The organism is Novosphingobium cyanobacteriorum, from assembly GCF_029436685.1.
GTDB classification, from domain to species: Bacteria; Pseudomonadota; Alphaproteobacteria; order Sphingomonadales; family Sphingomonadaceae; genus Novosphingobium; species Novosphingobium cyanobacteriorum.
This window is the reverse complement of record NZ_JAROCY010000005.1, coordinates 112,953-223,555: the sequence shown is the minus strand read 5'-3', so window position 1 is coordinate 223,555 and position 110,603 is coordinate 112,953. Positions and strand designations below refer to the sequence as shown.

Here is a 110,603-nt window from a genome sequence, read left to right as displayed (position 1 = left end):
CGGCAGCGGATCGGGCAGCACCGCCAGCGCACGGGCATGTCCCATGGTCAGCTCCTCACGCTGCAGCATGTCAAGCACGTCCTCGGGCAGCGTCAGCAGCCGCATCAGGTTGGCAACGTGGCTGCGGCTCTTGTCAACGAAGGTCGCGATCTCCTGCTGCGTCAGCCCGTCGTTCTCGGAAAGCCGCTGATAGGCGCGCGCCTCTTCCACCGGGTTCAAGTCTTCGCGCTGCAGGTTCTCGATCAACGCCAGCGCGGTCACTTCGCGCTCGTCCAGCTTGCGCACGATCGCCGGGATCTCGTGCACCCGCGCCCGCTGCGATGCGCGCCAGCGCCGCTCACCGGCCACCAGCTGGTACCGGTTCGGCCCCACCGGGCGCACCACCACTGGCTGGATCACGCCGCGCGCCGCGATTGAGCGGGCCAGCTCCTCAAGCGCATCCTCGTCGAAATGGCGACGCGGCTGATCCGGGTGCGGTTCGATCTGCGAAACCGGCAGCATGGCAAGGCCTGACTGCGGATTGCCGCCAGCCGCCACGGTTGCACCCAACGCTTCACCGGCAGAGCGCGCCACGGCTTCCTCGCGCCGCGTCTCACCCAGCAGCGCGCCAAGGCCCCTGCCCAGCGCCGCACGCTTTGCAGGCGCCGCCGCCTTGACTGCCTCGTCCCCGCTCATGCCGCCTTCCTTCGCTCGGGCAGGCGCGCGATCAGTTCGCGCGCCAGCTTCATATAGGCCTGCGAACCGGCGCAGGCGTGGTCATAGATCAGCGCCGGCAGCCCGTGGCTCGGCGCTTCGGACAGGCGGACGTTGCGGGGGATCACCGATTCGAACACCAGGTCCGCCAGGCACGAGCGCACGTCGTCGGCCACCTGGTCGGTCAGGCGATTGCGGCGGTCGTACATCGTCAGCACGATGCCGAGGATGCCGAGGTCCGGATTGAACCGCTCCTGCACCCGCTCCACCGTCTGCAGCAGCTGGCTCAGCCCTTCGAGCGCGAAGAACTCGCACTGCAGCGGCACCAGCAGCGTATCGGCTGCGGTCAGCGCGTTGAGCGTGAGCAGGCCCAGCGAGGGTGGGCAGTCGATCAGGCAGATCTCGTGCCCGTTGTCCGCCTGCAGCGCTGCGCGCAGCTTGCCGGTACGATCCTCGGCGCTGACCAGTTCAACCTCAGCGCCCGACAGGTCAACGGTGGCGGGAATCAGGTCCAGCCCCGGAATGCGAGTGGGCTGTGCGCACTCGGCAATCGGCACCTGGTCGATCAGCAGGTCATAGGATGAATGGTGCCGATCTGCCGTCGTCACGCCCAGCCCTGTGGACGCATTGCCCTGGGGATCGAGATCGACCAGCAGCACGCTCCAGCCGGTGGCGGCAAGCGCGGTGGCGATGTTGATCGCCGTCGTCGTCTTGCCGACTCCGCCTTTCTGGTTCGCGATCGCAATGGTGATCATGGGTTCGGAACCTTACTATGTTTGCCCGTGTGACGCTTGAGAGTCGGCGTGTCGAGCAGACGGCCGGCGATGACGCCCGCGTTGGAGTCGGTCAGCGATTGTTCCACGTGGAACATATGCCGCCACCCTTGCGGAAGCTCTGCCAATTCATGCGCCGCCTTGGCCCCCTTCGGCAACAACCAAAGCGTTTCGGGTGTGGAAAATCGGGCGGACAACTGCAGCAGTCGGTCGAGCGGCGCGAAGGCGCGCGCCGAAATCACCGCATGCTGCTGCGGCGGCAGGTCCTCGACGCGCGACAACACCACCGTGACATTCCCGAGCCCGAGGTCCGCCGCCGCGCGGGCAAGCCATTCAGTGCGCAGTTTTCGCGAATCGACTAGCGTGATTGGCCGCGAGGGTTGAAGCGCCGCAATGGCGAGGCCGGGGAAGCCCGCCCCGGTCCCGAGATCCAGCCATGAACCGTCCGGCACTGTTTCACGTGGAACAGCGAGAAGCTGTGCACTGTCGAGAATATGGCGCTGCCAGACATGCGGCAAGGTGCCCCTTGCCACGAGGTTCTGCCGTTCGTTCTCCTCGGTCAACAGAATGGCGAGCCGGGCAAGCCGATCCATCGCCGCAACATCTGCGCCCACCACATCGCGCAACCAGGCCTGCGCCTGTGCCTCGGTTTCAATGGTCATGTGGCAAGCCTGCGACGGGCGTGGACCAGCAGGCTGGCCAGTGCCGCCGGGGTGATCCCGGCAATTCGACCAGCGGCGGCCAGTGTATCGGGTTGGGCGCGCGAAAGGCGCTCAACCATCTCACGCGAAAGGCCGGGCACATCGGCATAGGGGAAGTCATCGCCCAAGGGCACGCCATCGCTGCCGCGCAGGTCCCGCAGCTCGGCATCCTGCCGCGCAAGGTAGGGCGCATAGGCGGCGTCTTCCTCCACCTCATCAACCAGGAGCGAATCAAACGCTTCGTCGCCAATCCACGGACGGATGCCTTCGAGCGTCACCTCGGGAAAGCGGAGCCATTCCCTCAGCGAACGGCGCGCGCCATCGGCGCGGACGGCCAGCCCTTCCCGCGCCATCTCGCTCGGCGTGACCTCCTGCGCCAAAGCATCCTCCAGCCGACCGCGCACAGCCTGCCGCGCTTCGAACCAGCGCAGCCGCTCATCACCCACGCACCCGGCCGCCATCGCAAGCGGCGTCAGGCGCGAGGTGGCGTTGTTGGCGCGCAGACGCAGCCGGTACTCGGCCCGGGCGGTGAGCATCCGGTAGGGTTCACTAACGCCGTGCAGCGTGAGATCGTCAATCATCACCGCCATGTAGGAATTGGCGCGGTCAAGATCGGGCGCCGGACGACCCAGCACCGCCGCCGCGGCATGTATTCCGGCGACGAGCCCCTGCGCGGCCGCCTCTTCATACCCTGTGGTGCCGTTGATCTGCCCGGCACAATAGAGGCCGGGGATGGCCCGCACTTCGAGCGAGCGGCGCAGGGCGCGCGGATCGATATGGTCATACTCCACGGCATAGCCGGGCACGGTAATGGTGACCTCTTCAAGCCCATCGATGCTGCGCATCATCGCCAGCTGGACATCGCTGGGCAGCGAGGTCGAGACGCCGTTGGGATAGACAGTGTCATCGTCCAGCCCTTCGGGCTCAAGGAATATCTGGTGACCATCACGATCGCCGAAGCGATGGATCTTGTCTTCGATCGAGGGGCAATAGCGCGGCCCCTGCGCACCGATGGCCCCGGTGAACAGCGGCGACCGATCAAGCCCGGCGCGGATGATGTCGTGCGTCCGTTCATTGGTGCGGGCGATGGCGCAGAACACTTGTGGAACTAGGCGACCCTTGGTGAGCGGGGACATGGTCCAGGGATCAGCGTCGGATTCCTGTTCCGGCAGGCGCGCCCAATCGATGGTGCGACCATCGAGCCGGGGTGGCGTACCTGTCTTGAGCCGGGCCATCGGCAAGTCCGCCGCGCGCAACTGCTGAGCAAGCCGATGCGCGCTGCTTTCCCCGATGCGCCCCCCATCCATCCGCTCTTCGCCACGGAACAGGCGTCCGCCGAGGAATGTGCCGGTGCAGAGGATGACCGCCCTGCCCCGCAGCTCCGTGCCATCGGCAAGATCGAGCCCGGTGACAGCACCGCCATCAAGACGCAGCGCGGCCGCTTCACCCGGCACGACGGTTAGGTTGGCCTGGGCGGCGATCATACGCTGGATCGCAGCCTTGAACAGCTTGCGGTCAGCCTGAACGCGCGGGCCCTGCACGGCGCTGCCCTTGCTGCGGTTGAGCATTCGATAATGGATCGCGGCAGCATCGGCGGCGCGGGCGATCAGGCCATCGAAGGCATCAACTTCGCGGACAAGATGCCCCTTGCCCAGCCCGCCGATCGCCGGGTTGCAGCTCATGGCGCCAATGGTGGCAGCATCGAAGCTGACCAGCGCAGTGCGCGCACCCATGCGCGCCGCGACAGCCGCCGCTTCGACGCCGGCGTGTCCGCCGCCGACCACGATGATGTCGAAGGAATGCATGAGCGCGCGATACGCGACTTGGGGATTCGCGTCAAAGCTGGAGGTGTTTCACGTGGAACATTTTTATGGCGTAGAGGACCATTACCCCTCCGTCAGCCTGCGGCTGCCACCTCCCCTTCAGGGGAGGATGTGGGTGCGGAGGGTTGCGCTGTGGTGGTTCGACAGGCTCACCACGAGCTGGTGTGGACTAGGTTCAGTCGAACCCCGCGCACCCTGAGCCCGTCAAAGGGTGATCGCGCCTTGGGTGAGGTTGCACTGCTATGGTTCGACGGGCTCACGATGAGCGGTTTTGTTTGATAGAGCACATGCTCCGCCTATCCTGAGCTTGTCGAAGAGTGCGCATGCTGTTCCACGTGAAACATCATTTGCCGATGCAGAAGCGGCCGAACAGGGCGTCCAGCATGTCTTCGGTGCCGGTGCGGCCGACCAGGGTGTCAAGGGCGCGGCGGGCGAGACGGAGATTCTCGGCGGCGAGCAGGGGATCGGGCTCACGAGCGGCATGATCGAGCACGGTTGCGACATCTGACAGCAGAACGTGCTGGCGCTGGTTGAGTGCGGCCTCGCCCGGCTTGGGCAGTGCGGCGCGGGCGTGGGTGACGAGCGCGGTGCGCAGGGTGGCGAGGCCCTTGCCTGTCTGGGCGGAGAGGCGGTGCATGGGCGCGGCCTTGGGCGGCGCATCGGCCCGGTCCACCTGTGCTTCGATTTCCCAAAGCGTGGCAGAGGATGGCCCTTGGCCTTCAGGGCCAAGCCACAGGACGAGATCGGCGGCGACAGCTTCGGCGCGGGCGCGTTCAATGCCGATGGCTTCGACGGCCCCTGCCCCTTCTTCACGCAGGCCTGCGGTATCGACGAAGGTAAAGGGCACGCCATCAAGCGCGACAGTGCGGGTGATCACGTCGCGGGTGGTGCCGGGTTCGGCGGCGGTGATGGCGGCTTCGGCTTCAACCAGCGCGTTGAAGAGTGTGGACTTGCCGGCGTTGGGCGGACCGGCAAGGACGACACGGAAGCCCTCCCGCAAGGGTTCGGCACGGGGACGCGCGAGCCATTCGTGAAGCTGCGCAGCAAGCGTGGTGCAGCCGGCGGCGAAGCCGGGCGGGAGAGCGGACTCCCCTTCCCCGACATCGTCCTCGTCCGAGAAATCAAGCGTGGCTTCGAGCCGGGCGGACAGCGCGAGCAGCATTTCGCGCCAGGTGTTCACCGCGCGGGACAGCGCGCCGCCGGCCATGGCCTGCGCGCTGCGGCGCTGCAGCTCGGTCTCGGCGGAGAGCAGGTCGGCAAGGCCTTCCGCTTCGGCCAGGTCGATGCGGCCATTGGCGAAGGCGCGGCGGGTGAATTCACCGGGCTGCGCGCGGCGCAGGCCGGGGAGCGTGGCGAGCGCCGCTTCGACAGCGGCGATAACGGCGCGGCCGCCGTGGAGATGAAGTTCTGCCGTGTCCTCACCCGTGGCGGTGGCCGGGCCGGGCAGCCAGAGGACAAGCGTGCGATCAAGCTCTTCGTGCGATGCGGGATGGCGCAGGGTGGCGACGGCGGCATGGCGGGGCCGGGGCAACCTGCCGGCGAGCGCATGGAGGGCGGGACCGGCGTGGGGGCCGCTGATGCGGATTACGGCGATGCCGGCGGGGGGCTGGCCGGAGCCGAGGGCGAAGATTGTATCAGCGGACATGCGCGCGCTTTAGCGGGTTTGGATGCGCGGCTCAAAACAGGAAGAAGGGGATTCCGCTCAAAGCCGCAAAGAGGCGAAGAAGTGGTGCTTTGCGTCTTTGGCGGCTTGGCTTGGCGGGGAGCCCCCCTGACCTCAATCCTTCTTTGGAGCCTTGAAGCCGGACATGGCAGCGCCGGCGCCCTGTTCCATGAACTGCTTGAACAGGTTCATGCCGATCTCGCCCATGGGGGCGAGCTGCTTGGCCATGCCGGTCAGCTGGTCCAGCGAGCTGACGCCCTTCATGGCATTGGCGATGGCGTCGACATAGACGTCGTTGGCCTTCGACACATCGGGCAGGCCGAGGAAGCGGCGGGCTTCTTCGGGGGTGCAGTCGACTTCTACATTCACTTTCATGCAACGCAGCTCCTTTTCCACCCCGGAGGGCGAGACTGTCATGCCCGCTTGGCAAAGTCCACTGGCAGGGCCAAGTTGCGGCCAGCACGGAGAAATTCAGGAGAAGACCATGGGTGAAATGACGACAATCGCGGCGCTGGACGGGAACGGTGCGATTCCGGCCTATGTGGCCACGCCCGACGGCGGCGCGGGCGCGGCGATCATCGTGATGCCGGAGATCTTCGGGGTGAACGAGGGCATCCGCAAGAAGTGCGATGACTGGGCGGCGCAGGGCTATGTCGCGCTGGCGCCCGACGTGTTCTGGCGCTTTGCCCCCGGCGTCCAGCTCGATCCGGATGTGCCGGAGCAGCTGCAGGAAGCGTTCGGATACTTCGGACAGTTCGATGCCGACTTGGGCGTGCAGGATATCGAGGCGGCGATCCGCTGGCTGCGCGGCGAAAAAGGCGTGGCCAAGGTGGGCCTCGTCGGCTTCTGCCTCGGCGGGCGCATGGCCTACATGGCGGCGGCGCGGACCGACATCGATGCGTCCGTGGGCTATTACGGCGTGATGATCGACCAGATGCTGGGTGAATCGCACGCGATCGCCAACCCGCTGATGCTGCACATTCCGACGGCGGACCACTTCGTTGGCCCGGAGGCGCAGAAGGCGATCCACGACGGGCTTGGCAGCCATCCCAAGGTGACGCTGCATGACTACGAGGGGCTGGACCATGGCTTTGCCGCCGAGATGGGCAACCGCCGCGACGAGGCCGGGGCGCAGCTGGCCGACGGGCGGACGCGGGATTTCTTTGCCGCGCACCTGAAGTAAGCCGGGACGCGGGGCTTGCGCCGGATCAAGGCGGCGGGCCCCGCGTTGGCGCATGGATCGGGGAGAGGAGAACGACGCATGCAACTGGGACTGGCCGCATGGCACCGCTACATGCTGGGGAACGACCCCGATCTGCTGGCTGAACTGGTGGCGGAGGACGCGGTGTTCCACTCCCCCGTCGTCCACACTCCGCAGGCCGGGCGTGACAAGGTGCTGCTGTACCTTTCTGCGGCGGCGCAGGTCTTCGGCAACGGCAGCTTCCGCTATGTGCGCGAGCTGGTCGACGGGCCGGAGGCGTGCCTGGAGTTCATGGCCGAGATCGACGGAGTGAGCGTGAACGGCATCGACCTGATCCGCTTCGACCTGGAAGGGCGCATCGCCGACGTCAAGGTGATGGTGCGCCCGCTGAAGGCCATCGATGCGGTGTGGAAGAAGATGGCGGAGCAGCTCGAGAACACGTGAAAAAGGGCCGGTGATGAGCCGGCCCTTTGCGTGTTGGCAGCGATGACCGGCGTTACTGGTTCATCGTGGCGAAGAAGTCTTCGTTGGTCTTGGAATCCTTCATTTTGTCGAGAAGGAATTCCATCGCGTCGACCGTGCCCATCTGCATGAGGATGCGGCGCAGGACCCACATCTTGCTGAGCTGGTCCTTCGGCACGAGCAGCTCTTCCTTGCGGGTGCCGCTCTTGCCCACGTCGAGCGCGGGGAAGATGCGCTTGTCGGCCACCTTGCGGTCGAGCACGATTTCGCTGTTGCCGGTGCCCTTGAACTCTTCGAAGATCACTTCGTCCATGCGGCTGCCGGTGTCGATCAGCGCGGTGGCGATGATGGAGAGCGAGCCGCCTTCCTCGATGTTGCGCGCGGCACCGAAGAAGCGCTTGGGCCGCTGCAGCGCGTTGGCGTCGACACCGCCGGTCAGCACCTTGCCCGAGGACGGCACCACCGTGTTGTAGGCACGGCCGAGGCGGGTGATCGAATCCAGCAGGATGACCACGTCGCGCTTGTGCTCGACCAGGCGCTTTGCCTTTTCGATAACCATTTCAGCAACTTGCACGTGGCGTGTAGCGGGCTCGTCAAAGGTGGAGGAGATGACCTCTCCCTTCACCGAACGCTGCATGTCGGTGACTTCCTCGGGCCGCTCATCAACCAGCAGTACGATCAGGAAGACTTCCGGATGGTTGTCGGTGATTGCCTTGGCCATGTTCTGCAGCAGCACGGTCTTGCCCGTGCGCGGCGGCGCGACGATCAGCGCGCGCTGGCCCTTGCCCTGCGGGCTGACGAGATCGATCACGCGAGCGGACTTGTCCTTCACCGTGGGATCGAGCGTATCAAGCTTCAGGCGCTCGTTCGGGTAGAGCGGCGTGAGGTTGTCGAAGTTGACGCGGTGGCGCACGGCCTCCGGCTCGTCGAAGTTCACCTTGATCAGGCGGGTGATGGCGAAATAGCGCTCGCCATCCTTGGGCGCGCGGACTTCACCTTCAACGGTGTCACCCGTGCGCAGGCCCCATTTGCGGACCTGGTTGGGCGAGACATAGATGTCGTCAGGCCCGGCAAGGTAGTTCGCCTCGGGCGAGCGAAGGAAGCCGAAGCCATCAGGCAGGACCTCGATCGTGCCGATGCCGTGGATTTCCTCGCCATCTTCCGCCACTTCCTTGAGAATGGCGAACATCAGGTCCTGCCGGCGCATGGTGCTGGCGCCCTCGACGCCCATGTCCTCGGCCATTTCGACCAGTTCGGCCGGGGTCTTCTTCTTGAGTTCCTTGAGATGCATGTGCGGTATTCCATTAAGCAGAGAAGCGCCGGCCGGAGGGTCTATGGGCTGGGAGACAGCGGACCTTGGATGAAGCACGCGCGAACGGCGCGGCGGTTCCGGATAGCCCGGCGGAAATAGGCGGCGCAGGTGGCAGCGTCAATCGGGAATGGTGGGGGATGCGTGGGAACGCCCTGTCCTGCTGACGCGTTGCGTTGAGACAACGCAAACCCACGAGGAGAGGGATCATGTCCGTCCAAGTGCCGCCGCGTGAAAACGCCTTCCCCAAGCCGGCCGCGCCCACGCCGCGCGCCAATGCCTGGGGATCGCAGTGGAAGCACCTGCCCCGCAGCCCGCGCGCGATGATGCGCAACGCAATGCGGGATGGCCTGCGGGTGATCCGGCTGGGTTGATCGCAGGTTTCGCGAGCAACCCTGCCGGTCAGAATGGCTTGATGATCACCAGGATCACGATCAGGGCGGCGGTCACGCCGGGGACTTCGTTGAGCAGGCGGAGCTGGCGGCCGGTTAGCTTGCGACGGCCTTGGGCGAGGCCCCGCGCGTAGCCGGCGAGCCAGATGTGGTAGGCTGAGAGGATCAGCACGAAACCGAGCTTCGCGTGGAGCCAGCCCTGGGTGAACCAGCCGCCCGAGACCGCCAGTGCGAGGCCGAACAGCCAGACCAGCGTGAGCGAAGGCCACAAGATGATCTTGAGCAGCTTGCGTTCGCGATCCACCCAGATCGCGGCTTCGGCGGAGCCTTCGGGCGATTCCTGATGATAGACGAAGTAGCGGGGCAGCATGAACAGCCCCGCCATCCAGAAGATCACGAAAATGACGTGGCCGGCCTTGAGCCAGAGATAGAGCATCGACAACACCTGCAGCATGCGTGGCCCACCGTTGCGAATGAGGCCCCCGCCCCGCTCTTTTGCCGGGGCCATGGGGCATTGCAAGCGATGATGGGGAGCCGGTGCCCCAAGGGCAAGTGGACCGCAGGGGTCAACCGGGCAGGAGATGGCTACATTCCGCCACAGTGGTGAGCGGCCTGCCGGTTTCGAACCATGCCGAGAGATTGTCTGCCATCAGCCGTCCCATGGCACTGCGGGTGACAAGCGAGGCCGAGCCGAGGTGCGGCAGCAGCACGACATTGTCGAGTTCCATGAGTTCGGCAGGAACCTGCGGCTCGTCTTCATAGACATCGAGCCCGGCGGCGAGGATCGTGCCCTGCTGCAGCGCGTGGACCAGCGCCACCTGATCGACAACGCTGCCGCGCGCGACATTGATGAACACGCCCTGTGGCCCGAGCGCGGCAAGAACTTCGGCATTGACGATGTGACGGGTCTGCGCGCCTCCCGGGAGTATCGCAATCAGGACATCGCAGGCTTCGGCAAGCGCGACAGGCGTGGCGAAATACTCGTAGGGAACGCCGGCCAACCGCGTGCGTCCGTGATACGTGACCTTGACGAGACTGGCGTCAAGGCGGCGGGCGATAGCCTTGCCAATGCCGCCGAGGCCGAGAATGCCGACCTTGCGACCGCGCAGCGACGGCGAGAGTGGGAACGCGCCCTGTGGCCAGCGCCCTTCCCGCACGAAGCGATCGGCCTGCGGCAGGCGACGCAGAGTGGCGAGCAGCAGGCCCATGGCGAGATCAGCCACTTCCTCGTCCAGCACGCCGGGCGTGTTGGTGACCATGATGCCGCGCCCGACGGCGGCGGCGACATCGATGTTGTCGTACCCCACGCCGAAATTGGCGATGATCCTGAGCGCGGGCATGCGGGTGAACAAGTCTTCGCCGATGCCACCGGCGAGCGTGCTGGCGGCGATGGCGGGGATCCGCGCGAGCGTGGCAGAATCGAGGGATTCCCACAGGCGGCGGACGGTGAAACGCGTTTCAAGATCCGCCATGGTGAAGGGCGGCAGCGGGGCGGCGGCGAGGATTTCCGGCTTTTGGGCTTGTGGCATGACGCCAGCATAATGGCGTTTGGCTTGGTGAAAAGAGGGGTTTGCGCAGAGATCGCAGAGGACGCGGAGACAAGGAAGAGAGAGTTTCGCGCAAAGACGCGAAGAGGTTGTGCGGTGCCGCAGGCCTTGTTGCAGGCATCCCAACCGCATAATTCATCCGGGCGGCATGGCCCTTATGCGCTGAACCTTCGCGTCTTCGCGTCCCCGCGCGAAACTCTGCTCGCTTGGCCTTGAGCCGCGCCCCCCCGAGCCCGTCCCCCAAGCCGGAGGAGGAAGGACCTCAAGGGTATTTCAGGCTGATCGTGGTGCCCAGGTTCGCCTTGGGGATGTTGATTCGCACCGAGCGGAAGGCAGGGAGGCTGGCGATGGTAGGTGGGTTGTTGGAGAAGCCGAACCCTTCCGTCGGGATGCCGAGCATGCCGCCGCGGTTGATCTTCTGCGAGGAGTCCTCGTCATGATAGATCGCGATGGCATAGACGCCGGGCTTGGGCACGAAGAGGCAGAAGCGGGTCTCACCCTGCACCGCAGGCACGCGGCCGACGTAAAGCGAGCCCTTCTTCACCAGGAAGCGGCGTGAATCGTCGGCATAGAGCGTGGCGGCGATCAACCCGTTGGAATTGCGCACACCGGTGACCTCGATGTTGATCCAGGTATCGCTGTGCGGGCCGGCGCAATTGGGCGCTGCAGCCTGCGCGGGCGCAGCGGCAAACAGCGCGAGCGCGACGGACAGGGTAGAGGCGACTGCTGCGCCAGCGGCGCGGAGGCGTCTTGGCAAGATCATCTGCTTCATGGTCCCGAATTGTTTCAGGTGAACGCGGTGCAACGCCTGTTCCACGTGGCCAGTTCCGCCGCCTTCATCCCCTGTCCGCTGCATTGGAGCAACGGTTCATCCCCCACCAACTATCGATTCGGCGTTGAACCTATTCTGAACCCTTCGTCCTCGTCCATTCATCTTTGCACAGCAGGCTGCATTGCGATCACGCCGGAGCGACGATTCCGCGCGAAAGGACGACGACGCGATCGGCCACTTCGGCCAGCGCGCCGCGGTGGGCGATCAGCAGGATGGTGAGCTTGCCGCGAAGGCCCTGCAGCGCGGCGGCGATCAGAGCCTCGTTCTCGGCATCCAGCGCGCTGGTTGGTTCATCGAGAATGAGCAGCGCGGGGCGGCGCAGCAGGGCGCGGGCCAGGGCGATGCGCTGGCGTTCCCCGCCCGAAAGCCACGCGCCGCGATCGCCCACCAGGGTGTCGAGCCCCTGTGGCAGGGCGTGGACGAACTGCGCTGCGGCGTCAGCCAGGGCGGCGTGGAGCTCGGCCTCCGAAGCATCGGGCCTGGCCCAGAGCAGGTTTTCGCGGATCGAGGTGTGGAACAGCAGCGGTTCCTGCTGGACATAGGCGACCGAGGCGCGCCAGCGCGGCAGGTCCTGCGGCGGGAGCGCAGCGCCATCGAGCATGAGCGTGCCGGATTCGGGCAGGAGCAATGCGCCGAATACGTCGGCCAGCGTGGACTTGCCCGCACCGGACGGACCGGTGAGCGCAGTGGTGGTGGCGACCGGCAGTTCGAGCGTGAGCGCATCGAGCACCGGTTCAGGCCGGCCGGGGTGATGAAAGGTGACGCGTTCGACCGCGATGGTGCTGGCCGGGGCGAGCGGCACGGGATCGGGATCCGACACGGCGCGCGGTTCCTGCACGGCGGCGAGCGTGGCCATCAGCGTGGCGGTTTCATCGAGCGCGGAACGGCCGTGCAGCCATTCCTGCCAGCATTCCTGAAGCGAGGAGAGCGCCGGCAACGCGCGGACAAACAGCGCCACGAGGGGCAGGAGCGCGGCGGGGCTGGTGTGGAAGCGTTCGATCGCGAGCCAGGCCGAACCCGCCAGCGCGGCGGCGCCTGCCACCTGCAGCACCCCCTGCCCCCTGCCATGGCTGCGCGAATAGGCAAGCTGGGCGCGGCGCAGTTCGGCAAAGGTTTCGGCATAATCGCGCTCGACGCGGGATTCTGCGCCAAGACTCTTGATCAGGCGGAGCGCGCCGAGGCTTTCCTGTGTGCGCGCATGGACATCGTCGTAGGCGCGGCCCAGCACCTCGCCCAAGTGCCCGGCGCGGCGGCGCAGGCCCTTGTAGGCGAGCAGGGTGAGCCCCGCACCGGCGGGGGCGAGCAGCATCGCGGTGATCCCTGCCCCGGCCAGCGTGACCGCCGCCGCACCCGCGCGCAGGATCTGGTCGAAGGCGAAGCCGATGCGATCGACATTGGTGATGAGCAGCGCGGCGTTGTCAGACTGGCGCATGGCCGAAAGCACTTGCCAGCGCGCGCCGAGCAGGAGGTGGAAGGCACGGGTGCGCAGGGTATCGACCAGAACATAGCCAAGGCGTTCTGCCGCGATCTTGCGCGCATAGTTGGCAATGGCGCGGAAGGCGACGAGACCGACAAAGACGCACAGCAGGGCACCGGGTGCAGGCGGCAGACCGGCGCGCTGGGCAAGGCCGAGCAGCGCGCGCGCCGGGCCGGGCAAGGCGCCGGCATTGCCGGTAAGCACCGCGAGCAGCGGCACGAGCAGGACCAGCCCGATGCCCTCGGTCAAGGTGGTCAGCACCATCAGCGCGATGACGCCCGCAAGGCGGCGACGCGGCACGGCGGCGCGCAATACCGCAGCCCCACTGCTGAATTCCGGTGCCGGGATGGTGGTGTCCAAGTGCCCTGCCCCTCCGTCTGCCAGTAGGCCGCGCCGGGCGGCGCTACGTGCTTTGCCTGAGGAGGTCTTTTGCGGAATGCAGGGCCCGGCGCATCCCCAGATTGCGCCACGCCATGACGGTTGTGGATATATCTGTTCGGAAATGGGGCAAATCCGGACATTGCGTGTGGAAAACGGGCCGCTTCGCGCTTGTGGCGGGGAATCACGCTGGGTATCGCGGAGAGTGGGCTCGATCATGGGGTGCGCGGCCGGCTTCGACAGCGGCAAGCGTGCCTTTTGCGCGGGCCGTTCATTGTTGCTGCCCGGATTGACCTGATCATCATGCCTGCCCCGCTGATTTCGCCCTCCATTCTTTCCGCGGACTTCGCGAAGCTGGGCGAGGAAGTGCGCGCCATCGATGCGGCAGGGGCGGACTGGATCCACGTGGACGTGATGGACGGCCACTTCGTGCCCAACATCACGATCGGCCCTGCGGTGGTGAAGGCGCTGCGCCCGCACACGGCCAAGCCGTTTGACGTGCACCTGATGATCAGCCCAGTGGATTCGTACCTGGAAGCGTTCGCCGCAGCGGGCGCGGACATCATCACCGTGCATCCCGAAGCCGGCCCGCACGTGCATCGCACGGTGCAGGCGATCAAGGCGCTGGGCAAGAAGGCCGGCATATCGCTGAACCCCGCGACGCCGGCCAAGATGCTGGACTACCTGATCGACGAGATCGACCTGGTGCTGGTGATGAGCGTGAATCCCGGCTTCGGCGGGCAGAGCTTCATCACAAGCCAGCTCAAGAAGATCGAGGCGGTGCGCAAGATGATCGACAAGACCGGGCGGCCAATCCACCTGGAAGTGGACGGCGGGGTGGATACCACTACCGCCAGGCTGTGCACCGACGCCGGTGCCGACGTGCTGGTGGCGGGCACGGCCAGCTTCAAGGGGGGCCCGAGCAGCTATGCCGCCAATATCGCCGCGCTGAAGGGAGCCGGTTGACCCGATGGAACGCTCCGGCCTCTCGATCGCCCGCGGCACCAGTGCCGAGACCGATGAGGCTGCTGCCACCGTCTCAGGGGCCTCTGTTTCCGGGGAACGTGCGGACGCCCGGGCCATTCCGCTGGGGCCGGGACCCGAACCGCTGCGGCGTGAAGCGAATGGTGCAGCGAAAGGCGGGGCGATGAGCGAGACGCCTGCAGGCACGGCGGAGGAACTGCCCGAAATCGGCGTGATCGAGCCGGGACGGGCATTGGCGCTGGCCGACTTTTCCCCGCCCGCCGTTGGCACGGGCGAGCGGCTGATCCGCATGGCCTATGCCATGGGGCTGCCGCCGGGATCGCTCAATCCGTTCAGGAAGCGCACCAGCCCTAGGCTGACCGCCACGGTGACCAACCCCCTGCCCGGCGATCCCGCCGCCGGCACCGCGCTGCGCGCCGGGCACTTCCTGCTGCACGGGGTGAAGACGGCGATCGCCGACACGGAGTTTTCCGGCCCCCGCAATTCCCCGCCTTTCGAGCGGATGATCCACGGCTTCTGCTGGCTGAACGACCTGGAATCCTGCGCACCGCGCCAGCAATGCACGCAGGTGGCAGAGCGGGTGCTGGCAACATGGCTGGCGGCCAATCCCAAGCCCAACGCCGGCCCGGCGTGGGACGTGGGCAACACCGGCCACCGCCAACTGAACTGGCTGATCCAGGCGCCGCTGCTGCTTTCAGGCAAGGACCGCAAGTTCCGCGCGCGCGGCCTGCACGCGATGGCCGACACCGCGCGCTGGCTGGACCGCAACGTGGGCAAGGCCGACGACAAGCTGGCCGAAGTGGCCGGCTGGTGCGCCATCACCGCCGCAGGCCTGCTGCTGGAAGACGGCAAGGCGCGCCGCCTGTTTGGCGAGGCCGGGCTGATCAAGGCGCTGGGCGACCTGGTGGGCGACGATGGCGGCGTGCTTTCGCGCAGCCCGCTGGGCCAGATGGAGGCGATCGCGCTGCTGGTGCGGCTGAAGGCCTGCTATGCCGCGGTGCGCAGCGAGGCGCCGCACCAGATCGACACGATCCTGACCCTGCTGGTGCCGCCACTGCTGGCGCTGCTGCACGGCGATGGCGCGCTGGGATCGTGGCAGGGCGCGCCGGCGGTGCCGGCCGAGACGATCGAGGCGCTGGTCAAGGCAAGCGGCGTGCGCACGCGGCCTTTGCGCGATGCCCGGCAATGGGGATACCAGCGGGTGGCGGCACGCGGGGCGATCCTACAGTTCGATGCAGCGCCCCCTCCCCTTGCCCGCCATGCGCGCGATGGCTGCGCCAGCACGCTGGCCTTCGAATTCAGCCACGGGGCCGAGCGCATCATCGTGAACTGCGGCGGCGCCGCCGTGGCCGGCGGGCAGATTCCGCTGCGGCTGGCCCAGGGCCTGCGTGCCACGGCGGCGCATTCCACGCTGAACATCGACGATTTCAATTCCACGGCGGTGCTGATCAACGGCAAGCTGGGCAGCGGCGTTTCCGAAGTGGACATCGACCGGCGCACACTGAACAGCGAATCCGGCGCGACGCGGCTGGAAGCGAGCCACAACGGCTATGTCAGCCGCTATGGCCTGACCCACCGGCGCATCCTGATCCTGCGCGACGACGGCACCGAGCTGCGGGGCGAGGACCTGCTGGTGCCGACAGGGAAGAAGGGCAAGCGCGGGACAATCGCGGTCGCCTTGCGATTCCACCTCGGTCCGCATATCGAGCTGGCGCAAGGCCGGGACGGACTCGGCGTCACGCTCGCGCTGGCCGACGGCAGCCTCTGGCAGTTCCGTTCGGGCCGCGATCCGGTGACGATCGAGGAAAGCCTGTGGGCCGATGGGCTGGGCCGACCGGTTGGCACGCGCCAGCTGGTGGTTTCCGCCAAGGTTCCGCGCAGCGGGGAGACATTCTCCTGGCTGCTGAAGAAGATGCGATAGACAGGAATTTCCCTTGAGCAATGTGATGATCAGGCGGGCGCTGCTTTCGGTGTCCGACAAGACCGGCTTGGCCGATCTGGGCAAGGCGCTGGCCGCGCGCGGCGTGGAGCTGGTTTCCACCGGCGGCACCGCCAAGGCGCTGCGCGATGCAGGCCTGACGGTGATGGATATTTCGGACCTGACCGGCTTTCCCGAAATGATGGACGGGCGCGTGAAGACGCTGCATCCCAAGGTCCACGGCGGGCTGCTGGCGGTGCGCGACAATCCCGAACATGCCGCAGCGATGGCCGAGCACGCGATCGGCGCGATCGACCTGGTGGTGGTGAACCTCTATCCCTTCGAAGCCACGGTGGCCAAGGGTGCCGAGCGCGACGAGGTGATCGAGAACATCGACATCGGCGGCCCTTCGATGGTGCGTTCAGCCGCGAAGAACCACGATTACGTGACGATCCTGACCGATGCGGCGGATTACGATGCGTTCCTGGCCGAGCTGGAGCAGACCGGCGGCGCGAGCACCCTGCCCTTCCGCCGGGCGATGGCAGCCAAGGCCTATGCCGCGACGGCAGCCTATGACGCAGCGATTTCGCAATGGTTCGCCCGCGTGGACCAGCAGCACCATTTCCCACCGGTGCTGGCATCGGCACACAAGCTGGTGACGACGCTGCGCTATGGCGAGAACCCGCACCAAGCAGCCGCGCTTTATGTGCCGCGCAACCCGGACACGCCGGGCCTGCCGCAAGCCCGCCAAGTGCAGGGCAAGGAGCTGTCCTACAACAACTACAACGACGCCAATGCCGCGCTGGAACTGGTGGCGGAATTCGCCGGCAAGAAGCCGACGGTGGTGATCGTGAAACATGCCAACCCGTGTGGCGTGGCAACGGCGGACACGCTGCTGGACGCGTGGAAGGACGCGCTGGAGTGCGATTCCGTTTCTGCCTTTGGCGGCATCGTGGCGACCAACGTGCCGCTGGACGGACCCACCGCCAATGCGATCTGCGAGATCTTTACCGAAGTGGTGGTGGCCCCGGGCGCAGACGACGCGGCAAAGGAAGCCTTTGCCCGCAAGAAGAACCTGCGCCTGCTGCTGATCGACAGCCTGCCTGATGCCGATCGCGCCGGGCTCAACACCGTGCCGATCGCCGGCGGCCTGCTGGTGCAGGACCGCGACAACGGCAAGCTGGAACCCGCCGAGTTGAAGGTGGTGACCAAGCGCGCGCCCACGGAACAGGAACTGGCCGATGCGCTGTTCGCCTGGACCGTGGCCAAGCATGTGAAATCCAACGCCATCGTCTATGCCAAGGCGGGCGTGACCGCCGGGATCGGCGCCGGCCAGATGAACCGCCGCGATTCCTCGCGCATTGCCGCCGCCAAGGCGAAGGAAGCGGCCGAAACCTTCGGATGGAGCGAGGCGAAGACCGTGGGCGCGGCAGTGGCTTCCGATGCGTTCTTCCCCTTTGCCGACGGACTGCTGGCAGCGGTGGAAGCGGGCGCGACCTGCGTGATCCAGCCGGGCGGTTCGATGCGCGACGAGGAAGTGATCAAGGCCGCCGACGAGGCCGGGCTGGCGATGGTGTTCACCGGGATGCGCCACTTCCGGCATTGATTGGCGGCATTTCGATCAAAGAGAAGGCGGTGGGCGCGGGCGTCTGCCGCCTTTTTCGCGTATTGGAAATGACTCGCGATCACGCTTGGCAGTCGACAGATCGTGCGGTTGCAACCGCGCTGGACAGTAGCCGTCGTCTATGGGCGCAACACAGGCGCATGACCGCAAGAAGCGGGACCCCGGCTCGGAGGCCGGGGTGACGGTTATGGTCGAGGTGTTGGTTCTGGCTGACTGACAGCGTGATTGCGCCCGACGTTCCGGATTTCGCTCGGTTCCTTCATCGTCACCCCTGAAAAAAATCCGGGGTCGGATTGCACACGATAGCAGGAAGGCACGGCTGCAGCGGCGGTTACTTCGTCGCGAACTCGCCGTTCTGGGCGCGGAAGTTTTCGCGGGCGAACAGCTTGGCGGCGTTGGCCGTCTTGAACAGTTCTTCGTGAAGGGTGGACTTCACGATGGGATAGCCCTGCGAGTTGTAGTGCGTTTCCCGGATGGTCAGGCGGAAGCTGCCGGCATCGTCCTTCTGGATCAGGAACGGGCGCAGTTTGTCGGACATGATGAAACCTTTCATGAGAGAGGCGGGGAAGCCATCAGGCTTCCCACTGGCGCAGGGCGGCAGCGCCCGACGCGCGGTGGACAGTAGCGATCGCGTGAGCAATGCGGCCCGCGCTTTCGCGGTGGCGCAGCCGTGCGCTTGCGCAAGGCGTGGACCGTGCGCGCATCAGCTGCAGCTGGTGATCGAAGTAGAGCTGGTTGAGGTCCAAGGGGTGCTGCTCCGGCAACGTAAGCGGGAGCACGTGGGGTCTCTCAGCCGCGGGCGCCTACGAGATGGATGCGCGCGATGCCCCGCCTATAAGGCGGCGGGGCGAATTGGGAAGCAATTGTTTTGTCTGGTGCGCTGCGTCGGAACACCAACTCTCCTTCGTCATTGCGCGCCGCCGAAGATGGGGCGGCAATCCAGGGGGTTTCGCGCCAACTCCGGATTGCTTCGGCGGCTTCGCCTTCCCGCAATGACGAATGCAGGGTTCAGCGCGTCCAGTTGCGGACGATGCCCAGCAGCTGTTCGACGTGTTCGATGGGCGTGAACTGGCCGATGCCGTGGCCGAGATTGAACACGTGGGGACGGTCGGCAAAGGCTTCGAGCACGCGGATCGTCTGCTTTTCCAGCTCAGCCCCGCCGGCGAGCAGCAGCAGGGGATCGAGGTTGCCCTGCACCGGCATGCCGGCAGGCATTTCGCGCGCGGCCCACAGCGGATCGATGGTTTCATCGACGCCGACCGCATTGACCCCGGTCTCACGCGCATAGACGGCAAGCTTTTCACCCGCGCCCTTGGGAAAGCCGATGACGGGGACATGGGGATAGCGCGCCTGCATCGTGGCGGCGATGCGCGCATTGGGGGCGATGACCCAGCGCTCGAATTCGGCCGGAGCGAGGCTGCCCGACCAGGAATCGAAAAGCTGCAGGCCTTCGGCGCCAGCTTCTACCTGGCCCGAGAGGTATTCCACCGTCACATCGGCAATGGCATCGATGATCGCCTGGAATGCGCCCGGATCGCGATAGGCGAGGGCGCGCGTTTCGTGATGATCGCGGCTGCCTTCACCGGCGACCATGTAGGTCGCCACGGTCCACGGGCTGCCGGCAAAGCCCAGCAGGGTGGTCTCAGGGCTCAACTGGGCCTTCACCTTGGCCACGGTCTCGTAGATCGGGGAAAGGCGCTCAGGGGCCGCCACAAGGCTTTCCAGAGTGGCATCGAGCAGGCGGGGGGACAGCGCCGGTCCTTCGCCCGCCAGGAAACGCAGGTCCTGCCCCATGGCATAGGGCACGATCAGGATGTCGGAAAACAGAATGGCACCGTCGAAGCCGAAACGGCGGATCGGCTGCACGGTGACTTCGGCCGCAGCGTCGGTGTCATACACCAAGGCGAGGAAACCGCCCTTGTCGGCCCGCAGTTCGCGATACTCCGGAAGGTAGCGCCCGGCCTGCCGCATGAGCCAGATCGGCCGGCGGGAAAGGTTGGCGCCGCGCAGCGTTTCGAGAAGGGGACCGGGCATCGCGTCTGTCCAATCAAATAAAATAGATTCTTATTGAATCAGATTGTGGGAGTCTGTTGGCCCTGTGGATAGTGGGGACGGCGGTTCTGTGCCCGAATTGTGCAGGGCTCTCCACAAAAATCCGCAGGTGCGACTCTGGCTGACTCCCTGCCAAGCGGAATCTTGTGCACGCTGTCCACAGGCTGTGGGAAAGGGTTTCCACCTGTGGCGAAAGTGCCCGTGGAAATCGGGATGATGGGGGTGGAATCGGGGTGCGAACTTGTCGTCCGTTTCCTCCCGTGGTTTATCCTATCGCTATCCACAGCCCCATCCCGGGGCCGGGAAATCTGGCCAAGGCCGCATCCCGGGAAGCGAAAATGGGACCACATGGCGCGCCTTCACCTGCATCTGCTGTCGGATTCCACCGGCGAAACGCTGGAAATGATCGCCAAGGCGGCGCTGGCGCAGTTCGACGATGCCGACGTGGTGCGTCATTTCTGGCCGATGGTGCGATCGCAACAGCACCTTGACCGGATCATGGGGGAAATCGCGGCAAATCCGGGGCTGGTGCTGTTCACACTGGTGAGCGACGAGATGCGCGCGAAGCTGGAGGCGCGCTGCGTGGCGCTGGGCCTGCCGAGCGTGGCGGCGCTGGATACGGTGACCGGCGCGCTGGAACAGCAGCTGGGCCAAGAGGCCAAGGGCCGCCCGGGCAAGCAGCACGCGATGGACGAGGCCTATTTCCGCAGGGTCGATGCGATCCAGTTCACCATCGCACACGATGATGGGGTGGGCTGGGAAAACTGGGAGGAGGCGGACATCGTGCTGGCGGGGGTGAGCCGCAGTTCGAAGACGCCGACCGCGATCTACCTTGCCAACCGTGGTTACAAGGTGGCGAATATCCCGATTGTGGTTGAAAGCCCGCCGCCCAATGCGCTTTATTCGCTGCGCCGGCCGATGGTGGTGGGGCTGACGACCAGCCCGGAACGGCTGATCCAGGTGCGGCGCAACCGGCTGCTGTCCTTGAACCAGGCGCCGGAGACCGCATATGTGGACAGCGAACACGTGGCAAAGGAAGTGCAGTACGCCCGCCGCATGTTCGCGGACAACGGCTGGCCGGTGATCGACGTATCGCGCCGCTCCATCGAGGAGACGGCGGCGGCGGTGATCAACCTGTTCAACGAACGGGCGGCCAGCGCGGACACCAGCATAGGAACCAAGCCGATATGACCGTTATCCTTGCTTCGCAAAGCGCATCGCGGCGCGCCATGCTGGAGGCGGCAGGCGTGCCCTTCGAGGCGCGCCCCGCCGATGTGGACGAGGATGAGCTGAAGCGCGAACTGATCGGCGTGCCCGGGTGCGAGGTGGCGCAGATCCTGGCCGAGGCCAAGGCGCTGTGCGTATCGATGGGCGCGCCGGGGCGGCTGGTGCTGGGCGGGGATTCGCTGGTGGAAGCGGCTGGCCGGCAGTTCGACAAGCCCAAGACGCGCGAGCAGGCGGCCGAGCACCTGGAGTTCTTTTCCGGCAAGGACATGCACCTGCACAGCGCGGCGGTGCTGATCCGTGACGGGGTGACGGTGTGGAAAACCTGTGAGCTTGCGAAACTGCGGGTTCGCACGCTTTCTCCCGCGTTTATCGACAGCTATCTCAACAGCGAATGGCCCGCCGTTTCGGGCTGCGTGGGGGTGTTCCGGATCGAGGCGCTGGGGGTGCAGCTGTTCGAGCAGATCGAGGGCAGCCACTTCACCGTACTGGGCATGCCATTGCTGGCGGTGATGGCGGCGCTGCGCCAGCAGGGTGAGCTGGACGCGTGAGCAGGCCCTATGCCGAAGTGATCGGCGATCCGATCGCCCAATCGAAATCGCCCGCGATCCATGGCTTCTGGCTGGAGCGGCTGGGCATCGACGCGGATTATCGCGCCACCCACGTTACGGCGGAGGGCCTGGCCGACTTCATCGCGGTGCGGCGGGGCGACGCGGACTGGCGCGGGTGCAACGTGACCATGCCGCACAAGCAGGCGGTGATTGCGCTGATCGACCGACTTGACCCGCTGGCCCGCCGGGTGGGGGCGGTGAACACCATCGTGCCCGAAGACGGCGAGCTGGTGGGATACAACACCGATGTGCCGGGTTTCCTGGAACCGTTGCAGGATCTGCTGGGGCAGACCCACTATTTCCGCATGGCGCGCGTGCTGGGCACGGGCGGCGCGGCGCGGGCGATCATCGTCGGGCTGGCGGGCGAGGGGCTTGTGCTTGTGCTGGCCGGGCGCAATCCGGACAAGGCGCGCGCGCTGCTGGATGAACTGGACCCCGAAGGCGAGCACCATGTGGCGCCGCTGGAGCACTTTGCCGATCCGACCGACTTCGCCTTTGACGACCGCGAAGGGTGCCTGGACCTGGTGGTGAACGCCAGCGCGCTGGGTATGGCCGGGCAGCCGCCGCTGAAGTTCGACGTGAGCCATGCGCCGCCCGGATCAGTGTTCTATGACATTGTCACAAGCCCGCTCGACACGGATTTCCTGAAGGCGGCGCGCGTGGCGGGGTTCCGCACGGTGGATGGGCTTTCGATGCTGATCGGGCAGGCGGACCATGCCTTCTGCCGCTTCTTTGGCCAGACACCGCCGCGCGGCGAGGCGGACGTGGAACTGCGCCGGCGGCTGGGCGCATGAGCCGCCCGTTCGTGCTGGGCCTGACCGGATCGATCGGCATGGGCAAGAGCGCAGTGGCGACGATGCTGCGCGAACTGGGCGTGCCGGCGTTCGATGCCGATGCCGCTGTGCACAGCCTGCAGGGGCCGGGCGGCGCGTTGCTGCCCGCAATCGAGGCGGCGTTTCCCGGTACGACCGGACCAGATGGGGTCAGGCGGCAGGAGCTGGGCGCACGCGTGTTTGGCGATGCGGAGGCGCTGAAACGGCTGGAGGCGATTGTCCACCCGGCGGTGGCGCGGATGCGCGAGGCGTTCATGATCGAGCACGGGAGCGAGCCCTTGGTGGTGTTCGACATCCCGCTCCTGTTCGAAAAGGGCCACAACGGCGCGCTGGACGCGGTGGCGGTGGTTTCCGCCCCGGCGGAGATGCAGCGCGCGCGCGTGCTGGCACGGCCGGGCATGACACCGGAAAAGTTTGCCCAGATCCTGGCACTGCAGGTGCCCGATGCGGAAAAGCGGGCGCGGGCAGACTTCGTGATCGACACCGGCGTTTCGCTGGCCGAGACGGAGGCCGAAGTGCGCGCCCTGGTTGCCCGCATCCGCGAAAAAAACCTGCCGAATTGACCTGAATCACTTGCCAGCGGGGCGGGGCGGGTCCAACGTCAGCCTTGTGATGCGTGAGATCGTTTTCGATACCGAGACGACCGGCCTCGACCCGCAGAGCGGCGACCGGCTTGTGGAAATTGGCTGCATCGAGATGGTCAATCGGGTGCCGACTGGCGCCGTGTTCCACGCCTATTTCAATCCCGAGCGCGACATGCCGGCCGAGGCCGAGGCAGTGCACGGGCTTTCTGCCGCGTTTCTTTCCGACAAGCCGAAATTCGCCGCGCGGGCGGCCGAACTGCTGGACTTCCTGCAGGACAGCCCGCTGGTGGCGCACAATGCCGGATTCGACTTCGGCTTCCTGAATGCGGAACTGGCGCTGTGCGGGATGGAAGCGGTGTGCCGCGATCGCATGGTCGACACGGTGGCCATTGCGCGCCGCAAGCATCCCGGCGCAAAGCTGAGCCTCGACGCGCTGTGTACCCGCTATGGCATCGATCGCAGCCACCGCACCAAGCACGGTGCGCTGCTCGACGCGGAACTGCTGGCACAGCTTTACGTCGAGCTGATGGGTGGACGGCAGATCGGCCTGGAGCTGGCTGCTGAAGCAGTGGTGACCACGGAGACGGAATTCACCGTTTCCACCACCATTGTCCGCACATTCCGTGAACCGCGGCCCCATGCCGCGAGCGAAGCGGAACTGGCCCGCCATGCCGAGTTCATGGCGGGATTCGGCGAGGCGATCTGGTTGCGCGCCTGACCGGCACGCAACCGGCATCGCATCGCCCAACGAGGAGAAGACGATTATGGATATTCGCGTTTCGGGCCATCAGGTCGACACCGGCGCCGCTTTCGAAGCCCATGCGGAAGAGCGGCTGGGGACCATAGTCGACAAGTATTTCTCCCGAGCGCTTTCCTCGCAAGTGACGCTGGGGAAGGCCCCGCATGGCGGTTTCCGCTGCGACATCGTCACCCATGTGACGCATGGCCTGATCCTGAAGGGCAGCGCGGTGGCGCAGGAAGCCCACGCCGCGCTGGACCAGTCGGCCGAGAAGATCGAGAAGCAGCTGCGCCGTTACAAGCGCCGGGTGAAGGCCCGCGCCGATGGCGCCGACCATGCGCGCAAGACCGACGAGGCGAACTTCGTGCTGGATGCGTCCTACACCGTGTTCGTGGTGGAGGAGCAGGATGATGAACCGGCCGATGCGCCGCTGGTGATCGCCGAAACCAAGGTGGATGTGCCCGAGGCGACCGTTTCCGACGCGGTGATGATGCTGGACCTGCGCAACACCAACGCGCTGCTGTTCAAGAATGCGGGCACCGGCGTGCACAACATGGTCTATCGCCGTGGCGACGGTTCGATCGGCTGGGTGGAACCGGGCAAGTAGGCGTTCGCCAGTTGCAGGCACCGGAGCCGCGGCGACGCGATTCGGTGCTTGCACCGCGCCTGAAACGGGAGCATGGCGCGCGGCAACTTGACCGTGCATCCGATGCACGCTGCGGCATTTCAGTCCATGACGGCTCTCTTCACCATTGATCCCAATGCGGTCCGCGTGATCCGCGCGGAAAACAAGCAGCAGATACTGGCCGCGCTTGGCGATACCTTCGCCACGGTGACGGGCATCGATCCGACGCACCTGCTCGACCGGATCGAGGAACGCGAGCGGCTGGGCAGCACCGGCTTTGGCCGTGGCGTGGCCATTCCCCATGCGCGGATCGACGGGCTGACCAAGCCGGTGGCGGCGTTCCTGCGGCTGGAAAAGCCGGTGGATTTCGATTCCGCGGATGGCATGCCGGTGGATTGCGTGTTCGGGCTGCTTTCACCCGAGCAGGCCGGGGCCACGCACCTTCAGGCGCTTGCTGCGATCTCGCGCCTGATGCGTGACGACAAGATGCACGAGAAGCTCGTCTCTGCGCCCGATGCCGATGCGCTTTATGCGCTGCTGGTCAATGTTATCGACCGGGATGCGGCCTGAGTTGCACGATGATGCCGCCGCGCCGCATTGGCGCGCGCTGGAACGGCTCTATGCCTCGGCCCCGGTCAACACCCTGTTCGAATCCCGCCTGGAAGTTCTGGGCGAAGGGCATGCGCGCATCCTGTTCGATGTGACGCCGCACGTGTTCCATGCCGCAGGCGCGGCGCACGGCACGATCTACTTCAAGATGCTCGACGATGCGGCGTTCTATGCCGCGAACACGCTGGTGACGGACCGTTTCCTGCTGACGACATCGTTCAACCTGCACTTCACCAGGCCGATCACCGGCGGGCGTGTGGTGGCCGAGGGGCGCTGGCTTTCCGGCCGACGGCGGGTTCTGGTGGCGGAATCGCGGCTGGTGGACGAAAGCGGCGAGGAAGTAGGGCGGGGCACCGGCACGTTCCAGCGATCGCGAATCGCACTCTCGGGCCTTGCTGGTTACGCGCCGGGATCTTCTCCGGAATGAGCGAATCGCGGCTGCCGACCCGGCTGGAAACATCGGCGCTGATGCGGGCGTGCGAGGCGGCGGGCGGCTTTGCCATGGTGCTGCAGAAGGGCGAGCCGGACTCAGGCACGATCATGATCGTTATCGTGGATAATCAAGGGCTTGGCACGCTCTATGAACGGATGCCGCAGATCGACGGAAGCCGGAAATGGACCGCAGTACGGCATCAAAGTATTGATAATAAATCGGAATTTAACGACTATCTGGAGCGCAGAAGCGCGCAGGACCGCGACATGTGGATAGTCGAACTGACTATCGCGGAGGGTGAACGATTCGTCCTGAACCGCAACTGACCTGACTTTCGTAAGGTTGACTTCGCTGCGTTGCAAAATAAAGGCGACGGCACCGCCAATGCGCAGGCGGCGAAGCAAGGGGGGCATCCCGCTTCGCTAGCACGCAGACGGGGGGCAGACGGCTTGGCCATTCGGACCGTGCACCAACCCATCGCGATTTGCTTCGCGACGGGAAGGGCATGGTTCGCGCCATGCCCGGATGCTCACCGCCCAGTATGGACGAATTGTGAGTAAGAAACTTCGTATCGCCAGCGCCATCAGTGTCGCTGCCACTCTTTTTTCAACCCTGTTTGCCAGCGCCGGTTCCGGTGCGAAGGCCCAGGACCTGCAACTGCAGGTAGCCGAAGCGCCCGGCGCTTCCGCCATCACCCGAAATTCCGCGATCGCCGCGCCCGTGCCGACCATCGAGGCGGCACCGCAGCCGGAAGTGCACAACGCTGTCGAAACTGACGCGGTTGCCCCGGTTGCCCAGAGCGCAACATCGCTGGCCGATCTTGTTGCCGACACCGCCGTTCCTGCTGCGCTCTCGCGCGAGATGGAATGCCTAGCCGGCGCGATCTACTTCGAAGCCAAGAGCGAAACCCTGGCCGGCCAGCTTGCCGTTGGCCGCGTGATCGTCGCCCGCGCCAATTCGGGCCGCTTCCCCACGTCGTACTGCGGCGTGGTGCTGCAGCCGTCGCAGTTCTCGTTCGTGCGTGGACGCGCCATCCCGGCGGTGAACCGCGACAGTCACGCCTGGCAGCAGGCGGTGAAGATCGCCATGATCGCCGACAAGGGATCGTGGAAGAGCCCTGCCGAGGGCGCGATGTTCTTCCACGCCGCCAGCGTCAGCCCTTCGTGGGGCAAGACCCGCGTGGCGCGTATCGACAACCACATCTTCTATCGCTGAGGGAGGGCCCTCGCCCGAACCGGGTGAGGGATGTCTCGGCCCAGAAAAGCCGTCCGGACACGTTCCGGGCGGCTTTTTCGTTTGCTCCACTTACGTGGATTGCGGCACCGGCCCGCTCCCCCGCCCGGCCACCCACAGTGTACAATTCCGTTGGGTGGCCGGGCGGGGGAGCGGGCTGGTGCTGCAGTAACTTGGTTCAGTCCTGCCCGGCCATGGCGGCAAAGGTGGGGGCGAGGTGCCATGGAGCCATTTCCTCGGCCAGGGCGTGGGCGCGGGGATCATCCACGTCCAGCCACCAGGCGTCGTCGATATCCATGGTGAAGGCGCGGCCGCGATCGGCCAGCACCTGCATCCCGTCGGACAGCGAGCCGGACTTGCCCGCGGCGATCGCCTCACGAATGGCGGCGGCGAGATCGGGCGTGCACAGGAAAGCGCCGCAATCGACCGCGTCATAGGGGGTGATGGTCTTGCCGATGGCCTGGATGCGCCCGGCATCGTCGGTGCGGACCCAGGTGGCGTCTTCGGGATCGACCAGCGGGTTGTCGAGCCGGCGATCGATGGCGAGTGTGACCCCGCGATCGGCGCTGCCTTCGGCCATCAGGCGGGCGAGTATGTCGGCCTCGAACATGTGATCGGCCATCATCAGCAAGTAATCGCCATCGCAGCGGGTGGCACCGGCGATCACGGAATGGCCATTGGGAGTGGACCAATCGGTCAGGCGCACCGGCACGATCTCGATCCCGGCGCGCTGCGACAGGTCGGCCAGGAAGCGTTCCAGCATATCGGCCTCGTGCCCCGTGACGACGATCACGCGGGTGACCCCGGCCAGCATGGCCTGGCGCACGCCGATCTCGATCAGGGGCACCCCGCAGACCGGAGTAAGCGGCTTCGACGCGGAGATATCGGCAAGGCGGCTGCCGAAACCGGCGGCGATGATCAGGGCATCCAAGGCTTCGGGTCTTTCGAGTTCGCTGCAGGTCAGTTCACGGTCCCCGGAAATGCAGACGGCGCCGGCCTCCCCCAAGGAAGACCGGCGCCGCCGCGAAACCGGAATGCGGTTGGCTGCTTATTCAGCGGCCAGCGCGGCCTCGGTGATGTACTCGTCCACCATCTGCGCCGCAACATCGTCGTTGAACTGCTGCGGCGGATGCTTGCAGAAGTAGGCCGACGGGCCGATCAGCGCGCCGCCTTCGCCGCGCTCCAGCGCGACCTTGCAGCAACGGATGGCGTCCATGACGCAGGCGGCCGAGTTCGGGCTGTCTTCCACCGAGAGGCGGAGTTCCAGGTTCATCGGCACGTTGCCCCACTGCAGGCCTTCAAGGCGCAGGAAGCACAGCTTGTTGTCCTTCTGCCAGGGCACATAGTCCGACGGGCCGACGTGGATGTTTTCGTCTTCCAGGCGCTGCGCAAGCATGGCCTGCACTGCCTCGGTCTTCGATTCCTTCTTGCTGCCCAGACGCTGGCGGTCGAGCATGTTCATGAAATCGGTGTTGCCGCCGGTGTTCAGCTGATAGGTCTTTTCCACGGCGACGCCGCGGGCGCTGAACAGGCTGGAGAGCACGCGGTGGACGATCGTGGCGCCAACCTGGGCCTTGATGTCGTCACCCACGATCGGGATGCGCTTGTTGCGGAACTTCGCTTCCCATTCCGGGGTGGAGGCGATGAACACGGGCATGCAGTTGACAACCGCGATGCCGGCTTCGAGCGCGCATTCCATGTAGAATTCGGTGGCGGTCTGCGAACCGACCGGCAGGAAGTTCACGAGGACTTCCGCGCCCGAATCCTTGAGCGCCTGAACGATCGATTCCTTGGTGGCTTCGGGTTCGTCGGCGACGATGAAGCCGCGTTCGCCCATGCCGGTCATGTGGTCGGCAACGCCATCGAGCTTCTTGCCCATGATGACCTTGCCGCCCGTGAGGGGCACGTCTGCCTGGAACACGGCGGTGCAGTTCGGCGCAGCGAAGATCGCTTCCGAAATGTCCTTGCCCACCTTGCGCGCATCGACATCGATGCCGAGCACGAAGTCCACATCGCCCGCACCATAGCCTCCGATGCGGTCATGGATCAGGCCGCCGGCAGAGTTGTTGTTGCGATAGAAATAGACCCCCTGCACCAGCGAGCTGGCGCAGTTGCCCACGCCGATCATGGCGACCTTGATTGCCTTCATGTTACGTCAGTCCCTTGTACGCAGGCGCCCGCCCAGGCGTCTGTAACCAAACTGCCTCACTTTACCGAATTCCCGCGGAATGCAAGCGGATTTCCCGCCTGTCACGACGGGCTGTGGATAGCCGCGGTCGACGGAATACCAATGACTTGCCTTGCATGTGCGAAACAACGCGCCGCAATTGTGAATCCATCGACATAAGTTTGCGTAAAACTATGGAGATGGCAGTGCCAAGGTTCATGTTGCAATGCGGCATGGCGGTTCAGCCCAGCGCTGCCTGTGGCGCCAGCACGCTGTCGAGGTCGGCCAGGTTTTCGATGATGGCCGTGCCCGCAACTGCGCTTTCGAAATCCTCGACGGTGAAAGCAGGGGTCAGCAGGGCGCGGAAGGGCACGCCCGCGGCGGCGGCAATGCGGGCGTCGTTGGGCGAATCCCCGGTGAACAGGAACTGGCTGCGCGGCAGCGCAAAACGCGATTCCAGCGCGGTGAAATGCGGTTCGCCCTTGCCGAAGCCGGCGTCATCAGCGCTGGCGGCGCGATAGCCCAGCGCACAGTCCACCGGCCAATCGCGTGCCAGGCGGTCAACATAGCATTCGAGGTTGTTGGACGAGATCGCGACATGGAAGCCGGCGGTGCGCCAGCCGGAAAGCAGCGCGGCAACATCGGCGGGAAGGGCGATGCCGGACAGATAGCCATCCTTCCAGCTTTCGAACGCTTCGGCCACGGGATCAGTATCATGGCCGGGGTAAAGCTGGCGCAGCTGGCGTTCGAAGGGCAGGCCCGACGTGGCCCAGTACGCCTGCCGCGCCTCGTCCACCGGGGTGGCGAAGGCGGCGTGCATCAGGGTGGCAGCCTTGTCGGCATAGTCCTCCATCGTCGGCACGAGCGTGCCGTCGAGATCGAACACCAGGACGCGCACCGCGCCGCTCAAGCGGAAAGGCCTTCCCGCGCGATGGCGAGGTCTTCGGGAGTATCCACTTCGAACCATTTGAGGCCCGAGAGCCAGCAGACGCGCGGCGCCGTGGCAAGATCCGGCGCCAGCTGGTGCAGCACCATTTCCACCGAAGCGGTGGCGAGATCGCGTTCGGCATGGACGCGGTCGAACGCCTGCCAATAGGCCGCGCGCAGCGACGCGGGCACGGCGGTGGTGCCGATATAGGCACCATCGTACTTCGGCAGCGTCTTGGAAATGGCGGTGAGGCGGCCGCTTTCCTCGATCACCTTCATCTCGTCGGGCAGGACCGGGCGTTCGCGTTCGCAGGCGATGGCGATGGCATCGCCCATCGGCGCGAAGTGGCGGACATACATGTCGGCAGGGAAGAGGTGATCGGCATTGGTGAGGATGAAGGCTGCATCGCCCACCAGCGGACGCGCCGCGCCCAGCGAAGTGAGATTGCCGGCCTCAAGCTGCGGATTGCGCACCGTGCGCAATGGCGCATCGGGCCATTCGCGCGCGAGGTGGTCCTCGATCAGGTGCGCGCGATAGCCGGTTACGACGATGACTTCGTCGACTACGGCAAGCAGTGCTTCCACTGCGAAATCGATGCAGGTGCGCCCTGCAACCGGCATCAATGGCTTTGGCAGGGCATCCGTCGCATCGCCCAGCCTGCTGCCGCGACCTGCGGCAAGGATCACGCCCTTCATTCCCTGCCCGATCCCTGTGCTGGAAGATGGTGTTGCAATCGTGTTGCACGCAGATGTGGGATAGACTGCGCCAACGCGCAAGGGGGGATACCACCACGGACGACCGTGTCAGACGTTGCGCAGATGCGGGGGCAGCAGTTCTCCGGCTTTGTCGGCCGCGATCAGAGGCGCGCACCAGGCGATGGCGCCGAGCCATATCAGCAGGCCGCCCAGCAGCAGGCCGGGCAGCACCCAGGCCAGCTGCGCAAGGCACCCAATGCAGGCGACCAGGACATAGACATCACGCTTGAACAGCCTTTCGAGCGTGAGCGTGACCGCCTGCAGAACGGGCCGGCCTTCCAGCTTTCGCGAAAGCGCGGCGCGCAGAACGTCAAAACTGCCGCGGCGCGGGCCGAGCCGGAGCAGCGCCGTCATCGCGCCGATGCCGATCAGCAGCAGCACCACGCAGGCCAGCGCGATCCAGGCATAATCAATGCCATAGGTGCGGATCACCCCGGTCATCAGCCCGACCACGAAGCCGAAGTTGGCGACCATGTCACACGCGGTATCGAGCAGGGCGCCACGCCGGCTCATCGCCCAGCTGACGCGCGCTATATCCCCATCGACGCAGTCGATCACCGACACCGCCTGATAGAGTACGCCGCCCAGCGCCAGCCATTCCGCGCCGCCATGCCCCAGCACCACCGCCATGACCATGGCCAACGCCAGCGTGAACCAGGTGACCGGATCGGGGCCAAGGCGCAGCTTCATGGCCAGCGCGGCCAGGCGGAACGAGATCGGGCGGTTGATCCAGCGGCCGACCGGGCCTTCGGTGGGTTTGAGCGTGGCGCGCAACAGCGCCATGACCATGGCACGATCGCTTCTGCCCGCGATCAGGCGCGGATCATCGGCAGAAAGGCGCAAGTGCGGATTGGCGGCCAGCGCATCAAGCGCGGCACGGGTGGACAGGGCATCGCCCGGAAGCAGGCTTGCCCTTTCGGGCAAAGACGAGCCGGCGGGCACGATGGACACCGAAGGCAACGCACGGCCGCGCAGCATGAAGCTGCGGCGCCAGTCTTCCTCCACCGGCGCATCGGCGAGGACGAAAATCGTGTCCGCTCCGGCAAGATCGGCAAGGATCACCGCGCGGGCGACGCCGGTGATGCCGCCAATGCGGCGGCGCAGCAGGTCGCTGGCCGGAATGGCCACTGAAAATGCGGTCATTTTACGCGTGTGGTCCCTTCCCGTGCATCGACCCCTTTCCTGCGCCTATAGAGGCGGCTACCGCTTGCGCCAAGCGAGGGTCGCAAGAGGATCGGGACCAGTGTCGGGGGTTGGCAGCAAGAGGGTGATCGAACGCCCGCAGCGCAAGCGCGAGTTACAGGACGCGCTGAACCATTACCTGTACCACCCGCTGGCCTGGCAACTGGCGCGCCTGCTGGCGCACACGCCGATCACGCCCAATGCGGTTTCGGTGTTCGGTGGCATGATGGTGGTGGCCGCGGGCGTGGTCTATTACGGCCTGGGCAGCTATGGGCCGGTCTGGCCGTGGGGACCATTGCTGGGCATGGCGCTGCACATGGGCTGGCACGTGGTGGATGGCGCGGATGGTGATCTGGCGCGCATCACCGGCAAGACCAGCCCCTTGGGCGAGCTGGTTGACGGAATCTGCGATTATGTGAGCCACATCGTGCTCTATGTGCTGCTGGCCTTTGTGCTGACGCGGGCGCTGGGACCGGGCTGGGCCTGGTTCTGGGCGCTGGCGGCGGGCGGCAGCCACATCGTGCAGTCGAACTTCGTGGAAGTGCAGCGGCGGTTCTACCAGTACTGGACCTATGGCGTGCCGTGGCTGAACAACACCGCCAAGGGCGATGCCGAAGCTTTTGGCGGGAAGGGCGGCCTGGGCGCAGTTCTGCGCGTGTTCGTGGCTGGATACCTGCGCCTGGCATCAGGGATGAGCCGCAACGCGCTGATCATCGATGCCGAAGTGACGCGGGTGCAGGACAGCGATCCAGACCGGCTGGCGCAGATCCGTGCCGAAGTTGCCAAGGAGCAGCGGCCGCTGTTGTTCTTCCTGAAGTTCCTGGGCCCCAATCCGCGCGCGATCGTGCTGGGCTTCGCTATGCTGGCGGGCAGCCCGCTGTGGTATTTCCTGTACCAGTCGGTGGTGCTGAACGTGCTGCTGGTAATAGCCGTGAAGCTGGAGGACGCCGCCGCGGCGCGGGTGGTGAAACGGCTGGGTTTAGGCTGAATGGGCCTTAATTGACGCGGAACTGCGCCATGGCCAGTGCCTGCGGATCAAGCCGCCGCCACAGCCAGATCAGCCCCGCGTAGATGGCCAGAGCGCAGAGCGGCGGAGCAAAGGCGAGGACCACCGGCTTTGCGCCATGCAGCGCCGCGTCCAGGGCCAGCCAGGCCAGTATGCCGGCCAGCGCAGCGAGCATCGGCGGCAGGGCGTGGGTGAAGGGCCGATGGACGCCCAGCCGCTTCAGCCACAGGCGCCGCATCGCCGTGGCCGCCAGCGCCGCCACGAGCATCGCGCCTGCCGCGCCGAGCAGGCCGAAATATGGCGCGGCGAGCGGGATCAGCACCGCCGGTATGGCAATCAGCAGCAGGTTGACCTGCAGCGCGAGCGCGGGGCGGCGATAATAAAGGATCAGCTCGCTGACCCCGAAGGCGCCATTCACCGCCTCTGCCAGCACCATCACAACCAGTGCGCTCCAAGCCGCGGGGTATTGCGGGCCGAACAGGGCGAGCAGGGGCGCACCTGCGGCAGTCATCAGCAGCACCACGCCGAGCTGGATGGACAGGATCACGCGGGTGGCGGCGGCCATCGCCTCTCCGGCGCGGGCATCGCCATCGGCATACATGGTGCGCGCGGTGAGCGGGGTGAGGATGCCGTCAAAAGCCTGGCGGACCTGCAGGATCGGCGTGCGCAGCTGGCGCAGCACGTTGTAAACCCCCGCAGCGGCATCGCCGAGCAGGAAGCCGACAAGGGCGAGGTCGATCCGCTGCGACAGCGCGACCAGCGTATCGGTGCCGGCAGGTGAAATCAGGGTTTTCAGGCGCGAGGCCAGCCGGCTCGGTCGCCAGTACAAAGCGCGCCATGGGCCGAGGCAGTGGCGGGCACTCCACAAGGCGAAGAGAGCGACGATGAGGCTGCCGGCGAGATAGCCGATCAGCAGGCCTTCCCCGGTATCGCCCAGGAACCACGCGGCCACGACGATGCCGGTGAGGGCATAGGGTTCGACCAGTCCGCGACCTAGCACTTCGTAGCGCATGCGGTGGGTCCAGCGGGTGGCGGCGAAAGCGACATCGGCCACCGCCTGCCCCAGCACCGCAGGGGCAAGGAGCATCAGGGCATAACGCAGTTCCGTCGATATCGCGCCTTGCGGCAACGCCATGACGCCAGCGATGACGAGTGCGGCAACCGCGATGCTGGAAAGCGTGGTGAGCAGTAGCGCATCAAGCAGCACGTGAGGCGCGCTGCGCGTTTCCGCCTCCTGTTCCAGCCAGGGGAAGATCATCCGCTTCAGCCCCAGCCCGGCCAGCGGCGCGAGCAGTTCCGCCATGGTGGAGCCCATCGAGAACACGCCATAGGGGGCCGCGCCATAAAGCCGCGCGGCCACCCACAGGAATGCGGCGCGTGCGCCGAAACGGATGACGAAGCTGGCGCCGTTCGACAGCGCACCCTTGGCGACGACGGCCTGGCTTTGCATTGCGATCAGTCGCTATCCTTGGGGATGGCGACAAGGCAGGTAAGGATTGCGCCGATCAGCAGCGCTTCGACCGCGAACCAAACGCCCCATGCGGTGTGGCCATAGAGCCAGACGCCGATTGCGGGCGTGACGATATAGGCGCTGCCGTTGATGGCGGTGACGATTCCCGCCGCCTCGCCTTGTTCATCGTGGCTGGCGGCAAGGCTGGCACCTGCCGTGAAGCCGGGGCGGAACAGCCCGAGGCCGAGCGAGGCGAAAGCAAAGCCTGTCGCGACCGAATGCAGGTCATTCCCGGCTGCGACCAGCAATGTGCCAAGCGCGCAGGCGGACCTGCCCGAAAGCGTGGACATGCGAGGGCCGAGGCCCAGAGCCGGGATCAGGCCCCACTGCGCCAGCAGGGTGGCAATGGCGCCGCACATCAGCACGAGACCGATCAGGCCGGCTGCCGAATCGGGCTGATGGCGCAGGCCAAGCCGATCGAGCAGGAGAAAGCCGATGATCCCGAGCAGGATTGCCTGTGCGTGGTTGCCCAGGGCTCCGGCGATCAACCAGCCACGAATGCGCGGATCGGCCCAGCGCAGGCGCGGAGTTTCGGACGGCAGCCGTCTTTCCACGCCATCGAGCCGGGGTGCTGATCCGGCACTGAACGGCGCGACCAGCACATCGCCATGGCCGGCGAAGCTGGGCGTATCATCAGGCAGCCGCAGGCGAATGAGGACCATGACGCCAACGGCGAAGAGCGAAAATCCCGCAAAAGGTCCGATCAGGCCGATTCCCGGCAGGATAAGCAACGGCGCGAGCGCCGGGCCGAGCACGGTGCCAAGGCCGAAGCTGGAAGAAATCAGCGCGAGCGCCCGGGTTCGCTCGCTGATGCCGGTGCGGCTGGCGACGTAAGCCTGCACGGCGGGCGGGGCGGCTGAACCGAAGGTGCCATAGAGCAAGCGGGCCAGCGAGAAGAGGAAGAGCGCCATGAAACCGCCGACCCACCCTTGCAAGCCGGCGAACAGCGCGAGCCCGCACAGGCTGAATGAAAGGGTAAAGCCGGTGAGGCCGAGAGCCATCATCGCCTTGCGCCCGCGTCTGTCGGATCTACGCGCCCAATAAGGCGCAATCAGGACCCAGACCACCGCCGACCAGGAATAGGCAAGCGTGACCCAGACGTCGGCAATGCCAAGGTGCGTGCCGATCGACGGCATGACCGACTGCATGGCCGTGTTGCCCGCCGCGATGACGAGCATGACCGCGAACAGCAGCGCCATTCTCTCGCGCGGCAGATGCGCGCCCTGCAAAGCCTCTGTCTCGGTCATCGTGCGCTGCCCTTGCACCGATCCGGAACCAAGGCGCAAGCACCACGCTTGCAAAGACGCCGCAATTTTGCGACTCGCCTGTGTCAATCCAGTGTCTCAGTCCACCGAGAGGACCATACCAGACAATGACTTCGACCCGGGTAGCGCGAGAGCCCCTGATCCAGCGTTCATTGCGCAAGGCGCGGCGCGCGTTCGGCCCGGCGGGCCTGTTCTTCAAGGGATTCGTGAAGCATCCGGCGATGGTGGGCGCGATCGTGCCTTCATCGCGCCGCACAATCGAGCGCGTGCTTTCGCGCGTGGACTGGGAGAATACCAAGCTTTTCGTGGAATACGGACCGGGCGTGGGCACCTTCTGCCGCCCGGTGCTGGACAAGCTGCGTCGCGATGGCACGCTGATCGTGATCGACACGAATCCTGATTTCATCGACTACCTTTCGCGCACCATCGGCGACAGCCGCTTCATTGCGGTGAACGGATCGGCGGCCGACGTGGAGGAGATCATCCGCGCGCATGGCTTCGAACAGGCGGACTACGTCCTTTCGGGCCTGCCCTTCACCAACCTGCCGCCCGGCGTGGGCCCGGCGATCATGAGCGCGACGCACCGTGTGCTGCGCCAGGGCGGGGCATTCCTGGTCTATCAGTACACCGCCCGAGCCCGCGCGCTGATGGGGCAGTATTTTCACCGTATCGACAAGGGCTTCGAGCCGGTGAACGTGCCCCCTTGCGTGATCAGCTGGGGCTGGAAGGACTGATCCTTCAGTCGAAGGCGGAGAATTCGCCTTCGACCGGGGCGGCCAGTTGCCGCCACACGCTGGCGATCATCGCGGCGAAATAGGTGTAGCCCAGCGCGAACAGCAGCCCGACGACGCCTTCGCTGAGCAGGCGCTGGGTCTCGCCCTCGGTGGTCTGCACCAGCACCACGCCGACGAAGATCATCACCAGGCCATAGGCGATGAAGAACAGCGTGAACGCCGGCCCGAAATAGAGCAGCACCGACAGGTATGCGCCGCGCGTATCGCGGATCGAGCTGCGAATCGCCGTGATCGGATTGCGCACCCGGCGCACCGCAATTTCCGGCGCGACAAGCATCACGCGTGACATCGGCCAGGTCATCGCCAGGACCGAAATCGGCACCGCCAGCAGCGGCGGCAACAGCAGGATGAGCACGCTGGCAATGATCAGCCAGCCGAAGGACAGCGCCAGCGTGCTGAGGATATGCGCGCCGAGATAGCTTGGCAGCAGGCGCAGGCAATCCATCAGCGTGGCGCCCACGGTCGGGCGCGCCGGATCGAGCATGACCTTGAGCATGGCCATGAACCCGACGATCAGCGGCAGCGACAGCAGCAGGAGGACGGGGCCCGAATCGCCGTAGAACCGCAGGATCGCCTCGGCCATCTGCTGATCGTCCATGCCGGGGGTGAACGCAGGCTTGGGCAGCAGCACCGCGCCCAGCAGGGCGGGCAGAACGAAGAACACCCCGGCGATCGCGACCAGCACCTCGCGATTGGCGCTGACCATCGTGGTGGCGCTTTTCCAGGCGGCGGAGGCATCAAGCTTGGGGGTCATCACCGCGGCTTCCTAGCAGCAGCGGCGCATGCTTGCACCCCTTCTGCAGCGGGGCTTGAACTTGGCGCGTGCGCAGGCCAAGTGCGGCAGGCATGAAGGCAAATTCCGACATCGAGATCCGGCAGGAAACCACGCTGGTGCCCTATGCGCAGGCGCTGGAGACGATGACCGGACGCAACGCGGCAATCGCCGAAGGGACGGCGCGGGAGCTGATCTGGCTGCTGGAGCACCCGCCGGTCTATACCGCCGGGACGAGTGCGGATCGCAGCGAACTGCTCGACCCGCGGTTCGAGGTGTTCGAGGCGGGGCGCGGCGGGCGCTACACCTACCACGGGCCGGGGCAGCGCGTGGGCTACATCCTGCTGGACCTGAAGACCCGGGCGCGCGACGTGCGCGGCTTCGTTCACGCGGTGGAGGGCTGGGTGATCGATACGCTGGGCGATTTCGGCGTGGAATCGTGGCGCGCCGAAGGCCGGGTGGGCATCTGGACCAAGGGCAGCGATGGGCGCGAGGCCAAGATCGGCGCGATCGGCGTGCGCATCCGCCGGTGGGTGACGATGCATGGCTTTTCGGTGAACCTTTCGCCCGATCTCAGCCACTTCGGCGGGATCGTACCCTGCGGGATCGATGAATTCGGGGTGACCAGCCTGGCTGATCTGGGGCAGGAGGTTGCGCCCGATGTTTGGGATCGGGCATTGCTGGCGCGCGCCGACGATTTCCTGGCGCGGCTGGACGTGGCGTGCCCGCCGAAGGAGGCATGATGAAGCGGATTTCGGCAGCACTGCTGGTTGCGGCTGCGCTCTCGGCCACGGTGAGCGGCTGCGGCGGCAAAGGCGAGGAAAAGGGCGCCAAGGCGGCGGGTGGCGAAGTGCTGCCCGGCACGATCAGCGACGCGATGATCGACACCAGCCATTCGCAGGCACAGGCCCCGTTGATGCCGGCCAAGGTGGACAAGCCCAAGCTGGACCTGCCCGGCACCGACGCCAGTGAAGCGGCGGATTCGCCGGTGGCGGAAAGCGCGCCCGCCCCGACCGATGCGGCCAACCCTGCGGACGTGCCAAAGCCGGCGGCAAGTCCGAAACCCGCCGCAACCGCCAAGCCCAAGCCGGCAGCGAGCAAGCCCGCCGCCTGACCGGATTCAGAGCGGGCGGACTGGCGCCGCTTCGATGCCGAGCAGGGCACGCGCCTGCTTGAGGTGCGGCTGGTCTATCATCCTGCCGTCGAGCTGCAGCGTGCCCGCGCCGGGATTGGCGGCAAAGGCCGCGACAATGGCTTCTGCCTCGGCCAGTTCGGCCTCGGTCGGGGCGAAGGCGGCGTTGATGATCGGCACCTGCACCGGATGGATCGCCAGCATGCCGGTGAAGCCATCGCCGCGTGCAGCCTCGGCGGCGCGGCGGCAGCCTTCCTCGTCACGGAAATCGGCATGCAGGGTGTCGATGGCCCAGACATCACGGGCATGGGCGGCAAGCAGCGTCTGCGCGCGGATGAAGCGGAAGGTGTCGGTCCACTGCCCGGCGGCATCACGCTTGCGGCTGGCGCCAATGGCGGCCGAAAGGTCTTCCGCCCCCCAAGTGAGCCCGGCAAGGCGGGGCATCGAGGCCTCGACATAGGAAGTGATGGTCAGCGCGGCGCGCGCCGTTTCGCTGACCAGTGGCAGGATGCGGACATGGCCGTTGGGCAGGCCGTTGCGCTGTTCATGTTCATAGATTTCGGCGGCGACGAGGCGGATCTGTTCGGGCCCTTCGGCCTTGGGCAGCATGATGCCATCGGGCGCGCCGGCCATGATCGCGGCCAGATCATCGCGCCACAGGCCGGTTTCCACCGCGTTGATCCGCACCCAGCGGGCCTGCTTGCGCGTGGTGATCTGGCGCTTGTGCGCTTCCAGCCAATCGCGCGCAGTGCGGCGCGCGCCGGCCTTCGCCGCAAAGGCGACCGAATCCTCGAGGTCCACGATGATCGCATGCGCCCCCGTTTCCGGCGCTTTCATCAGCTTCTTCTCGCTGTCTGCGGGAATGAACAGCCAGGAACGGGGGTGCGTGCGTGTCATGGAACTCCTTATGCGGCGGAAGCCGCTTCCTCTGCAAGCGTGGGGTAGTCGGTGTACCCTTCCTCGCCCGGGAAGTACCACGTCTGTGGTATCCCCTTGTTCGGATTGAGGTGGGCGCCCTTGGCGATGCGATCGACAAGGTCCGGGTTTGAAATGAACGGGCGACCGAAGCTGATCACGTCGGCCCGGCCGGAACGGATGTCGGCGTCGGCCTGCTCGGGCGTGTAGTCGCTGTTCAGGATCAGCGGACCGGTGAAGAGCGTGCGGATCAGGCCGTCCTGCTGGGGTACGTCAGTCTTGCCATAAGTGCCATCGGGGCCGGGCTGACGCAGTTCGAGATAGGCGATGCCGAGATCCTGCAGCACGCGTGCGGCTTCACCGAAGGTTGCCTGCGGATTGCTGTCGTCGACGCCCTGCGATTCGCCATTGGGCGAGAGCCGGACGCCCACACGATCCGCGCCCCACACTTCGATCAGGCGGGCGGTCACCTCACGCAGCAGGCGCACGCGGTTGGTGGTGCTGCCGCCATAGTCGTCGTCACGCAGGTTGGCGCCATCGCGCAGGAACTGGTCGATCAGGTAGCCATTGGCGGCATGGAGCTGCACCCCGTCAAAGCCTGCCTTCTTGGCATTCTCGGCCGCAAGGCCATAGTCTTCGATCAGGCGGGGAATTTCGTCGAGCCGCAGGGCGCGGGCAGTCTCGTTGTCCTTGCGGCCCTGCGGCGTGTGAGCCGGTCCGGGCGCACGCGTGGCCGATGACGAAACACCCGGCTTGCCGCCGAGGAAATCGGGGTGGACCAGACGCCCCATGTGCCACAGCTGCATCGCGATGCGGCCGCCGGCTTCGTGCACGGCCTCCACGATCGGCTTCCACGCCTCTACCTGCTGATCACTCCAGATTCCGGGTGCGCCTGGCCAGCCAAGCCCTTCGCGGCTGATGCCGGTAGCTTCGGTCAGGATCAGGCCCGCAGTCGCGCGCTGGCGATAATAGGTCTGCATGATCGGGGTGGGTACATGTTCGGGCGTGGCACGGCCGCGGGTGAGCGGCGCCATGATGATGCGGTTGGGAATCGCGATGGCGCCAAGAAAGCCGGGCTGAAACAGCGAATCGTGCATGGACAGGACCTTTGCAGGGTGGAAATGAAGAACGTGCGAACGAAAGGACGGCCAAGAGCCAAGTTTCCTTTTGCAACTTTTTAGGAAGCGAACCCTTCAATGGCAACGTACCGGCGTGAAACGAAAACACGCCATCCGGATAGTTTCCATTTCGTCGCGTTGATGGGGGGCAACCTGGCGCTGGCGTTCGGCCCGTGGTTCGTCAGGCTGGCCGATAGTGGCCCGGTCTCGGCAGGGTTGTGGCGGCTGGTGCTGCCCTTGCCGCTGCTGGCATTGCTGGCCCGGGCCAATCGCCAGCCGCTGACCGGTTTCGGCTGGGGCTCGCTGGGTGCGGTGGCGCTGGCGGGCGTTCTCTTCGCACTCGATCTGGCGTCATGGCATGTGGGGATCGAAAAGACCAAGCTGGGCAACGCCTCGCTGTTCGGCAATTCGGGCAGCCTGATCCTGATGGTCTGGGGCATGGTGGCGGCGCGCCGCGCGCCGCGCTGGGCCGAAGTGGCGGCGATGATCTTGGCGCTGGCGGGGTCGGCCATCCTGATGGGGCGATCGTTGGAGATCGACACCTCGACCTTGGTGGGTGACCTTTTCTGCGTGCTCGCAGGCTTCTTCTACTTCTTTTACATCCTGCTGATCCAGCATGCGCGCGGGCGCTTTGGCAGCTGGTCCCTGCTGTTTCATGCCAGCTGGACAGGGGCGCCGGTGCTGCTGGTCTGCGCGCTGTGGCTGGGAGAGCCGGTCTGGCCGCACACATGGTGGCCGGTAATCGGGCTCGCCATCGCCAGCCAGGTGATCGGGCAGGGGTTGCTGGTCTATGCGCTGGGGCACTTCAGCCCGCTGGTGATCGGCCTTGCGCTGTTGTCGCAGCCAGTGGTCTCGGTGATCGCCGGCTGGGCGGCGTTCGGCGAGACGATCGGCGTGGTTGATGGGCTGGGCATGGTGCTGGTGGCGGTCTCGCTGGTGCTGGCTCGGGTGGGCGAGCCGGCACGAACCGCGGATGCGCCGGATTGAGATCAATGGTTGAAAATTTTCCTATCCAATCGCTTTTGGGCCGATATACGTAGGGCATTGGTTTCAGTTGAAATGAGTCTCCTTGCATTCGGGGGCCGTTGATGCCCCCGGAGCGGAGCCGTTCAGCTGCCGCCGTCCGCGTGCCACAGGGGCTGCGCGGTACCATCAGGACCGGGGACCTACCAACATGCCTGCAAGCAGAATGCGCGCCCAAGACGTGCTCGCGACCAATCCGGATGCCGACATCTTCGAATTCCGCGACGTTGCCGGCGATGCGTCGATGCCGCTGCCGAAGTTCATCGCGCCACTCTCGTCCGGAACGCCGGGCGCAAGCCTCGACAACCATGTGGGAGAGTTCTTCCGCGGCAAGCCTGTGCTCGACCTGGAAGGGGTGAAGGCGCACATCGATTCGGGCACCGTGCTGAAGGCGCCCAACGGCGTCATCACCTACAGCTTCGCTGATCTGTCGCACCTGACCAACGTCTACAACAACCCGAACTTCGGCTTCACCGCAGGCTATGGCTTCTCGCCGTTCAACGCGCAGCAGCGCACCGAGGCGCGCGCCTCGATCCAGCTGTGGGACGATCTTGTCGCGGTGAAGTTCGTGGAGAAGAACGGCACTGGCGCGGACATCCAGTTTGCCAATTCGTGGGACCCGGCGCAGGCCTATGCCTATTATCCCGGCAAGCAGGGCTACAAGTTTCAGTCCGACGTGTTCGTGGCCGATCCGGCGCTGAACTGGACCAACGCGTGGTTCGGCTTTGGCGGATACGGCAAGACCACGCTGGTGCACGAACTGGGCCATACGCTGGGCCTGTCGCACCCCGGGCAGTACAATTATGACCCGAACCTCGACCTCACCTACGCCAACTATGCCGAATATGCGCAGGACAGCACGCAGTATTCGATCATGTCGTACTGGGCGGCAGAGGATACCGGCGGCCGCATCCGCGACTGGAACACGCTGCAGTTTGGCAATGCGCAGACACCGCTGGTGCACGATATCCTGACGATCCAGGCCAAGTATGGCGCAGACCCGACGACGCGCGTGACCGACACCACCTATGGCTTCAACAGCAATGCCGGCAACGTGGTCTACGATTTCTCGAAGAACGCGTTCCCTTATCTTTCGATCTACGACGCCGGGGGCAAGGACACGCTGGACCTGTCGGGCTTCACCGCCAGCCAGCAGATTGATCTCCATGCCGGTGCGTTCAGCTCGGTGGGGCAGGCGATCCCGACCGAGGCGGTGATCGACGCCGCCCGCGTGGAACTCGGCCTGATCCGCGGCGCGCCCTTTGCCGACAGGTCACAGGCCTTCATCGACGGCCTGGCCAATCCCGCCATCGCCGCGAACGAAGCGGACATCGCGCGTGAAACCGGTGTGTCCGGCGTGTTCACCACCGAATACCTCAACCTGTCGATCGCCTATGGCACCACCATCGAGAACGCGGTGGGCGGATCGGCGCGCGACGTGATCTGGGGCAACCAGGTGGCCAACGTGCTGAAGGGCATGGCCGGCGATGACGTGCTCAACGGGTTCGAAGGCAAGGACACGCTTTACGGCGGCGCGGGCAAGGACACGTTCCAGTTCCACGTCGTGGAAAAGGGCGACACCATCGCCGATTTCGCCAGCGGGACTGACAAGATCGACTTGACCCACCTTGGCGCGAAGTCCCCGCTGGAAGCTGGCGCGGACCTGACGTGGATCGGCAGCGCAGCGTTCAGCGGCGCGGCGGGCGAACTGCGCTTCGCCGGCGGGCATCTCCTGGCCGACCTGAACGGCGACAAGGTGGCCGATTTTGACGTGACCGTGATCGGCAGCACGGTGGCGCAGGCTGACGTGCTGTTCCTGTAAGCGGAACCAGCATCGAAGCGAGGAGGGCGGCCCCGCAAGGCCGCCCTTTTTCGTTCAGGCGCTGAACGGCTTTGCGCCGAGATCGCCCATGCCGATGGTGCCGCTGGCCATGTCGAGCATCCGGTCGAGGCTCTTCTTGGCGGCCAGGCGCAGGCTTTCCTCGATCTCGATGCGCGGGGTCAGGTCGCGCAGCGCGAGATAGAGCTTCTCCATGGTGTTGAGCGCCATGTAAGGGCAGATGTTGCAGTTGCAGTTGCCGTCGGCTCCCGGCGCGCCGATGAAGGTCTTGTGCGGCATGGCCAGCTGCATCTGGTGGATGATGTGCGGCTCGGTGGCGACGATCAGGGTGTCACCTTCCATCGTCTTGGCGAACTGCAGGATGCCGCTGGTGGAGCCGACATAGTCGGCATGGTCAACGATGTGCGGCGGGCATTCCGGGTGCGCGGCAATCGGCGCGCCGGGATGCTGGGCCTTCAGCTTGAGCAGCTCGGTTTCCGAAAACGCCTCGTGCACGATGCACACGCCAGGCCACAGCAGCATCTCGCGCCCGAACTTGCGGTTGAGATAGCCGCCAAGGTGCCGGTCCGGGCCGAAGATGATCTTCTGTTCGGGCGGGATCCGGGCGAGGATGGTTTCCGCGCTGGACGAGGTCACGATGACATCGCTGAGCGCCTTCACCTCGGTGGAGCAGTTGATGTAGGTGAGCGCGATGTGATCGGGGTGCGCCTCACGGAACGCCTTGAACTGGTCGGGCGGGCACGAATCCTCAAGGCTGCAGCCCGCGTCGAGATCGGGCAGGACCACGATCTTCTGCGGGGACAGGATCTTCGCGGTATCGGCCATGAACTTCACGCCGCAGAAGGCGATGACGTCGGCATCGGTGTCTGCCGCCTTGCGCGATAGCTCGAGCGAATCGCCGACGAAATCGGCGAGGTCCTGGATTTCCGGCTTCTGATAATAGTGCGCCAGGATCACCGCATTGCGCTCCTTGCGCAGGCGGTCGATCTCGGCGCGCAGGTCCAGGCCGGTAAGGTTCGTCGGTTGGGCGGTCATCGCGGGTCCTTCTCGCGCGCCCGGACAGGCGTGGGCGCGCGAGGGGACTTAGGGACCCTAGGCCCCGGTCGCAATAGCCTGCGCGGCCGCAGCCATGGCGGGCAAGGCCGCCAGCGCCTGGATCAGGGCGTGGACGCCAAGCAGCGCGGCCAGCGAGAACAGCGTGGCGGGATGGACCGCACCCATCACCTTGCGATCGTGCCGCGCGATGGCGAGCAGAAACACGGCCTGAAGTGCGGCTTCCAGCCACGGGCCGAGCCCAGGATCAATCAACTCCATCGGCAGCAGGCGACCGAATGCCGGCTCCATCACGATCACCGTGGCGCCGATCATCAGGCGCCGATGCCACTGCGTCTGCCGGCGCAGCGCCACGGCAGTTGCAAACATCGCGGCGAAGGCGGTGACTTCCACATGCGTGAGCGCGAGGAAAAAGGCGTCGCTGAAGAAGGGCGGCACGCGGTGCAGCTGCAGCGCCATGCGACCCGCGGAAATGCCGAGCACCACGATCGCGCCGACGAGGGCGACACTCGCCCAGCCAAGATGTCGGTGCAGGGCCAGGTTGCCCGATCCCGCCAGCGCGTTCTGCGCAACCAGCACGGCCAGCCAGCCGAGCATGACGACGCCATGAACATGGATCAGCAACGGCACCTGCGTGGGTTTGACGAAGCCGCGCAGGGCCCACTGCGCGAAGCCGAAGACGATCAGGCCGGCAATGACCTGCGACAGGCGCAGAAAGAACTGCTGGTCGGTGGTGTAGCTATAGCTCGGATGGGCGGCGGCTGCCGTTGCCATGGTCATTCTCCCTCATTTCCCCCGCGCGACCCTTTAGTTGCGCGACGGGCAGGGGACCATGTCGCCCGTCAGGCCGGATTCGGCTCTCCGTCGAAAGTTACCACCACCTGCACGTCTCCGAAACCGGCGACTTGCAGCGGGATCGAAAGGTTCTGGCGGATTGCTTCCTTGGCGGCGGTGCGGGCAAGGCCCATCAGCACCGGGTTGCCGGCCTGTTCGGTGGCGAGCCGTTCGGCCAGTTGGGTGTTGTCCCGCGTCAGTTTGTCCTGCGCCTCGCGCGTGATCCACACGCCCTCTCGCAGGTACTGTGCGCGCGCCTCGTCCAGGTTGGGGCGGCTGATGCCGAGCGGGGGCAGCCGCACCGCAAGCGTCTTGGTCGCGGCATTCCAGCGCATGCGATCGCGCCCCACCTGTGAAAGATCGAGAGCATATTCCACGCGTGCCGGGATCACCGCAACCTGGCGGGAGCGGACGAGGCCGAGCAGCCGGGTGTCATCGCTTGCCACCACGGGGGCGAGCTGCGCGCTGAACACGGTCAGCTTGTCCTGCTTTTCAAAGGCGACGAGACTGGTGGCGAGCGGGTCGCCCAGGTCCTTCGGTTTCCACAATTGCCAGCCGAACCACGCGACCAATGCCAGCGCGCCGATGAACAGCAGCCATGGCAGCGCCGAGATGCGTGCAGGCGCCGCCGTGCGCGGGGTATGCGGGGAGGGGGTGTTCAGGCGATCAGGGTCCATGGGGTCGTTTCCAGCTTGCCGGGGTCGGCAGGGCAAACGCGCGTCCGCTGCCGAAGGTCCAGCAGATGGGCAAGAACCGATCGCCCGGCCGCGCCATGCAGCCGTGGATCGAGCCCCTTGTACATCGCGGCAACGAAATCGGGGATGGCATGGGCCCCTTGTTCCAGCAGGCGCAGGATCTGCCGTTCGCGCTGGCGGCGGTGGCCGATCATGCCGCGCACGAACTGGCGAGGGTTGTCGACCTGCGGACCATGCGCCGGATAATAGACGCGATCGCTGCGCTGATAGAGCTTGTCGAGGCTGGCCATATAGGCGGCCATGTCTCCATCGGGGGGCGATACCACGCTGGTGGACCAGCCCATCACGTGATCGCCGGTGAACAGCGCGTCGCTTTCCACCAGCGCATAGCACAGGTGGTTGCTGGTGTGGCCGGGCGTGTGGACCGCCTCGATGGTCCAGCCGTCGCCCGACAGGCGTTCCCCATCCATCAGTACGCGATCGGGGACATAGGCCGGATCGAAGGCTGCGTCGGCGCGCGGTCCGTCATCTTCCAGCGACAGCGGTGAACAGCCAATGATCGGGGCACCTGTAGCCGCCTGCAGCGGGCGCGAGGCGGGGCTATGGTCGCGGTGCGTGTGGGTACACAGGATCGCCACGATCCGTGCATCGCCCGCAGCCGCCAGGATGGCGTCGACATGGCCTGCGCCATTGGTGTCGGCATGGCCATCTGCACCGCCGCCCGCAGGGCCGGGATCGACCACAGCCACATCGCTGGCATTGCCGATCAGGTAGGTCTGCGTTCCGGTGAACGTGTAGGGCGAAGGATTGGGTGCCAGGACCCGCCGCACAAGCGGTTCCAGTGTCACGGCGAGGCCGGTGTTCCACGTGGAACGGTCCTGCGGGTTCTCGTCGGGGGTGCGCGTTGCCATGATCCTGCTATGGGGACGCCCGGCCCATGGCGCAACTGTGCGAGTCAGCCGGCGTGGCGCGTGGCGAGGCGATGGCGCAGGCGGTCTATGGCGGAGAGGCCGGGTTGCGGCTCACCCCGCCAGGCACGTTCAAGCCTCTGAATTCGTTCGTAAAGACGTTCGCTATCGTGGACCAGGGCCTGTGCCTCGGCAGGCAGGGCGGCCAGGGCTTCGCGATCATTGGCGGGAAAATTGGCGATAAGCCGCCCATGGCGGCGCAACTGCAGTTCCGAAAGCTCACCCGCAAAATAGGCGCGGTGGTTGAGCAGCCAGGCAAGGCAGTGCATCACGCGGGTGGTGGTGCGCAGCGCCTCGCAGCTGATCTGCACGCGCAGCAGGTCCTCATCGTGACCGGTCTCGGCGTGCTGCGTCATCCGTTGCTGGCGCAGCCGTTCAAAGCACGCGCGCACAGCCTCGGCCAGCGCAAGCGCTTCGCCATAGAGCGCTTCCACGATGCGCGGGTTGAGGCTGGGCATAAGGGCCATCGGGTGCGCATAGTCCTGCGTTAACCCTTTTCTCAACAGTCTGGCGGGCCAAGGTTCCAGCCAAATTTGCACTGTGCCGCAACGGGACGGCCATGGTGCTTTCGATGGTGCGATGCACCACCAGCCAAGTGATTCAAAGCGCGGGATTTTGCCGGATTCAGGCGATGATGTCCGGGATCAGGTAGTCCTCGATCAGCGCAATCTGGTCCTTCAGCATCAGCTTGCGCTTCTTCAGCCGCGCGACCTGCAACTGGTCGGCCGCGCCGGTGCTGCTTAGCGCATCGATTGCGGCATCAAGATCGCGATGTTCGATCCGCAGCATCTCCAGCCGCTTGCGCATTTCATCTTCGGTCAACCCGGGCACTCCTGGAACGCGCAACATCGTTACCTGCGACGGAACGATGCTTGCAAGCGTCTTACGGATGAACCCGCAAGAGCCGCAATCCGGCGCGGTTTGGCTTGCAAGATACGGCGAATGCGGCAGCATGACAACGCGCCCGCTCCGATGAGTCGGATCGGCCCACGAAGTGGACGCCATCCCTTTCGGCGGACATCCTTCCGCCGGAGCCAACGGGGATTTTTCCCGAAGGAGGTATACCGCATGGAAACGTCGCATCTCAGCGCCTTGCAGTCCAAGCACGCCGGCCTTGAACGCCAGTTGGCCGAAGAAATGGCCCGCCCGATCCCGGACGGAGCCGTTGTGATGGAGCTCAAGCGGCGCAAGCTCAAGTTGAAGGAAGAGCTTGCCCGGTTCCATTGAGGTTACAAAGAGATAACATGCATGATGCAGGGAGGGGCCGGTCCGCATGGACCGGCCTTTTCGTTTTGCTTTGGCGCGCCTTCCGCATCCGCGGAAGGCTTGCGGTTCCAGCCCACTCCCCCGCCCGGCCACCCATTTCAGGGCACTCTCGTGGGTGGCCGGGCGGGGGAGTGGGCTGGAACCGCAAGGGAAGGCCGGATGGCCTTTCCTTTCCAAAATACGAATAACTCCAGAAAGGTGGCGGGTCTTGTTTGCAAAGGGCGGGGGTTGCGATAAGCGGTTGGCATGGCTCTGCTGACCGCCGCCGCCGCTGCCCGCGCCATCCTCACCTCGTTGCACGAGGTCATGGCTTCGCGCGCCACCGCGCAGGCCAAGCTCAATCGCATCGTCGACGTGATCGGCGAGAAGCTGGATAGCGAGGTCTGCTCGATCTACCTGCTGCGCGAAGGCATGCTGGAACTGTTCGCCACGCGCGGGCTGAACCAGGCTGCCGTGCACGTCACGCGCATGGCGGTGGGCGAGGGCCTGACCGGCACGATCGCCGCGAACATCGAGACGCTGAACCTGGCCGAAGCCGCCGCGCACCCTGACTTCGCCTTCCGCCCGGAAACGGGGGAGGAAAAGTTCCACTCGTTCGCCGGCGTGCCGATCGTGCGGCGCGAACGCGCGGTGGGCGTGGTGGCGGTGCAGCATGTCGAGCCGCGCCGCTATGAAGAGGTGGAGATCGAGGCGCTGCAGACCGTGGCCATGGTGCTGTCGGAACTGATCGCCAATGCCGAGCTGATCGACGAGGACGACGCGGCGGGCGCCGCCGCGCTGAACACCGGGCCCGAACGGTTGACCGGGCTGACCCTGGTGAAGGGCATTGCGGCGGGCAAGGCGGTGTTCCACCAGCCGCGCGTGACCATCGAACACGTGGTGGCCGAGGATACCGAGGCCGAGCTGCAGCGCGTCTACCTCGCCTTCGACAAGATGCGCGAGCAGATCGACCGCATGGCCAGCCAGGCGGAGTTCGGCGTGGGGGGCGAGCACGAGGAGGTGCTCGAGACCTACAAGATGTTCGCCTATGACGAAGGCTGGACGCGCCGGATCAAGGAAGCGATCGATTCCGGTCTGACCGCCGAAGCGGCGATCGAACGGGTGCAGCAGCGCACCCGCATGCGCATGCGCCAGATCGACGATCCGCTGCTGGCGGACCGGATGCACGATCTGGAGGACCTGTCCAACCGCCTACTGCGCATCGTTTCCGGCCAGCTGGGCACGGCGGCGAGCTTGGGGCTCAAGGGCGATGCGATCCTGATCGCGCGCAACCTGGGCCCGGCGGAACTGCTGGAATATGACCGGCGGCGGCTGAAGGGCGTGATCCTTGAGGAAGGATCGCTGACCGCGCACGTGGTGATCGTGGCGCGCGCCATGGGCGTCCCGGTGGTGGGCCGCGTGCGCAGCCTGCGTGGCAAGGTTCGCGACGGGGACCAGTTGCTGCTGGATGGCGACCAGGGTGTGGTCGAGGTGCGGCCGACACCCGCGCTGGTCGAAGCGTTCGAGGCGCGATCGGCGCGCAACCGCGAGCGGCAGGCACACTATGCCGCGATGCGCGAGGTCGAGCCCGTCACCCGCGACGGTGAGCGTATCACCGTGATGATGAACGCCGGCCTGCGCGATGACATGCCGATGCTGAACCTGACCGGGGCAGACGGCATCGGCCTGTTCCGCACCGAGTTCCAGTTCCTCGTCTCTGCCACGCTGCCCGCGCGCGAACGCCAGACGCGGCTCTATCGCGATGTGCTGGATGCGGCGGGGGATCGCCCGGTGGTGTTCCGTACGGTGGACATCGGCGGCGACAAGGTGCTGCCGTACCTGCGCCACAACGATGGCGAGACCGAGGAAAACCCGGCGATGGGCTGGCGCGCGCTGCGCGTGGCGCTGGAACGTGACGGTCTGCTGAAGGCGCAGGCGCGTGCCCTGCTGGAAGCGGCGGGCGGGCGTACGCTGAACGTGATGTTCCCGATGGTGACCGAGCCGTGGGAGTTCGACGCGGCCAAGGCGGTGTTCGACGGGCAGCTCGCCTTCCTGAAGCAGCAGAAGAAGCTGCTGCCCGAGGCGATCCGCTTTGGCGCCATGCTGGAAGTGCCGGCGCTGGCCGAATGCCTCGACATGCTGGCCCCGCGCCTCTCCTTCCTGTCGATCGGCACCAATGACCTGACGCAGTTCCTGTTTGCGGCCGATCGCGCCAATCCCAAGCTGGCCGAGCGCTATGACTGGCTGAGCCCGGCGATCCTGCGCTTCCTGCGCCGGGTGGTGACGACAGTGGCTCCGCACGGCACCGACATCACCGTGTGCGGCGAGATGGGCGGGCGGCGGCTGGAAGCCCTGGCGCTGCTCGGCCTTGGCATCACGCGGCTTTCGATCACGCCCGCCGCAGTGGGCCCGATCAAGGAACTGGTGGGCAAGGTGAACCTTGCCGAGATTCGCGCCGCGATGGATTCGTGGCTCGCCGCCCCGCCGGCCAACATGCGCTCGACCCTGTCGGAATGGGCGTGCATGCATGGAATCGAATGCGATTGAGCACTCTTGCGTGCCCATGAAGGCGGTTCGTCGCCCGATTGGTCGCATCCTGCGCGATAACCGTTGACATTCACCCGCCATCAATCATGCCTTGTCGTGAACGGGCTCCGCACGAATACGCATAAGGGTTGCGCGAAGACATGGATGACGGGAGCGACGCCGTGAGGCCGGACGGCGCTGGGGACAATGCTGAAACGGGCGCTGCGGACGGAACGGCTTTTTCCGCAAGGGCGCAAAGCGTCGGCGTGCGGCTGAAGGCAGGGCGTGAGGCGCTGGGCCTGTCGATCAAGGACATCGCCGCCCGTACCCGCATCACGCAGCGCCATGTCGAGGCGGTGGAGGCGGGCGATTACGCCAGCCTGCCCGGCCGCCCCTATGCCCTGGGTTTCGCGCGCAGCTATGCCAAGGCGGTGGGGCTGGACGAAAAGCAGATCACCGAGGACGTGCGGCGCGAGCTGGATGGCAGCGCCCCACGCCCCGAACCTCGGGTGATCCATCAGTTCGAGGTGGGCGATCCCGACAAGACGCCGTCGCACATGGTTTCATGGCTGGCGGTGCTGCTGGTCGCCGCGGTGATCGCGATGGGGCTGGTGTTCTGGCGCAGCTATTACTGGCCCTCTGCCGAGCTGCCAGCGCTGGTCGGGCCGGAGGAACCCAGGCCCGCCACCGCCCCGGCGCCGCGTCCGGCCGCTCCGGCGGCGCAGCCCGGTGGCCCGGTGGTGTTCACCGCGCTGGAAGACGCGATCTGGGTGAAATTCAGCGATGGCGCGGGCAAGCAGCTGCTGCAGAAGCAACTGGCCAAGGGCGAAAGCTATACCGTGCCTGCCGACGCAACCGGGCCCGTGCTGTGGACCGGGCGGCCCGATGCGCTGGCCATCACCATCGGCGGGCAGGCTGTGCCACGCATCGCCGAAAAGGAAGGCATCGTGAAGAACGTGGCCGTCAGTGCGCAGGCGCTGCTGGCGCGGGGGCAGGCGGTTGCCCCGCCCGTTCCGGCGGCAAGCACGCCAGCCACGCCGGTGCGTGCCCCTGTCACCCCGCCCGCCCGCCGCGCCGTGCGGCCTGCACCGACGGCGGCCCTCCCGGTCGAGCCTGCGCCGACAGCACCAACGGCCGAATCTTCCACGGCCGGACAATAGCCAGCGCTCGACTTCGCGGCTGCACTGCGGCAAAACCGTTAACGATCGCGGCACGGGGGCAAGCCGCCAGACCTTTCGGACGGGAGCAACCATGAATCTGACGTACCGCAGCCGCGCGTTGAAGGTGGCGCTGGCGCTTTCGCTGGCGGGCCCCGTGCCTGCGTTCCTGCCGGTGGCGGCACATGCCCAGGCCACCTCGCAGGATACCGACCTTCGCCTGAAGCGCATCGAGGCGGAACTGCGCGCGGTGCAGCGCAAGGTCTTCCCTGATGGTGCAGGCAAGACCTTCACGCCCGAAATCGGCGCGCCGACCCCGGGCACTGTCACGCCCACGCCCGCCGCCAATTCGGCCGTGACCGACCTGATGGCGCGGATGGACGCGGTTGAAAGCCAGCTGAAGGTGCTGACCGGGCAGGCCGAGGAAAACCAGAACCGCCTGGCCAAGCTGGAAGCGCGCCTGACCGCGCTCGAACCCGCCCCTGCCCCGGCCCCGGCAACCGATGATGTGGCTGGGCCGTCGGCGGCGCCCGTCGCCGCTTCCGGCCCTTCTGCCGCAACTCCCGCGCCGGCCGCGAAGCCCGCGCCTGCGAAGCCCGCTCCGGCGGCGACCACGCCCGCCACGGCCAAGCCGGCCGAGCCCTCCGCCGCCCGCGTCGCAGCCGTCGCGGCCATCGAAAAGCCGGTGTCCGACGACAAGGGCGAGGATCTCTATTCCTACGGCTATCGCCTGTGGGAAGCGAAGTTCTTTCCAGAGGCGCAGCAGGCGCTGACCGCCTTCACCCAGCAGTTTCCCAAGCACAAGCGGCTGACCTATGCGCGCAACCTGCTGGGCCGCGCCTATCTGGACGACAACAAGCCGGGCACCGCGGCGCAATGGTTCGTGCAGAACTACCTGAACGACAAGCAGGGCGAACGCGCGCCCGACAGCCTGCTCTACCTGGGCGTGGCGATGACGCGACTGAAGGAAACCAAGCGCGCCTGCACCGCCTTTGCCGAATTCAAGAGCAGCTACCCGGCAGAGGCTGCCGGCCGGTTGAAGGCGCAATACGATGCCGCCAGCAAATCGGTCACCTGCAATTGACGCGGCGCTGACGGCGCGCTTCGCCGAAGACCTCGCGAAGCTGTGGCCCACCGGGCAACCGGTGGGCCTTGCCGTTTCGGGCGGGCCAGACAGCACTGCGCTGCTGCTGCTGGCCCACGCGGCGATCCCTGATGCCTTTGCGGTGGCCAGCGTGGACCACGGGCTGCGGGTCGAAAGCGCGGCGGAGGCGGCCATGGTCGCGGGCCTGTGCGCCGAACGCGGAATTGCCCATCGCACGATCACGCTGGCGCTGTCGGGCGGAGCGGGCGTGCAGGCGCGGGCGCGCGAAGCGCGCTATGCCGCGCTGGGCCAGTGGCTGGAAGATGAAGGCCTGGGCGCGCTGGTCACGGCGCACCATGCCGACGATCAGGCGGAAACGCTGGTGATGCGGCTGAATCGCGGCGCGGGCCTGCGCGGCCTTGCGGGCATGCGCGCGCGGGCGGCCGTACCCGGAACCGCGCAGCCCCTGTTGCGCCCGCTGCTCGGCTGGCGGCGCGGCGAACTGGTGGACATCTGCGCGCAGGCGGGGCTCTCCGCAGTGGACGATCCTTCAAACCGCGATCCCCGCTTCGAACGGGCGCGGCTGCGCATCGCCATGGCGAAGGCGGACTGGCTCGACCGCGCAGCGCTTGCCGCCAGTGCCACGCATCTGGCCGAAGCGGACGAGGTGCTGGATTGGGCGGTGGCGCAAGCCGTGGGATCGCTGGCGCCGGTTGGCGATGCGCTGGTCTGGCAGCCTGCCGGCCCCCGCGCCTTGCAATTGCGCGTGCTGGAAACGGTGATCGCACGGATGGGCCGATCCGTTCCGCGCGGCAGCGAAGTGGCGCGCTGGCATGGCCGGCTGGCCGTGGGCGAAGTGGCGACTCTGGCCGGCGTGCGGGGCGATGGCCGCGCGGCGGAATGGCGCTTCACCCCGGCTGCGCCGCATCGCGCGGGTTGACGCAGGCAACCGATTACGGTGCGCAGCTTTTTCGCACTTGTGGTTATATTGCCATTCACCGCTGCGATCCTACATTGATCGGGTGAACGCGGGCGATTCCGCCCTTTGCGAAGGCATGCGCAATGAATGACGACCAGCCGCAGGGCAATCCCTGGATAAAGAGCCTCCTTGTCTGGGGCGGGATATTCCTCGCGCTGCTGCTGGTAGTTTCGATGTTCAGCGCCCGCACCGATGCTTCGGGCACGCTGATCCGTTATTCCGAATTCCGCGCGCGCGTTTCCGAAGGCGCGGTGCGCGAAGTGCAGATCGGCACGGACCGCATCACCGGCACGCTGAAGAACGACCAGCAGTTCCAGACCATCCCGGTGCCGGGCGACAACGATCTGCCCAAGCTGCTGCAGGACAACGGCGTGCAGTATGCCGGCAAGGCGAACGAGGAGCCCAACCTGCTGCTCTACATCCTTGCCCAGTCGCTGCCGTTCCTGCTGATCCTGGGCGTGGCGTTCTTTGCGCTGCGCCAAGTGCAGAAGGGCGGCGGATCGGGCGCGATGGGCTTTGGCAAGAGCAAGGCCAAGATGCTGACCGAGCGGCAGGGCCGGGTCACCTTCGACGATGTCGCCGGCATCGACGAGGCGCGCGAGGAGCTGCAGGAGATCGTCGAATTCCTGCGCGATCCCAGCCGCTTTTCCAAGCTGGGCGGCCAGATCCCCAAGGGTGCGCTGCTGGTCGGCTCGCCCGGCACCGGCAAGACGCTGCTGGCCCGCGCCATCGCGGGTGAGGCGGGTGTGCCGTTCTTCACCATTTCCGGCTCGGACTTCGTCGAGATGTTCGTCGGCGTCGGCGCCAGCCGCGTGCGCGACATGTTCGAACAGGCCAAGAAGAACGCGCCGTGCATCGTCTTCATCGACGAAATCGACGCGGTGGGCCGCCATCGTGGCCATGGCCTCGGCAATTCGAACGATGAACGCGAACAGACGCTCAACCAGCTGCTGGTGGAGATGGACGGGTTCGAGGCGAACGAGGGCATCATCATCATCGCTGCCACCAACCGGCCCGACGTGCTCGATCCGGCGCTGCTGCGTCCGGGCCGCTTCGACCGCCAGGTGGTGGTGCCGATCCCCGATATCGAGGGCCGCGAGAAGATCCTTTCGGTCCACATGAAGAAGGTGCCGCTGGCGCCCGACGTGAACCCGCGCACCATCGCGCGCGGCACACCCGGCTTTTCCGGTGCGGACCTTGCCAACCTCGTCAACGAAGCGGCGCTGCTCGCGGCGCGGCGCAACAAACGCCTTGTCGCGATGCAGGAGTTCGAGGACGCCAAGGACAAGGTGATGATGGGCGCCGAGCGGCGTTCCATGGTGATGACCGACGAAGAGAAGAAGATGACCGCCTATCACGAGGCGGGCCATGCCATCGTTTCGGTCAACGAACCGGCCAGCGACCCGATCCACAAGGCCACCATCATCCCGCGCGGCCGCGCACTGGGCATGGTGATGCGCCTGCCGGAGCGTGACAGCTATTCCTATCATCGGGACAAGATGCACGCGAACCTCTCGGTCAGCATGGGCGGCCGCGTGGCGGAAGAGATCATCTTCGGCTACGACAAGGTTTCCAGCGGCGCCTCGTCCGATATCCAGTACGCCACCAGCCTGGCGCGCAGCATGGTCACCAAGTGGGGTATGAGCGACAAGCTGGGCCCACTGCAGTACGAGGACCAGCAGGAAGGCTACCTCGGCATGGGCGGTTCGGCGCGCCTGTTCGCATCCGACGAGACCAACAAGCTGATCGACAGCGAGATCCGCATGCTGGTGGATGGGGCGCACGCGCGCGCCACCACCATTCTCAAGGAAAACGAGGAAAAGCTGCACCTGCTGGCGCTCGCGCTGCTGGAATATGAAACGCTGACCGGCGACGAGATCAAGACCCTGCTCGAAAACGGCAAGATCGACCGGCCCGAGGCTCCGAGCGGGCCTGCGCGCCCGGTTTCGTCACAGGGTTCGGCCGTGCCGCGCGCGGGGCGCAAGTTCGCCGGTTCCGGCGGTGCCCAGCCGATCGGCGCCTGAGGACGGCACAATGGGGGGCAGCACCGAAGCGATCGTGATCCGCCACTATGGCGGGCCAGAGGTCATGCAGGTCGAATCCGTCGTCCTGCCCGATCCCGGTCCGGGCGAGATCCTGGTCCGCCAGCAGGCGGCTTCGGTGAATTTCCACGATGTCTATGTGCGGTCCGGCGCCTACAAGACGCTGGCCCTGCCGGGCATTCCCGGACTGGAAGCAGTGGGCACGGTCGAGGCGGTGGGGCCGGGCGTGGACCTGTTCCGCATCGGTGACCGCGTCGCATATATCGAGCGGGCCTATGGCGGCTATGCCCGGGCGCGCGTGTTGAAGGCGGAGCTGGCCGCACCCTTGCCCGATGGCATCGAGCCCGGCCTTGCCAGCGCATGGTATCTCAAAGGCCTGACCACGCAGGCGCTGGTCGATCAGGTCGAGCCGGTAACCCCCGGCATGGTCGTGCTGGCGCAGGCGGCCGGCGGCGGCGTGGGGCAACTGGTCGCGCGCATGGCAAAGTTGCGCGGCGCAACCGTGATCGGCACCGCCGGGGCACCCGCCAAGCAGCAGGCCGCGCGCGATGCCGGGTGCGATCACGTGATCGCCTACCAGAGCGAGGACGTGGCGACGCGGGTGATGGAGATCACCGGCGGCAAGGGCGCGAACGTCGTCTATGATGCGGTGGGCGCGGATACCTTCGAAGGTTCGCTGGCTTCGCTCGCCATGCTGGGCCACCTCGTCCACTATGGCCAGGCATCTGGCCCGATCCCGCCGTTCGACCTGTCGCGTCTCGGCGCGAAGTCTGCCAAGGTCTCGCGCCCGTTCCTGTGGCCCTATATCCAGCCGCGTGAGGCGCTGCTGGCCCGTTCCGCAAGCCTGTTCGCCGCGATGGCCGCTGGCGATCTGCCGCTCACGCTGGGTGGGCGCTTCCCGCTGGCCGAAGCGGCCAGGGCGCACGCCATGCTCGAAGCGCGCGCCGCAGGGCCTTTCGTGCTCGATTGCTGAGACTTCAGGTGCCTGTCTGCACCGCCACCAGCATGGTGAACAGCAGCAGCGCCACGAACGCGAAGAGCGAAAGCGCGGCGGCGCGCACCAGCCCGCCCGCCCTTGAACAGCCATAGGCCCCGCGCAGCTGCCGGTACATGTGCACCGGCGGCGCCAGCAGCAGCAGGCCTACCGCCCAATCCTGATTGAGCGCGCCCAGCAGCATGATCAAGCAGCCCAGCAGGGTCATGAACGCTATCGAATAGGTCACGAACACGGTGTGGTCATACAGGTGGAAGCGGCGGCTGAACGGGAACAGCAGCCACAGGAAAGGCACCGAGATCGGGATCAGCGCCCAGCTGTATTTGTAGGCATAGCTCTGTGCCTTGTAGGCGGCGAGGCCGGGGTTCGCGCGGATCTTGGCGAAGGCGTGGTTGACCGCCTCCACATCGCTGATCTTGCCTCCTTCGTCGGTGCCGTGGGCCTTCACCTCGTGCATGATGTCAAGCGCGGTGGTCTGGGTGTCGATCTGTCTGTCGATGCCGTCGATATCCTGCCCGGCCTTCACGGCGGCCGCGCGTTGCTTCTGCAGGTCGGCGATCTTGGCCTTCACCGCCGCCTCGCCCTTGGCGCCGTCCTTCATGCCCAGCGTCACTTCCGGGTTGAACTCGGTCTCGCCCGCGGTCTGGTGGAACACGGCGAAGAACAGGAACGCGCTGAACAGGAACAGCGCCAGCGGGGAAACGAAGCTGGCGCGCTGCCCCGCGATATAGCGCCGCGTCAGGTCCCCCGGCCGCCACGCCAGCATCGGCAGGGTGCGCCAGATCTTCCCTTCGAAATGGAACACCCCGTGCAGCAGGTCATGAAAGAACGCGCCCAGCGTGCGGTGGACGTGCGCCGCCTGGCCGCAGGCGTGGCAATGGCTGCCCACCAGCGGCGTGCCGCAGTTCAGGCAGGCGCTCTCGTGGGTGTGCCCCGCATCCCCAGCGGCATCTTCGCCCGCATGGGGCTCAACCACGCGCGCCGTCAGCCCGGCCTGCACCGCCTCGCCCAGAACCTGCCCGTCATTCATGCCGCCAATGGTCTCCCCGATCGGCGCGCAGGATAGCCAAGCCGGGGCGCACTGGCTACCGTGGTGCGCAAGAAGAAAGCGCAGGGGTTTACGCCGAATTAACCCTGCCCCTTGCAGAAACCGCAAGACTTAGGACGGCGACGGGAAAGTGCAGGACGTGTTGGGGCCTCGCGACGAACTGGCGATGCAGGCGGGCGTGCCGGCAGGCATGACCTTCGGCCGTGCGCGCGGTCCCGCGTTCGGCGCGCGCCGTGCGCCCATCATCAAATCCGCCGAACCCCATCCAGCACCTGCGCCCAAGCCGTCGCTGCGCGATCACCCCCATCCGCTTGCGCGCAGGTGGGATGCCTGGTGCCGCAAGGCCGAGGCATGGGCCGCGCGCCACCTTCCCTCGCCCGATCTGGCCGAGGATGTCGGCAGTGCCCGCTGGTTTCGCGAGCTGGCCATGCTGGTGGCGCTGGTGGTCATCGCGCTGGTGCTGTGGCCCTCTGCCGCCCCGCTAGAAGCTGCCCCTCTGCCGCCGTTGACTGACGCCGCACGCGCCGAATTCCGCGCGCAGACGCTGCAACCGTGGACCGATGGCGCCACGCAGGGCCGCCACTTCGCCGCCAATACCATGGTCGCGCGGCTCGACAATGCGCCCGAACGGCCAACCATCCAGCTCACCGCCATGTTGGGCGAGAACGACAGCCTGCCGCGCATGCTGCAGCGTGCGGGAATCGGCGCTGGCGATGCCGGCCAGGTGGCGGCGATGGTGCAGCAGGCCATGCCGCTGGACCAGATCCCCTCGGGCACCCGCTTCGCCATCACGCTTGGCCAGCGCAGCGGGCCTTCGGTGCCGCGCCCGCTCGATGCCATCAGCTTTCGCCCCAGGTTCGACCTCGCGCTGGATATCCGGCGCAACGGTGGCGGCCTTTCGCTGGCGCGCACCGCCATTCCGGTGGACACCACGCCGCTGCGCATTCGCGGCATCGTTGGCGCCAGCCTCTATCGCTCTGCCCGTGCGGCCGGCGCTCCCCCCGAAACCGTGCAGGATTACCTGCGCGCAATCGATCAGGCGCTTCCGTTCGAGGAGATTGCCCCCACAGACGAATTCGACCTGGTGGTGCAATACCGGCGCGCCGCCGATGGGCAGGGGCAGGCGGGCGATCTGCTCTATGCCGGCATCGTGCGCGGCGGCCAGCCGCAGGTGCAGATGCTGCGCTGGGGGCAGGACGGCGGGTTCGAGACGCTGGCAGACATGACCGGCGCCGGGCAGGCGCAGGAATCCGCGCTCGGCGCGCCGGTGGCCGGGCGCATCACCTCGCTGTTCGGCATGCGCCGCCATCCGATCCTCGGTTTCGTGCGGATGCACGCCGGCATCGATTTCGGCGCGGCCTGGGGGTCGCCGGTCTATGCCGTCACCGATGGCACGGTGTCCTATGCCGGCTGGCACGGCGGTCACGGCAACTATGTGCGGCTGGAACACGGCGGCGGCATTGCCAGCGGTTATGGCCATCTCAGCCGCATTGCCGTCTCGCCGGGATCAGGCGTTCGGCGCGGACAGGTGATCGGCTATGTCGGCTCCACCGGCCTCTCCACCGGCCCGCACCTGCATTACGAAGTCTATCGCGGCGGGCGGGTGGTCGATCCGATGTCGGTGCGCTTCCTGGCGCAACGGCGCGCTGTCGATCCCGGCCAGATTGCCGCCTTCAAGGCACGGCTGCAGGCGCTCACCTCGCTGCGCACGGGTACGCTCGCGCGTTGAGACGGGAAACCGTTGCGAGGCGCGCGCCAAGGGCCTAACCCTTCGCGCCATGACTGCACCCTATCCCCTGCTTCGCCTGCGCCGCACCCGCGCCACTGCCTGGAGCCGCGCCCTGCATCGTGAGGTGCTGGTCACCCCGGCAGACCTGATCTGGCCGCTGTTCGTTACCGAAGGCAGCGGTGTGGAGCAGCCCATCGCCTCGCTGCCCGGCGTCTCGCGCTGGTCGGTGGACGGCATCGTTGCGCGCGCGAAGGAAGCGGTGGCCGCAGGCATCCCCTGCCTCGCGCTGTTTCCCAACACCCAGCCCGATCGCCGCAGCCACGATGGCAAGGAAGCGCTGAACCCCGACAACCTGATGTGCCGCGCCATCCGCGCGATCAAGGATGCGTGTGGTGACGATATCGGCGTGCTGACCGACGTTGCGCTCGATCCCTATACCAGCCATGGGCAGGATGGGCTGATCGACGAGGCCGGTTATGTGCTGAACGATGCCACGGTCGAGGTGCTGGTGGGGCAGAGCCTGAACCAGGCCGCGGCCGGGGCCGACGTGATCGCGCCGTCTGACATGATGGACGGCCGCATCGGCCTGATTCGCGAGGCGCTTGAGGGCAACGGCCACGTCAACGTGCAGATCATGTCCTATGCCGCCAAGTACGCCAGCGCCTTCTATGGCCCGTTCCGCGATGCGGTGGGCTCCAGCGGGCTGCTGAAGGGTGACAAGAAGACCTACCAGATGGATCCCGGCAATGCCGAGGAAGCGCTGCGCGAAGTGGAGTCCGATCTGGCCGAGGGCGCGGACAGCGTGATGGTCAAGCCCGGTCTGCCCTATCTCGATATCGCGGTGCGCGTGAAGGAAACCTTCGGCGTGCCGGTCTTCGCCTATCAGGTGAGTGGCGAATACGCGATGATCGAGGCAGCGGTGGCTGCCGGCGCGGGCGATCGGAACGGGCTGGTGCTGGAAACGCTGCTGGCGTTCAAGCGCGCGGGCTGCTCGGGCGTGCTCACCTATCACGCCCTCCACGCGGCGCGCCTGCTGGGGGCATGACCTTCCGGCTGGAAACGGCCCGGCTTGCCTTGCGTGATTGGCGGGATGGCGATGTCGAACCCTTCCATGCGATGGGGCGCGATCCGCGGGTCATGGCGTTTCTCGGCCCCCTGCAATCGCGTGCCGAGGTGGAAGCGGGCATCCAGAGGCAACATGCGCTGTCTGTTGAACTGGGCCACTGCTTCTGGGCGCTGGAGCGGCTTGCGGACGGCGCGTTCCTTGGTTTCTGCGGCTTGAAGCCCGGCCCGGAAGGCACGCCGCTGCACGGGCGGATCGAGATCGGCTGGCGCCTGGCGCACCACGCCTGGGGCCACGGCTATGCGCGTGAAGCGGCACAGGCCGCGCTCGACTGGGGGTTTGCGCAGCTTGCCAGCGATGCGATCTGGGCGATGACGGTGCCGGGCAATGTGCGGTCACGGGGCCTGATGGAACGGCTCGGCATGCGTCACCTGCCCGGGCTGGATTTCGATCATCCCGCGCTGCCCGCGGACAGCCCGCTGCTGCGCCATGTGGTCTATGCCGCCGCTCGACCAAAATATTGAAGGAAAAGGAAAATACATGCGCCATGACGTCACCATCGCCAGCATCCACGGCAAGACGCCGCGCATTCACGAAAGCGCCTTCATCGCGCCGGGCTGCCGGATCATCGGCGATGTCGAGATCGGGCCCGAGGCATCGATCTGGTACAACTGCGTGCTGCGCGGCGATGTGAACCGCATCGTCATCGGTGCGCGCAGCAATATCCAGGACGGCACGGTGATCCATTGTGACAGCCCTGACCCGAAGCATCCCGAAGGCTTTCCTACGATCATCGGCGATGACGTGCTGGTGGGGCATCTGGCGATGATCCACGGCTGCACCATCCACGATCGCGGCTTCGTCGGCCTGTCGGCCACGGTGATGAACGCCTGCGTGATCGAAAGCGATGGCATGCTGGCCGCCGGTGCCATGCTCACGCCGGGCAAGCGTGTCGGTTCGCGCCAGCTGTGGGGCGGTCGCCCGGCCGCCTATATGCGCGATCTGACCGATGCGGCGCTGGCCGACATGCAGCAGGGCGTGGCGCACTATGTCCGCAACGGCCAGGCGCACAAGGCTGCCCTTGGCGAAGCCTAGACTCTCGCTCCCTGCGCCCGAAGCGTTGCGCGCGCTGGCCGATGGCGAAGGCCGGCTGGCGGTGCGCGTCACCCCGGGCGCGAAGAGCGAGGGGATCGAGATCGCCGATGGCAGGGTCAGCGTGAAGGTCCGCACCAAGCCCGAGGATGGCAAGGCCACCGCCGCGGTCCTTGAAATGGTCGCCACCGCCTTGGGCGTTGCACCATCTCGCGTGGCGTTGTTGCGCGGCGCAACTTCGCGGGACAAGCTGCTGAAACTGCCTGATTAAGGATCGCCGAGCCTAGTCTTTTGTCCGCTTGCCGGTTTGCCCCCTGCTTCTACCCTGCGCGGGCAATCGCAAAAGGGAATGGCATGGCAAAGCAACTTGCGGGCAAGACCGCGCTCGTAACCGGCGGATCGCGCGGAATCGGCCGCGCCGTGGCGCTGCGGCTGGCGGCGGATGGCGCGTGCGTGGCCGTGAACTATCGCAGCGATCGCGCGGCTGCCGATGATGTGGTGGCGCAAATCGTTGCCCACGGCGGCAGCGCCTTTGCGCTGCAGGCCGATGTCGGCGATCCCGCGCAGATCGAGGCGATGTTCACCGCCTTCGATGCGCAGACAGACGGGCTGGACATCCTGATCAACAACGCCGGGATCGGCAGCATGGCCACGCTGGCGGAAACCGATGAAGCCCTGTTCGACAGCCAGTTCCGCGTGAATGCCAAGGGGCCGTTCTTCGTCACCCGCGCCGCGCTTTCGCGGCTGCGCGATGGCGGGCGGATCGTGAACCTGTCGTCTATGGTGGCGCAGGTCGCCTATCCCTCGTGCGTGGCCTATGCGATGACCAAGGCGGCGATCAACCATTTCACCCGGTCAATGGCGGCGGAACTCGGCGCGCGGGGGATCACGGTGAATGCCATCGCCCCCGGCGCCACGATCACCGATTTCGCGCCGGACCTGTTCAACGATCCCGCCACTGTCGATTTCCTGGCCAGCGTCGCCGCGCTGAAGCGGGTGGGCCAGCCCGATGATATCGCGCGCGTAGCGGCAATGCTGGCGGGACCGGACGGCGCATGGGTCACCGGGCAGGTGATCGAAGCCTCGGGCGGCATGCACCTTTAGGAATCGGAGGGGATCCGCAGGGCGAGGGCGGTCATCAGCACCGCCCAGCCTGCGGCAATCCACAGGCAGCCCAGCGGAAGCCGGTCCTGCAGGAAGGCGCCCAGCACCGCGCCTGAAAGCAGCCCCGCCCACAGCGTGCCCCACGCGGTCCAGCCCGCATCGCCCTTGCCGGAAAGCCAAAGCGCCAGCCCCTGGCCCAGCTTGACCAGCGCCCCGGTCATGTAGGTGAGCCCCACGGTCACCTCGCCCCCGCGCTGAAAGGTGTTGTTGATCGCGCCCATCGCCATGACCAGCCCGGCCAGCATCGCCAGTTCCAGCCCCGCCGCGCGCAGGGCGGCGGCGGCCAGCAACAGCGCCGCGACCAGCCCAACCACCGCCGGCTTGCGGTATCGCCCGGCCCGCAGCGACAGCAGCGCGCCCCCGGTCACCCCGCACAGGAAGCCGCCGATCAGCAACGCCGGGATCAACGCCCGCGCCGGATCGGTGCCCAGCGCCACCCCCAGCCGCGTGGTGTTGCCCGACATGAACGAGACGAAATAGCCGTCCGCCGAAAGGAACCCCACCGCATCGACGAACCCGGCCATCGCGGCGAGCGCGATGGCAAAGCGGCGGCGGGTGCGGTCATAGCGGATCACGGGATTGGTCTAACGGGTGTTCCCCGCGCTTGAAAGCGGGCCGGTGCCGTAATGACAATCAGCCTCGCGCCATTCCCGTGGCCATCTGCGTCAGCATATCGGCCAGCGCATTGGCGATTTCCGTGTCCGCCGGGGCGACGTCGGCAATGGCATGGCACATGGCTTCTGCCCACTGGGTGGCGGTCTGGCGATCTATGGGGAAGGGTTTGTGCATGGACATCATGCACTTGCCGGGGTTCGCCTCCCACCAGTCACGCGGGCCGCCGGCCCATCCGGCAAGGAAAGACGGCAGCGATGCGCGCATTGGGGCAAGGTCGGGCGCGTGCATCGCGCGCAGCTCGGCAAAGGCCGGGTCCTGCTCCATCAGGTCATAGAACCGGTCGGTGATCGCGCGCAGCACCGCGATGCCGCCGATCCGCTCATAGGGGGTGGTCATCGGCGCAGCGGCGGTTTCGGCTTGGGTGGCCAAGGTCTTGAAACTCCGGGAAAAGGGATCGGTACTCCTGTGGCCTAGCAGTGTCCCCGGAAAGGGTGTTTGATCCAGGTCAAGTCGCCAGCGCGCGCAGGGTCTCGATCCGGTCCGCCTCATGCGCGGGCTTGTCGCTGCGGATGCGCGATATGCGGGGAAAGCGCATGGCAAGGCCGGACTTGTGCCGCTTGCTCAGGTGCACGCTGTCGAACGCCACTTCCAGCACCAGCGCCTTCTCCACCTCGCGCACCGGGCCGAAGCGACCGGTTGTGTGCTGGCGCACCCAGGAATCAAGCCATTTCAACTCGTTGTCGGTGAACCCGAAGTAAGCCTTGCCCACCGGCAGCAGCTCCGCCCCGGCATCAGGATCGCCGTTCCAGCAGCCGAAGGTGAAGTCCGAATGAAAGCTGCTGCGCTTGCCGCTGCCGCGCTGGGCGTACATCAGCACGCAGTCCACGGTCAGCGGATCACGCTTCCACTTGTACCACAGGCCCGTCCGCCGGCCCGCCACATAGGGCGAATCGCGGCGCTTGAGCATCAGCCCCTCGATCGCCTCGTCGCGCGCGCGGGCGCGGATTTCGGTCAGGGCGTCCCAATCCGGGGCGGAAATCACCTCACTGAGGTCATACTGAGACGGGTTGAGACGGGGCTGAAGCGCCTCGAGACGGGGTCTACGCTCGCTCCAAGGGCGCTGACGCAGGTCTTCATCGCCATCGATCAGCACATCGTAGAGCCGCACGAAGGCCGGGTAGTCCTCCAGCATCTTCTTCGAAACGACCTTGCGCCCCAGCCGCTGCTGCAGCGCGTTGAAGCTTGCCGCGCCGCCCGCCTCGCCGCCCTGGTGGCTGCCCCGCACCAGCAGCTCGCCATCGAGCACGGCGGGGAAGGGGAGCGAGCCGGCAATTTCGGGGAAGGCGGCGGAAATGTCGTCCCCACCGCGCGAATAGACGCGGGTTTCGCCGTTCACGTTGACCAGCTGCACGCGGATGCCGTCCCACTTCCATTCGGCGGCATAGTCGGCCAGGTCCAGCCGGGTGCCGTCCTCCAGCGGGTGGGCGAGCATGAAGGGGCGGAACAGGGGCAGCAGGTCTGTGCGCGGCGGTTCGGCCTGCCCGATGGCCCACTGGAACAGCGCGGCATAGGGCGCGGTCTGGCCGTGCCAGTATTCCTCCACCTCTTCCACATTCACGCCAAAGGCCTGCGCGAAGGCGACCTTGGCGAGGCGGGATGAGATGCCGATGCGCATCGCCCCGGTCGCCAGCTTCAGCAGGGCATAGCGGCCATTGGCGTCGAGCCTGTCGAGCAGCCCGGCCAGAAGCGGCCCCGCATTGCCGCGCGTGGCGGAAGACAGGGTTTCGACCACTTCGGCCACCGTTGGGGGCGGTCCCGCCGGCACCGGCGGTTCGGGCCAGAGCAGGCTGGCGGTTTCGGCGGTATCGCCCACATAATCGCGCGACAGGCCCCACAGGATCTCGTCCACCCGCTCGGCCATCAAGGCGCGGATCGTGGAGGCCTTCACCGCCGGGAAATCGAGCCCGTCGGTCAGCGCCGCCAGCGCCCAGCCGCGGTCAGGATCGGGCGTTTCGCGCAGGTATTGAGCCAGCAGGTCCAGCTTGCCGTTGCGGCTGCGGGTATAGACCAGCGCATCGATCAGGGCGGCGAAGCGGTTCATGCTTCGACGGAATCGGCACGGGCGGGGTTGGAAGCCATGCCGTCAGTCATCCTCGTCCTCGTACCCCACCAGCGCCAGGGCGCGGGCGCGGCGCTGGTTCAGCTGGCACCAGCGCAGCAGGGCTTCCTCGCGGCCGTGGGTGATCCAGGTTTCGGACGGGTTCACCTCGGTGATGGTGGCGGTCAGCTCGTCCCAGTCGGCATGGTCGGAGATGACCAGCGGCAGTTCCACGTTGCGCTGCCGCGCGCGTTGGCGCACGCGCATCCAGCCTGACGCCATGGCGGTGATCGGATCGGGCAGGCGGCGGCTCCACCGGTCGTTGAGCGCGGAAGGCGGGCAGACCACGATCTGCCCCGCCAGCGCCGCCTTGGGCGCGCCCGCCACCAGCCGCAACTCGCCAAGGTCCACGCCGTGCTCCTCGTAAAGCCAGCACATCCGCTCCATCGCGCCATGCAGCCAGATCGGCGCGGTATAGCCCGCCGCACGCAGCTCCGCGATCAGGCGCTGCGCCTTGCCCAGCGCATAGGCCCCCACCAGCACGCAACGATCGGGGTGCAGCGCCAGCGCGCCGGTCAGCTTGGCGATCTCCTCGGCAATGGGCGGGTGGCGGAACACCGGCAGGCCAAAGGTCGCCTCGGTGATGAACACGTCGCAGGGCACAGGCTGGAAGGCCAAGCAGGTGGGATCGGCGCGACGCTTGTAGTCCCCGGTGACGACCACCCGATCGCCCGCATGTTCGAGCAGGATCTGTGCGGAGCCGAGCACGTGCCCGGCGGGATAGTACGTGGCGAAGACCCCGCCCTGCAGCGCCACCCGCTCGCCATAGGCGACCGGCGTTTCATGCTGCGCGCCGCCATAGCGCAGGCCCATGATCGCCAGCGTTTCCGGCGTGGCGAAGACATGCCCATGCCCGCCGCGCGCATGGTCGGCATGGCCATGGGTGACCAGCGCGCGCTCCACGGGCCGCGCCGGATCGATCCACGCATCGGCGGGCACCACGTGGATGCCGTGCGGCTCTGGCCTGATCCACGTGGAACATTCGGGCATGGCAGAGGAATGGCGCAAGGGCCGCGCAGGTTCCAGATGGGATTTGGGGTGGGGTCAACGTCGGAGCAGACGCTCCTCCAGCAAGGTGCGGAAATCCCGCCGGGAATCGGCAACGATCAAGATCGTGACACGTTCGGCTTCCGGCAAGTAGACCAATCGGAAGGCTGCAGATCCAATGCGGGCGGGAATTTGCCGATACAAGTGGATGCCCAAGGCTTCCAGTTCGGGCGGCGTGGACCCCCGCAGCGCGAAGTCGGCAAGGCTTCCTGCTGCTGCAACCAGACCGGTCAATAATGCTTCTGCGCCGTCGGGGCCATCGAGGCCGCGCTGCGCTCGGCGCCGGCGATATAGACCCATTAGATCTCGTTCCGCGCCTTGCGATATCACGACTTCTCGCTTTGTTTCCAAAGCTCAAGCTCCGCGAATGCGGTCGGCAAGACCTTCCAGCGGCATGACCCGGCCTGCTGCAATGTCATCTTGCCCCAGCGCCAACAATTTAAGCAGAGCCAACGCTTCCTGCGTAGCTTCGTAGCTGCCCACGTCCTGAAGCACTGCAGTCGCCTCGCCATTTTGGGTGATGACCAGCGGGGCTGCGCCTTCTCTGAGTTCGCGAATGACCTCGGCGCTGTGCGCCTTGAGGTAGCTGATAGGCTTGATTCGAGCTTCAAGGTTCATTGGGATTCCTAGACCGAATTTGGTCTTAATATAGTCCTCTCTTTCGATCAGGCAAGAAAAAGGGCGGCGGTTGCCCGCCGCCCTTTCGGGGTAATGCCAGGTTCGGAGCTTACGCCTCGTCGGTATTCGGCTCCTCGGCGGCGTTGCCGGCCTTGCTCTTCTTGCCCTTTTTCTTGACCAGCTTGGGCGCAGCCGGGGTCAGCTGGAAGGCGAGGCCTTCGTCCTCGCTCTTCAGGCTGACGTGGACTTCGCCGCCGTGGGCCAGCTTGCCGAACAGCAGTTCCTCGGCCAGCGGCTTCTTGACCTTTTCCTGGATCAGGCGGGCCATCGGGCGGGCGCCGTAGAGCTTGTCATAGCCCTTCTTGGCCAGCCATGCGCGGGCATCGGAATCGAACTGGATGTGCACGTTCTGGTCCGCCAGCTGCAGTTCCAGCTGGAGGATGAACTTGTCCACCACGCGGCTGACCACTTCGGTGGGCAGGTAGGCGAAGGGCACGATGGCATCGAGCCGGTTGCGGAACTCGGGCGTGAACATCTTCTTCACCGCCTCGTCACCCGCGTCCGCCTTTGACACGTCGCCAAAGCCGATGCCCTGCCGCGCCATGTCGCTGGCGCCCGCATTGGTGGTCATGATCAGGACCACGTTGCGGAAATCCACCGTCTTGCCGTGGTGGTCGGTCAGGCGGCCGTTGTCCATCACCTGCAGCAGGATGTTGAACAGGTCCGGGTGCGCCTTCTCGATCTCGTCGAGAAGCAGGACGCAGTGCGGCTGCTGGTCGATGGCGTCGGTCAGCAGGCCGCCCTGGTCAAAGCCGACATAGCCCGGAGGCGCACCTATCAGGCGCGAGACCGAGTGGCGCTCCATGTATTCCGACATGTCGAAGCGCTGCAGCGGGATGCCCATGATCTGGGCAAGGCTGCGGGCGACTTCGGTCTTGCCGACGCCGGTGGGGCCACTGAACAGGAACGAGCCGATCGGCTTGTCCGGATCGCGCAGGCCGGCGCGGCTGAGCTTCATGGCGCTGGACAGCACCTCGATCGCCTTGTCCTGCCCGAACACCAGCCGCTTCAGGTCCCGTTCGAGGTGTTCGAGCACCTGCTTGTCGTCACTGCTGACCGACTTGGGCGGGATGCGCGCCATCGTGGCGATGACCTGCTCGATCTCGCGCGCGGTGATGGTCTTCTTGCGCTTGGAAGGCGGCACCAGCATCTGCATGGCGCCGACTTCGTCGATCACGTCGATCGCCTTGTCCGGCAGCTTGCGGTCGTTGATGTAGCGCGCGGAGAGTTCCACCGCGGTCTTGATCGCGTCGGGCGTGTACTTGACCTTGTGGTGTTCCTCGAAGGCGGTGCGCAGACCTTTCAGGATCTTGATCGTGTCTTCCACCGTGGGTTCGTTCACGTCGATCTTCTGGAACCGGCGCAGCAGGGCGCGGTCCTTTTCGAAGTGGTTGCGGAACTCCTTGTATGTGGTGGAGCCGATGCAGCGGATCGTGCCCCCCGAAAGCGCGGGCTTGAGCAGGTTGGACGCGTCCATCGCGCCGCCGCTGGTGGCGCCGGCGCCGATCACGGTGTGGATCTCGTCGATGAACAGGATCGCGTGCGGCATCTTTTCGAGTTCGGAGACGACCTGCTTGAGCCGCTCCTCGAAATCACCGCGATAGCGCGTGCCGGCAAGCAGGCTGCCCATGTCGAGCGAGTAGATCACCGCCTCGGCCAGCACTTCGGGCACTTCGCCTTCCACGATCTTGCGCGCCAGACCTTCGGCGATGGCGGTCTTGCCCACGCCGGGATCGCCCACGTAGAGCGGGTTGTTCTTTGACCGGCGGCACAGGATCTGGATGGTGCGGTCCACTTCGGGCCCGCGCCCGATCAGCGGATCGACCTTGCCGTTCAGCGCCTTTTCATTGAGGTTGACGGTGAACTGGTCGAGCGCGGAATCCTTCTTCGCGCCGCCCTTGGCCTCGGCCTTTTCCTCCTGCTTCGGGGTCTCTTCCTCGGCCCCCTTGGCATTGCGGTTTTCGACCTGGCGGCCGCCCTTGCCGATGCCGTGGCTGATGAAGCTGACCGCGTCCAGCCGGCTCATGTCCTGCTGCTGCAGGAAATAGACGGCGTAGCTGTCGCGTTCGGAAAACAGCGCGACCAGCACGTTGGCGCCGGTAACGGTGTCCTTGCCGCTGGACTGCACGTGCAGGATGGCGCGCTGGATCACCCGCTGGAACCCGGCGGTGGGCTGCGGATCGGCCTTTTCCTGCGTCTTGAGCGACTGGTATTCCTGATCGAGATACTGGCGCACCACATCGCCCAGATCACCAAGGTCGACCCCGCAGGCCTGCATGACCTGCGCCGCGTCGGCATCGTCGATCAGCGCGAGGAGGAGATGCTCCAGCGTCGCGTACTCATGGCTGCGCTCCGAGGCGTTGCTGAGCGCGGCATGAAGCGTCTTCTCAAGGCTCTGGGCGAAACTGGGCATATGCTCGCTTTCTGGGGCTCGCCTTCAAGGATGGACGAAGGACTCGGCCATCACGGGTGTTCCCTTGCGGGAGGAAACCACGCTTTCGATTAACCATGGCTAAATCGGCAACGTGGGGGGAAAACGTGTGGGGCTGGCCGGAAGGATTACCGACCGGGGAAATGGGCATGACCGCGATATGGGTGCGCCGCCCCGTTTCGTGAAGGGCGGCGGCGTTCATTTTGCGTTCCCGTCGGGCGGCGCCGTCTTCGGCCCGCCGAACAGCGCATCGGCGGCGGCGCGGTGGGCCTTGGCCTTGTCCCTGTGGGCGACGACGCGGACGATCTCCCGCTCGAGCAGGGCGATGCGTTCGTTCAGTTCGTCGAAGGAATAGGGATCGAGCGATTCCCCCGCCAGCTGGCTGGCCAGATCCCCTTTGGGGCGCGGGCGCTCGTCTATCTCCATTGCGATGCACAATGGTGCTGATGCGGCCTTGCTGTCAACAGGCCGCGTGGGTACGTGACTGAAAGGGCAGCCGTTCGGAGAATCCGGGGCAGATGCGGCGGCCTGCTCGACCAAAGGCCGAAAACAGGGGTGACGTCATGCAGCCGGTGCCAGCGACTATGCCAGCAACGATGCCCGCGACGATGACCGCGGCGGGATTCGAGGCGCCGGGCGGACCGGAGGTGCTGCGTGCCGAAACGCTGCCGGTGCCCGTGCCGGGACCGGGGCAGGTGCTGGTGCGCGTGGCCTATGCCGGGGTGAACCGGCCCGATGTGATCCAGCGGCAGGGGTTCTATCCGCCGCCGCCGGGGGCTTCGCCGATCCCGGGGCTGGAGATTTCCGGCCAGGTCGTTTCCGTGGGTGAAGGCGTGATCGATCCGCTGGTCGGGCAGAGGGTCTGCGCGCTTGTGGCGGGTGGTGGCTATGCCGAATACTGCCTGGCCGAAGCGGGGCTGTGCCTGCCGGTGCCGCCGGGGCTTTCGCTGGCCGAGGCGGCGGCGCTGCCCGAAACGCTGTTCACCGTGTGGCACAATGTGTTCGAGCGCGGCTATGCCCGCGATGGCGAGACGATCCTGGTCCATGGCGGCACCAGCGGCATCGGCACGATGGCGATCATGCTGGGCAAGGCCTTCGGCCTGACGGTGATCGTCACCTGTGGCGGGGAGGAAAAGTGCGCGCGCGCGCTGGAGATCGGCGCGGACCATGCGATCGACTACAAGGCGGGCGACTTCGTGGAAGAGGTGAAGCGCCTGACCGGTGGGCGCGGCGTGGAACTGGTGCTCGACATGGTGGCGGGCGACTATGTGGCGCGCAACCTGAAGTGCCTGACCGACGACGGACGGCATGTGACCATCGCGGTGCAGGGCGGGGTTCGGGCCGAGATCAACATGGCCGAGGTGATGCGGCGGCGGCTGGTGCTGACCGGATCGACCCTGCGCCCGCGGACCAATGCCTTCAAGACGATGCTGGCCGACGAGATCCGCGCCAACGCCTGGCCGCTGGTGGAGGAAGGCGCGCTGCGCCCGGTGATGGACGCCGAATTCCCGCTGGCCGAGGCCGCCGCTGCCCATGCCCGGATGGAGGCCGGCAGCCACGTCGGCAAGATCGTACTCAAGGTAGGCTGAAACCAAACTGCCGCAATGGTGTAACATTTGACCGCAGAAAACGGGAATGGAGCAATCCGGCGGTTGAAAAGTCATGCCGCATTGCAGCATTGTCGTGCCGCGTCGGTTGCCGATGGTGATTGCGCTGGACCCCTCCTACCAAAGGACACCATGCAATGCGCAGGCCCCGTGCCCTCGCGTGCGGCGATCTGAACAACGGCGGCGACCTGCTGCTGCTGTTGCAGAATCTCGAATTCGATGGACCAGGCGCGATCGTGCGGCGGTGGATCGATCTGCCGGAGGACATCCAGCGGCAGGTGCGCGACGCCGGCGGGCGGCTCGTGCCCGGCCGGCGAATCGTGGCGTTCGCCCGCCAGTGCCTGGGGCGCGACCTGGTGATCGGTGGCGGGCAGCTTGTGCGGGACAACACGTCGGTACGGGCGCTGGCCGGACTGTTGCTGGCGGCGCTGGCGGTGCGCATCAGCGGCGGACGGGTGATGACGCGCGGGCTGGGCGTGAGCCGGCTCGCCTCCCGCCCGCGCCGGTTGCTGTGGAGCATGATCCTGCGCCTGGCGGATCGCGTGAACGTGCGCGACCACGCCTCTGAACGCAACGCGGCACGCCTTGTTGCCCCGCGCCATGTGGTGCGCACGGCGGACATGGCCTTTCTTGAGACGGGATCGAAGCAGCGCCTGTTTGCCCGGTCCGAAGGTGCGGCCCGGCACGGCACGGTGATCGCGCCCTGCATCGACAGCAGCGAAGGCCGCACGCTGGCGGGGCCGGGGCTAGATGCGCTGGTCGAAGCGGCGCAGGCGGCGGGCCTTGCCGATGCGGTGACCATCGCCTGCCACGATCCGCGGCCGGAGATGGACCCGAAGGCGGGCGCGGTGCTGATCGCGCGCTATCCGGGCAAGCCGCTGGCGCAGGCGCAGGCCAATGGGCTGCCCGACCTTGCCGCGCTTTACAGCCGCTCCGCACTGGTGCTGACCAACCGGCTGCACGCGATGATCATGGCCGCGCATGCCGGTGCGCCGGTGATCGCGCTTGACCAGCCGGAGGGCAAGCTGACGATGTATGCGGCCGAACTGGGCGTGGCCGTGGTCGCCCCCGACGCCGCGCTCACCCCGCAGCAGGCGCAGGCCTTGGTGGCCCAGGCGATCGGATACGACCGCACCGCGCGCGAAGATGCGATGGCGCGCGTGGGCAGGGAAGCGGCGCGCAACCTGGAATCGGATGCACAGGCACGAGTGATCGGCGCGGAATCGCTTGCCGTTTGACGGACGGTGTCCTACATCGGGGGCAACACGGCCGCTCCGCAAGGGGCGGCCCTTATTGTTTCCGCTATCCGGAGAACCGCCGTGAGCCAGCAGCCCACGTATCCGCTGATGCCCCATGCCACCGCATCGTGGCTGGTCGACAACACCGCGCTGACCTTTGAACAGATCGCCGAATTCTGCGGCCTGCACATCCTGGAAGTGCAGGCGATGGCCGACGATCTGGCCGGGCAGAAGTATACCGGCCGCGATCCGGTCCACTCGGGCGAACTGACCCAGGCCGAGATCGAACGCGGCCAGGCGAATCCGGACTACAAGCTGCGCATGCAGAAGGCGCCGCTTTCGGTCAGCCGCACCAAGGGCCCGCGCTACACCCCGGTGTCGAAGCGGCAGGACAAGCCCGATGGCATCGCCTGGATTCTTCGCAACCACCCGGAAATCTCCGACGCGCAGATCGGCAAGCTGATCGGCACCACCCGCACCACCATCGCCGCGATCCGCGATCGCAGCCACTGGAACATCGGCAACATCAACCCGAAGGACCCGGTGACGCTGGGCCTGTGTTCGCAGCGCGAGCTTGACGGGCTGGTGGCCAAGGCCGCCAAGCGCGCCGGAATCGAGGAAGACGAGGCCGCCAACACCATGCGCCTCGGTTCGGACCGCGACGCGCTGATCGAGGAACTGCGTGCCGAGCGCGAAGCGCAGAGCAAGGCCGCGTCCGAAGCTGCACAGGAAGCCGAAGCCGCCGCATGGCTGGCCGCGCGCCGGGCCGAAGGCATCTCGGACTCCTGATTCGGCCAGCCATCGCCGGAAACAGGAAAGGCCGCCCCACGGGGGCGGCCTTTTCCGTCTGTAGTACCCTTGGCGGCATCAGCCCGGTGTCGCCAAGCCTTCGGCGGATGCCGAAGGCGCACCCTCAAAGGACGTTCAGCTGACGAGCGTCAGCGACGCTTCCGCTTCCACCACGCGGTGGGCGAAGCGGCCGTCAACCTGCGCGCCCTGTTCGATGGTCAGCGCATCATAGGTCACGTCACCGTGGATGCGCGCGGTCTTCAGGATGGTCAGGTGCCCGGCTTCGATCGGCCCATGCACCGTGCCGGAAAGCCGCGCGCTTTCGGCCTTGATGCCACCGCGGATCGTGCTCGATTCGCCCTGCACGAGCGCGGCGCAGGTGATCGCGCCTTCAACGTTGCCATCGATGTGCAGATCGGCGCTGGCGTGAATGTCACCCTTTACGGCGAGATCGGCGGCGAGGACGGAAAAGGTCGCGGCGGCCATGGCGTTACCCGGCGTTGCCGGCCGGGCGTCCGGCGCGGGCTTCTTCGAAAACATGGGGCATCGACTCCAGGAACGGGCGCGGGTTGACCGGACGGTCGTTGATGCGCACTTCGAAATGCAGGTGCGGACCGGTGGAACGGCCGGTGTTGCCGATCGCGCCGATGGTGTCGCCCGGCTTCACCGCCTGCCCCAATCGCGCGCCGATGCGCGACATGTGGGCATAGCGGGTGAGCAGGCCGTTGCCGTGGCTGATCTCCACGCAGTTGCCATAGCCCTGGCGCACGCCGGTGAACGTGATGGTGCCCGCGGCGGCGGCATGGATCGGCGCGCCGACTGGTCCGCGGAAATCGAGCCCGGCATGGAACGCGGCGCCCCCGGTGAAGGGATCGGCGCGGGTGCCGAAGCCGGACGAGATGTATTCCAGGCTGGCGGGCAGGGTGTTGGGGATGCGGGCCAGGCCCTGCTCCATCGCCGCCATGCGGGCAAGGCTGGCGCCGAGCCGGGCAAAGCGCGGATCGAGCGATTCCCCGCGCGAGAACAGCGGGATCAGCGGGCCGCCCTGCGCGCTGCGGTCTGCCGCAGCCACCATCGCGGGGTTCAGCCCCACGCGGCGTATCGCGGTTTCGGCGCGGGCAGAGCGCATGTCGGCATAGCGGGTCAGGCGTTCGATGAAGGCCAGCTGCTTCGCTTCGATGCGGGCCAGCCCGGCCGCTTCGGGCAGGACCTGCGAAATCTTCTGGACGGTCTTGGCGGCTTCGCCCGAACTGTCGCTGACCGTGCCCTTGGGCAGGTCACCCGGCAGCGCGCCGATGCTGCCTTCCACGCTCTTTTCGATGAAATCCTGCCGCTTTTCCAGTTCGGCGGTGATGCCGTCGAGCCCGCCGCGATACTTCGCCACGCGGCTTTCGGCCGAGGCGACCGCGGCTTCGCGCTCAAGCAGCGAGGCGTTGGAGCCGACGGCGACGATGTTGGCCACCAGAGCCCAGGCGAGCACGCCGATCCACAGCAGCACCGCGCCGGCCACTGCGCCCGCCACGCTCATCTGCAGCTTGCTGGAAATGCGGATGAAGCGGACCTGCCCCTGCGAGCGCATGAAGAACTCGCGCTCCGGGAACCAGCTGCGCACGCGCGCAAGCAGGCCGTCGATGTCCGGCAGATTGAAGATGGCGACCCCCGTCCCGCTTGTTAGCGTTCGAAACGAAGTGCGGCGCTTACCCACGCGGTTAACGGGTGGCGAATCCGAATCGGCCCATCCGGGGCGAATCGTGTGACTCCAGCGGTGAATCGAAACCTTTAGGATGGAACCAATCACAAACCCGCCCGCGACTCGCCCTGGCGTGACAAGCGCGGCTGACAGCGCGCCCGCCCGGTGATAGGGGCATGCCCATGAGCACCGAGACGATCACGCCCGCTGATTCCGCCGCGGAATCCGTCACCACGCTTGTCGAGCGGCTGGCCCGTGCCGGGCGCGCGGCGCAGAAGGTGCTGGCGCGGATGCCATCGCCGGACAAGGAACGCGCGTTGAAGCTGGCCGGAGCCGCGCTGCGCCGGGCCGGGCCGGGCATTCTCGAAGCCAATGCAAAGGACATGGCTGCGGGCGAAGCGCGGGGCCTTTCGTCGGCGCTGCTCGACCGGCTGCGGCTGAATGAAAAGCGGCTGGAAGCCATGGCCGCCGCCGTGGAGCAGGTGGCCGTGCTGGCGGACCCCGTGGGTGACGTCATCGGCGAGGATGCCCGCCCCAACGGCATGGTGCTGCAGCGCGTACGCATCCCCATTGGCGTGATCGGCATCATCTATGAAAGCCGGCCCAACGTGACCGCCGATGCCGCCGCGCTCTGCGTGCGGTCGGGCAACGCCACGCTGCTGCGCGGCGGAACAGAGGCGATGCATTCCAACCGCGCGATCCATGCCGCGCTGGTCGAAGGGCTGGTGGAAGGTGGCGTGCCTGCCGAAGTGGTGCAGCTGATGCCGACGCAGGATCGTGCCGCCGTGGGCGCCATGCTCAAGGCCGCGGGCCTGATCGACATGATCGTGCCGCGCGGGGGCAAGAGCCTGGTCGCCCGCGTGCAGGCAGAGGCGACCGTGCCGGTGCTTGCCCACCTTGACGGGATCAACCACACGTATGTCGATCACAGCGCCGATCCTGCCATGGCGGCGCAGATCGTGCTGAACGCCAAGATGCGCCGCACCGGCATCTGCGGCGCGATGGAAACGCTGCTGATCGATGCGACCTATCCCGATCCGCACGGGCTGGTGGAACCGCTGCTGGCCGCCGGGTGCGAGCTGCGCGGCGATGCCCGCGCCCGCGCCATCGATCCGCGCATCCTGCCCGCCACCGACGAGGACTGGGATACCGAATATCTCGAGGCGATCTGCGCGGTGGCGGTGGTGGACGGCATCGACGATGCGCTGGCCCACGTGGCGCGCCATTCCAGCGGCCACACCGATGCGGTGGTGGCGCAGGATCAGGGCGTGGCCGATCGCTTCCTGTCGGAAGTGGACAGCGCCATCGTGATGCACAACGCCTCCAGCCAGTTCGCCGATGGTGGCGAATTCGGGCTGGGCGCGGAAATCGGCATCGCCACCGGCCGCCTGCACGCGCGCGGCCCGGTCGCACTGGAAGGGCTGACCACCTACAAGTGGCTGGTCCGCGGATCGGGGCAGGTGCGCCCATAAGTGCTTCCGGTCCCGTCGTCGGGCTGCTCGGCGGCAGCTTCAACCCGGCGCATGGCGGGCACCGGCGGATCAGCCTGTTCGTTAAGGACGCGCTGGGGCTGGATGCGGTGTGGTGGCTGGTTTCGCCGGGCAACGTGCTGAAACCGGTTGAGGGCATGGCGCCGCTGCCGGTGCGCTTTTCCTCGGCGCAAATGCAGGCGCGGCGCAGCACAATCCGGGTGACGGCGATCGAACGCGAACTGGGCACGCGCTTTACCGTGGACACGCTGCGCGCATTGGTGCGCCGCTATCCCAAGGTGCGCTTCGTGTGGATCATGGGGGCGGACAACCTTGCCCAGTTCCATCGGTGGAAGCACTGGCGCGCCATAGCGAGGACCATGCCCATTGCGGTGGTGGCCAGGCCGGGTTATGATCATGCTGCCTTGGCGAGCCCTGCCATGGCCTGGCTGCGCCGCTGGCGCCAGCGGCGCGGAAAGCTGCTTTCCGGCGCAAGGCGGAGCGCTCCGGCGCTGACATTCCTTCGCTTCGATCCCGATTCCCGATCGGCCAGCGCGATCCGCGCGGGTGACGGGAACTGGCATGGCCGGTTCCGCACGGCCAGCCTGCGTGATGGCGTTACCCATCGCGCGGTTGCAGATCTTCCGATCCGGCGAGGAAAACCCTGAGCGCGCAATCCCATCCGGCCCATTTTGGCACCCCCACGGCGGGGTCTGGCCATGGATCGCGCGCCTGTTTCAGTCGTTATCCCTTGACTCTTCAGCCACGGAGGCCATTTCGCGCGATATGACCAGCGTTCAACCGCTGTCGGCCAAGGCCGGCATCGCCACTTCCCAAACCCCTGCCGCCACTTCGCTGCACGATCTGGTGCTCCAGTCGCTCGACGAGGATCAGGCGCAGGAGGTCGTATCCATTCCGCTCGAAGGCAAGAGCTCGGTCGCCGATTACATGGTGATCGCCTCGGGCCGTTCGACCCGTCAGGTCGCCGCCATCGCGCAGAAGCTGGCCGAACGGATCAAGCAGGGCGGTTTCGGCCACGTGCGGATCGAAGGGCTGCCGGCGGCGGACTGGGTGCTGATCGACGCAGGCGACGTGGTGGTCCACGTGTTCCGCCCGGAAGTGCGCACGTTCTACAACCTGGAACGCATGTGGGCCTTCGGAGACCAAGGCGCGGCATAACTCGCCGCAGGCGCTTTGGCTGAGACTTGTTTCTCGCAGAGATTGATCAGGCCGCAGAGGGGGGCGTACGATTCGCTGCGTCCTCTTTCTCCTCTGCGTCTCTGCGAGAATCCGAATTCCCTTCCGGGGATTCTCATTTGTCCCGATAAACGCTAGACCGCTGCAATGCAGCTTCACGTCATCGCCAGGGGCAAGATCGGCCGTTCGCCCGAGGGCGAGATGGTCGAGCGTTATGGCAAGCGCATCGCGTGGGGCTTCAAGGTAACCGAACTGCCCGACAGGGGCGGGCAGATGCCGCCACCAGCCAGTGGCCCCGTCCGCACCGTGGCGCTGGACGAGCGTGGGCGGCAACTGACCTCCACCGAATTCGCCCGCATCCTCGAACGCTGGCGCGACGATGGTGTGCGCGAGGCGCGCTTCCTGATCGGCGCGGCAGACGGGCATGACGAAGCCCTGCGCGATTCGGCGGACCTGTTGATCGCGTTCGGCGCGATGACCTGGCCACACATGCTGGCCCGCGCGATGCTGGCCGAACAGCTGTGGCGGGCGACCAGCATCGTCGCCGGCCATCCCTATCACCGCGAAGGGTAGCGGCGGCATGACGTCACGCTCCGCGCTGCTCGCTCTCTCGCTTGCGCTTGCCGCCGTGCTCGGCTGGCAGGGGCTGGCGCAGGATGCGCGGTTCAGCGATCCGGGGCAGGCAGGCATGGCGCTGAAGGAGGCGGAGCGCGCGCTGGCTGAGACGCAGGCGCGCGCCGCCAATCTCGAGCGCGAGGCGCAAGCCGCCAGCCAGGCGGCGGACCGCACCGCAGCCGAAGCGGCTGCGGTGGCGGCGCGCATCCAGCAGTCCGAGGCGGAGATCCAGGTGGCGCAGGCGCGCATCGCGGTGATCGACCGCCAGCGTGAAGCGCTGCGCCTGCGCATCGCCGCGCGGCAGGAACCGGTGGTGCGGCTCACCGCGGCGCTGCAGCTGATGGCGCGGCGGCCGATGGTGTTCAGCCTGATGCGGTCGGACAGCCTGCGCGAAACGGTCTATCTGCGCGCCGTGCTGGAAACGATGCTGCCCGAGGTGCGGCGGCAGACGGCGGGCCTGCGCGGCGAGATCATGCGCGGGCGGCAGCTGCAGGACAGCGCCCGCGCGCTTGCCGGGCAGCTGCGCGCCAGCGAACAGGGCCTGGGCGAACGGCGCGCGCAACTCGCCGCGCTGGAAAGCCGGCAGCGCATCGCCTCGCGCGCGGCGTCGGGCTCGGCCAGCCGCGAGGCGGACCGCGCGCTGTCTCTGGCGGAGGACACGCGCGATCTTGGCGCGCTGATGGCGCAGCTGCAGCAGGACGGGGTGCTGCGTGCGCGGCTGGCGGCGCTGCCCGGACCGGTGCCGCGCCCGGTCGATCCGATGGCGGTGCCGCCGGTGATCGACGAAGCCGGGCCGCTTGCCGCGCCCACCGGCGGTTTCGGGTGGATTCTGCCGGTGACCGGGCGGGTGGTCACAGGCTTTGCGGAAACCGCCGGGACCGGCCCTTCGCGCGGGATCACCTTCGCCCCTGCGGCGGCGGCGCAGGTCGTCGCGCCGGCGGCCGGCCGGGTCGCCTTTGCCGGGCCCTATCGCGGCTATGGCCGCATCGTGATCCTTGAGCACGATGGCGGCTGGTCCTCGCTACTGACGGGGCTTGGCGCGCTGGCGGTGGAGGTAGGCGACCGCGTGGTGCAGGGCTCTCCCGTCGGCAGCGCAGGTCCGGGCCGCCCGGTCGTGACGGTGGAACTGCGCAAGGACGGGCAGCCGGTCAATCCGATGGCCTACCTGAAAGGCTAATGATCTTCCTGAAAGGGTATCGCATCTCGCCTTCACTCCATCTGGCGTTAATGCCCGCGCAGCTATAAAAGCCGTGGCAAAGCCGCGTCTTGTTCGTGCGGCGCCCATCTGAAAGGCCATCATGGCAACCCGCTTCGCAGCCCTTGCTCGTGCTTCCGCCCTTGTCACTGCGGTGGCGCTCATGCCCGTGGCGACGGCCGGGCTGGCCGCCGTGGATGCCCGCTCCGGCCCCGAATTCGGCAAGCTGATGGCCGTCTACGAACGCATCAAGTCCAACTATGTCGAGCCGGTGGACGACGACAAGCTGATGAAGGGCGCGATCGACGGCATGCTCGCCACGCTCGATCCGCACAGCTCCTATCTCGACGCGCGCGATTTCGAGAACCTCAAGACCCAGACTGATGGCTCCTATGGCGGGCTGGGCTTGTCGGTGACGCTGGATGATGGCGCGGTGAAGGTGATCGCGCCGACCAAGGGCAGCCCGGCAGACAAGGCCGGTGTGAAGGCGGGCGATTACATCACCCACCTCGACGGCAAGCTGATCTATGGCGGCACGCTGGACGAAGCGGTGGACCAGATGCGCGGCGCGCCCGGCACGCAGATCCGCCTCACCGTGTTCCGCCCCGGCCGCGATGATCCCTTCGACGTGACCGTGACCCGGCAGATCATCGACCTGAAGCCGGTGGAATTCCAGGTGAAGGACGGCACCGGGGTGATCTCTGTCAGCAGCTTCAGCGCCAATGTCGGCGCGCAGGTGGCCGATGCGTGGAACAAGATCCGGGCGCAGACCGGCGGCCGCCCCAACGGCCTGATCCTTGATCTGCGCGGCAACCCCGGCGGCCTGCTTGACGAGGCGGTGGCCCTCTCAGACCTGTTCCTGGAAAAGGGCACGATCGTTTCGCAGCGCGGCCGCTATGCCAAGGACAACGATACCTATGGCGCGCAGCCGGGTGACATCGCCAAGGGCCTGCCGATGATCGTGCTGATCGACGAAGGCTCGGCCTCCGCGTCGGAGATCGTGGCCGGGGCGCTGCAGGATCAGCACCGCGCCGTGGTGATGGGCCAGCGCAGCTTCGGCAAGGGCAGCGTGCAGACGCTGATCCCGCTGACCCGCGACACCGCGCTCAAGCTCACAACCGCGCGCTACTACACGCCATCGGGCCGCAGCGTGCAGGAAGGCGGCATCGATCCCGATATCGCCGTGCCGCAGATCTCCGATCCCGACCTGCGCAAGCGCGCGCTGCGTTCCTATCGCGAAAGCGATCTGCGCGGGCACCTGATCAACGAGATCAAGGACGACAAGGACCTGGAGAAGGACAAGACCGAGGATCCGCGCTTCAAGTGGACGCCGGAGGAGCTGAAGGCCAAGGGCATCGACGACTTCCAGCTGTGGTATGCAGCGCAGACGATCGGCCGTACCACCCCGGCCGCGATCGCCGCCCGGAAGCGTTGAGATGACCGCAGCGCAGGCCCGCAACACGGCGATCACGCTCGCCTTCGTCACGCCGCTGGTGCTGCTCGGCGGGGCTTACCTGTCGCAATACGGCTTCGGCCTGGTGCCGTGCGAAATGTGCTGGTGGCAGCGCTATCCCCACTTTGCCGCGCTGGTGCTGGGCGCTTTGGCCGTGGTCTTGCGCCGGCAGCCGGGGGCCGTGCCGCTCGCCGGGCTGGCCGCAATCGCGATTCTCGCCAGCGGGCTGATCGGCGCCTATCACGCCGGGGTGGAATACAAGTGGTGGGAAGGGCTGACCACCTGCACCACCATGGCGCTGGGCTCCAATGCTCTCGATTCCATCCTCAACGCACCGCTGATCCGCTGTGACCAGGCCCAATGGACACTGTTCGGCATCAGCCTCGCCGGATACAACTTCCTGATCTCGACCGCTTCGGCGATCCTGATTTTCGCGCTGCTGCGCAAGGGAGGCAGGTCATGAGCAAATCCGCTGAAATGTTGCGGGTCGACCAGGCCGGCGAATTCGGCGCCACCCGCATCTATGCCGGGCAACTGGCCGTGATGGGGGACCGCGCGCCGCATTCGGCGGAAATCGCCGCCATGGCGGAACAGGAAGCGGCGCATCGGCAGAAGTTCGATGCGCTGATCGCCCGGCGCGGCGTGCGCCCCACCGCGCTGCAGCCGCTATGGTCCGCCGCCGGCTTCGCGCTGGGCGCCGCCACCGCGCTGATCGGCCCGGAAGCGGCGATGGCCTGCACCGCCGCGATCGAGACCGAGATCGACGCCCACTATACCGAGCAGCTCGAGGAACTGGGCGACGAGGACCCTGAGCTTGCCGCGATGATCCGCGAATTCCGCGATGACGAGCGCGAGCATCGCGATGCCGCGCTTGCCGCTGGCGCGGAAAAGGCTCCGGGCTACCCGCTGCTGTTCAACGCCATCCGCCTGGGCTGCCGTGTCGCCATCGGTCTTTCCAAGAAGATCTGATCAACTTGATTGCGGGCAAGGACGGGTCTTCATCTACCGTTCAACGCTTGTGCGCACTATATCGGACCAAGGTCCCAGCTGGAGATTTCCGATGAAGCGCCTTCTCGCCGCCGCAGCGCTTGCCACCGCCACCGGGTTTGCCCCGCTGCCCGCCATGGCGCAGGCCAATCCGGGGGAAAAGGTCAACCAGCTGATCGTCTATGGCGATGATCCCTGCCCGGCTTCCACCGACGGATCGATCACCGTCTGCGCGCGCAAGGACGAGGCGGAACGCTTCCGCATCCCCGCCCCGCTGCGCGACAATCCCAATGCCAGCGTCAACCAGAGCTGGACCGAACGGGTAAAGGCCTATGAAACGGTCGGCGCAATGGGCGTCGCCTCGTGCTCGCCGGTCGGCTCGGGCGGGGCATCGGGCTGCATGGCCAAGCTGATCGACCGCGCCTATGCCGAAAAGAAGCAGGCCAGCGACGTGCAGTTCGGCCGCCTGATCGAGGAAGAGCGCGCCAAGCGGCTCCAGACGATCGACAAGGACGCCGCTGCCGAACAGGGCCGCGTCGAACAGCTGGAAAAGGAATACGAGGCGCGTCTCGCCCGTGAACGCACGGCCGGCGATGCACCTGCCGCACCGGCGCCTGCCGGCCAGGCGCCGCTGGCCACCCCGCCGCAGTAAGGCGAAGGGCAGAGCGCCCTTGCACGCGCGGCTGGGTTGGTGGCAGGAACAGCCCATGTTGGATTTCACCCCCTTGGCCAATGCCGTCGCGCGGCTCGACGAAGGGCTGGTCCGCTATGAGGCGGATCGGTCCGACGCGCAGATCCGCGACGGGCTGATCCAGCGCTTCGAATTCACCTACGATCTTTCGCACAAGATGCTGCGGCGCGTGCTGGAAGCGGGGGCCGCCAACCCGGAAGAGATCGACCGGATGACCTTCCCGACCCTGATCCGCACCGCTGCGGAACAGGGCCTGCTGGCGGGGCAGTGGGATGACTGGCGCGTGTTCCGCGAAATGCGCAACATCACCTCGCACACGTATGACGAGGCCAAGGCCCTGCAGGTGGCGCAGGCGATTCCCGGGTTTCTTGTCGAGGCCAGGGCCTTGCTGGCGCGCTTGCAGGCAAGCGGATGACGGTTGCGTTGAGTGAGGCTGAGCGGGCGGAAGTGCTGGAGGTCCTCGCCCGGCATCTTCCACCCGGTGTCTCGGTTGGCGTGTTCGGCAGCCGGGCGGGCGGCGCGCCCAAGTCCTGGTCAGACCTCGATCTCGTGCTCGAAGGGCCGGAGCCCCTCCCGCTCGCGCTGCTTGCAGAGCTGGCGGAAGCATTCGACGAATCGCCGCTGCCGTGGAAGGTCGATCTCGTCGACCGTCACACGGTGGCCGAAGGCTTCGGGCGGATCATCGACGCCGCCCGTATCCCCCTCGATTGAGCTATCAGCTCAGCGCAATATCGGGCGCGTCTTCCTGCTTCATGCCGACGAGGTGATAGCCGGCATCCACGTGGTGAACTTCGCCGGTCACGCCCGATGACAGGTCGGACAGGAAATAGAGCCCTGATCCGCCCACGTCGTCGATGGTCACGTTGCGGCGCAGCGGGCTGTTCAGCTCGTTCCACTTCAGGATGTAGCGGAAATCGCCGATGCCGCTGGCGGCCAGCGTCTTGATCGGGCCGGCAGAGATGGCGTTGACGCGGATGTTGGCCGGGCCGCAGTCATTGGCCAGATACTTCACGCTGGTTTCAAGCGCCGCCTTGGCCACGCCCATCACGTTGTAGTGCGGCACGACCTTTTCCGCGCCGTAATACGTCAGCGTCAGGATCGAACCGCCATTGGGCATCATCTCGGTCGCGCGCTTGGTCACCGCCACCAGGCTGTAGGCCGAGATGTTCATGGTCATCAGGAAGTTGTCGAGCGTGGTGTCGTAGAACCGCCCGCGCAGCTGGTTCTTGTCGGAATAACCGATGGCGTGGACGATGAAGTCGATGGTTTCCCACCGGGCCTTCAGCGTGGCGAACGTCTGCTCCAGCGCGTCCATGTCGGACACGTCGCATTCGATCAGGAAATCGCTGCCCAGGCTGGCGGCCAGCGGGCGCACGCGCTTTTCCAGTGCTTCGCCCTGATAGGAGAAAGCAAGTTCGGCACCGTGTTCGGCCAGCTTCTGGGCAATGCCCCAGGCCAGCGACTTGTCATTGGCAAGGCCCATGATCAGGCCCCGCTTACCCTTCATCAGTCCGGTCATGCGCCCTCTTGCGTCAACTCGTTTCGTGCCTTGCGCGCGTCCCCGGCGCGCAGGCGATCATCGGCCTGGCCCAGCATGTCCTGCTCTTCCGGGGTTTCGGCAAGAGCGGCGTTGAGTTCGGCACCTACCACCATCCCTAAGCCGACTAGCCAGAAAAAGAAAAGCGCGATCATCACCCCGGCAAGGCTTCCGTAGGTGAGATCATAGGAAAACAGGGTGCGCAGTGCCTTTGGCAGCACAGTGGTGACGCCCATCCACCACGCCGTCACCAGCAGCGCACCGGGCCATTTGGGATACTGCCGCCCGCGATAGGCCCCCGGCGTCAACGTGATGAAGATCAGCCACAGCGCACCGTAAAGCACCAGCGTAGGGGCGAAACGGGTGAGCGCGAGATTGTCCACCCAGCCATCGAGCTGCGGGGCGAAGGCGAAGATCGCCTCCTGCACCGCACCGATCAGCACCTGCGCCCCGATCGAGATGAGGATCAGCACCACAGATGCGACGATCAGCCCGGTGGACATCAGCCGGTATCGCCAGAACGCGTGAGTCCACGGCGTGCCATAGGCGCGGCGCAGGATGTCGCGCATGGTTTCCACCAAGCTGCCCACGGTCCACAGGCCGAACAGCCCGCCGATCCACAGCAGGTTGCCGGTGCGCGCTTCCAGCACGCCCTGCGCCACGGGTTCCAGCACATTGGCCACCACCGGGGGCAGCGCCAGCAGCACGGTGTTGACCGCGGCGGCGCGCTGGCCCGCCTCACCCACCAGCGAAAACAGCGCGGCGCCGGTGATGAAGAACGGGAACAGCGCGATCAGCACCATGTAGGCAAAGTTGCCCGCGTGGATCGTGCCGTCGTTGAATACGCCGACTGCGACGCGTTTGGTCACCTGGAAGAACCGCGTGCCCGGACCCAGCTTCTGCCGGGCATGGGCCAGCCCGGCGCGCCAGCGCAGCGCCTCGCGGCGGCGCGCCTCGGGCGAAAGGTCGGGCATGTCGACCAGCGGATGCGCGTCGGCCGGCAAGGGTTCGCCTTCGCTTTCGCTCGGGGGATGGGCGGGGGCCTCCAGTTCGCGCCCGGCTTCCGCCCCCGCCTCGCCCCCGGATTGCCCCACAGTTACACTCCCAGCTTGCCGCGCACGTCGCGCTGGTCCTTCCAACCTTCCAAGCGGGCTTTCAGGTCCGCGTCTTCTGCAGGAATATCGACGATCAGCTTCACCAGCTGGTCGCCACGCTCGCCGTTCTTGCGGGTAAAGCCGCGCCCTTTGAGGCGCAGCGTCTTGCCGCTGGTGCTTCCGGGGGCAACCGTCAGCATGACTGCGCCTTCCACCGTCGGCACCTTCACCTTGGCACCGTGAACGGCCTCGTCGATGGTGATCGGCAGGTCCAGCCGGATGTTGTCACCGTCGCGTTCGTAGAACGGGTGCGCGCCGATTTCGATGGTCACGATGGCGTCGCCAAAGCCGCCGGGCCCCTGCTCGCCCTTGCCGCCAAGGCGCACCTGCTGGCCGTGCTCCACGCCAGCGGGCAGTTTCAGGTCGATGGTCTTGCCATCGCCCAGCGTGATCCGTTGCGGCGCGCGGGTGGCCGCGTCGATGAAGGACACCTGCAGGCGATAGGTGATGTTCGCACCCTTGGGCGGAGGGCCGCGGCGTCCGCCGCCAAAGCCGCCGAAACCACCGCCACCGCCACCGCCGCGACCGCCGAACAGGCCTTCGAAGATGTCGCCCACGTCAACGCCTTCGGGTCCGCCGCCGCCGAAGCCTTCGAAGCCATCGTGGCGATAGCCGCGCTGCGCGCCGCCGAACCCGCCACTGAAACCGCCGCCACCACCGCCGCCGAAGCCGAACGGCGCGGTGGGGTTGCCCTCGGCGTCGATCTCGCCGCGGTCAAAGCGGGCGCGCTTGTCCTTGTCGGACAGCAGGTCATAGGCGCGCGTCACCTCGGCGAACCGTTCGGACGCCTTGGGGTTGTCCTTGTTGCGGTCCGGGTGAAGCTCCTTGGCGAGCTTGCGGTATGCGGACTTGATGTCCTTCTCGCCCGCGCTGCGCGCGACGCCCAGGATGGAATAAGGGTCTGCCATGGCCACCTAGCTAGGGTTCCCACCGGTTCCCCGCAAGATAGCGTGGACCCGGTGGGCAGCTTTCCTACATCGCGACGATAAGATACGGTCTGCGCGATGAAATTGACCGCGATCATGGCCCCCCTCAAGCCAACCGGGCACAGCTGCGGCGAACCTGACGCCGGACGTGTTTTTGCCGTGCATCCGTGTCAACTGTGTCAACCTCGCAGCGAAAGTGTGTGACATTGGAACAGAATCCTGCCGACGCGATCCCGTCGGCCGATCCCTTCGACCTGTTCGAAGCCTGGTTTGCCGAAGCCCGGGGGAGCGAGCCCAACGATCCCAATGCGATGGCGCTGGCCACCGCCACGCCGCAGGGGCTGCCTTCGGTGCGGATGGTGCTGCTGAAGGGCCATGGGCGCGATGGCTTCGTGTTCTACACCAACTTCGAAAGCCGCAAGGGGCGCGAACTGGCCGCCAATCCCAACGTCGCCCTGCTGTTCCACTGGAAGAGCCTGCGCCGCCAGATCCGCATCGAAGGTCCGATCCGGCAGGTGACCGATGCCGAGGCGGATGCCTATTTCGCCAGCCGGCACCCGCAATCGCGCATCGGGTCCGCCGCCAGCGACCAGTCTCGCCCACTCCCCTCGCGGGAGGTGTACCTCGATCGCGTGGAGGCGCTTGAGGCGCAGTACCCGGATGGCGAGGTGCCGCGCCCGGCGCATTGGTCCGGTTACCGCGTGACGCCCACGGCGATGGAATTCTGGCAGGACCGGGAATTCCGCCTGCACGAACGCCGCCGCTTCACTTTCGCCGCCAGCGGCGGCTGGACCAGCACGCTGCTTTACCCCTAAGGCGCATGGCATGGACCAGACCACCACCGCCCCGCATGCCGACCTGAACCGCACGGCGGCGCAGGCCAGCATCGCCGTTGCCGCGCTGCTGCTGGGGATGAAGGTGTGGGCGGTGATCTCCACGGGCTCGACCGCGATGCTGGGCAGCCTGGCCGATACGGCGCTGGACCTCGTGGCGAGCATGGCGACGCTGCTGGGCGTGTGGGTGGCGGCGCAGCCGGACGATCACAACCACCGCTTCGGCCACGGCAAGGCCGAGGCGCTGGCGGCGATGTTCCAGGTGGTGCTGATCTCGATCTCGGCCATCGGCCTCGCCTTCCGCGCGGTCGGGCAGTTCCTGGGCAACGAGCAGGTGGCAGAGGCGGAGAGCGGGGTGATCGTCTCGGCCATCGCCATGGGCGCCACGCTGGCGCTGCTGGCCTATCAGCGCCACGTGATCCGCCAGACCAACAGCCTCGCCATCAGCACCGACAATGTCCACTACAAGTCCGACCTGTTCCTGAACCTGGCGGTGATCGCCGCGCTGGTGCTGGAAAAGTATGCCGGCCTGAAAGGATCGGACGCGGTCTTCGCCTTCGGCATCGCGCTGTGGCTGGCGTGGGGTGCCTGGGGCGCATCGCAGGAAGCGATCGAGCAGCTGATGGACCACGAATGGCCGATCGAGAAGCGCGAGCGCTTCCTGGCGGTGGTGGCCCAGCATCCCGAGCTGAAAGGCCTGCACGACCTGCGCACGCGCACCAGCGGCAACCGCGATTTCGTGCAGTTCCACGTCTGGGTGGACGGCCGCATGACGGTGACCGAGGCGCACCGGGTGATGGACGAGATCGAGGACAAGCTGATGGCCGAGTTCCCCGGCATCGAGATCCTGATCCATCCCGATCCCGAAGGACTGGTGGACGAGGCGCCGATCGGCGCGGCCGATCTTCTGACCGCCGGACCTGAGGGCGAGAGCCCGGCCCTGCTGGCACAGGGCGCCCCCCGCGAGGCCGGCGCCTAACGGTACAACTGGACGATATCGCCGAGGCGTTCGACCACGGGATCAAGGCTGTCCTCGGGCGTCATGCCCAGCCGCACCACCACCAGATGCTGCGTGGGCGAGACGATCACGTACTGCCCGAGGTGCCCTTCGCAGGCGAAGAGGTCGGAAGGGCCACGGTCGGGAAACAGCGAAGGCTTGCCGCTGGTCGGCGGGCGGTTGAGCCAGACCTGCGCGCCATATTGCTTTTCGCGCGGAGAGGGCGTGGTCATGAACTCGATCCACTGGCGCGGGATGATCTGCGCGCCGCGCACCGCGCCCTTGTTGCGCAGGAATTCGCCGAAGCGGGCCCAGTCACGCGCGGTGCCGTGGATCAGGCTGCCACCGATCAGGGTGCCCGCCGCATCGAATTCCGGCACCATCGACTTCATGCCCAGCGGCCCGAACAGGCGCGTGCGCAGGTAATCGGCCACGGCACGGCGGCGGCTTTCGGGATCGGGCTCGGGCGAGAGCACGCGTGCGGCAAGGTCGGCCAGGATCACGCTGGTGTTGCTCGAATAGACCCATTTCTGCCCGGGTTCGAACTGCAGCGGCTGCGATTCGGCATAGCGCGCCATGTCGTCTCGCCCGTCGAGGAACAGCATGCGCACTTCATCGGAACGGTAGGGCGGATCGCCCGCCTCGACATGGCGCAGGCCCGACCGCATCTGCAGCAGCTGGCGCAGCGTGATCTCGCCACGCGGATCGCCCGGTCGCTGCCATTCGGGCACCGGGGCGGTCTCGTCGAGCCGCAGGCGGCCGTCGGATACCAGCATGCCGGTCATCACCCCGGTGATCGTCTTGGCCATGGACCATGATACGAAGCGGGTGTTCTCGTGATAGCCGGGGGCATAGCGCTCGGCGACGATCCTGCCGTCACGCATCACGATCACGGCGCGGGTTTCGCCCATAGCCGCGTCGGTGAACAGGCGGTCCACCGCACGGGCAAGCCGTTCACGATCCACGCCGGGCTTGGCCGAGACGGCCTTCATCGCGGCTTCGGGCAGGGGCGGCGGCGCGCTGTCGCCCGCGTTGCCACCACAGCCGATCAGGGCTGGCAGGAGCAGCAGAGGGACGATATGGGGGAGGGAAAGGCGGGCCATCGCCGCCGTCCTTTCCTCCAGATCGACTGTCCGTGGCAATCGAAAACACGCCCCTCCTGTCTCATCCGCATTCCGTCCAGCCCAGCCGTCGGCGCTGGCTGTGGCTGCTTGTGCCGCTGGCGCTGGCGGCGCTCGGCTGGCTTTATTGGGTGCCGGTGCGTGGCTATTCACTGACCGCGGCGTCCTATGGCGCGCGGGTGGCCTGCTCCTGCCGCTTCGTGGGCGGCCGGCCGCTGGGTGATTGCCACAAGGACATGGAGCGCCAGATCGGCTGGGTCACCCTTTCCGAAGACGCCGAAGAGAAGTCGGTCACCGCATCGTTCCTGATGCTGGCGCGGCAGACCGCGACATACCGCGAGGGCTGGGGCTGCCAGCTGGAGCCGTGGAAATAGCGACTAGGTTGCCGGCGTGGTGGCTTCGATCCAGCCGCCGCCGACCACCCGATCCCCCGCATAAAGCACCGCCGCCTGGCCGGGCGCCACGCCGTATTCCGGATTGTGGAAGCGCAAGGTGGTGGTGGCGCCTTCACCGAAAGGACCATCGATCCCGACCGGCACGGGCCTGGCCAGCGAGCGCACCTTGGCCGTCAGCGGGCCGGAGGGCATCGGGCTGATGCGGTTGGTTTCGGTGATCGTGGCGCTGCCCACGGCGAGCAGGGCGCGCGGGCCGACCATGACCCGGCGTTCGGCAGCATCCAGCGAGACGACATAGAGCGGTTCGGGCTGGCCGCCGATCTCGAGCCCGCGGCGCTGGCCCACGGTGTAATGGATCACGCCCTTGTGTTCGCCGAGGACCGCGCCGCTCGTCGCATGGACGATCTCGCCCGGGGCGCTGCCGCCGGGGCGGACCTTTTCGACCACGCGGGCATAATCGCCATCCGGCACGAAGCAGATGTCCTGGCTGTCGGGCTTGGCCGCCACGCCGAGGCCGAGTTCGGCCGCGATCCGGCGCACTTCGGGCTTGGGCATCCCGCCCAGCGGGAAGCGCAGGAAGCGCAGCTGTTCCTCCGTGGTGCCATAGAGAAAGTAGGACTGGTCCCGCGCCGGATCGAGCGCGCGGTGCAGTTCCGGCCCCGAATCCCCGTTAACACGGCGTACGTAGTGCCCGGTGGCGAGGCAATCGGCCCCCAGTTCGCGCGCCATGGCCAGCAGATCGGTGAATTTCGGCCCCATGTTGCAGCGAATGCAGGGGATCGGGGTTCGCCCGGCGAGATAATCGTCGGCGAAACGTTCGACCACTTCTTCGCGGAAGCTGGATTCGTGATCGAACACATAGTGCGCGATGCCGAGGCGGTCCGCCACGGCGCGGGCATCGCGGATATCGTCGCCGGCGCAGCAGGCGCCTTTGCGGCCCGTAGCAGCCCCATAGTCATAGAGTTGGAGGGTCACGCCGATCACTTCGGCGCCGCTTTGCGCGGCGATCCCCGCCACGACCGAGCTGTCGACCCCGCCCGACATCGCCACGACGATCCGTCGCGCCTTGACCGGATTGGCCAGGTCGAACAGCGTGCCAAGGTCGGGAAGGGCGGAGATCCGGGACATCGCCGGGCCTTTAGCCGCTTTGCCGGGAAAGCGGCAGAGCAAATGCGCACAGATGGCTATTGCCTTGATTCACAATACCTAACCTTTGGTGAAGATGGGCTTTACCGTCCATTATTGGTCGGTGCGCTAAAGCCGTTCGCATGGACATGGGGTTCAAGGAAACGTGGCCGGTCGGCGCTGATTCGGCAGAGGGGCTCAGGCCGCTCAGCTGGCAGGCGCTTTGCGCGCAACTTGTCGTGGCGCAAGACCTGCGCCGCGAAGCCGCGCGCATGGCGGCAACCGCCGGGCTGGTGATTTCCGGCCGGCATTCATCCGGCAGCTTCCACAATCCGGCTGCAACGTTGCTGCAGCACGATGAAGCGAGTCGACCAGGAGAGGCTGAAAGGGTTGTTAACCCAATGCCTTCAGCGAATGGAAAAGTGACCGGACGCACAACCGAGGGCATTGGCGAAAGCCGCTTCTTCCCCCCTTCCGACAAGCTGAGCCGACGAGAATTGCCATGATCGAAAACCAGAAAATCAGGCCGGCGCAAGTGATCGGGCCCTTGGGCGAACCCCTTACGCTCGACAGCCTGCCACCGCCCACCACCACCCGCTGGGTCGTTCGCCGCAAGGCCGAGGTCGTTGCCGCCGTCAATGGCGGGCTGCTGACCATCGACGAGGTCTGCGAACGCTATGGCCTGACGCTTGAAGAGTTCGCTTCGTGGCAGCGCGCGGTGGACCGTTCCGGAATGCAGGGGCTGCGGGTCACCCGCATCCAGCACTACCGCGACCTGTACGAGCGCCAGTTGAAGTATTGACCGCCGGCTGCAGCTGCAGCCAGCGCTGTCCAATGCAGGTGCGGCCGTTCCCCCAGGGGAGCGGCCGCTCTGCTTTTCAGCCGCCGGGTGCAGTGCGATACAAAAAATTACAGATGCAACCGGGCAACACCTGCTGAAATGGCGCAAGTCCTTCGTCGAGCTGGAATTGCCACTCGTCGGATACGCGGTTATTCCTTGTATCGCATGGCACAAGAGCGTGCCGGCCCGCGCTTGCGGGTGGTGATTTACACAGGTAATACAGTTTGCCGGCGCAGGGGGCACCAGCCTGCCAGCCTGGGCAGCCTGACCGGGGACTGAGGCGCGTGAACGACATGAACTATGAGACGAGCATCGACAGAGAGGCAGCCATGCCGCTCGACGATGGCCTGTTGCCCGGCGAAGCCAAGGCCGGCCTGGGGCGCAAGCCCTGGGTGATCGGCATGGCCGTTGTCCTGCTGCTGGGCGGCCTTTACTGGTGGACCCATCGCAGTAGCACGGGCGCGGTCTCGGACTCGCAGAAGGACGCGCAGGCGCAGACCGTTTCGGTCATCACCCCCGGCAGGACGACCGTGGACGGCCAGATCACGGCCAGTGGCATTCTGGGCGCGCGCCGTGACCTGCCCGTCGGCATCGCAGGCGAAGGTGGCCAGGTGGTCAGCGTGCTGGTCGATGCGGGGGAATGGGTGCGTGCGGGGCAGGTGCTGGCGGTTGTCGACCGCAGTGTGCAGACCCAGCAGGTGGCCAGCCAGGCGGCCAACGTTTCGGTGCAGCAGGCCAATGCGCGGCTGGCGCAAGCCAACCTCGACCGTGCGCTGAAGCTGGTGGAAAAAGGCTTCATTTCAAAGGCCGACATCGATCGGCTCACCGCCACGCGCGACGCCGCCGTGGCGCAGGTTCGGGTGGCGCAGGCCACGCTGGGCCAGTTGCAGGCCAGCACGGCGCGGCTGAACATTGTCGCCCCCGCGGCAGGTCTGGTGCTGACGCGCGGGGTTGAGCCCGGCCAGATCGTGAGCCCGGGCAGCGGCATATTGTTCCGCATCGCCAAGGATGGCGAGCTGGAGATGCAGGCGCGGCTGGCGGAGAATGACCTTGCCCGCCTTTCGGTGGGCGTGCCCGCACAGGTGACCCCGGTTGGAACGCCGGCGGCGTTCAACGGGCAGATCTGGCAGCTGGCCCCGACCATCGACGCCACCACGCGCGAAGGCATTGCCCGCATCGCCCTGCCCTACAACGCGGCGCTGCGTCCCGGCGGCTTTGCCAAGGCCACCATCCGCAGCGGCACGGTGACGGCGCCGGTCCTGCCGGAATCGGCCATCCTTTCCGACCAGAATGGCGCCTATGTCTATGTGGTCAAGGCGGACAACAAGGTGGAGCGGCGCCCGGTGAAGACCGGCGACGTCACGCCGCAGGGCATCGTGGTGTTGCAGGGCCTGGCCGGCGACGAGCGCATCGTCCTGCGCGCGGGCGGCTTCCTCAATCCGGGCGACCCGGTGCGTCCGGTGGTCGTGCGCCCCGGCAGCGCGGGCTGAGCGCGGACCCATGAACTTCCGCAACATCTCCGCCTGGTCGATCCGCAACCCGGTGGTGCCGATCGTTATGTTCATCGGCCTGACGCTGGCCGGGATCGTGGCCTTCATGGGCATGAAGGTGCAGGACCAGCCGGACATCGAATTCCCGATGGTGATCGTGCAGATCAGCCAGCCGGGCGCGGCGCCGACGGAGATCGAGAACCAGATCACGCAGCGCGTGGAATCCGCGGTGCGCACCATCGCCGGCGTCGACACGATCACTTCGACCGCATCCGAAGGCAGCAGCCAGACGATGGTGATGTTCAAGATCGGCACCGACATCAATGCCGCCGTGAACGAGGTGAAGAACCAGGTCGACCAGGTGCGGGGCAACCTGCCTGAAGGCATCCTGGAACCGCAGGTGTTCAAGGCGGAGACGTCGTCCGATCCCATCGCCTATTGGGCGGTTTCGGCCGATGACATGACCATGGAGCAGCTTTCCTGGTTCGTGGACGACACCGTGGCGAAGCGGCTGCTGCAGATCCCCGGCATGGCATCGGTGGAGCGTGCCGGCGGCGTCAATCGCGAGATCGCCGTCACGCTCGACCCCATGCGGATGAAGGCGCAGGGCGTCACCGCGACGCAGATCAACGCGGCGCTGCGGCAGGTGAACCTGAACGCTGCGGGCGGCAAGGCCGAGGTGGCGGGATCACGCCAGGCCGTGCGCGTGCTGGGCAATGCGCGGACCGCCTTCGACCTTTCGCAGACCGAGATCAACGTGGGCGGTCGCTTCATCAAGCTGACCGACGTGGCCGACGTGCGCGACAGCTACAGCGAGATCACATCCATCGCCAAGACCGGCGGCAAGCCGGTGGTGACCTTCAGCATCGCCCGAGCCCGCGGCGAATCCGATGTCAGTGTCTATGATGCGGCGGTGGAGGAGCTGGGCAAGCTGCGCGCTGAACAGGGCAACAAGATCAAGTTCACCCAGCTGTTCACCAGCGTGGGCTACACCAAGGAACAGTACAAGACGTCGATGTCGGCGATGGTCGAAGGCGCGGTGCTGGCGGTCATCGTGGTGTTCTTCTTCCTGCGCGACTGGCGGGCGACGATCGTATCGGCCATCGCCATTCCGCTTTCGTCCATCCCCACGTTCTGGGTGCTCAGCCTGATGGGCATCACGCTGAACACCATGTCGCTGCTGGCGCTGGGTCTGGTCGCCGGCGTGCTGGTGGACGATGCGATCGTGGAGATCGAGAACATCGTGCGCCACATGCGTATGGGCAAGAGCGCATACCAGGCGGCGATCGACGCGGCCGACGAGATCGGCCTTGCCGTGGTGGCAACGACCTTCTCGATCGTCGCGGTGTTCTTCCCGGTGGCGCTCATGCCCGGCGTTTCGGGCCAGTTCTTCAAGAACTTCGGCTTTACCGTGGTGATCGCGGTGCTGTTCTCGCTGCTTGTGGCGCGCATGATCACGCCGATGGTGGCGGCCTATTTCCTGAAGGCGCATGGCGAGGAAGAGCACGGCACCGGCCCGATGATGGACCGCTACATGGCGGTGCTGCGCTGGTCGCTGGATACGTCGGACGCCCGGGCCTATCGCGCGCAACACCCGCGTCGCCGCTTCCGCGCGCGGTTGCGGGACCATCGCCTGTGGATGATGGGCATCGGCGCTGGCGCGCTGCTGCTCACGGGCGTGCTCTTCGTCACCATACCGACCCAGTTCTTCCCGGACACCGACAGCGATTTCAGCCGCATCTCGATCGAGATGGCGCCCGGCACCACGATCCGCCAGACCGAGCAGAAGATCGACGAAGTGCTCGCGCTGGTGAAGGACGAGCCGGAGATCGACGTCGCGCTCGAACGGATCAACGAAGGCAGCGGGCGCATCTTCCTTGAACTCAAGAAGGATCGCGAGCGCTCAAGCCTCGACTTCGAGCGCCAGTTGACACCGCGCCTGCAGCAGGTGGCAGACGCGCGCGTCAGCTTCTTGAGCAACACCGGCGGGCCAGGTGGTGGCTCCGGTCGGCCGATCAGCGTGATGCTTTCCGGATCGGACCCTGACAAGCTGCAGCGGGCTGCGCAGGAGCTGGTCAACCAGATGAGTGGTCTCAAGTCGGTTGTCGGGCCGCGCATCAGTGCAGACCTGCGGCGCCCGGAAATCGTGATCACGCCGCACCTCGACCTTGCCGCCTCGCTGGGCGTGACGACGCAGACGCTGAGCCAGGTGATCCGCATCGCCACGCAGGGCGAGATCGACCAGAACAGCGCCAAGTTCTCGCTTTCGGACCGCCAGGTGCCGATCCGGGTGAAGCTGCCCGAATCCTCGCGCCGCGACCTGTCGACGATCGAGGAACTGCCGGTGCCGACCGTCAGCGGCGGATCGGTTCCGCTGTCGCGTGTTGCGTCGATCAGCTTTGGATCGGGTCCGACCACGATCCAGCGCTACAACCAGAACCGCCGCATCTTCGTGGGCGCGGACCTGCCGCAAGGCGTGGTCAAGGGGACCGCGATGAACGAGATCAACGCCCTGCCGATCATGAAGAACCTGCCGCAGGGCGTATCGAACGCGCCGGCGGGCGAAGACCGTTGGCAGCAGGAAATGCTTTCGAACTTCCTGATTGCGCTGGTGGCGGGGGTGTTCCTGGTCTTCGCGGTGCTGGTGCTACTGTACCACCGGTTCATTTCGCCCTTGGTCAACATGGGTTCGCTGTTCCTGGCGCCGCTGGGCGGCCTGATCCTGCTGCTGCTGACCGGGCAATCGCTGTCGCTGCCGGTGTTCATCGGCATCCTGATGCTGTTCGGCATCGTGGCCAAGAACTCGATCCTGCTGATAGACTTCGCCATCGAGGAAATGGCCGCGGGCCAGTCCAAGCTGGCCGCGATCACCGAAGCCGGGCACAAGCGCGCGCAACCGATCGTGATGACCACCGTGGCGATGATCGCGGGCATGGTGCCTACTGCGGTTTCGATCGGTGGCGACGGTGGCTGGCGTTCGCCCATGGGCATCGTGGTGATCGGCGGACTGACGCTGTCCACGCTGCTGACCCTGCTGATTGTGCCTGCGGGCTTCAGCCTTGCCGATGGACTGGAAAAGCGGCTTGGCCCGTGGATCGGGCGGCGGGTGCTGTCCTATGACCCGCAGGCGGCGAAGGCTACCGGCGCGGGGAACCACGGCGCGGGCGAGGCATTCCCGGCGGAGTGAACGCCCCTCGTCCAGCATCCGCGCGTCTTGGCGCGGCCCTGTTTCCCGCAGACGGCGCGCGGCGCATGCGGCTGATCGCAACCGGGCTGCTTGTGGTGATGGCGGGGCTGTTCATCCTGGCCCGCCATATGGTGCCGGCCAGTGGCCACTGGGGATATCTGCGCGCCTTTGCCGAGGCGGCGATGGTGGGCGGCCTGGCAGACTGGTTCGCGGTGACGGCGCTGTTCAGGCGGCCGCTGGGCCTGCCGATCCCGCACACCGCGATCATCCCGGAGAACAAGGACCGCATCGCCGACACGATGGCCGCGTTCCTTCAGGCCAATTTCCTGACACCGCAGGTCGTGGCGCGCCGGCTCCAGTCTCTGGACGCCGCGGCCACTTTGGGCACGTTCCTGGCCAATCCGCGCGGCAGCGAAGGCCGGCTGCGCGAAGGCGCGACGACGCTGCTGGGGGATATCCTGGAATCGCTGGACCCCGACAAGTTGGGCGGCATGGCCAAGGGGGCGCTGCGCACGCAGATCGAACGGCTGGAACTGGCGCCCTTGCTGGGCCAGATGCTGGGCGCGGTGATCGCCGATGGCCGCCACATGCCGGTAATTGAAAGCGCGATCCGCCGGGCGGCGCTGGCCATCGAGGCGAACGAGGACCTGATCCGCACGATGATCCATGATCGCGCCAACGCGGTCCTGCGCTGGACCGGGCTGGACGAACGGCTCGCCAACAGCGTGCTGGAGGGGCTTTACAAGATCATGGCGGAAACGGTGGTCGTGCAGGATCACCCGCTCCGCCGGAAGATCGAGGAAGGGCTGAGCGATCTGGCGCATGACCTTGTGCACGATCCCGCCATGCGTGAACGCGTGGAGCGCATGAAGCGCGAGATGCTGGACAACCCAGCCTTTGCCACTTGGCTGGACGGCTTGTGGGAGCGGGCCCGCGCGCGGATGCTGGCGGCGGTCCGCAATCCGCAGGGAGTGCTGGCAGGGCAGATCGGCACATCGCTGGCCGACCTTGGCCGCGCGCTGCAGCAGGATGATCGGCTGAAGCTGCAGGTCAACCGCTTTGCCCGCCGCACGCTGGTGGGCGTATCGAGCCGGTATGGCGGGCAGATCGTGCGGCTGGTGTCCGAAACCGTGCGCCGGTGGGACGCGCGCACGGTGACCGACCGGATCGAGGGCGCGGTGGGCAGGGACCTGCAGTTCATCCGCATCAACGGAACGCTGGTTGGCGGCCTTGTGGGGGTGGCCATCCATGCGGTGGACATGGCGCTGTGACCGGGCCTGAGATTGCCACCGAACGGCTGGAGCTGTGGCGCCCGCAAGCCCGGGACCTGCCCGGTCTGGTAGACCTTCTGGCCGACGATGAAGTCCGCCGTTTCCTTGGCGCCCGACCGACTGGCGAGGTGGAGGAATTCAACCGCCTGATGCGCAATGCCGGCGGCTGGGCGCTTTATGGCCATGGCATCTTCACGGTGAGGCCGAAAGGCGCGGACGAGATCATCGGCATTGCCGGTGTGTTCCACTCATGGCGCGGCATTCCCGGTCTGGACGACGTGCCCGAGGCGGGCTGGATCTTTGCGCGCAAGACCTGGGGCCAGGGCATAGCCGGAGAGGCGATGCGGGCTGCGATCGCCTGGTACCGCGGCTCCCACGGCAACGGGCGAATCGCCTGCATGATCAACGAGCCGAACCTCGCCTCGATCGCGCTGGCGGAAAAGCTCGGCTTTCGCCGCTATGGCACCCATCCGCAGGGCGATGACATGCTGATCCTGCTGGAACTGGGCTAGACAGCGGCAGTCTCTTCGTCTGCCGGCATGAGCGAGGCGACCGCGACATGGAGCTGGTCGAGCGAGAAAGGCTTGGTCAGCACGGCCATGCCCGGTTCGATCCCGCCGTTCCCGAGCACGCTGGTTTCGGCATAGCCGGTCACGAACAGGGTGCGCAGGCCGGGCCGCATCCGTCGCGCCGCATCGGCCACCTGCCGGCCGTTGAGGCCCCCGGGAAGGCCGACGTCGGTGACGAGGAGGTCGGGCTCGGAGCCATTTTCAAGAAGCGCAAGAGCTTCCGGCCCATCGGCTGCACACTGGCAGTGGTAACCCATGGCATCGAGCGCATCGGCCAGCAGCATGCGCACGCTTGGTTCGTCATCGACGATCAGGGCGATGCCGCCACGGTTGGGCTGCATTTCCGGCGGCAGGCGCTCTGACGTGACGGCTTCTTCGGCAACATGATTGCGTGGAAGATAGATGCGCACGTCGGTGCCCTGGCCGACAGTGGAGCGGATGCGGACGATGCCGTGGCTCTGCTTGGCAAAGCCATAGACCATCGAAAGGCCGAGACCCGTCCCGCTGCCGAGCGGCTTGGTTGTGAAGAACGGCTCGAACACGCGCTCAAGGTCGTCTTGCGGGATGCCGACACCGGTATCGCTGACGGTGATCGCCACATAATCGCCCGCATCAAGGCCGCGCGCCAGCGCCTGTTCCTCGTCAAGCGGGAGATTGAGCGTGGCGATGGCGATCGTGCCCCCGGACGGCATCGCATCGCGCGCGTTGATGCACAGGTTCAGCAGCGCATTTTCGAGCTGGTTGGCATCGACCAGCGTGGGCCACAGGTCATCCGCGAGATGGAGCTGCACCGCAACCGATGGTCCGACCGTGCGCCGGACAAGATCGGCAAACTCCGGCAGCAGCGTGTTGATGCGCAAGGAACGCGGAGATAGCGTCTGCCGGCGCGAAAATGCGAGCAGGCGGTGCGTGAGCGCAGCTGCGCGCTGCGCCGCGCCGAGCCCGGCGGAGAGATATCTGTCGATATCCGCGCTGCGCCCCTGCTTCAGCCGCCGGTCGATCATCTCGAACGAGCCGGAAATCCCGGCGAGCAGATTGTTGAAATCGTGGGCAAGGCCGCCAGTCAACTGGCCCACCGCCTCCATCTTCTGCGCCTGACGCAACGCCGCTTCGGCCTGCTCGCGCGCGGCAAGCGCCTGCGTGACACGGGCTTCAAGCGTCTCGTTCAACTGGCGCAGCGCATCCTCGGCCCGGACCTGATCGGTCACGTCCTTGAACAGCACCGCCACCCGGCGATCTTCGAAGGGGCCAATGCGGAAGGACGAGACTTCCAGCGTCCGTGCGGTCTTGACCAGTTCGTTGCGGAAGCGGATCGGCTCGCCAGTGCGCAGCACCTTGCCATAGAAAGAAACCCAGGCGTCGGCCTCGTCCCCCACCATCTCGCGCAGCTTCTGGCCCACCACGTTGGGGATGCCGGTGTTGCGCTCGTACGCCTCGTTGGCGAGGATGTGGATGTAGTCGCTGAGCGGACCATGCGGGCCATCGAAGAATTCGATGACGCAGTACCCCTGATCCATGGATTCGAACAGCGTGCGGTACAGACCAAGGTCTGGCCCAGGCTCACCGTCGAGGTGCGGCACCGCGGGAAAACCGGGAGCGCTCACGCAGCGGCGCACATGGCAGAAGGACAAACTCCGGTCATCGCGCGCATAACGCAGTTGGCCGCCAATGTTTCCTGCCGGATCATGCCATTTCGGGGCAAGCCTCTGCAGATAAAAGCAGAATTCTTTCTGCCTGATGCAAAACGGGGCCGGAAGGTCTCCCTTCCGGCCCCGCTGTTGCGTCAGCAAGTGCTGCGTGGACTTAGAAGTCCATGCCGCCCATGCCGCCCATGCCACCGCCCATCGGCGGCATCGCGGGCTTGTCGTCCGGCTTCTCGCTGATCGCCGCTTCGGTGGTGATCAGCAGGCCCGAGACCGAAGCTGCGTCCTGCAGGGCAGTGCGCACGACCTTGGTCGGGTCGATAACGCCGGCAGCCTTGAGGTTTTCGTAGACGTCGGTCGAGGCGTTGAAGCCCTGGTTCTCGTCGTTCTCGCGCAGCAGGTTGCCGGCGACCACCGCACCGTCATGGCCGGCGTTCGCGGCGATCTGACGCAGCGGGGTCTGGATCGCGCGGCGCACGATGTCGATGCCCTTGGTCTGATCGTCGTTGGCGCCCTTGAGGCCTTCGAGAGCCTTGGTGGCATAGAGCAGCGCGGTGCCGCCACCGGGGACGATGCCTTCTTCAACGGCTGCGCGGGTTGCGTGCAGCGCGTCGTCGACGCGGTCCTTGCGCTCCTTCACTTCGACTTCGGTCGCACCGCCGACCTTGATGACGGCAACGCCGCCAGCAAGCTTGGCCAGACGCTCCTGCAGCTTTTCACGGTCGTAGTCCGAAGTGGTGACTTCGATCTGCGCGCGGATCTGCTCGACGCGGGCCTTGATGTCTTCGGCCGAACCGGCGCCGTCGACGATCGTGGTGTTGTCCTTGTCGATGGTGACCTTCTTGGCCTGGCCAAGCATGGCGAGCGTGACGCTCTCCAGCTTGATGCCGAGGTCTTCGGAGATCATTTCACCGGCGGTCAGCGTGGCGATGTCGCCCAGCATGGCCTTGCGACGGTCACCGAAGCCCGGAGCCTTGACAGCGGCGATCTTGAGGCCACCGCGCAGCTTGTTGACGACGAGGGTCGCCAGCGCTTCGCCTTCGATGTCTTCGGCGATGATGAGGAGCGGACGGCCCGACTGCACAACCGCTTCGAGGATCGGCAGCATCGCCTGGAGCGACGACAGCTTCTTCTCGTGGATCAGGATGTACGGGTTCTCGAGTTCGACCGTCATCTTTTCCGGGTTGGTGATGAAGTAGGGCGAGAGGTAGCCGCGGTCGAACTGCATGCCTTCGACGACATCGAGTTCGAATTCGAGGCCCTTGGCCTCTTCAACGGTGATCACGCCTTCCTTGCCGACCTTCTCCATCGCCTCAGCGATCTTGTTGCCGACTTCGGTGTCGCCGTTGGCCGAGATGATGCCGACCTGGGCGATTTCCGACGAACCGGTAACCGGGGTCGAACGGGCCTTCAGGTTCTCGACGACCTTGGTCACGGCGATATCGATGCCGCGCTTCAGGTCCATCGGGTTCATGCCCGCGGCAACTGCGGTCATGCCTTCGCGAACGATCGCCTGGGCGAGAACGGTCGCGGTGGTGGTGCCGTCACCGGCTGCGTCGTTGGCCTTCGAAGCCACTTCGCGCAGCATCTGGGCGCCCATGTTCTCGAACTTGTCCTTGAGTTCGATTTCCTTGGCGACCGAAACACCGTCCTTGGTGATGCGGGGGGCGCCGAAGCTCTTGTCGATCACCACGTTGCGGCCCTTGGGGCCCAGCGTGACCTTCACCGCGTCGGCGAGGATGTCGACGCCGCGCAGAATGCGTTCACGAGCGTCGCGCGAAAAGCGTACGTCCTTGGCAGCCATTTGTCGTTCCTTTGAATAACTGGAGTGGGGTTCAGGAAATCCGGGTCTCGGCTCAGCCGATCACGCCCAGGATGTCCGATTCCTTCATGATCAGCAGGTCTTCGCCCGAAACCTTGACTTCGGTGCCGGACCACTTGCCGAACAGGACGCGATCGCCGACCTTGACGTCGAGCGGGGTGATCGTGCCGTTCTCGGCGCGGGCACCGGTGCCGGTGGCGACGATCTCGCCCTCAGCGGGCTTTTCCTTGGCGCTGTCGGGGATGATGATCCCGCCGGCAGTCTTTTCCTCGGCCTCGACGCGGCGCACGAGCACGCGGTCGTGCAGCGGACGGAAAGTCATGGGTTGCTCCCTCTTCCAATCAATTGGCGTTTGCAAAACTGTGCTTGGCACTCTCGTATCGAGAGTGCCAGCGCGCCGGATATGGGTCGCTGCCAATGGGGCGTCAAGGACTCGCGATGAAGATTCTTTTCGCGCAGATGAACAGCGCGATGCGGCGGTAAGGGCCGCGCGTCAGGCGGGAAGCAGCCCGAGCCGGCCGCGGGCCAGCCACCGCCACAGGATCAACCCCGCCACCACGATCAGGCTGACCAGCAGCCCCAGCCACACGCCCACCCCGCCAAGCGGCGTGAACAGGCCCAGCAACACGGCCGTGCCAAGACCCGGGATCCAGTAACCGAACATGGCGATGGCCATCGGAACGCGCGTGTCCTGCAGGCCACGCAGAACGCCCTGCCCCACGGCCTGGGCGCCGTCGAACAGCTGGAAGCCTGCAGCGACCACGATGTACTGCAGCGCCAGCTTCACGAGACCGGCGTTGGCCGGCGCATCGGGATCGATGTAAAGCATCATGACGAAACGTGGCGTCAACAGCATTACCAGGGCGGTGATGGTCATGAAGCCGATGCCAAGGCCCAGCGCCACCCAGCCTGCCCGCGCAATGGCGGCGTTGTCGCCCGCGCCATAGGCCAGTCCGACGCGGATCGTCGCCGCTTGGGCCACGCCGAAGGGCACCATGAAGGCGATCGAGGCGAGCTGCAGGACGACGGTGTGCGCCGCCAGCTCCACTTCCCCGATGCGCCCCATCAGGAACGCGGCTCCGTTGAAGAGGCCGGCTTCGGCAATGATGGTGGCGCAGATCGGCATGCCGATGCGCAGCACCTCGACAAAGCGCTTCCATTCAGGCCGCCACCAGCGGCCGAACAGGCGATAGCGGCGAAGGCGCCGGTCGCTGCGGATCACCACCACATAGGCGCCAAGCATGATGCAGGCGGTGACCACGCTGGACAGCGCCGATCCCGTCAGCCCCAGCGCCGGCATGCCTAGGTGCCCGAACACGAACACCCAGTTGCCAAGCCCGTTCACCACCACGGCAAGGCCGGTGATCCACGTGGCCACGCCCGGTCGGCCCAGCGTTGCCACCACGGTGCGCAGCAACGCGCCCAGCACCATCGGCACTGATGCCCACATCAGCACGTGCATGAACGGCACCGCCAGCACGATGACGCCTTCCTGCTGCCCGGTCAGCCGCATCAGCGGTTCGCCCAGCAGGAAGAAGCCCATGCTGAGCAGGGCCGCGAACATCCCGGCCCAGCCCGCCATCCGCACCGTGCGCCGCACTTCGCGCACCGCGTGGCTGCGCTTGCCCAGTTCGGCCGCGATCAGCGGGGAGGCCGCGCCGACCAGCCCGGTGATGCTCCACATCAACAGCCCGAACAGCGCCACCGAAAGCGCCGATGCCGCCAGCGCCTGCGGCCCGAGCCGGGCGACAAAGACCACGTCGATGGCGAAGACGGCAACCTGCAGCAGGTTCGCGCCGACCAGCGGCGCGGCCAGGCGCAGCGTCGCCTTCAATTCATCGATGGTGCGTGTGGGCGGGTTTTCAAACATTGCCGACAGGGCCATAGGCGCAGGGTGATCCGAAGGAAAGGGCATGTCGGAAGGCATTGCCCTTGCGGGACAATGGCGAGGCAAAGGGTTCTGAAATGACGAAGCGGATGAGGTTTGCGCTGGCCGGGTTTCTGATCTCGGCCCTTGCTGCCTGTGGGGAATCGGGAACTGGCCAGGGCGAGGAAACAGGCCAGTCCGCCGGCTCCACCCCGACGGCTGCGGCCAACGCCGCGCCACCGGCCTTCGGCATCTGCAAGTCCTGCCATGCGATCGAACCGGGCAAGACGCTCATCGGCCCCAGCCTGGCCGGGATCTATGGCGCGAAGGCGGGAGACATGCAGGGCTATCAGGCCAGCCCGGCGCTGAAGGCGGCGAACCTGACCTGGGACGAGGCCACGCTGGACAAGTGGCTGGCCAACCCGATGGCGCTCGTGCCCGGCACCCGCATGACCTATGCCGGTCAGACTGACCCTGCCAAGCGCCAGCAGATCATCGCCTATCTCAAGACGCTGAAGTAAGCCGCGCCATGTGTCTCGCCCGTGGGACACCATGCCCATGGCTTGCGGGGCAACCCACTTGCTTTTCGCTGATCTGAGTCAACGATTGCGGCCGTCGGGCTGATAAGGCACCATCTGCAGGTGCTGCTGCACGCAGGTGCGGGGCCCGCCGGACGAGAGGATTGGCGAGATGGCGCATCACGGGCGCGGCAATCACGGCCCCAGGCACAGCGAACGCGTGCTGAGCACGGTGGAATCGGGACAGGCGGCGGCGCTGTCTGCAGTAGCGGCGTCGTGGTGCCGATCGGCCCTGCACCACAAGCTCGATCCCGAAGCGCAGCGTCGCGGCGAACGCCTTGCAGCCGGTGCGATATCCAGCCTGCGGCAAGCCAATGGCGAATTGCTGGCAGCGGCGGAGCCGACGCTGGACCGTCTCTATCGCAGCGTCGGTGCGGCCGGGGCCTGCGTGATCATCACCGATCTTGATGGCGTGGTGCTGGAAAGCCGCAGCGCCGATGCCGATGCCGATTTCTTCGATGCCGTCGGCCTTGCTCCGGGCGCGGCGTGGAGCGAGCAGGCCGAGGGCACCAACGGCATCGGCACCTGCCTGGTCGAAGCGCGGCCGGTGACCATCCTGCGCGACGAGCACTTTGCCAGCCGCAACGTGGGCGTATCGTGCATGGATGCCCCGATCTTCGATCCGCAGGGCCGGCTGGTTGCCGCGCTGGATGTTTCGACCGCGCGGGCCGACCATGCCGAGGCGATGGCCGGGATGATCGCCGCGCTGGTGCAGGACGCGGCCCGATCGATCGAGCGTGATTTCTTCTGTCGCCACTATGGGCAGGCGCGCATCGTCTATGCCGGGGGCGAACAGCCGGGGCGCGGCAGCGCGCTGTTGGCGGTGGACCGGGATGACCTGGTGATCGGGGCGACTCGCGCCGCGCGGCGTGTGCTGGGCCTTGCCGCTGACGCAAAGCTGGCCCCGCGTCCGCTGTCCGAAGTGATGGGCCAGGGGCCGGTGACCGGCTTCGAGGATGGCGAGCGCGCCGTGCTGCGCCAGGCCCTGGCCCGCTGCAATGGCAACGTGGCCGCCGCCGCCCGCCTGCTCGGCATCGGCCGCGCCACGATGTATCGCCGCATGGAGCGCGCGGGATTGTCGGGCCTCAACTGAACCTGTCTCGGCTGCGATACACTCGGGCCGGGCCAAGGCAGGGGTGGGGATTTCTTTCGGCAATCGATGGTGGAACTAATCTGGCAGGAAGGTGGGAACCGCCGCCTTCGCAATACGCCAAGAGAGGATTTCGCCATGGACGCCCTGGTAGCCGAAAAGGCCAAGCTGCAATCACCCTTCGCCAGCACGTATGACAACTTCATCGGTGGCAAATGGGTCGCCCCTGTTTCCGGCCGCTACTTCGATAATATCTCGCCGATCACCGGCCTGCCGATCTGCCGCGTCGCGCGGTCGGAAGCGGCGGACATCGAGCTGGCGCTGGACGCCGCGCATGTCGCCAAGGACGCCTGGGGCCGCACCAGCGCAGCCGAGCGCGCCGTCATCCTGAACCGCGTGGCCGACGTGATGGAGGAAAACCTCACGCTGCTTGCCACGGCCGAAACCTGGGACAACGGCAAGCCGATCCGCGAGACCCTGGCGGCAGACATCCCGCTGGCCATCGACCACTTCCGCTACTTTGCCGGGTGCATCCGCGCGCAGGAAGGCTCGATCGCCGAAATCGACCACGACACCATGGCCTATCACTTCCACGAGCCGCTGGGCGTGGTGGGGCAGATCATCCCGTGGAACTTCCCCATCCTGATGGCCGCGTGGAAGCTGGCACCCGCGCTGGCGGCTGGCAACTGCGTGGTGCTGAAGCCTGCGGAACAGACCCCGGCATCGATCCTCGTCCTCGCGGGGCTGATCGCCGATATCCTGCCCGCCGGCACGCTCAACATCGTCAACGGCTTCGGGCTCGAAGCGGGCAAGCCGCTCGCCTCCAGCAAGCGCATCGCCAAGATCGCCTTTACCGGTGAAACCGGCACCGGCCGCCTGATCATGCAATACGCCAGCGAGAACCTGATCCCGGTGACGCTCGAACTCGGCGGCAAGAGCCCCAACATCTTCTTTGCCGACGTTGCCGCGCAGGACGATGATTTCTTCGACAAGGCGATCGAAGGTTTCGTGATGTTCGCGCTCAACCAGGGCGAGGTCTGCACCTGCCCCAGCCGCGCGCTGATCCACGAATCGATCTATGACCGCTTCATGGAGCGCGCGCTGAAGCGCGTGGGCCAGATCGTGCAGGGCAACCCGCTTGATCCCGCCACCATGATCGGCGCGCAGGCCAGCGCCGAGCAGCAGGACAAGATCCTGCGCTATCTGCAGATCGGCCGTGACGAAGGTGCCGAAGTGCTGATCGGCGGCGCCGCGGCGCAGCTGGATGGCGAGCTGTCGGGCGGGTTCTACATCCAGCCGACGGTGTTCAAGGGCCACAACAAGATGCGCATCTTCCAGGAGGAGATCTTCGGCCCGGTGGTCTCCACCACAACGTTCTCGACCCCGGAAGAGGCGCTGCAGATCGCCAACGACACCGCCTTCGGCCTGGGCGCCGGGGTGTGGAGCCGCGACGCCAACACCTGCTACCGCTTTGGCCGCGCCATCCAGGCGGGCCGCGTGTGGACCAACTGCTACCACGCCTATCCCGCGCACGCGGCGTTCGGCGGCTACAAGCAGTCGGGCATCGGGCGTGAAACGCACAAGATGATGCTGGATCACTACCAGCAGACCAAGAACATGCTGGTCAGCTACAGCCCGAAGAAGCTCGGGTTCTTCTGATCGGCCTGTAACGTCGAGGCCATCACCGCCCGACGGGTCGCCGGTCCGGGGCAGCGCGCCACCTCTCCCAAGGCGCAGCCCCGGACTTCCCCACCACCAATCATGTGAAACCAACAACGCGGGTCGCTTCCGCGAAGGATGAAGCGCGCCCGCCTGCCAAGGGAAGGGATGCCATCATGAGGAAACTGCTAGCCGGCGCGGCGCTTGCCGCGCTGATCGCCCCCGCCTGCGCGTCTGCCAGAGACCATGCCTATGTCGATCGGGCACCCGCCGCCAACGTGAAGACCGAGGCCCCGTCCGACTTCAAGATAAGCTTCGGCGCCACCGGGGCGACCGACTACGTTTGGCGCGGGGTCAGCCAGTCTGACGAAAAGCCGGCCGTCTTCGCCACCGTCTCTGTCGGCTACAAGGGCTTCTATGCCGGCGTCGGCACCGAGAATGTCCGCTTTGCCGGGATCAGCCAGGAATACGACCTGTGGGGCGGCTATGTCGCCGATCTCGGCCCGGTAAAGGTCGACGCGGGCGTCGTCCGCTATGGCTATGTCAACGCGCCGGTGAAGATCGACACGCTTGAGGGCAAGCTGGCGGTTACCGGCAATGTGGGCAAGCTGGGCCTGAAGGTGGCCGGGTACTACACCGGCAACTACTTCGGCAGCCATCACAACGCACTCTACGGCGAAGTGGGGGCCAGCTATCCCCTGACCGACAAGTTGACCGCCTCGGCCACGCTTGGTCGCCAGCACATCGACGTGCTGCCGGACTACACCACCTGGAATGCCGGGCTCGGCTATACCGTGATGAAGGGGGCGACCATCGCGGTGCGCTATCACGATACCGACGCGACCCACATCGGCAAGAAGGCCAGGGGCCGCGTCGTCGGCTCGTTCACCATCGCGTTCTGACGCTTGCCGCGCCATGCCGCACTGCTACTCTCCCGGGCTTACGGGGAGGCAGGCGGCATGGTGACGGCGGAACAGCAGCGATCGGGGGCAGGGTCGACGACGGCGCTGGTCGGCCTCCTGGCGCTGGCGATGTTGCTGAACTTCGTTGATCGCGGCGCGCTGGGGCTGGCCGCTCCGCGCATGCAGGCGGACCTGGGCCTCACCGCCACGCAGTTCGGCGTCGCCGCATCGGCCTTCTTCTGGACCTATGGCCTGCTCCAGCCCCTGCTCGGCTGGGTGGGGGATCGCTTCCGGGTCTATCTTGTGCTCGCCTGCGGGCTTGGCCTGTGGGCCCTGGCGACGATGCTGATGGGCTGGGCCAATGGCCTGCTGGCGCTTGTCCTGCTGCGCCTGCTGCTGGGCTTTGGCGAAAGCTTCGTGTTTCCCTGCACATCGAAGATCATCGCCCTGCACGTGCCGGTGGAGCGCAGAGGCATTGCCAACGCGGTGGTGGCGGTGGGGCTGGCGCTCGGCCCGGCCGCCGGCACCCTGGCAGGGGGCGCCATCCTCGCCCAGCATGGCTGGCGTCCGGTCTTCATCACGTTCGGCGCGATCACGCTCGCGTGGCTGGTGCCGTGGCTGTGGCTGGTCAGGCGACTGCCCCCGGTGCCGCAGGCAAGCGGGCAGGCCTCCTTCACCTACACCCGGCTGCTGCGGCAGAAGGCGCTGTGGCTCACCGGGCTCTGCCACATCACCGCCAATTATTCGTTCTTCTTCATCTCGATCTGGCTGCCGCTCTATCTGGTCAAGGCGCGCGGCCTGCCCATCGGCACGATGGCGGGGCTGGTCGCCACGGTCTTCGCGGTGCAGGCCGTGGCCTCGCTCCTGATCGGGCAGGTCTCGGACCGCATGGTCCGCAGCGGCGCCAGCGAGGACGCGGTGCGGCGCTGGTTCAGCGTGGGTGGGCAGGTGGCGCTGGCCATCGGCATCACCGGCATCGCCTTCGCCCAGGGGCAGGCGGCATTGACAGCATGGTTGGTGTTCACCGGCGCCGCGCTGGCGCCGGGGCCGACGATGGTCTTCGCCATCGGCCAGATGTTTGCCGGCCCGCGGCTGTCGGGCAGCTGGATCGGCTGGCAGAACGCGATCGGCAGCCTTTCCGGCGTGATCGGGCCGATCGTGACGGGCGGTATCGTGGACCGGTCGGGCGGCTATGGCTGGGCCTTTGCCTTTGCCGCCGGCATCAGCCTGCTGGGCGCGGCGCTGTTTGCCTGGGTCCTGCCGCCGATCCGCCAGATCGAGATCGACTGAGCAACCGCCACGCAAACGAAAAGGGCGGCCCCGCACGGAGCCGCCCTTTCCTGTAGCTTGTTCCGGAAGACCGGAAGAAGATTACTTGATTTCGACGGTGCCGCCGGCTTCTTCGATCTTCTTCTTGATGTCTTCGGCTTCGGCCTTCGACACGCCTTCCTTGACGGCCTTCGGCGCGCCTTCGACCAGCGCCTTGGCTTCGGTCAGGCCCAGGTTGGTGATCGCGCGGACTTCCTTGATGACCTGGATCTTCTTGCCGCCGTCGCCGGTCAGGATCACGTCGAACTCGGTCTTTTCTTCAACCGCAGCAGCGGCTTCGCCGCCAGCGGCAGGGGCAGCCACGGCAACGGCAGCAGCGGCGGAAACGCCCCATGCTTCTTCGAGGGCCTTGGCGAGGTCGGCGGCTTCCAGCACGGTCAGCTGCGACAGTTCTTCAACAAGCTTGGCGATATCGGCCATGATGTTTCACTCCAGATTTGGTGGCGCCCGATGGTCTGCACCGGGCGATAGTTCGTTCGAACGGTCTTAGGCGGCGTTCTTCTCGGCATAGGCGTTGAAGACACGCGCCAGCTTGCCCGCCGGAGCGGTGGTGAGCTGGGCGATCTTCGTGGCCGGAGCCTGGACGAGGCCGATAAGCTTGGCGCGCAGTTCGTCGAGCGAAGGCATCGTGGCGAGAGCCTTGATACCGTTGGCGTCGAGCACCTGCGAACCCATCCCGCCACCCAAGATCTCGATCTTGTCGGTGGTCTTGGCGAACTCGACGATCGCCTTTGCGGCGGCGACGGGGTCAGCCGAGGTAGCGACCGCAGTCGGACCGGTGAAGAGATCACCGATGCCGTCATAGGCCGTGCCCTGGATGGCAAGCTTGGCAAGACGGTTCTTCGCAACCTTGTAGGTCGCGCCAGCTTCGCGGATCTTGTTCCGCAGGGCGGTGGACTGGGCCACCGTCATGCCGAGGTTGCGGGTGATGACCACCGCGCCGGCCTCGTTGAACAGACCGTTCAGGTAGGCGACCGAATCGGCTTTTTGCGAACGATCCATGCCTTACTCCTTCACAATGGCTGCACGGGGCGAACCCCGGACAGCCGGCTACGTTGTCGATGGCCCGAAGGCCACCGGCGGGTCCGTGACAAGGGAAGGAGATGCGCCCGGAAGCGCGAAGGGCACCACTGCTGCGCAAACGCGGAGCCATGGGCCTGAAACTCTTTTCCCCGCCTAGGCTGGACATTAAGCGGGGAAGCCCCGCACCAGCTGTCTCGGACGGATGAGGGACGGACGAATCCGCCGCTCAGGGGCGGCCCTCTGTCGCAAGGGTGGGGCGATGTCAAGCCAAAGCGCCCAAGCGAGGCGCCAACGCTTTGACAATACAGCATCGGCTGCCTATATCACCGCCACGTCCGACGCTTCGAGCAAGGCCGTCCCATGCGCGGGGGATGGCACCAGGAAGGAAGCATCGGGTATCCATCTGACGCAAGAAGGCTGCGGGCCACGGCTCCCTGCAAGGGGGTGTCGTGTGACTGGCGGCCTTTTTCCGTTGCGGTGGCGCCAACGCCGCGTTTGGCAGATTTCCGCCGGTTCACGCCGGCCAATTGAGCAAAGAGGCAAGACTCCTCCATGGCAACCAAGGCTCCCAGCCGTCCGGGTGT

At 66.4% G+C, this 110,603-nt stretch carries 116 protein-coding genes (2 of these 116 cut by a window edge); 64 read left to right on the top strand and 52 right to left on the bottom strand.

What is annotated here, in order from left to right; all coding sequences use genetic code 11:
• The 6 genes from POM99_RS07340 to POM99_RS07315 all read right to left on the bottom strand — a co-directional run.
• On the bottom strand, positions 1 to 675 hold the 5' portion of the coding sequence (locus POM99_RS07340; RefSeq protein ID WP_277276260.1) for a ParB/RepB/Spo0J family partition protein. 285 nt of this gene lie to the left of the window's left edge; only the first 675 of its 960 coding nucleotides appear in the window; the start codon lies at positions 673 to 675; its stop codon lies off the left edge, out of view.
• Positions 672 to 1,448, bottom strand: a complete 777-nt coding sequence (locus tag POM99_RS07335; RefSeq protein ID WP_277276257.1) for a ParA family protein — start codon at positions 1,446 to 1,448, stop codon at positions 672 to 674. The genes POM99_RS07340 and POM99_RS07335 overlap by 4 nt, the downstream gene beginning before the upstream one ends.
• Positions 1,445 to 2,128: a 16S rRNA (guanine(527)-N(7))-methyltransferase RsmG gene (rsmG, locus tag POM99_RS07330; RefSeq protein WP_277276255.1), complete on the bottom strand. Its 684-nt coding sequence runs from the start codon at positions 2,126 to 2,128 to the stop codon at positions 1,445 to 1,447. Before rsmG ends, POM99_RS07335 begins: the two co-directional genes overlap by 4 nt.
• On the bottom strand, positions 2,125 to 3,972 hold the full coding sequence (mnmG, locus tag POM99_RS07325) for a tRNA uridine-5-carboxymethylaminomethyl(34) synthesis enzyme MnmG (protein WP_277276253.1): 1,848 nt from the start codon (positions 3,970 to 3,972) through the stop codon (positions 2,125 to 2,127). The genes rsmG and mnmG overlap by 4 nt, the downstream gene beginning before the upstream one ends.
• Positions 3,973 to 4,333: 361 nt before the next feature.
• The gene (gene mnmE, locus POM99_RS07320) at positions 4,334 to 5,635 is read right to left on the bottom strand and encodes a tRNA uridine-5-carboxymethylaminomethyl(34) synthesis GTPase MnmE (RefSeq protein ID WP_277276250.1); all 1,302 of its coding nucleotides are present in this window, start codon (positions 5,633 to 5,635) and stop codon (positions 4,334 to 4,336) included.
• A 132-nt stretch (positions 5,636 to 5,767) separates the two neighbouring features.
• Positions 5,768 to 6,028, bottom strand: coding sequence for a DUF6489 family protein (locus tag POM99_RS07315; RefSeq protein WP_277276248.1), 261 nt, complete (start codon positions 6,026 to 6,028; stop codon positions 5,768 to 5,770).
• A 109-nt stretch (positions 6,029 to 6,137) separates the two neighbouring features.
• On the opposite strand from POM99_RS07315, the gene POM99_RS07310 reads away from it, so the two are divergent.
• Positions 6,138 to 6,836, top strand: a complete 699-nt coding sequence (locus tag POM99_RS07310) for a dienelactone hydrolase family protein (protein ID WP_277276246.1) — start codon at positions 6,138 to 6,140, stop codon at positions 6,834 to 6,836.
• Positions 6,837 to 6,914: 78 nt separating this feature from the next.
• Entirely contained in the window at positions 6,915 to 7,298 is a 384-nt protein-coding gene (locus POM99_RS07305) for a nuclear transport factor 2 family protein (protein ID WP_277276244.1), read from the top strand.
• A gap of 52 nt (positions 7,299 to 7,350) precedes the next feature.
• Here POM99_RS07305 and rho read toward each other — a convergent pair whose 3' ends face one another.
• Entirely contained in the window at positions 7,351 to 8,607 is a 1,257-nt protein-coding gene (gene rho, locus POM99_RS07300) for a transcription termination factor Rho (RefSeq protein ID WP_277276242.1), read from the bottom strand.
• Positions 8,608 to 8,834: 227 nt separating this feature from the next.
• On the opposite strand from rho, the gene POM99_RS07295 reads away from it, so the two are divergent.
• Positions 8,835 to 8,999 (top strand): hypothetical protein, encoded by a 165-nt coding sequence (locus POM99_RS07295; protein ID WP_277276240.1) that lies wholly within the window; start codon positions 8,835 to 8,837, stop codon positions 8,997 to 8,999.
• 28 nt (positions 9,000 to 9,027) lie between these two features.
• On the opposite strand, the gene POM99_RS07290 is transcribed toward POM99_RS07295, so the two are convergent.
• The 4 genes from POM99_RS07290 to POM99_RS07275 all read right to left on the bottom strand — a co-directional run bounded on the left by POM99_RS07290 (position 9,028) and on the right by POM99_RS07275 (position 13,233).
• Positions 9,028 to 9,471 carry a CopD family protein gene (locus POM99_RS07290; RefSeq protein WP_277276238.1) on the bottom strand — a complete coding sequence of 148 codons (444 nt, stop codon included), beginning with the start codon at positions 9,469 to 9,471 and terminating at the stop codon, positions 9,028 to 9,030.
• A 112-nt stretch (positions 9,472 to 9,583) separates the two neighbouring features.
• Positions 9,584 to 10,546 carry a 2-hydroxyacid dehydrogenase gene (locus POM99_RS07285; protein WP_277276236.1) on the bottom strand — a complete coding sequence of 321 codons (963 nt, stop codon included), beginning with the start codon at positions 10,544 to 10,546 and terminating at the stop codon, positions 9,584 to 9,586.
• A gap of 280 nt (positions 10,547 to 10,826) precedes the next feature.
• Positions 10,827 to 11,327 carry a DUF2141 domain-containing protein gene (locus POM99_RS07280; RefSeq protein WP_277276410.1) on the bottom strand — a complete coding sequence of 167 codons (501 nt, stop codon included), beginning with the start codon at positions 11,325 to 11,327 and terminating at the stop codon, positions 10,827 to 10,829.
• 196 nt (positions 11,328 to 11,523) lie between these two features.
• A complete protein-coding gene (locus POM99_RS07275; RefSeq protein ID WP_277276234.1) occupies positions 11,524 to 13,233 on the bottom strand; it encodes an ABC transporter ATP-binding protein in 1,710 nt (569 codons plus the stop codon).
• Between the two features lie 321 nt (positions 13,234 to 13,554).
• Here POM99_RS07275 and rpe point away from each other — a divergent pair, with 321 nt between their 5' ends.
• The 3 genes from rpe to purH are packed head-to-tail and all read left to right on the top strand — an operon-like array spanning position 13,555 to position 17,759.
• Positions 13,555 to 14,217, top strand: coding sequence for a ribulose-phosphate 3-epimerase (rpe, locus tag POM99_RS07270; RefSeq protein ID WP_277276232.1), 663 nt, complete (start codon positions 13,555 to 13,557; stop codon positions 14,215 to 14,217).
• A 4-nt stretch (positions 14,218 to 14,221) separates the two neighbouring features.
• Positions 14,222 to 16,156, top strand: a complete 1,935-nt coding sequence (locus tag POM99_RS07265; RefSeq protein WP_277276230.1) for a heparinase II/III family protein — start codon at positions 14,222 to 14,224, stop codon at positions 16,154 to 16,156.
• Positions 16,157 to 16,181: 25 nt separating this feature from the next.
• On the top strand, positions 16,182 to 17,759 hold the full coding sequence (gene purH / locus POM99_RS07260) for a bifunctional phosphoribosylaminoimidazolecarboxamide formyltransferase/IMP cyclohydrolase (protein WP_277276408.1): 1,578 nt from the start codon (positions 16,182 to 16,184) through the stop codon (positions 17,757 to 17,759).
• 349 nt (positions 17,760 to 18,108) lie between these two features.
• Here purH and POM99_RS07255 read toward each other — a convergent pair whose 3' ends face one another.
• The 3 genes from POM99_RS07255 to hemE all read right to left on the bottom strand — a co-directional run bounded on the left by POM99_RS07255 (position 18,109) and on the right by hemE (position 19,811).
• The gene (locus POM99_RS07255) at positions 18,109 to 18,315 is read right to left on the bottom strand and encodes a hypothetical protein (RefSeq protein WP_277276228.1); all 207 of its coding nucleotides are present in this window, start codon (positions 18,313 to 18,315) and stop codon (positions 18,109 to 18,111) included.
• Positions 18,316 to 18,349: 34 nt separating this feature from the next.
• Positions 18,350 to 18,523 carry a hypothetical protein gene (locus tag POM99_RS07250; RefSeq protein WP_277276226.1) on the bottom strand — a complete coding sequence of 58 codons (174 nt, stop codon included), beginning with the start codon at positions 18,521 to 18,523 and terminating at the stop codon, positions 18,350 to 18,352.
• Between the two features lie 262 nt (positions 18,524 to 18,785).
• The gene (gene hemE / locus POM99_RS07245; protein ID WP_277276224.1) at positions 18,786 to 19,811 is read right to left on the bottom strand and encodes a uroporphyrinogen decarboxylase; all 1,026 of its coding nucleotides are present in this window, start codon (positions 19,809 to 19,811) and stop codon (positions 18,786 to 18,788) included.
• A 366-nt stretch (positions 19,812 to 20,177) separates the two neighbouring features.
• Between hemE and POM99_RS07240 the strand changes: the two genes are divergently transcribed.
• From POM99_RS07240 to POM99_RS07195, 10 genes are all read left to right on the top strand, one after another.
• Positions 20,178 to 21,020, top strand: a complete 843-nt coding sequence (locus tag POM99_RS07240) for a pyruvate, water dikinase regulatory protein (RefSeq protein ID WP_277276222.1) — start codon at positions 20,178 to 20,180, stop codon at positions 21,018 to 21,020.
• On the top strand, positions 21,017 to 21,604 hold the full coding sequence (locus POM99_RS07235; RefSeq protein WP_277276220.1) for a Maf family protein: 588 nt from the start codon (positions 21,017 to 21,019) through the stop codon (positions 21,602 to 21,604). The genes POM99_RS07240 and POM99_RS07235 overlap by 4 nt, the downstream gene beginning before the upstream one ends.
• A complete protein-coding gene (locus POM99_RS07230; protein WP_277276218.1) occupies positions 21,601 to 22,458 on the top strand; it encodes a shikimate dehydrogenase family protein in 858 nt (285 codons plus the stop codon). Before POM99_RS07235 ends, POM99_RS07230 begins: the two co-directional genes overlap by 4 nt.
• A complete protein-coding gene (gene coaE, locus POM99_RS07225; RefSeq protein WP_277276215.1) occupies positions 22,455 to 23,060 on the top strand; it encodes a dephospho-CoA kinase in 606 nt (201 codons plus the stop codon). The genes POM99_RS07230 and coaE overlap by 4 nt, the downstream gene beginning before the upstream one ends.
• A 49-nt stretch (positions 23,061 to 23,109) precedes the next feature.
• Positions 23,110 to 23,799 (top strand): DNA polymerase III subunit epsilon, encoded by a 690-nt coding sequence (dnaQ, locus tag POM99_RS07220; RefSeq protein ID WP_277276213.1) that lies wholly within the window; start codon positions 23,110 to 23,112, stop codon positions 23,797 to 23,799.
• Positions 23,800 to 23,845: 46 nt separating this feature from the next.
• Positions 23,846 to 24,427, top strand: a complete 582-nt coding sequence (hpf, locus tag POM99_RS07215) for a ribosome hibernation-promoting factor, HPF/YfiA family (protein ID WP_277276211.1) — start codon at positions 23,846 to 23,848, stop codon at positions 24,425 to 24,427.
• Between the two features lie 126 nt (positions 24,428 to 24,553).
• Positions 24,554 to 25,015: a PTS sugar transporter subunit IIA gene (locus POM99_RS07210; RefSeq protein WP_277276208.1), complete on the top strand. Its 462-nt coding sequence runs from the start codon at positions 24,554 to 24,556 to the stop codon at positions 25,013 to 25,015.
• Positions 25,005 to 25,481, top strand: coding sequence for a PaaI family thioesterase (locus POM99_RS07205; RefSeq protein WP_277276206.1), 477 nt, complete (start codon positions 25,005 to 25,007; stop codon positions 25,479 to 25,481). Before POM99_RS07210 ends, POM99_RS07205 begins: the two co-directional genes overlap by 11 nt.
• Positions 25,478 to 25,813: a DUF1491 family protein gene (locus tag POM99_RS07200; RefSeq protein ID WP_277276204.1), complete on the top strand. Its 336-nt coding sequence runs from the start codon at positions 25,478 to 25,480 to the stop codon at positions 25,811 to 25,813. The genes POM99_RS07205 and POM99_RS07200 overlap by 4 nt, the downstream gene beginning before the upstream one ends.
• 226 nt (positions 25,814 to 26,039) lie before the next feature.
• Positions 26,040 to 26,702, top strand: a complete 663-nt coding sequence (locus POM99_RS07195; protein WP_277276202.1) for a cell wall hydrolase — start codon at positions 26,040 to 26,042, stop codon at positions 26,700 to 26,702.
• A gap of 196 nt (positions 26,703 to 26,898) precedes the next feature.
• Here the strand turns inward: POM99_RS07195 and POM99_RS07190 are convergent, their stop codons facing one another.
• The 5 genes from POM99_RS07190 to POM99_RS07170 form a co-directional block, all read right to left on the bottom strand.
• Positions 26,899 to 27,651 carry a phosphocholine cytidylyltransferase family protein gene (locus POM99_RS07190; protein WP_277276200.1) on the bottom strand — a complete coding sequence of 251 codons (753 nt, stop codon included), beginning with the start codon at positions 27,649 to 27,651 and terminating at the stop codon, positions 26,899 to 26,901.
• 117 nt (positions 27,652 to 27,768) lie between these two features.
• Positions 27,769 to 28,869: an inositol-3-phosphate synthase gene (locus tag POM99_RS07185; protein WP_277276199.1), complete on the bottom strand. Its 1,101-nt coding sequence runs from the start codon at positions 28,867 to 28,869 to the stop codon at positions 27,769 to 27,771.
• Positions 28,870 to 29,128: 259 nt separating this feature from the next.
• Positions 29,129 to 29,797, bottom strand: coding sequence for an HAD family hydrolase (locus POM99_RS07180; RefSeq protein ID WP_277276197.1), 669 nt, complete (start codon positions 29,795 to 29,797; stop codon positions 29,129 to 29,131).
• Entirely contained in the window at positions 29,794 to 30,510 is a 717-nt protein-coding gene (locus tag POM99_RS07175; protein ID WP_277276195.1) for a phosphocholine cytidylyltransferase family protein, read from the bottom strand. Before POM99_RS07175 ends, POM99_RS07180 begins: the two co-directional genes overlap by 4 nt.
• Before the next feature lie 108 nt (positions 30,511 to 30,618).
• The gene (locus tag POM99_RS07170) at positions 30,619 to 31,713 is read right to left on the bottom strand and encodes a CDP-alcohol phosphatidyltransferase family protein (protein ID WP_277276193.1); all 1,095 of its coding nucleotides are present in this window, start codon (positions 31,711 to 31,713) and stop codon (positions 30,619 to 30,621) included.
• A 100-nt stretch (positions 31,714 to 31,813) separates the two neighbouring features.
• Between POM99_RS07170 and POM99_RS07165 the strand changes: the two genes are divergently transcribed.
• Entirely contained in the window at positions 31,814 to 32,740 is a 927-nt protein-coding gene (locus POM99_RS07165; protein ID WP_277276190.1) for a CDP-alcohol phosphatidyltransferase family protein, read from the top strand.
• Positions 32,741 to 32,747: 7 nt separating this feature from the next.
• On the opposite strand, the gene POM99_RS07160 is transcribed toward POM99_RS07165, so the two are convergent.
• Complete coding sequence (locus POM99_RS07160; protein ID WP_277276188.1) at positions 32,748 to 34,208, bottom strand: lipopolysaccharide biosynthesis protein; 1,461 nt, start codon at positions 34,206 to 34,208, stop codon at positions 32,748 to 32,750.
• Positions 34,209 to 34,213: 5 nt separating this feature from the next.
• Positions 34,214 to 35,515 (bottom strand): MFS transporter, encoded by a 1,302-nt coding sequence (locus POM99_RS07155; RefSeq protein WP_277276186.1) that lies wholly within the window; start codon positions 35,513 to 35,515, stop codon positions 34,214 to 34,216.
• Between the two features lie 125 nt (positions 35,516 to 35,640).
• Here POM99_RS07155 and POM99_RS07150 point away from each other — a divergent pair, with 125 nt between their 5' ends.
• Positions 35,641 to 36,267, top strand: coding sequence for a class I SAM-dependent methyltransferase (locus tag POM99_RS07150; protein ID WP_277276184.1), 627 nt, complete (start codon positions 35,641 to 35,643; stop codon positions 36,265 to 36,267).
• Positions 36,268 to 36,271: 4 nt separating this feature from the next.
• Here the strand turns inward: POM99_RS07150 and POM99_RS07145 are convergent, their stop codons facing one another.
• Positions 36,272 to 37,081, bottom strand: coding sequence for a hypothetical protein (locus tag POM99_RS07145; protein WP_277276182.1), 810 nt, complete (start codon positions 37,079 to 37,081; stop codon positions 36,272 to 36,274).
• 92 nt (positions 37,082 to 37,173) lie between these two features.
• On the opposite strand from POM99_RS07145, the gene lipB reads away from it, so the two are divergent.
• Positions 37,174 to 37,842, top strand: a complete 669-nt coding sequence (gene lipB, locus POM99_RS07140) for a lipoyl(octanoyl) transferase LipB (protein ID WP_277276180.1) — start codon at positions 37,174 to 37,176, stop codon at positions 37,840 to 37,842.
• Positions 37,842 to 38,213: a hypothetical protein gene (locus POM99_RS07135; protein WP_277276178.1), complete on the top strand. Its 372-nt coding sequence runs from the start codon at positions 37,842 to 37,844 to the stop codon at positions 38,211 to 38,213. Before lipB ends, POM99_RS07135 begins: the two co-directional genes overlap by 1 nt.
• 6 nt (positions 38,214 to 38,219) lie before the next feature.
• Here the strand turns inward: POM99_RS07135 and POM99_RS07130 are convergent, their stop codons facing one another.
• Positions 38,220 to 39,128 (bottom strand): HpcH/HpaI aldolase/citrate lyase family protein, encoded by a 909-nt coding sequence (locus POM99_RS07130; RefSeq protein ID WP_277276176.1) that lies wholly within the window; start codon positions 39,126 to 39,128, stop codon positions 38,220 to 38,222.
• 8 nt (positions 39,129 to 39,136) lie between these two features.
• Positions 39,137 to 40,243: an alkene reductase gene (locus POM99_RS07125; protein ID WP_277276174.1), complete on the bottom strand. Its 1,107-nt coding sequence runs from the start codon at positions 40,241 to 40,243 to the stop codon at positions 39,137 to 39,139.
• Positions 40,244 to 40,342: 99 nt separating this feature from the next.
• On the opposite strand from POM99_RS07125, the gene POM99_RS07120 reads away from it, so the two are divergent.
• Entirely contained in the window at positions 40,343 to 41,251 is a 909-nt protein-coding gene (locus POM99_RS07120) for a DMT family transporter (RefSeq protein ID WP_277276172.1), read from the top strand.
• Positions 41,252 to 41,453: 202 nt separating this feature from the next.
• A complete protein-coding gene (locus tag POM99_RS07115; RefSeq protein WP_277276170.1) occupies positions 41,454 to 43,109 on the top strand; it encodes a M10 family metallopeptidase C-terminal domain-containing protein in 1,656 nt (551 codons plus the stop codon).
• A 54-nt stretch (positions 43,110 to 43,163) separates the two neighbouring features.
• Here POM99_RS07115 and nadA read toward each other — a convergent pair whose 3' ends face one another.
• The 6 genes from nadA to POM99_RS07085 all read right to left on the bottom strand — a co-directional run bounded on the left by nadA (position 43,164) and on the right by POM99_RS07085 (position 47,499).
• Entirely contained in the window at positions 43,164 to 44,162 is a 999-nt protein-coding gene (gene nadA, locus POM99_RS07110) for a quinolinate synthase NadA (RefSeq protein WP_277276168.1), read from the bottom strand.
• A 57-nt stretch (positions 44,163 to 44,219) separates the two neighbouring features.
• On the bottom strand, positions 44,220 to 44,954 hold the full coding sequence (locus tag POM99_RS07105; protein WP_277276167.1) for an adenylate cyclase: 735 nt from the start codon (positions 44,952 to 44,954) through the stop codon (positions 44,220 to 44,222).
• Between the two features lie 68 nt (positions 44,955 to 45,022).
• Positions 45,023 to 45,691: a DUF4230 domain-containing protein gene (locus POM99_RS07100; protein WP_277276165.1), complete on the bottom strand. Its 669-nt coding sequence runs from the start codon at positions 45,689 to 45,691 to the stop codon at positions 45,023 to 45,025.
• The gene (locus tag POM99_RS07095) at positions 45,673 to 46,620 is read right to left on the bottom strand and encodes an MBL fold metallo-hydrolase (protein ID WP_277276163.1); all 948 of its coding nucleotides are present in this window, start codon (positions 46,618 to 46,620) and stop codon (positions 45,673 to 45,675) included. Before POM99_RS07095 ends, POM99_RS07100 begins: the two co-directional genes overlap by 19 nt.
• Before the next feature lie 44 nt (positions 46,621 to 46,664).
• Positions 46,665 to 47,144 (bottom strand): DUF1465 family protein, encoded by a 480-nt coding sequence (locus tag POM99_RS07090; protein WP_277276161.1) that lies wholly within the window; start codon positions 47,142 to 47,144, stop codon positions 46,665 to 46,667.
• Positions 47,145 to 47,301: 157 nt separating this feature from the next.
• The gene (locus POM99_RS07085) at positions 47,302 to 47,499 is read right to left on the bottom strand and encodes a YdcH family protein (protein WP_277276159.1); all 198 of its coding nucleotides are present in this window, start codon (positions 47,497 to 47,499) and stop codon (positions 47,302 to 47,304) included.
• Between the two features lie 246 nt (positions 47,500 to 47,745).
• Between POM99_RS07085 and POM99_RS07080 the strand changes: the two genes are divergently transcribed.
• From POM99_RS07080 to POM99_RS07050, 7 genes are all read left to right on the top strand, one after another.
• Positions 47,746 to 47,904 (top strand): YdcH family protein, encoded by a 159-nt coding sequence (locus POM99_RS07080; protein ID WP_277276157.1) that lies wholly within the window; start codon positions 47,746 to 47,748, stop codon positions 47,902 to 47,904.
• Positions 47,905 to 48,189: 285 nt separating this feature from the next.
• On the top strand, positions 48,190 to 50,469 hold the full coding sequence (ptsP, locus tag POM99_RS07075) for a phosphoenolpyruvate--protein phosphotransferase (RefSeq protein ID WP_277276155.1): 2,280 nt from the start codon (positions 48,190 to 48,192) through the stop codon (positions 50,467 to 50,469).
• Positions 50,470 to 50,609: 140 nt separating this feature from the next.
• Entirely contained in the window at positions 50,610 to 51,608 is a 999-nt protein-coding gene (locus POM99_RS07070; RefSeq protein ID WP_277276153.1) for a helix-turn-helix domain-containing protein, read from the top strand.
• Positions 51,609 to 51,699: 91 nt separating this feature from the next.
• Complete coding sequence (locus POM99_RS07065; protein ID WP_277276151.1) at positions 51,700 to 52,689, top strand: tetratricopeptide repeat protein; 990 nt, start codon at positions 51,700 to 51,702, stop codon at positions 52,687 to 52,689.
• Positions 52,658 to 53,629, top strand: coding sequence for a tRNA lysidine(34) synthetase TilS (gene tilS, locus POM99_RS07060; RefSeq protein ID WP_277276150.1), 972 nt, complete (start codon positions 52,658 to 52,660; stop codon positions 53,627 to 53,629). Before POM99_RS07065 ends, tilS begins: the two co-directional genes overlap by 32 nt.
• Positions 53,630 to 53,751: 122 nt before the next feature.
• Positions 53,752 to 55,692: an ATP-dependent zinc metalloprotease FtsH gene (gene ftsH, locus POM99_RS07055; RefSeq protein WP_277276149.1), complete on the top strand. Its 1,941-nt coding sequence runs from the start codon at positions 53,752 to 53,754 to the stop codon at positions 55,690 to 55,692.
• Between the two features lie 10 nt (positions 55,693 to 55,702).
• Entirely contained in the window at positions 55,703 to 56,683 is a 981-nt protein-coding gene (locus tag POM99_RS07050) for a quinone oxidoreductase family protein (RefSeq protein ID WP_277276148.1), read from the top strand.
• A gap of 4 nt (positions 56,684 to 56,687) precedes the next feature.
• On the opposite strand, the gene POM99_RS07045 is transcribed toward POM99_RS07050, so the two are convergent.
• Positions 56,688 to 57,734 carry a DUF3667 domain-containing protein gene (locus POM99_RS07045; RefSeq protein WP_277276147.1) on the bottom strand — a complete coding sequence of 349 codons (1,047 nt, stop codon included), beginning with the start codon at positions 57,732 to 57,734 and terminating at the stop codon, positions 56,688 to 56,690.
• Positions 57,735 to 57,882: 148 nt separating this feature from the next.
• On the opposite strand from POM99_RS07045, the gene POM99_RS07040 reads away from it, so the two are divergent.
• The 6 genes from POM99_RS07040 to POM99_RS07015 all read left to right on the top strand — a co-directional run bounded on the left by POM99_RS07040 (position 57,883) and on the right by POM99_RS07015 (position 62,740).
• Positions 57,883 to 59,481 (top strand): peptidoglycan DD-metalloendopeptidase family protein, encoded by a 1,599-nt coding sequence (locus POM99_RS07040; RefSeq protein ID WP_277276146.1) that lies wholly within the window; start codon positions 57,883 to 57,885, stop codon positions 59,479 to 59,481.
• Positions 59,482 to 59,530: 49 nt separating this feature from the next.
• Positions 59,531 to 60,526: a porphobilinogen synthase gene (gene hemB, locus POM99_RS07035; RefSeq protein WP_277276145.1), complete on the top strand. Its 996-nt coding sequence runs from the start codon at positions 59,531 to 59,533 to the stop codon at positions 60,524 to 60,526.
• Positions 60,523 to 61,068, top strand: a complete 546-nt coding sequence (locus POM99_RS07030) for a GNAT family N-acetyltransferase (protein ID WP_277276144.1) — start codon at positions 60,523 to 60,525, stop codon at positions 61,066 to 61,068. Before hemB ends, POM99_RS07030 begins: the two co-directional genes overlap by 4 nt.
• A 16-nt stretch (positions 61,069 to 61,084) precedes the next feature.
• Positions 61,085 to 61,639, top strand: a complete 555-nt coding sequence (locus tag POM99_RS07025; RefSeq protein WP_277276143.1) for a gamma carbonic anhydrase family protein — start codon at positions 61,085 to 61,087, stop codon at positions 61,637 to 61,639.
• Positions 61,626 to 61,907: a DUF167 domain-containing protein gene (locus POM99_RS07020; RefSeq protein WP_277276142.1), complete on the top strand. Its 282-nt coding sequence runs from the start codon at positions 61,626 to 61,628 to the stop codon at positions 61,905 to 61,907. Before POM99_RS07025 ends, POM99_RS07020 begins: the two co-directional genes overlap by 14 nt.
• An 83-nt stretch (positions 61,908 to 61,990) precedes the next feature.
• Complete coding sequence (locus POM99_RS07015; protein ID WP_277276141.1) at positions 61,991 to 62,740, top strand: SDR family oxidoreductase; 750 nt, start codon at positions 61,991 to 61,993, stop codon at positions 62,738 to 62,740.
• Here POM99_RS07015 and POM99_RS07010 read toward each other — a convergent pair.
• The 8 genes from POM99_RS07010 to POM99_RS06975 form a co-directional block, all read right to left on the bottom strand.
• Positions 62,737 to 63,375 (bottom strand): YoaK family protein, encoded by a 639-nt coding sequence (locus POM99_RS07010; protein WP_277276140.1) that lies wholly within the window; start codon positions 63,373 to 63,375, stop codon positions 62,737 to 62,739. The genes POM99_RS07015 and POM99_RS07010 overlap by 4 nt on opposite strands.
• Positions 63,376 to 63,433: 58 nt before the next feature.
• On the bottom strand, positions 63,434 to 63,811 hold the full coding sequence (locus POM99_RS07005) for a group II truncated hemoglobin (protein ID WP_277276406.1): 378 nt from the start codon (positions 63,809 to 63,811) through the stop codon (positions 63,434 to 63,436).
• Positions 63,812 to 63,920: 109 nt separating this feature from the next.
• The gene (locus POM99_RS07000) at positions 63,921 to 65,516 is read right to left on the bottom strand and encodes a cisplatin damage response ATP-dependent DNA ligase (protein WP_277276139.1); all 1,596 of its coding nucleotides are present in this window, start codon (positions 65,514 to 65,516) and stop codon (positions 63,921 to 63,923) included.
• Between the two features lie 42 nt (positions 65,517 to 65,558).
• Positions 65,559 to 66,563, bottom strand: coding sequence for a ligase-associated DNA damage response exonuclease (locus POM99_RS06995; protein WP_277276138.1), 1,005 nt, complete (start codon positions 66,561 to 66,563; stop codon positions 65,559 to 65,561).
• A gap of 54 nt (positions 66,564 to 66,617) precedes the next feature.
• Entirely contained in the window at positions 66,618 to 66,950 is a 333-nt protein-coding gene (locus POM99_RS06990) for a type II toxin-antitoxin system RelE/ParE family toxin (RefSeq protein ID WP_277276404.1), read from the bottom strand.
• A 24-nt stretch (positions 66,951 to 66,974) separates the two neighbouring features.
• On the bottom strand, positions 66,975 to 67,238 hold the full coding sequence (locus tag POM99_RS06985; RefSeq protein WP_277276137.1) for a type II toxin-antitoxin system Phd/YefM family antitoxin: 264 nt from the start codon (positions 67,236 to 67,238) through the stop codon (positions 66,975 to 66,977).
• A 109-nt stretch (positions 67,239 to 67,347) separates the two neighbouring features.
• Positions 67,348 to 69,711, bottom strand: coding sequence for an ATP-dependent Clp protease ATP-binding subunit ClpA (clpA, locus tag POM99_RS06980; RefSeq protein WP_277276136.1), 2,364 nt, complete (start codon positions 69,709 to 69,711; stop codon positions 67,348 to 67,350).
• A 216-nt stretch (positions 69,712 to 69,927) separates the two neighbouring features.
• Positions 69,928 to 70,155: a DUF1192 domain-containing protein gene (locus POM99_RS06975; protein ID WP_277276135.1), complete on the bottom strand. Its 228-nt coding sequence runs from the start codon at positions 70,153 to 70,155 to the stop codon at positions 69,928 to 69,930.
• Positions 70,156 to 70,337: 182 nt separating this feature from the next.
• Between POM99_RS06975 and POM99_RS06970 the strand changes: the two genes are divergently transcribed.
• The 3 genes from POM99_RS06970 to POM99_RS06960 all read left to right on the top strand — a co-directional run bounded on the left by POM99_RS06970 (position 70,338) and on the right by POM99_RS06960 (position 73,363).
• Positions 70,338 to 71,318: an NAD(P)H-quinone oxidoreductase gene (locus POM99_RS06970; RefSeq protein ID WP_438822990.1), complete on the top strand. Its 981-nt coding sequence runs from the start codon at positions 70,338 to 70,340 to the stop codon at positions 71,316 to 71,318.
• Positions 71,319 to 71,473: 155 nt separating this feature from the next.
• On the top strand, positions 71,474 to 72,574 hold the full coding sequence (locus tag POM99_RS06965; RefSeq protein WP_277276133.1) for a polysaccharide pyruvyl transferase family protein: 1,101 nt from the start codon (positions 71,474 to 71,476) through the stop codon (positions 72,572 to 72,574).
• Positions 72,575 to 72,655: 81 nt separating this feature from the next.
• Entirely contained in the window at positions 72,656 to 73,363 is a 708-nt protein-coding gene (locus POM99_RS06960; RefSeq protein ID WP_277276132.1) for a DUF1013 domain-containing protein, read from the top strand.
• Positions 73,364 to 73,498: 135 nt separating this feature from the next.
• Here POM99_RS06960 and POM99_RS06955 read toward each other — a convergent pair whose 3' ends face one another.
• Together POM99_RS06955 and POM99_RS06950 are read right to left on the bottom strand one after the other, a co-directional pair.
• Entirely contained in the window at positions 73,499 to 73,849 is a 351-nt protein-coding gene (locus POM99_RS06955) for a bactofilin family protein (protein ID WP_277276131.1), read from the bottom strand.
• Positions 73,850 to 73,853: 4 nt separating this feature from the next.
• Positions 73,854 to 74,975, bottom strand: coding sequence for a peptidoglycan DD-metalloendopeptidase family protein (locus POM99_RS06950; protein WP_277276130.1), 1,122 nt, complete (start codon positions 74,973 to 74,975; stop codon positions 73,854 to 73,856).
• Between the two features lie 260 nt (positions 74,976 to 75,235).
• On the opposite strand from POM99_RS06950, the gene POM99_RS06945 reads away from it, so the two are divergent.
• The 11 genes from POM99_RS06945 (at position 75,236) to POM99_RS06895 (ending at position 83,371) form a co-directional block, all read left to right on the top strand.
• Positions 75,236 to 76,525, top strand: a complete 1,290-nt coding sequence (locus POM99_RS06945; RefSeq protein WP_277276129.1) for a glutamate-5-semialdehyde dehydrogenase — start codon at positions 75,236 to 75,238, stop codon at positions 76,523 to 76,525.
• Complete coding sequence (locus POM99_RS06940) at positions 76,489 to 77,190, top strand: nicotinate-nucleotide adenylyltransferase (protein WP_277276128.1); 702 nt, start codon at positions 76,489 to 76,491, stop codon at positions 77,188 to 77,190. Before POM99_RS06945 ends, POM99_RS06940 begins: the two co-directional genes overlap by 37 nt.
• Before the next feature lie 118 nt (positions 77,191 to 77,308).
• Positions 77,309 to 77,701: a ribosome silencing factor gene (gene rsfS / locus POM99_RS06935; protein WP_277276127.1), complete on the top strand. Its 393-nt coding sequence runs from the start codon at positions 77,309 to 77,311 to the stop codon at positions 77,699 to 77,701.
• 165 nt (positions 77,702 to 77,866) lie between these two features.
• Positions 77,867 to 78,292 carry a 23S rRNA (pseudouridine(1915)-N(3))-methyltransferase RlmH gene (locus tag POM99_RS06930; RefSeq protein WP_277276126.1) on the top strand — a complete coding sequence of 142 codons (426 nt, stop codon included), beginning with the start codon at positions 77,867 to 77,869 and terminating at the stop codon, positions 78,290 to 78,292.
• Between the two features lie 7 nt (positions 78,293 to 78,299).
• The gene (locus POM99_RS06925; protein ID WP_277276125.1) at positions 78,300 to 79,511 is read left to right on the top strand and encodes a murein hydrolase activator EnvC family protein; all 1,212 of its coding nucleotides are present in this window, start codon (positions 78,300 to 78,302) and stop codon (positions 79,509 to 79,511) included.
• A gap of 121 nt (positions 79,512 to 79,632) precedes the next feature.
• On the top strand, positions 79,633 to 80,964 hold the full coding sequence (locus tag POM99_RS06920; RefSeq protein ID WP_277276124.1) for a S41 family peptidase: 1,332 nt from the start codon (positions 79,633 to 79,635) through the stop codon (positions 80,962 to 80,964).
• 1 nt (position 80,965) lies between these two features.
• Positions 80,966 to 81,445 (top strand): disulfide bond formation protein B, encoded by a 480-nt coding sequence (locus tag POM99_RS06915; RefSeq protein ID WP_277276123.1) that lies wholly within the window; start codon positions 80,966 to 80,968, stop codon positions 81,443 to 81,445.
• Positions 81,442 to 81,951, top strand: coding sequence for a demethoxyubiquinone hydroxylase family protein (locus tag POM99_RS06910; RefSeq protein WP_277276122.1), 510 nt, complete (start codon positions 81,442 to 81,444; stop codon positions 81,949 to 81,951). Before POM99_RS06915 ends, POM99_RS06910 begins: the two co-directional genes overlap by 4 nt.
• Positions 81,952 to 82,042: 91 nt before the next feature.
• Positions 82,043 to 82,621 (top strand): hypothetical protein, encoded by a 579-nt coding sequence (locus tag POM99_RS06905; RefSeq protein ID WP_277276121.1) that lies wholly within the window; start codon positions 82,043 to 82,045, stop codon positions 82,619 to 82,621.
• Between the two features lie 55 nt (positions 82,622 to 82,676).
• Positions 82,677 to 83,075: a nucleotidyltransferase substrate binding protein gene (locus POM99_RS06900; protein WP_277276120.1), complete on the top strand. Its 399-nt coding sequence runs from the start codon at positions 82,677 to 82,679 to the stop codon at positions 83,073 to 83,075.
• 8 nt (positions 83,076 to 83,083) lie between these two features.
• Positions 83,084 to 83,371: a nucleotidyltransferase domain-containing protein gene (locus tag POM99_RS06895; RefSeq protein ID WP_277276119.1), complete on the top strand. Its 288-nt coding sequence runs from the start codon at positions 83,084 to 83,086 to the stop codon at positions 83,369 to 83,371.
• 4 nt (positions 83,372 to 83,375) lie between these two features.
• Here the strand turns inward: POM99_RS06895 and fabI are convergent, their stop codons facing one another.
• The 3 genes from fabI to POM99_RS06880 are packed head-to-tail and all read right to left on the bottom strand — an operon-like array spanning position 83,376 to position 86,259.
• Entirely contained in the window at positions 83,376 to 84,179 is an 804-nt protein-coding gene (fabI, locus tag POM99_RS06890) for an enoyl-ACP reductase FabI (protein WP_277276118.1), read from the bottom strand.
• On the bottom strand, positions 84,176 to 85,291 hold the full coding sequence (locus POM99_RS06885) for a YihY/virulence factor BrkB family protein (protein ID WP_313792118.1): 1,116 nt from the start codon (positions 85,289 to 85,291) through the stop codon (positions 84,176 to 84,178). Before POM99_RS06885 ends, fabI begins: the two co-directional genes overlap by 4 nt.
• A 2-nt stretch (positions 85,292 to 85,293) precedes the next feature.
• Positions 85,294 to 86,259: a DnaJ C-terminal domain-containing protein gene (locus POM99_RS06880; protein WP_277276117.1), complete on the bottom strand. Its 966-nt coding sequence runs from the start codon at positions 86,257 to 86,259 to the stop codon at positions 85,294 to 85,296.
• Between the two features lie 224 nt (positions 86,260 to 86,483).
• Here POM99_RS06880 and pdxH point away from each other — a divergent pair, with 224 nt between their 5' ends.
• Positions 86,484 to 87,092, top strand: a complete 609-nt coding sequence (pdxH, locus tag POM99_RS06875) for a pyridoxamine 5'-phosphate oxidase (protein WP_277276116.1) — start codon at positions 86,484 to 86,486, stop codon at positions 87,090 to 87,092.
• A 10-nt stretch (positions 87,093 to 87,102) separates the two neighbouring features.
• Positions 87,103 to 88,089, top strand: a complete 987-nt coding sequence (locus POM99_RS06870) for a cation diffusion facilitator family transporter (RefSeq protein ID WP_277276115.1) — start codon at positions 87,103 to 87,105, stop codon at positions 88,087 to 88,089.
• Here the strand turns inward: POM99_RS06870 and POM99_RS06865 are convergent.
• The gene (locus POM99_RS06865; RefSeq protein ID WP_277276114.1) at positions 88,086 to 89,210 is read right to left on the bottom strand and encodes a serine hydrolase domain-containing protein; all 1,125 of its coding nucleotides are present in this window, start codon (positions 89,208 to 89,210) and stop codon (positions 88,086 to 88,088) included. The genes POM99_RS06870 and POM99_RS06865 overlap by 4 nt on opposite strands.
• Before the next feature lie 32 nt (positions 89,211 to 89,242).
• On the opposite strand from POM99_RS06865, the gene POM99_RS06860 reads away from it, so the two are divergent.
• A complete protein-coding gene (locus POM99_RS06860) occupies positions 89,243 to 89,602 on the top strand; it encodes a hypothetical protein (protein WP_277276113.1) in 360 nt (119 codons plus the stop codon).
• 3 nt (positions 89,603 to 89,605) lie between these two features.
• Here POM99_RS06860 and mnmA read toward each other — a convergent pair whose 3' ends face one another.
• A complete protein-coding gene (gene mnmA, locus POM99_RS06855; RefSeq protein ID WP_277276112.1) occupies positions 89,606 to 90,751 on the bottom strand; it encodes a tRNA 2-thiouridine(34) synthase MnmA in 1,146 nt (381 codons plus the stop codon).
• A gap of 140 nt (positions 90,752 to 90,891) precedes the next feature.
• On the opposite strand from mnmA, the gene POM99_RS06850 reads away from it, so the two are divergent.
• From POM99_RS06850 to POM99_RS06825, 6 genes are all read left to right on the top strand, one after another.
• Entirely contained in the window at positions 90,892 to 91,254 is a 363-nt protein-coding gene (locus POM99_RS06850) for a hypothetical protein (RefSeq protein ID WP_277276111.1), read from the top strand.
• Positions 91,251 to 91,550 carry a CtrA inhibitor SciP gene (gene sciP / locus POM99_RS06845; RefSeq protein ID WP_225009973.1) on the top strand — a complete coding sequence of 100 codons (300 nt, stop codon included), beginning with the start codon at positions 91,251 to 91,253 and terminating at the stop codon, positions 91,548 to 91,550. Before POM99_RS06850 ends, sciP begins: the two co-directional genes overlap by 4 nt.
• A gap of 332 nt (positions 91,551 to 91,882) precedes the next feature.
• Complete coding sequence (locus tag POM99_RS06840; protein ID WP_277276400.1) at positions 91,883 to 93,079, top strand: efflux RND transporter periplasmic adaptor subunit; 1,197 nt, start codon at positions 91,883 to 91,885, stop codon at positions 93,077 to 93,079.
• A 10-nt stretch (positions 93,080 to 93,089) separates the two neighbouring features.
• A complete protein-coding gene (locus POM99_RS06835) occupies positions 93,090 to 96,266 on the top strand; it encodes an efflux RND transporter permease subunit (RefSeq protein WP_277276110.1) in 3,177 nt (1,058 codons plus the stop codon).
• Between the two features lie 65 nt (positions 96,267 to 96,331).
• The gene (locus POM99_RS06830) at positions 96,332 to 97,537 is read left to right on the top strand and encodes a DUF445 domain-containing protein (RefSeq protein WP_277276109.1); all 1,206 of its coding nucleotides are present in this window, start codon (positions 96,332 to 96,334) and stop codon (positions 97,535 to 97,537) included.
• A complete protein-coding gene (locus POM99_RS06825; protein WP_277276108.1) occupies positions 97,534 to 98,049 on the top strand; it encodes a GNAT family N-acetyltransferase in 516 nt (171 codons plus the stop codon). The genes POM99_RS06830 and POM99_RS06825 overlap by 4 nt, the downstream gene beginning before the upstream one ends.
• Here POM99_RS06825 and POM99_RS06820 read toward each other — a convergent pair.
• The 4 genes from POM99_RS06820 to POM99_RS06805 form a co-directional block, all read right to left on the bottom strand.
• Positions 98,046 to 99,710 carry an ATP-binding protein gene (locus tag POM99_RS06820; protein ID WP_277276107.1) on the bottom strand — a complete coding sequence of 555 codons (1,665 nt, stop codon included), beginning with the start codon at positions 99,708 to 99,710 and terminating at the stop codon, positions 98,046 to 98,048. The genes POM99_RS06825 and POM99_RS06820 overlap by 4 nt on opposite strands.
• A 199-nt stretch (positions 99,711 to 99,909) precedes the next feature.
• A complete protein-coding gene (groL, locus tag POM99_RS06815; RefSeq protein ID WP_277276106.1) occupies positions 99,910 to 101,553 on the bottom strand; it encodes a chaperonin GroEL in 1,644 nt (547 codons plus the stop codon).
• A gap of 52 nt (positions 101,554 to 101,605) precedes the next feature.
• The gene (gene groES / locus POM99_RS06810) at positions 101,606 to 101,893 is read right to left on the bottom strand and encodes a co-chaperone GroES (RefSeq protein WP_039337841.1); all 288 of its coding nucleotides are present in this window, start codon (positions 101,891 to 101,893) and stop codon (positions 101,606 to 101,608) included.
• Positions 101,894 to 102,064: 171 nt separating this feature from the next.
• Entirely contained in the window at positions 102,065 to 103,456 is a 1,392-nt protein-coding gene (locus POM99_RS06805; protein WP_277276105.1) for an MATE family efflux transporter, read from the bottom strand.
• Positions 103,457 to 103,536: 80 nt separating this feature from the next.
• Here POM99_RS06805 and POM99_RS06800 point away from each other — a divergent pair, with 80 nt between their 5' ends.
• The 5 genes from POM99_RS06800 (at position 103,537) to POM99_RS06780 (ending at position 108,957) form a co-directional block, all read left to right on the top strand.
• Positions 103,537 to 103,959: a c-type cytochrome gene (locus POM99_RS06800; RefSeq protein WP_277276104.1), complete on the top strand. Its 423-nt coding sequence runs from the start codon at positions 103,537 to 103,539 to the stop codon at positions 103,957 to 103,959.
• Between the two features lie 169 nt (positions 103,960 to 104,128).
• A complete protein-coding gene (locus POM99_RS06795) occupies positions 104,129 to 105,109 on the top strand; it encodes a GAF domain-containing protein (protein WP_277276103.1) in 981 nt (326 codons plus the stop codon).
• 135 nt (positions 105,110 to 105,244) lie between these two features.
• Positions 105,245 to 106,765: an aldehyde dehydrogenase gene (gene adh / locus POM99_RS06790; protein WP_277276102.1), complete on the top strand. Its 1,521-nt coding sequence runs from the start codon at positions 105,245 to 105,247 to the stop codon at positions 106,763 to 106,765.
• 176 nt (positions 106,766 to 106,941) lie between these two features.
• Positions 106,942 to 107,667 (top strand): TorF family putative porin, encoded by a 726-nt coding sequence (locus POM99_RS06785; protein WP_277276101.1) that lies wholly within the window; start codon positions 106,942 to 106,944, stop codon positions 107,665 to 107,667.
• Positions 107,668 to 107,724: 57 nt separating this feature from the next.
• Complete coding sequence (locus POM99_RS06780; RefSeq protein WP_277276100.1) at positions 107,725 to 108,957, top strand: MFS transporter; 1,233 nt, start codon at positions 107,725 to 107,727, stop codon at positions 108,955 to 108,957.
• Between the two features lie 81 nt (positions 108,958 to 109,038).
• Here the strand turns inward: POM99_RS06780 and rplL are convergent, their stop codons facing one another.
• Positions 109,039 to 109,416: a 50S ribosomal protein L7/L12 gene (rplL, locus tag POM99_RS06775; RefSeq protein ID WP_277276099.1), complete on the bottom strand. Its 378-nt coding sequence runs from the start codon at positions 109,414 to 109,416 to the stop codon at positions 109,039 to 109,041.
• A gap of 66 nt (positions 109,417 to 109,482) precedes the next feature.
• Positions 109,483 to 109,998, bottom strand: coding sequence for a 50S ribosomal protein L10 (gene rplJ, locus POM99_RS06770; protein WP_277276098.1), 516 nt, complete (start codon positions 109,996 to 109,998; stop codon positions 109,483 to 109,485).
• A 573-nt stretch (positions 109,999 to 110,571) separates the two neighbouring features.
• Here rplJ and rpoB point away from each other — a divergent pair.
• On the top strand, positions 110,572 to 110,603 hold the beginning of the coding sequence (rpoB, locus tag POM99_RS06765) for a DNA-directed RNA polymerase subunit beta (protein WP_277276097.1). 4,129 nt of this gene lie beyond the right edge of the window; 32 of the gene's 4,161 nt are visible here — the first part of the coding sequence; it begins with the start codon at positions 110,572 to 110,574; its stop codon lies beyond the right edge, outside the window.

Excerpts from the sequence above, each read along its gene's own strand:
- POM99_RS07335 (WP_277276257.1), bottom strand. The coding sequence starts at position 1,448 with ATGATCACCATTGCGATCGCGAACCAGAAAGGCGGAGTCGGCAAGACG.
- rsmG (WP_277276255.1), bottom strand. The coding sequence starts at position 2,128 with ATGACCATTGAAACCGAGGCACAGGCGCAGGCCTGGTTGCGCGATGTG.
- mnmG (WP_277276253.1), bottom strand. The coding sequence starts at position 3,972 with ATGCATTCCTTCGACATCATCGTGGTCGGCGGCGGACACGCCGGCGTC.
- mnmE (WP_277276250.1), bottom strand. The coding sequence starts at position 5,635 with ATGTCCGCTGATACAATCTTCGCCCTCGGCTCCGGCCAGCCCCCCGCC.
- POM99_RS07315 (WP_277276248.1), bottom strand. The coding sequence starts at position 6,028 with ATGAAAGTGAATGTAGAAGTCGACTGCACCCCCGAAGAAGCCCGCCGC.
- POM99_RS07310 (WP_277276246.1), top strand. The coding sequence starts at position 6,138 with ATGGGTGAAATGACGACAATCGCGGCGCTGGACGGGAACGGTGCGATT.
- POM99_RS07305 (WP_277276244.1), top strand. The coding sequence starts at position 6,915 with ATGCAACTGGGACTGGCCGCATGGCACCGCTACATGCTGGGGAACGAC.
- rho (WP_277276242.1), bottom strand. The coding sequence starts at position 8,607 with ATGCATCTCAAGGAACTCAAGAAGAAGACCCCGGCCGAACTGGTCGAA.
- POM99_RS07295 (WP_277276240.1), top strand. The coding sequence starts at position 8,835 with ATGTCCGTCCAAGTGCCGCCGCGTGAAAACGCCTTCCCCAAGCCGGCC.
- POM99_RS07290 (WP_277276238.1), bottom strand. The coding sequence starts at position 9,471 with ATGCTGCAGGTGTTGTCGATGCTCTATCTCTGGCTCAAGGCCGGCCAC.
- POM99_RS07285 (WP_277276236.1), bottom strand. The coding sequence starts at position 10,546 with ATGCCACAAGCCCAAAAGCCGGAAATCCTCGCCGCCGCCCCGCTGCCG.
- POM99_RS07280 (WP_277276410.1), bottom strand. The coding sequence starts at position 11,327 with ATGATCTTGCCAAGACGCCTCCGCGCCGCTGGCGCAGCAGTCGCCTCT.
- rpe (WP_277276232.1), top strand. The coding sequence starts at position 13,555 with ATGCCTGCCCCGCTGATTTCGCCCTCCATTCTTTCCGCGGACTTCGCG.
- POM99_RS07265 (WP_277276230.1), top strand. The coding sequence starts at position 14,222 with ATGGAACGCTCCGGCCTCTCGATCGCCCGCGGCACCAGTGCCGAGACC.
- purH (WP_277276408.1), top strand. The coding sequence starts at position 16,182 with ATGATCAGGCGGGCGCTGCTTTCGGTGTCCGACAAGACCGGCTTGGCC.
- POM99_RS07255 (WP_277276228.1), bottom strand. The coding sequence starts at position 18,315 with ATGTCCGACAAACTGCGCCCGTTCCTGATCCAGAAGGACGATGCCGGC.
- hemE (WP_277276224.1), bottom strand. The coding sequence starts at position 19,811 with ATGCCCGGTCCCCTTCTCGAAACGCTGCGCGGCGCCAACCTTTCCCGC.
- POM99_RS07240 (WP_277276222.1), top strand. The coding sequence starts at position 20,178 with ATGGCGCGCCTTCACCTGCATCTGCTGTCGGATTCCACCGGCGAAACG.
- POM99_RS07235 (WP_277276220.1), top strand. The coding sequence starts at position 21,017 with ATGACCGTTATCCTTGCTTCGCAAAGCGCATCGCGGCGCGCCATGCTG.
- coaE (WP_277276215.1), top strand. The coding sequence starts at position 22,455 with ATGAGCCGCCCGTTCGTGCTGGGCCTGACCGGATCGATCGGCATGGGC.
- dnaQ (WP_277276213.1), top strand. The coding sequence starts at position 23,110 with ATGCGTGAGATCGTTTTCGATACCGAGACGACCGGCCTCGACCCGCAG.
- hpf (WP_277276211.1), top strand. The coding sequence starts at position 23,846 with ATGGATATTCGCGTTTCGGGCCATCAGGTCGACACCGGCGCCGCTTTC.
- POM99_RS07210 (WP_277276208.1), top strand. The coding sequence starts at position 24,554 with ATGACGGCTCTCTTCACCATTGATCCCAATGCGGTCCGCGTGATCCGC.
- POM99_RS07205 (WP_277276206.1), top strand. The coding sequence starts at position 25,005 with ATGCGGCCTGAGTTGCACGATGATGCCGCCGCGCCGCATTGGCGCGCG.
- POM99_RS07200 (WP_277276204.1), top strand. The coding sequence starts at position 25,478 with ATGAGCGAATCGCGGCTGCCGACCCGGCTGGAAACATCGGCGCTGATG.
- POM99_RS07185 (WP_277276199.1), bottom strand. The coding sequence starts at position 28,869 with ATGAAGGCAATCAAGGTCGCCATGATCGGCGTGGGCAACTGCGCCAGC.
- POM99_RS07175 (WP_277276195.1), bottom strand. The coding sequence starts at position 30,510 with ATGAAGGGCGTGATCCTTGCCGCAGGTCGCGGCAGCAGGCTGGGCGAT.
- POM99_RS07170 (WP_277276193.1), bottom strand. The coding sequence starts at position 31,713 with ATGACCGCATTTTCAGTGGCCATTCCGGCCAGCGACCTGCTGCGCCGC.
- POM99_RS07160 (WP_277276188.1), bottom strand. The coding sequence starts at position 34,208 with ATGCAAAGCCAGGCCGTCGTCGCCAAGGGTGCGCTGTCGAACGGCGCC.
- POM99_RS07155 (WP_277276186.1), bottom strand. The coding sequence starts at position 35,515 with ATGACCGAGACAGAGGCTTTGCAGGGCGCGCATCTGCCGCGCGAGAGA.
- POM99_RS07150 (WP_277276184.1), top strand. The coding sequence starts at position 35,641 with ATGACTTCGACCCGGGTAGCGCGAGAGCCCCTGATCCAGCGTTCATTG.
- POM99_RS07145 (WP_277276182.1), bottom strand. The coding sequence starts at position 37,081 with ATGACCCCCAAGCTTGATGCCTCCGCCGCCTGGAAAAGCGCCACCACG.
- lipB (WP_277276180.1), top strand. The coding sequence starts at position 37,174 with ATGAAGGCAAATTCCGACATCGAGATCCGGCAGGAAACCACGCTGGTG.
- POM99_RS07135 (WP_277276178.1), top strand. The coding sequence starts at position 37,842 with ATGAAGCGGATTTCGGCAGCACTGCTGGTTGCGGCTGCGCTCTCGGCC.
- POM99_RS07130 (WP_277276176.1), bottom strand. The coding sequence starts at position 39,128 with ATGACACGCACGCACCCCCGTTCCTGGCTGTTCATTCCCGCAGACAGC.
- POM99_RS07125 (WP_277276174.1), bottom strand. The coding sequence starts at position 40,243 with ATGCACGATTCGCTGTTTCAGCCCGGCTTTCTTGGCGCCATCGCGATT.
- POM99_RS07120 (WP_277276172.1), top strand. The coding sequence starts at position 40,343 with ATGGCAACGTACCGGCGTGAAACGAAAACACGCCATCCGGATAGTTTC.
- POM99_RS07115 (WP_277276170.1), top strand. The coding sequence starts at position 41,454 with ATGCGCGCCCAAGACGTGCTCGCGACCAATCCGGATGCCGACATCTTC.
- nadA (WP_277276168.1), bottom strand. The coding sequence starts at position 44,162 with ATGACCGCCCAACCGACGAACCTTACCGGCCTGGACCTGCGCGCCGAG.
- POM99_RS07105 (WP_277276167.1), bottom strand. The coding sequence starts at position 44,954 with ATGGCAACGGCAGCCGCCGCCCATCCGAGCTATAGCTACACCACCGAC.
- POM99_RS07100 (WP_277276165.1), bottom strand. The coding sequence starts at position 45,691 with ATGGACCCTGATCGCCTGAACACCCCCTCCCCGCATACCCCGCGCACG.
- POM99_RS07095 (WP_277276163.1), bottom strand. The coding sequence starts at position 46,620 with ATGGCAACGCGCACCCCCGACGAGAACCCGCAGGACCGTTCCACGTGG.
- POM99_RS07090 (WP_277276161.1), bottom strand. The coding sequence starts at position 47,144 with ATGGCCCTTATGCCCAGCCTCAACCCGCGCATCGTGGAAGCGCTCTAT.
- POM99_RS07080 (WP_277276157.1), top strand. The coding sequence starts at position 47,746 with ATGGAAACGTCGCATCTCAGCGCCTTGCAGTCCAAGCACGCCGGCCTT.
- ptsP (WP_277276155.1), top strand. The coding sequence starts at position 48,190 with ATGGCTCTGCTGACCGCCGCCGCCGCTGCCCGCGCCATCCTCACCTCG.
- POM99_RS07070 (WP_277276153.1), top strand. The coding sequence starts at position 50,610 with ATGGATGACGGGAGCGACGCCGTGAGGCCGGACGGCGCTGGGGACAAT.
- POM99_RS07065 (WP_277276151.1), top strand. The coding sequence starts at position 51,700 with ATGAATCTGACGTACCGCAGCCGCGCGTTGAAGGTGGCGCTGGCGCTT.
- tilS (WP_277276150.1), top strand. The coding sequence starts at position 52,658 with ATGCCGCCAGCAAATCGGTCACCTGCAATTGACGCGGCGCTGACGGCG.
- ftsH (WP_277276149.1), top strand. The coding sequence starts at position 53,752 with ATGAATGACGACCAGCCGCAGGGCAATCCCTGGATAAAGAGCCTCCTT.
- POM99_RS07050 (WP_277276148.1), top strand. The coding sequence starts at position 55,703 with ATGGGGGGCAGCACCGAAGCGATCGTGATCCGCCACTATGGCGGGCCA.
- POM99_RS07045 (WP_277276147.1), bottom strand. The coding sequence starts at position 57,734 with ATGAATGACGGGCAGGTTCTGGGCGAGGCGGTGCAGGCCGGGCTGACG.
- hemB (WP_277276145.1), top strand. The coding sequence starts at position 59,531 with ATGACTGCACCCTATCCCCTGCTTCGCCTGCGCCGCACCCGCGCCACT.
- POM99_RS07030 (WP_277276144.1), top strand. The coding sequence starts at position 60,523 with ATGACCTTCCGGCTGGAAACGGCCCGGCTTGCCTTGCGTGATTGGCGG.
- POM99_RS07025 (WP_277276143.1), top strand. The coding sequence starts at position 61,085 with ATGCGCCATGACGTCACCATCGCCAGCATCCACGGCAAGACGCCGCGC.
- POM99_RS07015 (WP_277276141.1), top strand. The coding sequence starts at position 61,991 with ATGGCAAAGCAACTTGCGGGCAAGACCGCGCTCGTAACCGGCGGATCG.
- POM99_RS07005 (WP_277276406.1), bottom strand. The coding sequence starts at position 63,811 with ATGACCACCCCCTATGAGCGGATCGGCGGCATCGCGGTGCTGCGCGCG.
- POM99_RS07000 (WP_277276139.1), bottom strand. The coding sequence starts at position 65,516 with ATGAACCGCTTCGCCGCCCTGATCGATGCGCTGGTCTATACCCGCAGC.
- POM99_RS06995 (WP_277276138.1), bottom strand. The coding sequence starts at position 66,563 with ATGCCCGAATGTTCCACGTGGATCAGGCCAGAGCCGCACGGCATCCAC.
- POM99_RS06985 (WP_277276137.1), bottom strand. The coding sequence starts at position 67,238 with ATGAACCTTGAAGCTCGAATCAAGCCTATCAGCTACCTCAAGGCGCAC.
- clpA (WP_277276136.1), bottom strand. The coding sequence starts at position 69,711 with ATGCCCAGTTTCGCCCAGAGCCTTGAGAAGACGCTTCATGCCGCGCTC.
- POM99_RS06975 (WP_277276135.1), bottom strand. The coding sequence starts at position 70,155 with ATGGAGATAGACGAGCGCCCGCGCCCCAAAGGGGATCTGGCCAGCCAG.
- POM99_RS06970 (WP_438822990.1), top strand. The coding sequence starts at position 70,338 with ATGACCGCGGCGGGATTCGAGGCGCCGGGCGGACCGGAGGTGCTGCGT.
- POM99_RS06965 (WP_277276133.1), top strand. The coding sequence starts at position 71,474 with ATGCGCAGGCCCCGTGCCCTCGCGTGCGGCGATCTGAACAACGGCGGC.
- POM99_RS06955 (WP_277276131.1), bottom strand. The coding sequence starts at position 73,849 with ATGGCCGCCGCGACCTTTTCCGTCCTCGCCGCCGATCTCGCCGTAAAG.
- POM99_RS06945 (WP_277276129.1), top strand. The coding sequence starts at position 75,236 with ATGAGCACCGAGACGATCACGCCCGCTGATTCCGCCGCGGAATCCGTC.
- rsfS (WP_277276127.1), top strand. The coding sequence starts at position 77,309 with ATGACCAGCGTTCAACCGCTGTCGGCCAAGGCCGGCATCGCCACTTCC.
- POM99_RS06930 (WP_277276126.1), top strand. The coding sequence starts at position 77,867 with ATGCAGCTTCACGTCATCGCCAGGGGCAAGATCGGCCGTTCGCCCGAG.
- POM99_RS06925 (WP_277276125.1), top strand. The coding sequence starts at position 78,300 with ATGACGTCACGCTCCGCGCTGCTCGCTCTCTCGCTTGCGCTTGCCGCC.
- POM99_RS06920 (WP_277276124.1), top strand. The coding sequence starts at position 79,633 with ATGGCAACCCGCTTCGCAGCCCTTGCTCGTGCTTCCGCCCTTGTCACT.
- POM99_RS06915 (WP_277276123.1), top strand. The coding sequence starts at position 80,966 with ATGACCGCAGCGCAGGCCCGCAACACGGCGATCACGCTCGCCTTCGTC.
- POM99_RS06910 (WP_277276122.1), top strand. The coding sequence starts at position 81,442 with ATGAGCAAATCCGCTGAAATGTTGCGGGTCGACCAGGCCGGCGAATTC.
- POM99_RS06905 (WP_277276121.1), top strand. The coding sequence starts at position 82,043 with ATGAAGCGCCTTCTCGCCGCCGCAGCGCTTGCCACCGCCACCGGGTTT.
- POM99_RS06900 (WP_277276120.1), top strand. The coding sequence starts at position 82,677 with ATGTTGGATTTCACCCCCTTGGCCAATGCCGTCGCGCGGCTCGACGAA.
- fabI (WP_277276118.1), bottom strand. The coding sequence starts at position 84,179 with ATGACCGGACTGATGAAGGGTAAGCGGGGCCTGATCATGGGCCTTGCC.
- POM99_RS06880 (WP_277276117.1), bottom strand. The coding sequence starts at position 86,259 with ATGGCAGACCCTTATTCCATCCTGGGCGTCGCGCGCAGCGCGGGCGAG.
- POM99_RS06870 (WP_277276115.1), top strand. The coding sequence starts at position 87,103 with ATGGACCAGACCACCACCGCCCCGCATGCCGACCTGAACCGCACGGCG.
- POM99_RS06865 (WP_277276114.1), bottom strand. The coding sequence starts at position 89,210 with ATGGCCCGCCTTTCCCTCCCCCATATCGTCCCTCTGCTGCTCCTGCCA.
- mnmA (WP_277276112.1), bottom strand. The coding sequence starts at position 90,751 with ATGTCCCGGATCTCCGCCCTTCCCGACCTTGGCACGCTGTTCGACCTG.
- POM99_RS06850 (WP_277276111.1), top strand. The coding sequence starts at position 90,892 with ATGGACATGGGGTTCAAGGAAACGTGGCCGGTCGGCGCTGATTCGGCA.
- sciP (WP_225009973.1), top strand. The coding sequence starts at position 91,251 with ATGATCGAAAACCAGAAAATCAGGCCGGCGCAAGTGATCGGGCCCTTG.
- POM99_RS06840 (WP_277276400.1), top strand. The coding sequence starts at position 91,883 with ATGAACTATGAGACGAGCATCGACAGAGAGGCAGCCATGCCGCTCGAC.
- POM99_RS06835 (WP_277276110.1), top strand. The coding sequence starts at position 93,090 with ATGAACTTCCGCAACATCTCCGCCTGGTCGATCCGCAACCCGGTGGTG.
- POM99_RS06830 (WP_277276109.1), top strand. The coding sequence starts at position 96,332 with ATGCGGCTGATCGCAACCGGGCTGCTTGTGGTGATGGCGGGGCTGTTC.
- groL (WP_277276106.1), bottom strand. The coding sequence starts at position 101,553 with ATGGCTGCCAAGGACGTACGCTTTTCGCGCGACGCTCGTGAACGCATT.
- groES (WP_039337841.1), bottom strand. The coding sequence starts at position 101,893 with ATGACTTTCCGTCCGCTGCACGACCGCGTGCTCGTGCGCCGCGTCGAG.
- POM99_RS06805 (WP_277276105.1), bottom strand. The coding sequence starts at position 103,456 with ATGGCCCTGTCGGCAATGTTTGAAAACCCGCCCACACGCACCATCGAT.
- POM99_RS06800 (WP_277276104.1), top strand. The coding sequence starts at position 103,537 with ATGACGAAGCGGATGAGGTTTGCGCTGGCCGGGTTTCTGATCTCGGCC.
- POM99_RS06795 (WP_277276103.1), top strand. The coding sequence starts at position 104,129 with ATGGCGCATCACGGGCGCGGCAATCACGGCCCCAGGCACAGCGAACGC.
- adh (WP_277276102.1), top strand. The coding sequence starts at position 105,245 with ATGGACGCCCTGGTAGCCGAAAAGGCCAAGCTGCAATCACCCTTCGCC.
- POM99_RS06785 (WP_277276101.1), top strand. The coding sequence starts at position 106,942 with ATGAGGAAACTGCTAGCCGGCGCGGCGCTTGCCGCGCTGATCGCCCCC.
- POM99_RS06780 (WP_277276100.1), top strand. The coding sequence starts at position 107,725 with ATGGTGACGGCGGAACAGCAGCGATCGGGGGCAGGGTCGACGACGGCG.
- rplL (WP_277276099.1), bottom strand. The coding sequence starts at position 109,416 with ATGGCCGATATCGCCAAGCTTGTTGAAGAACTGTCGCAGCTGACCGTG.
- rplJ (WP_277276098.1), bottom strand. The coding sequence starts at position 109,998 with ATGGATCGTTCGCAAAAAGCCGATTCGGTCGCCTACCTGAACGGTCTG.